This is a genomic window from Stieleria tagensis (genome assembly GCF_024129865.1).
Lineage (GTDB): Bacteria > Planctomycetota > Planctomycetia > Pirellulales > Pirellulaceae > Stieleria > Stieleria tagensis.
Map to the genome: position 1 here is coordinate 57,672 of NZ_JAMYFE010000069.1, position 98,699 is coordinate 156,370.

Consider the following 98,699-nt stretch of genomic DNA (forward strand, 5'->3'; position numbering starts at 1 on the left):
GCGATGGTGTTTGGCGGCGTGGCAGTTCGGCGCAGAAGAAAAACGCTACTCCCTGTCCGATCGGAATCGAAGTGCTGAATCAATGGATCCGTTGCCGTGCTGCGGCGCGGTCCACTACTCGCTGTGGGGGCAGCGAATTTTCTCTGTTGCAATCGCAACCATCAAGCACGACTTGCTGCAGTCGTCTTCAATCGCTTGGTCGGTGCTGCGCGACCGGCGAAGTTTCAGCGGTGGGGCTGGAATAGCTCTGGTTTTCAATGCTAGCAAATGTGAATGAGACGCTTCGCCACCGTTTTCATTGGGAATTTGCTGGAATCATTCGCGATCGACTCGGACTCGCGTTTCGTTTCTTCGACTCTTCCGCGATGATCTGTCCCCGTCCATTCTCAACGCGTCGGGATGGGAAAAACCAATGTCTCACGCAGTGGCGCAACTTCAAAAGACGCTGCTTGGGTGGAACGGTGATTGAATTCTCATGCGATGAGAAGCCAGAGTCGGTTCGAGTGACGAACCGGCAGATCGATACGAAATGGAAGGATCACGAAGTGCGCAGCAGATTATCACCCGCGACCAACAATCAATCGAGCTCCTGTTTGACGGATCCAAGTCGGGCGTTGGCAATCCACCCGCGCTCGCTCGTGGCGATGCTGTTGCTGGTTGTCATCATGCAAGCCACCGCTCCGGTGATCGGGCAAGAGTTCAAGCCGCTTAAACCGGCTGACACGTCAAGCCCCCGAGCGACGCTGCGTAGTTTCCGGGACGATATGAACGCCATGTATCGATTGCTCGCCGATCCGGAGGGTCAGAAAAGCAGCATCGAACTGACGACCCATCGGTCGCGTGCGGTTCGCTGCTTGGACTTGACCAGCATCGATGTGGCGGACCCTCAAGATATGGGGCGACAACGAGCCGTGATGTTGATGGAGATCTTTGATCGAATTGGCATCGACATCGAAACGGTTCCAGGCGCTGACGATGTTGCGGAAAAAGAGATCCGTCGTTGGTTGCTGCCGGACACTGAGATCGCAATCGAGCAGCTGAGCGAGGGGCCACGTTCGGGGCAATTCCTGTTCGCTTCGGATACGGTGGCACGGATCCCCGAGTTCCACGACCGTGTCAAGCATCTGCCATACAAGCCAGGAACTGTGATGGAAGACGCGTTCGAAAAACTCTTCTCAGTGGCGTCGCCCGCGGTCGAGCCGAATCATCCGCTTGAACCAGCCGACACCACCAGTCCGCGCGGGACGCTGAAGAGTTTTATCGACAGCATGAATGACATCTACCGCTCGTATCGGGATGACGGCAACACCCCGGAAGCATTTGCGGCGCGGCAACTGCCAATGGCTCGTGTCCGCGATTGTCTGGACTTGAGCGAAGTCCCGCCCGCATCGCAACTGCCCACACTCCGTGAGACGGCCGTCTTACTAAAGGAGGTGTTTGACCGAATCGAGATACCACCTTTTGACTTGATCCCTGGTCCAAACCAGGTCAGTGCGACGAATTTGGACCAATGGTCGATCCCCAACACGGAGATTTCGATTGCCCGAGTCAGCGCGGGGCCGGACACGGGTCGTTTCCGTTTCTCGCCCCAAACCTTGCGGCATATGAAGACGTATTACGAGCGCGTCGAGAATCTGCCTTATAAAGAAACGCCTCTCATTGCCAACGCGTACGATGTCTATTTTCAGTTGCCCGGGCCGATTGTCCCGGCATCATGGATTGAAAGTTTGCCGGACTGGATGCATGGTCGACTGGGGCGGCAACCGATTTGGAAATGGACATCCATTGCGATGATATGGATTTTGTTGGTGTCGCTACTCGGCCTGACCTTCCGGCTTTGCGTCGGTCGGCGGAGCAAGAACCGGCTCGTTGAATTTTTGATCAGCATCGTGTTTCCGGCCAGCGGAATGTTGTTCGTCTGGCTTGCTAAATTCTCTGTCGATGTACTGCGTGTCGACCAGAATGTGTACTTGATTTGCAGCATGTTATTCACACTGATGTTTGCGTTTCTGACCACGTGGCTGGCTGTGAAGATCTTGCCGGGCATTGGAGAGTGGATCATCGCGTCACCGCACATCAACTCTCAAAGCCTGGACGCCCAGGTGGTGCGGGTGATCTTCCAACTCGCAAGCGTCGCGGCGCTCGTCGCCATCGTCTTGAAAACCGCCGACCTCTTGGGCGTTCCGCTGACGCCCGTCGTCGCGGGTTTAGGCGTGGGTGGACTGGCGGTTGCTTTGGCGACTCAGAACAGCCTGGAGAACCTGGTCGGGGGCTTCAGTCTGTTCGTGGATCGACCGATCCGTGTTGGTGACTTTTGCCGTTTTGGTGACCGTCTTGGCACCGTCGAACAGATCGGTCTTCGATCAACCCGCGTGCGGACGCTGGAAGACACGGTGGTCAGCATTCCCAACGCGACGTTCGCTAGGATGGAATTGGAAAACTTTGCCAAGCGACGCAGAAACTGGTATCACCCGCGCATCGAGCTGGCCAAAGACTCGACGCCGGATCAAATTCGCGTCGCTCTGATCGAAATTCGCAAGGTGCTATATGCGCATCCGAAAGTCGATCCCAATCCGGCCCGGATCCGCTTTCTCGGTTTCGGTGATTCATCGCTGAATCTTGATATCTTTGCGTTTACGACCACGCCCGATTTCGATGAACACCTGCAAATTTCAGAGGACCTTAACTTGAGGATTCTGGAGGTTCTCAGCCGGATCGGAGTCTCACTCGCAGTCCCAACGACGAAGACGTTGGTGCAACGATGCGATCCACCAGGAAACGAAAACGTTCGACGTGCCAAAGAACAGGTGCGAGATTGGCGCGCCAAAAAAGAGATGCTGCTGCCGTCATTTCCCGAAGAAGAAATCGACCGATTGCGTCAAACGGCTGATTACCCGCCAAACGGTTCCGCGATCCGAGTCGACAGCCCAGTCCTCTGTGAGTGAAGTTCAGCTGTCCTGTCGATGGTGGTCGCCGACTTATCAGCTATCTTATGCAGAGAGATTTCCTTTCCAATGCATCGAGTCATCGTGCCATGCCCTCTCGCGCCGTTATCACTCTGTGGCTGTTGTTCAGCAGTTTCATCCATTCTGTGCAAGCAGCTGAATCAGGATCACGAAACCAGCCGCCTAACGTGGTTGTGATTCTGGCGGACGACCTGGGCTGGAATTCGGTCGGATATCATGACGATGAATTCAAGACGCCTCATATCAACTCCATCGCGGCAGACGGGATCGAACTGAATCGGTTTTATGTCGCGCCGATGTGTTCGCCGACCCGTGCGGGATTAATGACCGGACGCTATCCGATCCGTTTCGGCCTGGCCCGCGCAGTCATCCCGCCGTATCGTGACTACGGTCTTCCGACCGCCGAAACAACACTTCCCGAAATGCTTGGCCGTCTGGGGTATGAGCATCGTGGAGTCTTTGGCAAGTGGCACTTGGGACATCGACGTGCAAAATGGCATCCGTTGGCTCGAGGGTTCAGCCATTTTCACGGACACTACAACGGCGCGATCGACTACTTTGATTTGACGCGAGAAGGTGTCCGAGATTGGCACGTCGACTATGAACCATTGGACGAACAGGGGTATGCGACCGACCTGATCGCGGATGCGGCGGCTGACTGGATCAAAGAATCCTCGGCCTCCGACTCTCCGTATTTTTGTTACGTGCCTTTCAATGCTCCGCATTCACCATTCCAGGCGCCCGACGATGCGATCAAGCAATATGGCGACTTAAGCGGCAAGAAGAAACGCAACGAAAAGAATCGAGAGATCTACAAGGCGATGATCGGTCGCATGGATGAAGGCATTGGCAAAGTCCTGAATGCCGTCAATGCTTCCGGCGAATCCAAAAACACGCTCGTCTGGTTTTTCAGTGACAATGGCGGCGTAGGAGGACTGCGGGGAATCAATCATCCGCTTCGTGGTTCAAAGCTAACCGTTTTTGAAGGTGGCATTCGTGTGCCGGCTTGTGTTCGCTGGCCTGACAAAATCCCTGCGGGCCGATCGACGGATATCGTTTGTGGCTATCTGGATCTCTTGCCGACGTTGGTTTCTCTAGCGGGAGGACAGGTGTCAGATCTAACGGACAAGCCAATCGATGGCGTCGATCTGTCCGCGGTCATGCTCGGTCAAAGTGAGAGCATCAAGAATCGGCCCTGGTTTTCTTATCACGGACAGCCCGGCCCCACTTCGGAATGTTTGGCAGTCATCGACAATGGTTGGAAATTGGTCGTCAACGGCCCTCAGTTGAAAGACCTGGAGCAACTGCACGACCAGACCCACCAAGTTCATCTCTTTCATTTAGCAGATGATCTGAACGAATCAACGGATCTGGCGGCCGAGTATCCAGAACGAGTGAAACAGCTGGCGCAGCAACTGATTGAGCATCGGGCACTGCAGCCAAACGATGCGATCCCACCTTACAAATTCGGCAGCTCCGGTTTCGTGCCGCCGCCGTTATGGCAGGTTCATTCTCCGTAGTAGAGTCTTAACAAGCTGTTGATTACCCACAAGTTTTGTTTGACCACCCGATAGATCCCTCGCTGACGCGTCGGGTTCCCATTTGTGGGTAATCGCCGGCTTTAACAAGATCCACTACAGAGCCTAGATCTTAGCGGTGGATTGACGGGAATTGCTCCGCTGATCGCTCGGTCGAGCTGTTATGATAGAGACGTCCAGACATGTCTGGATCCCGCCTGCATCGATCGACCTGAACGAATAGGTCTGCCCACCCAATGACGACTTCCCGCCAAAAATCTTATTGTGCTTGCCTGCTGTGTTGCACCGTTGGTCTTGTTGCAACGGTGCTCAGCGCCCGAGAACCAGAGACATCATCGCTCTCTGGGGCACCGACCGATCCTTCCAAGTCGGCAGCGGCTGAACATCGCCCGAGTCTCACGGATTTGAAAGTCAGTGGGTATCAACGTTCGCGGTACAGAAATTTTATTGCGTCCAAACAGCATCCGCACACGGATGCCGAGAACACACTGCCACCGCAAGCGAAGATCGCTGAGTTTGAATCTACGATTCAGCCGATCCTGGATCAGAACTGTGTCGATTGCCACGGCCCCGATACGAGTGAAGGGAATTTCCGAATCGATACGTTGGATCCAGATCTGTTAGCGGGGAAAGACACGGACTGGTGGGCCGAAGTGTTTGCCGTGTTGACCAAAGGTGAGATGCCGCCGCCGGACGACGGCGAACTGGAGGAACAGGATCGACTGCGAATGGTAGGTTGGTTGGCGGGCGAATTGCAGACCGCTTCGAGTGTGCGTCGTAACTCAAGATCGCATTCTACGTTTCGTCGCCTGACGCGGTATGAGTACAACTATGCGTTGCAAGATCTGCTCGGATTGCCCTGGGATTTTGCTAAAGACCTGCCGCCGGAATCACAGTCAGAGGATGGATTCGAAAACAGTTCGGAACTGCTGCATTTGTCGGTATCGCAATTCGAGACCTATCATCGGCTTGCTCGCAGTGCTTTGCAGCGAGCGACGGTAACGGGTGATCGCCCGACGACGCGCTACTGGGGCATCGCGATGAAAGATGCCGCCCAACGGGAGTGGGGAAACCAAGTCGAACAGCTTGATAAGGCGAAGCAGGAGTTCAAGGACGATCCTGAGAAGCTGCAAATTGAATTGGATCGATTGCAGGAAAGTTTCCGAAAACCGCACCGCACTGCGTATTTTAAAGAGCTTTCCAGCGACCGGACGGCGAAAGCGCGGTGGCAATACCCAGGTGCGCGGTACGCATTTGCGCCCACGGACGAGCCGCCCGAGTTTCCCGACGCCTATGATTGTGTCGCCATCCTGCCTGCCGGTCGCCAGCAGGAACTTGTCGTCGAACTGGGGAACCAATTGCCCGACGAAGGCACGATGCGGGTGATGGTGCGAGCCTCACGCGTGAACACAGATGGTGATTATTTCCCGCAGATGCAACTGCTGTTCGGATGGCAAGCCAGCAACGAAGGGCGTGCCTTGCTTCGTGTCAGTCAGTCAGACACGCCGGTAACGGCGGTCCCAGATCAACCACAAATCATCCACTGGGATGTACCTTTGGGGGAAATCTATCCACGCAATTCTGTTAGAAAAACATCCCCGATGGGAGCGATGCCCAGCCCATCGGAATACATTCGGATTGCCAACAGTTCCGCGTCGGCGCAGCCAATTCAGATTGACTTTGTGCGTGTCGCTGCGCCGGTCTACGATCAGTGGCCCCCCGAATCGCACAGGCGGATTTTTTTTGAAAGTGAACATGCGGATGACGAATTGGTTTATGCAAATCAAATCGTGACGGCGTTTATGTCGCGAGCCTGGCGCCGCCCGGTTACCGGAGAAGAAATTGCGCGAAAGCTGAAACTTTTTTCCAAGATCCGATCGCAGTGTGAGAGTTTTGAAGAAGCAATCGTCGAAGTCTTGGCAACGGTGCTGTCATCTCCCCAGTTTTTGTATCTTGCCAACGAGACAGCTCCTCTGACGGATCAACATTCGACGGCAAAATCCAACCAACCGCCTGCATCGACTGGCTACGCTCTGGCCACTCGATTGTCGATGTTTCTCTGGTGCAGTGCTCCCGACGAAGAATTGATGACGTTGGCTGGGGGCGGGCAACTCGCTGACCCAGATGTGCTTGGATCGCAAGTCGAACGGATGCTGAACGACCACCGCAGCAAGCGATTCGCAAAACACTTTGTGCATCAATGGCTCGATATGCGTTTGCTGGATTTCATGAACTTCAAGCAACACATCAGAAACTTTGATCCGCTCTTGAAAGAAGCGATGCAGCAAGAGCCGGTCGCCTTGTTTGCAGAAATGTTGGTTCAAAACGAGAGCGTCTTAGATTTCATTCATTGCGACTATACGATGGTCAACGAGCGACTCGCCGGTCACTACGGGCTAAGCGGTGTTTTCGGCAATCAGTTTCAACGGGTGGATCTGGATGGCGACTTTCAGCGTGGTGGATTGTTGACTCAGGCGGGACTGCTGGCGATGAACTCTGATTGGCCGGATTCCCATCCACTGAAGCGTGCAATTTGGTTACTCGAAAGCCTGCTGGGTGATCCGCCGCCGCCACCACCACCGGCTGTCCCGCAGATCGATCTGGCCGACCCTGAAATTGCAAAACTGACGTTGAAAGAGCAAATCGAAGATCATCGCAATCATGCTGCTTGCATGTCATGCCACGTGAAGATCGATCCATGGGGAATCGCATTCGAGAACTATGACGCATTGGGACGGTGGCGTGATCAGATTCACGGTAAACCGGTCGACGCATCTAGCGAGTTGTTCAACCATCAGACGCTCGATGGAATGGACGGGCTAAAACGGTTTTTGTTGGAGAATCGACAGGATCAATTTGTTCGCGCGATGGTGCACAAATTAACCACGTACGCTTTGGGGCGGCCTTTGACATTTGCCGACCACGCGGACGTTGATGCAATCACCGCAAAGGTGCGTGCCCAAGGCGACGGACTAAAGACCATGATTCGAGAGATCGTGACCAGTGATCTCTTTCAATCAAAACACCGAGGATAATTTGATGGGATTGAAAATGAATCAGATCGATCGGCGACGATTTCTTCGAGGCAGCGGTGTCGCCCTGGCACTGCCCCTGTTCGGATCCTTGTCCGTCTCTTCGGCTCGCGGCCAACAGGTGGCGGCAAATCCAAAGCGGCTCGGCTGCTTCTATTTCCCCGATGGCGTTCCAATGCCGCTGCCGGAAGACCCTGCATATCAAGACTGGGCCTGGTTTCCTCATGGAAACGGTCGCGAGTTCACATTCACGAAATGCATGGAGCCGCTTGAATCGCTCAAGAGTGACCTGACAGTGTTGTCTGGTTTTTCGCATCCGAAATCGCGAGACGTGCATGGGCACAACAATGCCGACCAATTTTTGACCGCAGCGGCAACAGGTGGCGGAGATCGTGAGTACCAGAATACGATTTCGCTGGATCAGGAATATGCCAAGCACGTCGGGGATCAAACGCGGTTTGCGTCGTTGGTCATGTCAACAGATGGTGGGACGGGCACGGCTCGAGGAACGCACACCCTGTCCTTTGATCGCAACGGACGCCCGATTCCCGCGGAGCATCGACCAAAGCAAATTTTTGATCAGTTGTTTGTCAAAAGCGATAGCGATTCGGCTCGCCGTCTGGCGCTCAGTCGTAGTGCACTCGACGACATGCTTTCCGATGCGCGCTCATTGCGTCAATCTTTGTCGGTCGACGATCGAAAGAGCTTGGACGAATACCTGGACTCAGTCCGACAGGCCGAAATCAAAGTCGAAAAGGCAAAACGGTGGCTCGATGCGCCGCTGCCGCAGATGGATGGCGACCCGCTGAACCTGGAGTTGACCACCGACGAGCCGCGTGAGTATTTGCAGACGATGTTCGACCTGATTTATCTTGCGTTCAAAACGGATTCGACGCGAGTAGCGACCTATCAGATCGGTCGCGAAAACGGTGTCGGCCGCAGCGATCATCTCGCTCGTGCAGTGGGGTTCAATCTGGCGCACCAGTTGTCGCATGAGACGAAAAAGGTAGGCGGTTGGAAAGATTTTGGCATCTATTGCCAGTTTCTCAACCAGCAGTACGGACGTCTGATCAGCAAGTTGAAGGAGACGCCTGAACCAGCCGGGACGGGCAGCATGTTGGACAACACGTTGCTGTTGTTCGGATCGGCATCAAGCGCCTTTCACCTCTCTCGCAACTACCCGTTGATTCTTGCCGGTGGCAGCCAATTAGGTTTCCGACATGGGCAGTACATCAATCATGCCGGCATGAATTTCCAAGGCGGTCCATGGCTGGGAAAGCGAGAGCCCTGGCAAGACGAAGCGAAGGGAGAGGATTTGCCACTGTCAAACCTGTATGCCACGATGCTGCAGCGGCTAGGTGTCGCCACCGAATCATTCGCCGACAGCACCGGCATTGTCAAAAACATCTAAGCTCGCATGCCGAGCGACCAATCAGGTTCACATGATCAATTCTTTGACAACACGAGCCGGGCGATTGGCGGTGATGATTTGTTGTTGGTTGCCGTGTTGATAGACCACGTCTTCGTGGTTTAACCCAAAGAGATGCATCACCGTGGCTTGGAAATCATTCGGGGTCACAACGTTTTCAATCGCGTGATGCCCGAAGTCGTCGGTTTTGCCGAACGTCATTCCACCGCGAATGCCGCCGCCGGCCATCCAGATACTAAAGCCTTGGCCGTTGTGATCCCGGCCAGCTTTTTCTGCCGCGCCGTGATCCTGCGTGACGGGCAATCGGCCAATTTCACCGCCCCAGTGCACCAACGTCGTGTCGAGCATGCCGCGTTGACGAAGGTCGGCGACGAGTGCTGCGGCGGGTTGGTCCGTCTTTCGACAAATCGATGCCAATCCGGTTTTGATGCTGCTGTGGTTGTCCCATGGTTGGCCGCTGTGAAACAGTTGGACAAAACGAACGCCGCGTTCAACCAACCGGCGCGCGAGCAAACAACGCGTGCCATATTCACGCGTTTCCGGATTGTCCAAACCATACATGGAATGCGTGGCGGCGGTTTCCTGAGAGATGTCCAAGGCGTCACTCGCGGCCGTTTGCATTCTGGCCGCCAGTTCGTAACTTGCGATCCGTGCCTCCAGGTCCGCTTCGCCAGGGTGCGAGGACAAATGTTGCCGGTTCAGATTCTGCAAGAAATCTAGATTCTGGCGTTGATAGGCACCCGACAAATGTTTCGGTGGCTGCAGATTGAAAATCCGAGGTTCTTTTGGCCTTAGCACCGTTCCCTGGAACATTGACGGCATGAATCCGTTGCTCCAGTTCGTGGCCCCATCGACAGGATGCCCACCTGGATCCGCCAGCACCATGAAAGCAGGCAGGTCCTGGGACTCGCTTCCGAGCGCGTATGTCACCCAGGAACCGAACGTAGGTCGCCCGACAACCGCCGGGATACCGCCGTGAAAATAGCGGATCGAAACTTCATGGCCGTTTGCTCCGGTGTGCATGCTGCGGATCAAGCAAAGGTTGTCGACGACCTTTGCCGTGTGTGGTAACAGTTCCGACAACTCGGTTCCGCATTCCCCATGAGATTGGAATTTAAACGGGCTACCGAGCAACTTCTTGCTCGCTTCATTGACGAACGAAAACTGAATGTCACCCGAGTACTCGGTCCCATCGTATTTGCTTAACTCAGGCTTCGGATCTGTCAGATCCATGTGCGAGGGGCCGCCGTGCTGGAACAGCGAAATCATCGCCTTGGCGCTCGGTGCAAAGTGCGGAGCGCGGGGCTGTAGATCGTTATGCGGCTTTAACTTCAGCGCCGGCGGAATCGCCTGTGCGGTCTCCTGCGCTAGCATCCAGTTTAGCGCCAACGCGCCCACTCCCATGCCAGTATTCTGGATGAATTGACGTCGTGTGCCGAATGGTGGATGGTCAGTCATGCCGGACAACTCTTTGATCATTCGATATAAAGAAATTCGTTGGAATTGATCAGCATCTGACAGATGTTGACGAGGACTTGCTGGGCGGGGGAACGCCCCTGGGAAGTCCCTTCTGCGTCACGTGCCATCAGCGAAAGCTGATCGCTCGCAAACGCAAGCGATGTCGTTAACTCAGTATCGCTTGGTGGTCGAGACAAAACGATTTCCCATGCCGCATTGATTTGCGACGGCAAATGAGTGAAATCTTCTGTGGGGCCATGGAACGCGGTCGTTGAATCGTGCACAACGGGCTGTCCGCCGGTGGGTGTAAAGGTCAGCTGAAGAGGCCATGAAAACGAGTCAGAAGTTTCATGTTCCAGGCAATCCACGACGATGTCGATCGCTTCGCCGGCCTGCACCGCAAAGCCCGAGACTTCAGTGGTCGTCGAATTTGTTTTTACCTGCCAAGTTCCACGCAAATCGTTTGTGGAAAAAATCCGTCCGCGAACGCCGTCGCCGTGCTCACTGGTGTGCTGCAGCGTTCCTGTCAGACTCAGTTGGCCGGCCGCGGGTGAGACCCACCGCCGGATGGCGGGAAATTGGTTATTGCCAGGGTGCCCACCGTTGGCATTTAAAATGACCCAGCCGAAAACGGAATCCGGCGTGGTCGCACTGCCTTGCCAGGACGTCCCGGTAAAATGCGGCAGTTCAACGAACTCGCTCACGGCTTCATTGGTCTGGTCAACCTGCCCCGTCCCGTAACGCCATAACGGCGCTGGTAGGTTCGGTGACCAGGCGGTGTCGATTCGTTCGCCCGTCTGTTCTGACCGCGTTTGTGTCATGCTGGCCGCGCGCGCAATCGCTCGGTCCGCAACGCGACTGGCCTGTTCCAGGATAAAGTCACCATTGAGCATCATCAACGATTGCGGTGCGACGGTGGTGACTGTTCGCACATCACAATTGACATTCATCACGGGGGCATCAAAGGCCTGAAGCATTCCGACCGGTTGGCTGCGGCGCACACTCGCGTAGAGACTTCGACGGGGCTGTTCTGAATCAACGCGAACTTGTCCCGATTCGTCTTCGGCAATGGCGACCGGTGGCCCAAATAGACTCACATCAAGGTTCCCCGAAACCGCCAACATCGAGTCGCGAAGGATTTCCGCGTCGACACGCTGCAATGACTTGCGCCAATAGTACTGATTCTCTGCGTCGATCGTTTCGCCTTCGGGGCGTCGATAGGAACTTTGTCTCCACGTGGTTGATGTCAGAATGCGTCGATGTAGATGTTTCAGGCTCCAGCCATGATCGATGAAATCATTCGCCAACCAATCGAGCAACGCGGCGTGTGTCGGCTCGCTGCCCAGGCGACCAAATTCGCCTGGCGTTGACACGATGCCTTGTCCAAAATGGTGCATCCACATGCGATTTACGATCGCTCGCGCGGTCAACGGATTGCCTCGGTCGGTTAACCACCGTGCAAATGCCAAACGCCGTCCCGTCGTCGGTAATGTGGGGTCATCGGCCGGGAATTCCACGCGAGCAGCTTCCGGGGCAGCGACGGTCAATGCTGCTGGTTGGACTTCTTGCTTGGGTTGATTGAAGTCACCACGATGAAACAGATGTGTGACCGGAACATGTCCGGGAGGCTCGACTAGCGCGAGCAAAAATTCTTCGGTCGGTTTTTTGGCTCGCATCTCCGCCATCTTGGCGTCCATCTCTTTCAGCGTTTCGGCCGCATCGGGCCGGTACTGGTACAGCACTCCGGGGGTGATGTTGATGCTGGGATGGCTGGCCAAAAGTTTATTGTGTTCTTCGTTGCGATCCTTGCTGGGCGTCTCGTAAGCGATCCGTAGTTGTGAGCGAAGCGGTTGCTCAAACTTCAACAGTTCCTGCTCAAAAACCTCGCTGATGAACGCAGCCTGTTGAATCGCTCGTTCGGCGCCGACTTCCTTCACTTCCTCTTCAATCAGTGCCGCAGTCGCACGATCCTGTTCGGTGTACAGGGAAACCAGTCGCTGCGCCGGTGGCTTCCATGCTTGCCAATCCAGTGCAGGCGCAAACACGGCGCGAATTGCAAAGTAGTCGACATGTGAAATCGGATCGTAGCGATGGTCATGGCACTGAGCACAGTGCACGCTGGAGCCCAACATCGTGCTGCAAACAATCTGCAAGGTGTCGGCAATCGTTTTGTTTCGAGCTTCGGGGCTGTTGTCGCCGCTGCCGGTGCCATCAGCCGCCATTCGTAAGAAACCGGTGGCCGTCAACAATTCAATTTGACGGTCTGTCCAGTCCCCGGACTTGGGGCCGGCCAGTTCATCCCCCGCGATCTGCTGGATGATGAACTGGTCAAATGGCTTGTCATCATTGAATGAACTGACGACGTAATCTCGATAGCGCCAGGCCCACTCGCGACTGTTGTCGGCCACGGTGTACCCATCACTGTCTGCGTAACCGGCTGCGTCTAGCCAGTGCCGGGCCCAGCGTTCGCCATAGTGAGGCGAGCCGAGCAATTGATCAATCAACTGTTTGTACCACCCAGCATCCTCCAACTCGCTCCAATGTTTCAATTGCTCGATCGTCGGTGGCAGTCCGATCAAATCGTAATAGACACGTTGAATGATCGTGTGGCGATCCGCATCGGGTGAAAACGTCAACCCGTCAGGCATCGCAGCTGCGATCAGTGCGTCAATGGGATTTCGGATGTTCTCGGCATCCAACATTGGCACTCGCGGGCGCGTGATCGGTTGATATGCCCAGTAGTTGCGTTCTTCTTCTGTGATCGGGATGCCTGGCCCGATTTCGTTGGGTTCGCCGCGACGGGTCTTTGCTCCGTTCCGGATCCATTCTTCCAAGACCGCAATTTTGTCTTTCGGCACGCGAGTTTCGCCCGGCGGCATGTCTCCGTCACGAATGCGAGCGAGTAGCAAACTGTCGTCTGGATTCCCCGGCGCAATTGCTGATCCCGAATCGCCCCCAGAAAGCATCAAATGCACTAGACGTAAATCCAGTCCGCCTTCGATCTCTTCGATTGCACCGTGGCAATCAAAACAGTACTCGCGAAAAATAGGGCGAATTTCTGTTTCAAAAAAAGGTGTTTCCGCAGCGATCAGCTCATCGCCACAAACAAGCATTATCGATAGGCATGTCAATGCAAACCGATGAATGCGGAAATTGGCCGACCATGTAACCATGGCGTCAAAACCGATTGGCAAGAGGTGGGAAGGAAGGCGGGGCTGATTCGCGAACAAATCAGTGCTTAAGAGTATGACCAGGCGATTCGCCAAAATCAATGATGATTGAACGCTACAGATCCAGGAAAACAATGCTGGACGGATTACCGACCGGCGTGTATTGGCCGGTGAAATCGAGCGCCCCGGTCGTCTGATTCACTTTGAAAACCGTGATGTTATCGGCTCGTTGATTGCAGCTATAGAGAAATTGGCCCGTGGGATCAAAGTTGAAACTTCGCGGATAGTTTCCTCGCGTCCATTCATTACCCACCGGAGTGAGCGTGCCATCGTTTCCGACAGCGAAGATCCCGATGCTGTCGTGCAAGCGATTGCCGGCATAGACAAATTTTCCGTCGCCGGAAACCAGAATCTCGGAACAGAAATTGCTACCCGCAAACCCATGTGGTAGTGACGAAATCGTCTGGCGCTCGGTCAGATGCCCCGAATTGGTGTCATAGTCAAACAGTGCGATTGTCGACCCTTCTTCTTGAATCGAATACAGCCATTGACCATTGGGGTGAAAATGGAAATGCCTGGGACCATCGCCCGGTGGAAGCGACACATGAGGCGGATCGTTTGCTGCCAGCTTTCCGGTTTGGTCGTCAAACTGCCAGACAAACAGTTTGTCGAGTCCCAGATCCACGTGCAAAACAAATCGCCCGGATGGGTCGCTTTGAATCATGTGCGCATGTGTCCGATCATGGCCGCTAAACGCGAAACTACCCGCTGGGGCATGCGTCGCTTTGGTGGGACCAATCTGACCGTCATCGTTCTTGATGTCTGTCGCGGTGCCCAATCGACCATCCGCCAAGATCGGCAACACCGCGATCGAACCGCCGAAATAGTTCGCGACAAAAAGAAACCGTTTGCCGGGATGAATGCTGACGTAGGTCGGCCCGTCACCACCAGAGGAGACAGTGTTCAGTAACGTTAGCTGTCCGTTTGATGTGTCGACCGAAAAGGCACTGACGGTTCCCTCTTTGCCCCCTTTTCCGGTGCGGTCGGTTTCATTGCTGGAATAGAGGCGTGTTCCATCAGAACTCAACACCAAACAACTGGGACTTGTTCCCATTTCGTAAACGCCGGCTGTTGTCATCGCACCGGTTTCCCGGTCAACTTCAAACAGGTGAATGCCGCGACCATTTCCCGGCGGCAAATCCACTTGCGTAGGAAGAACATCGCCCAGTGGCGAACTGAACGTGCCCACATACGCCATCAGTGGGCCGGTTTCATTCGGTTCAGCCTGAAGTGAATGAGTGCAAATCAAAATCGATGTCGCGGCAATGATTGCGGCCAACAGTTTTTGAGTCGGGGCCCGGGATGGAACAGAGGCAGGCATGGCAAAAATCTAATTTTTTTGAAAACGGATGGGTGATTCTTCGATCCAGGTTGCTTCGTTTAGCCCCGGCCGCCCTCGCAACACGTTTCGCATATTCGATGACAAGAGGTGCATTGCAATTTGCCGCGGATGTCCACCAGTTTCCCACCACAAACGGGGCATGCGGGATCGGACGAAGGGGTTGGAATTTGATCGGAATCGTTTGGCATCGCTACTTTTTCATTTGTGTTAAAAAGTGAATCGTTCCATCCTAGCGAGATTCCCATGGATTTTCGGCCCCGTCTAGCCGGACACCTCAACTATCTATCCGCATCGGTTTAATGGCAGAACGACTTTCCGTCGACCAAGCTCGAAAGCTGGTCTTGCATTCACAGCGACTGCCGCCGATGAAACAGACAGGGTCCGCGATAGATGCGACCTTGGCGGCGATCGAACACCTCGGCTACATCCAGATTGACACGATCTCGGCGGTCCAGCGTGCCCATCATCACACTCTGTGGAATCGCAACCCGCGCTACACACCTGAGCATTTGGATCAGTTGGTCGTTGATAAACGCGTCTTTGAATATTGGTCGCACGCCGCCGCCTATCTGCCGATGCGAGATTTTCGACACAGTTTGATCACCAAGCAACGTATCGCAAGCGGCGATCGACGGCACTGGTATGTGAGTGACCAACGGTTGATCAATTCGGTGTTGAAACGGATCACGGTGGAGGGGCCTTTGATGGCCAAGGACTTTGAGAACACCGGTAAAAAGGTGGGTGAGTGGTCCAGCAAGCCTGCCAAACGTGCGCTGGAAACCTTGTTCATGAAGGGCGAACTGATGATCGCCGGCAGGCAGAACTTTCACAAGGTCTATGATTTGACCCAGCGCGTCTTGCCCGCTGACACGGACACCACGACACCGACACCCGCCGAGCACGGGCGTTTTCTGATCACGCGTTTCTTAGAAACCAATGGACTCGGACAGCCTGGCGAAATCGCGTACTTGCTGAAGAATATCAAGCCGCTAGTGTCCGATTGTTTGCAGGAAATGGTTGCCAGCGGAGAGGTGCGACAGGTCAGTGTGAATGGTCAATGCTATTTTGCGTTGCCCGATTCACTGCAACTGATCAACAAACCGTTGACTCGCAATAAACTCAAAATTCTATCGCCCTTCGATAATCTGCTGATCCAACGCAAACGCATGCAGATGTTGTTCGGGTTTGATTATCTGATCGAATGTTATGTTCCGCAAGCGAAGCGTCGTTACGGCTATTTTTCGTTGCCGATTCTGTGGGGTGGAAACCTGGTGGCGCGGATGGACTGCAAGGCCGATCGCAAGGAGTCGGTGCTAGATATTCTGCACTTGGCGATGGAGCCGAGCCTGAACAGGCACGACGCCTTTTTCAGTGCCCTGCAAAAAGAGCTTGTCGCTTTTACACGGTTCAACAACTGTCGCGATTTGCGGTTGCACCGAACATCGCCCGCAAAATGGAAGCCCACGCTGCAAAAATCACTCCGCAGTTGAGGGACCTGGTTAACGAACGCCTCCGCAAATTTTCATATGATCAAGCACCATGGCATACCTCATCGCCCAAAAGAAAACCGAGCCTGAACAAAGAGCTCTCAACAGTGTGGTCGATGGTCATTCTTGGATCTCTCATGCGAAAGCTCTCTACCTGTCCTCGACACCTGTTACAGCACGATGTGGGGATCAATCGATTGGTCGCTCAAATAATCGAACATTCGCCTGTAATCGAGATCCCCTTTATCGCAAACGATTCCCTCCATGTGCGTTCTCTGCGCTCATCCAGGGCCTCGAGCCACGTGATCTGTTGGATCAAACCTTGTTGGTTGTGAATAGTGAAATGGGACGTACGCCGAAAATCGGTGATCCGCGATCTGGCGGCGTCGGTGGCGCTGGTCGGGACCACTGGACGCATTGCCAAGGCGTACTGATGGCCGGCGGCGGAATCCAAGGCGGCCAGACCTATGGATCTAGCGATCGATTGGGTGAGCACCCATCTGATCATCCACTGACACCCGCAGATATCGCCAAGACGGTTTACCATGCGGCCGGCGTGGACGATCTCAGAGCGCAAGACTCTCAAGGACGTCCCTACAATCTGCTTGAAGAAGGCCGGCCAATCAAAGAGCTGTTTGGCTAAGTCCGCTACGGTTTGGCAATCCATTGGCGCACGATTGCGGCGTCAGCGACATTCCAGATCCGAACTTCGCCGTCAAAAGAACCGCTCGCAACGTAATGACTGTCGTCACCACCCGCTGTTGTCGGCTGGTAACATGCGGTCAGCACCCAATCGCCGTGCCCCATGTATTCTTGTGCAATTTTGTTGGTCGTTAAGTCGATTCGCAGCAGTCGGTTATCGGAACAGGGCACGAAAAGATTGGTGCCGTTGCGGGTCAGTTTGTGCCCCTCGCCGCCAACGCCGACTTCCACAACTTTCGCGGCACCTTCGACGTTCCAGCGATGCAGCTTGTTGTCAGCGCCAACGGAAACGACCTGCTTGTTGTCGGCGAGTATGGAAACACCTCGTACTGCGGCTCCATGCCCCAGGTAGCTCGACAGTAAATCACCGGTTGCTCCGTCGTACACCTTTGTCGACTTATCCCGACTGGCGGAGGCGAGTCGTGTGCCATCGTCACTCCAGGCAACGGCGGTAACCCAATCCGCATGACTCGCGATCGTTCGTGATTCCTGTAGATTATCAAGATTGACAATGCGAATCGTACTGTCGGCCGACGCGATGGCTAATTCATTCGTGCCAGGCCGATACGCGAGGTCCAGGACGACATCGCTTGTTCGTGCGATGACACTCGTGACGTCGCCCGCGTTGAAATCAATTAATCGCACCTCTCCACTTCGCCCAGGTTGTCCGCAACCGACGGCCAATGTTTGCCCGTCCGATGAGAACGCCAGGGCGAAAACGCGTTGCCCGACATTCTTGATCCGCCGAACGAGTTTCGCGTCCTCGGTATTCCAGATCACCAGCTCATGGTAGCCGCTGGTGACAATCTGTTTTCCGTCGGGCGAGAACGTGGCCGCCGTGATCGGAATCGCTTGGCCGTAGACTTCTGGCGGATCAGCGTACCGGGCCGGTGGGATAACAAGGGCGAGCGACTGGCCGGGGTTTTCGCCATCGAATTTTGCTCCCGCAGCGATCCACTTTTTGATCAATTCGATCTGTTCTGGCGCAAGAGCTTCATTCTCAGCCGGCATTCGTTCCGATTCGTCATCGCTGGTGATGCGGCGAAGAAACTCGCTGACTTGATCCGGCGAAGCTGCGATCGGCAATTCCCCCGAGTCACCTGCTTTTAGTAACTCATCGTAAGTGTCGACACGATAGCCGCCCTCCGCTTTCTTGGGTCCGTGACAGGCAAGGCAGCTGTCAAGCAGTATCGGAGCGATGTCGCTGCGATAGCTAACGGCCGTCGTGTCGTCGCCCAATGACAGATTGCCAAAAAAGCAAAATGCGATCGCAGCAAAAATGTAGATTCGTTTCATAAATCAGATCGGTGTTCGATGAACCAACAACTAGTGTTGAAACAGAAATTCGTCAGTATTGAACAACGCCCAGCAAACATCCTCAACTCCGACGACGGGATCTGGATTCTTACTGCAATGCTCAAGTGCGGCCTTCAACTCGATCTCGGACGGCGGACGGCAAACCGCTGCCAAGTAAATTTCGCTAACCACCTCTTCGACGCCCTTCCCTGTTGCCAAAGACTTGCGAAAACGATTGTTGGCCGCTCGTAGCTTTTCATGGATCATGGGCCCATTGAACAACTCGATGGCCATGCCCAATGTGGAATCGTCGGCTCGTTCGCAGGCACAAACGGTGCTTCGCTCAGGTTGCCCAAACACTTTCAGGAAATCGATTTTTACGACATCCGGTGCGGGCAACTGTGTCGCCAGCGTTCCCGCAGGGAGACTGCCGAATTTTTGCTCGAGTTCTAACGTGCGATTGATCGCATCGAGCAACTGTTCCGCTCCCAGCAAGCGAGGTGCTTGGTGCGAAAAATATTTGGAGTCGTCCTGGTTGTACTCCGTCGTTTGGTAACTTGCTTGATACGTCCGGCTATTTAAGATGACTCGCAACAAGCGTTTTCGGTCGTAACCACTCTCAACGAAGTCTTTTGCCAGGGCGTCCAACAACGTTGCGTTCGACGGAGGATTCGAGTCGCGGAAATCGTCAATTGGGTCGACAATGCCGCGCTCGAATAACTGGCTCCAAATGCGATTGGCTTCGATCCTGGCGAAGTACGGATTGTCCGGATTCACCAACCACTCTGCAAACGCTGTGCGACGGTCGGTATCGTTGGGCGATTCGATACTGCCGACCTGGGGTAACCATGGGGCCATGATTTGACCGGTCCTCGGTTGTGTCACGTCACCAGTGAAGCTGGTGTAGACGAACATCTCGCCGGGACGCTCGGTGTTGCGTCGTTGCACGCGATTGAAAAAGGCACCAAGCCCGTAGTAGTTGTCCTGAGTCCAACGCTCGAACGGATGGTTGTGGCATTTTGCGCACTGCAGTCTCGCACCCAGAAAGACTTGGGAGATCGTTTCCACACATTCGTTCATGTCGGTGGACGTGCGATAAAAATTCGCAGGCGGATTTGCCAATGTGCTACCGGCTCCCGTGAGTAGCTGCTTGGCGAATTCGTCGTACGGCATGTTTTCATGCAACGACTGTTCGACCCAGCGGTGATATTTATAGACTCCTTCGTCACCGACCAACTTGCTGGTCATCTTTAGCAAGTCGCCCCACTTCAACGCCCAGAATTTGGCGTACTCTTCTCGCTGAAGGAGTGCGTCAACGAGTCGTTCGCGTTTGTCTTCACCGGTATCGGCCAAGAATGCGGTCGTTTCATCAATGGTCGGCAGAATGCCCAGTAGGTCCAAACTGACCCGTCGCAAAAATTCATCGTCGCTGCAGGTGTCTGCAGGCAAGTATTGCAGCTGTTGCAGTTTGGCATTCACAAGTTCGTCAATGTAATTATTCGGCTGCGGAGACTTCCATTCAAAGTCATCCGAATTCTCGACGAACATTAGCGGCACGGATTCGATGTACTCCAGCAACCGTACCAAGATCGCAACTTCACCACGCGCGTGTGGCGTCACGAATCCGTTGACGTCAACCGTAGCAACGGACGAGTCGGAAGTTTCGTAGGCGACGAGATGAGTCACATCGCGTTGACGACCATCGGCAAAATGTGCAGTGACTGCGAGTTGCTGACCGCCGTCCTTCACAGCCAATATCTGCTTTTGACTCGGATAGACTTCCAGTTTGGTGATGCGTGCGGAGTCCACTGGGTCTGCCGTGGCGCCGCTGGCAATCCAATCACGCAGGATCTTGTAGGCGGCGTCGTCGGTGTGCAACTGCTTGCCACCACCATGCGCCACTTTCATCAACGGCTTGAGCAGAAGTAGACTCTGTTCGGGATCAATCGGGTTCGTGCGACGGCCAAAGTCTTCACGGATCAATGTCAGCTGATCAAGTTTCATGTCAAAAGCGCGCAGCGACAACCGAAAGCCTCCTTTTCCGCTGGGCGATCCATGACAGGCCCCGGAGTTACATCCCTGTTTGGACAGCGCGACCAATACTTCGGATTCGAATTCGATCTTGCGCGGCGTCGCCATGTTCGAAACACGCGTCGGAATCACATGTCGATTGCTGCCAATTTCGACAATCACCTCCGTTTCTCCATCGGCGATCGGATAAACGACTCCGTCACGCACTTCGGCAATTTGTGGATTGGATGAAGTGAGGCGTGCATGACGAGACCAGTCATGTGGCAAGCCTTGTCGGTTGGTCCCCGTGACCGCCAGTTGTTGTCTGCTCCGAGAGTCGGTGAATATGATTTCGCTCGGGTAAACGACCAAATTCGCCGGATTGTCGGCAAGTGTGGGCAATGGATGTTTCGAGGTGACAGTAAAATCCTGCCCTGTAAATTTGCTGGATGCGCTGAGCGCTAGCTCGTGATCCACATCAAGATCCGCGTCACCAGCGATTTGCAATTCGAATTCTGCTTGGGTTTGATCAGCGGCAATAGTGATTGATTCTGGACCTGTGATGCCGGAGGGCAAACTCGCCAACGTGATCACCACGGGCTGCGGATCACTTCCCTCACGATGTAGATGCACTTCCGTGCGAACGCGCCCGCCGCGAACAAACGGTTCAGCGAAGTTTGTTGTGACGCGAACGGGATCAATCCACTGGATGGGCAAGTGGTACGTTTCGATGCGACCATGGCCATTGAAATCACCGTACACCAGCAGGGGCAAATGCTCCGGTTCCCCGGTGGCTTGTTCGCTACGGGTCAGGGTTAGCGTGTGCGTTTCCTTGTCCACTTTTGTGCTGGCGTTCCAGCCGACCGGCAGTGAACTTGGCAACACATCGACGCCCGTTTTGAACTTGTCTTGAAGTCGTTTGGGCGTCAGTACAGCCGAATGGGAACGCACCGGACGAGCAAACTGCACGGGGGCTGTTGGTTCCATCGTAAACGGCGCAGCCGTTGTCGTTGTGGCGGCGAGTACAATCGTCCCATCTGCCCGTGCCGTAGGAGCAAGCACGAATGGTTCCTTGACGCGTCTCAGGGCATGACTATCTACGAAACAGCCTTGTTCGGGGTTGTCGACAGAGGTCGCACTGATTCGCAGAGCGTCCAGGCTATCCGTCGTCCAACTCTCGTTTGCAGTCAGGTAGATCTTTGCTGCGACGACCTTTGCGGGGATGCGCGGATTCAAGATTCGCACTCCTGATTCAGGGTTGGTCAGTGCGAGGTCGATCTCGCCGTCGTAGCCAAACCGCGAGATTTGCAGATCCAGAGCACATGCGCCGTGCCCGGGTTCAATCATGAATTCTTCCCGAGCGCTTGCGTCTGCTTTGAGTGCGACAGTGAATGTCCCAGACAGAGCGCACTGAATGTAGTAACTGAATCGATTGCCTCCGCGTTTCAATAAATCAGTCACTTCCAATCGATAGTCACCGTCGTCGGAAAAAGTGGCGTCGAAGCTCCACTCGTCAGCGTCGGTGACTTTCGTCTCGGCGATCTTGGCCCCCGCAGCATCGAATAACTGCATCTGTAAGAGTGAGGGACTACCGAGGCTTCGCGTTTTCGCCGCGAAGCGAGCGACTTGCCCTTTGGCACCGCGGATGAGATAGCTGTCGACTTCTCCCGGTTGCTGCAACCGACCGTTGATGCCAATCGGTAACGTCAAACAGTCGTTCGATGCTGTCTCAGCGATTTGCGGAGCCGGGCTGTGATAGAGCGGTACCCAGCTGGATGATTTTCCATTGTCGAATCGAGCTTGAACGTGAATGGTACCTCGATCTTCTGCGGGAACTTGGATCTCGCGTGCAGGCAAATGTTCTGCATCCGGTCCAGTGAAGGAGATCTCTGTCGTTTCGCCGCTGCGCGTAGCCAGCGGATAACTTTGATCGATGATCGGGAAATCCCCGATTCGCAATTGATAGAGTGCGCCGCCGGCCGAGTTGCGGCTATCGTGAATCTCGATCCAGTAGTCACCTTCCTCGGCAAATTCATAGCTGAACCGACAATCGGGGCCGACCGAAGTGTCGTCGACTTGAACCAGCGTCTCTCCGGCAGCATTCAGCAGACGAAGCACCGGGTCCATTGCCGAGCGAAGTTGTTGAGTATGGACTTCGACAGCAATTCGCTGCCCTCCAGTCACGTGGATTCGATAGAAATCGCTGGCCGATGCATCGCAAACACCCTCGACCGTTGATTGCGATGAGAGCTGCTGTGCAGTAGCGAGCGAATGATTGTTGCCACTGTCATCGACCGCATCCAAATCATCGACAAACAAGGTGTGCGGTTTGACAGCACCCGTGGCTGTCGCCAGCCAAAGACTCATTGGTCCAAGGGGTGCGTCCTCGGATAAAGTCAACGCAACCGTGGCTTGAGTCGGCTCAATGTTTGAAATCTTCCAGTCCGCGGACAGATCACTCGACGTTAACCGTAGCGAGTCATTCAAGTCGGTTCCTTGAATCACCAACTGGATTGTTTGTCCCGGCTTACAGGTTCGCGGCTGGACCGTGGTGATCGTCTGGGCAGTAACGTGAAGCGATAAACACAACCACGCGAGGCTTGCACAGCAGATCGTGAGTGTTTGATTTCGCATGGATTCCATTCGGTTGGAAGGAGAGGTGCCCGTGATTTTCCGGACGTCGTCACACGAGTAGTTCATGCAAAACTCTCCCTGAAGTGATTCGGTGTGGTCGCTCTTCTCGATCCAGCAGAGCGGTTTGTGTCGGCAGTCCCATCGCATGCAGGATAGTGGTGGCAAAATCTTGTGGTGTGACTGGATCCGACGCGGGGTAGGCAGCATGTTTGTCACTTGATCCATAAACCATGCCGGGCCGGATCCCGCCGCCCGCTAAGATCCCGCTGTAACAGAACGGCCAATGTTCTCGCCCGGCATTGTTCGCGGTAATCTGTGGCTTGCGGCCGAACTCACCGACCCAGGCAACAATGGTCTCGTCCAACAAACCGCGATCTTCTAGATCCGTCAAAAGTGCCGACAATGCTCTGTCGGCCGGCGGAATCAAGTCGTTCTTCAAACGATTGAAATTGTCTCCATGCGTGTCCCAGAAATTCTTTCCGTCGTTGTGCCAATTCACTGAGATCAACGGCACTCCATGCTCGACCAATCGCCGAGCCATCAAGACACATTGACCGTGAACGTTGCGACCGTAACGTTCGCGTGTCGCATCGCTTTCTTGAGTTAAATCAAACGCCGACCGCACGTTGCCCGATCCGATCATCTCCATCGCCCGCGATTGGTGGTTCCCGTAAGATGCCGCGCCGAGCGAGCGATGTAACGCCGCACGCTGGGCATCCAGCGTTTTCAACAGTTCCACTCGCGATTCCAATCGGCCGATACCAATGTCAGCTGGCAGGGAAAGTCCTTGCGGGTGCCAGTTTGGATCATTCAGATCGCCGTCGAGCAACATGCCGTCGTAGGCGGATCCCAGCCAGCCACCGTGCTGTCCGGGAGCTTCACCACCTGGTGCGGCAGGATGAAACGCTTTCCAGGGCATCGCAACAAAAGAGGGCAAGCCATTGGTGGTGGGGCGAAGCTTTGATACCAGTGCGCCCAAATGGGGAGAGTCCTTCGCACTTGGTGGATCGGCATCGCTCTTGAGCACCGGCGCGAGCTGGCCAGTGAGAGTCGCATGACCACTCGATAAATGAGCGGGATCGTCGTGCGTCAGAGAGCGAATGATCGCTAGCTTGTCTGTGATCGATGCGAGCCCAGTGAAGTGCTCGCAGATGTGAGTGCCGGGAACCTTGGTTGAGATCGGATTGAAATTGCCGCGAACCTCCGTCGCCGCATCGGGTTTCATGTCGAACGTATCAAGCTGGCTGGGACCGCCCCACATGAATAAAAAAATGCATGCCTTGGCACGCTTCTTGGGCAAGCTCTGTCCGTTTTCTCGTGCGAGTTCTTGTGCGACGGCCAATCGCGATTGGAGATCACCCCAGCCAAGCCCGAGCGCCGAAAGGGAGCCCGCCTGCAACACTTGCCGGCGGCTCATGCGACTGGATCGTCGAAATTCGCGGCAGCCCGATGGCTTGCTCGTATCACGAACTGGCATGGTTGATTGGGTGGGATTAAACGGAGGGACTCTAGCGGGACAGCGCCAACAAGCGTTGTTTTATTGGTATTCGACGATCGTTTGCTAAATCAAACCGGCGATGGGTTCGCCGTGATAAATGTGGTGAGGTCGATTTTCTGCGTCATGCCAAGCTGCGGTGGCTGGGATTCCCAGCGCGTCGTAGATGGTGGCTGCGAAATTTTCCGGCTTGACGGGTTGCTCGTCCGGATACGCACCGTGTGCGTCGGATTTGCCAACCACGTTTCCACCGTGGATTCCTCCGCCGGCAAACAACACCGATTGGACGGCGCCCCAGTGATCGCGGCCTGGCAGTTGGTAGTGTTTCTCAAGCAGTGTGATTTGCGGTGTACGACCGAATTCTCCGGCCACCACGATCAGTGTCTCATCCAATTCGCCAGTCGAATGCAAATCGTCGAGCAATGCCGAGAGGGCTTGGTCGGTTGGCGGAAATAAGTTGTTCTTCAAGTGAGGAAACGCATTGCCGTGTGTATCCCACGTTTCATCGTTGCCTAGATTTACCTGTACCAGGCTGACTCCTGAGCCGACCAATCGCCGCGCCATCAGCAGCGACCAGCCGAACGAGTTGTGCCCGTAACGATCAAGGTGCTTTTCGTCCGCGTTCGTTACGTCCAGTGCCTGGTGCACCGAGGATTCGGTCAACAAGGATACAGCTCCCTGCCGCAGTCGATCGAAATTTTCGACTTGAGCGTACGACGCGAGATTCTCACGCTGGCGATTCAGTGATTCCAACAGCGCCAGTCGGCCGTTGATGGCCTGCATGCCGAGTCCGTCTGGCAAAGAAAGCTGAGGTGCTTGAAACAGGCGACCGTCCGGCTTGCCGCGATCTTGATGATCGAACGCGAACTTCGGAAACGCGCCATAGGAGGTGTTGTGGAACGGCGAAGCTTCGATCATCCACGGGTCATATTGTGCCCCCATCGCACCGGCATGTTGACCAGGGATCACGCGTCCGCTGCTGTGCACGAGTCGCTCGGGAAGAACGACTGCTGTCGGCAAATTGTTTTGCTGTTTCTCCCGCATCGCGTAACCGGTTACCGCAGCAATCGACGCACGATCGGATCGACTAGGATTGTTCGGACTGAATCCCGTCGGCAATTCGGAATGCCCCGTCAGCATGATGTGATGGGCGGCGGAATGTTCGTTGGAGCTGTGCGTTAGCGAACGGCACAGCGACCACAAGTTGCTTCGTTCAGCGAGTTTCGGCAAATGTTCGCAAATTTGCAGCCCGGGAGTCCTCGTCGCGCGAGGCCGGAATTCACCGCGGATGTTGTCCGGTGCATCCGGCTTCATATCGAAACTGTCGTGCTGTGACAGTCCGCCGGAAAGAAAAATGAAGATGCACGATTTGGCTTTACCACTGGGCTGACTGCCCTCCGACGCAGTCGCTTGGCGCAACCCAACCAGATGATTCATCCCGAGTCCGAGAATGCCAATCGCGCCGGCTTGCAACGCGTCACGACGCGAACACCTGGAGTGTTGCCATGCGGATCGCGATTTGTCAGCGGGCTGATCACTCATGCCGACGCTCCCGTGTACAGATTCGAGATGACGTTGCCGTTGAGTAGACTGTGGGGACGATCGAGCGGATCATTCAAGGTCGCACCCGAATCAACACCAAGTGCATTGAAGATCGTGCTGCAAAGATCGGCTGGTGACCACGAATTCGTCACCGGGTAAGCCGCTTGGGCGTCCGTCTGGCCGATCACTTGGCCGCCCATGATTCCTGCTCCGGCAAACAATCCGGAATAGGCGTGTGCCCAATGGTCGCGGCCAGGAATGGTTTGGCCGGGCAACGTGGTGACTTTTGGAGTCCGTCCAAATTCACCCATCACGATCAACAGTGTGTCATCCAGCAAACCGGTCCCCATTAAGTCATCCGTGAGCGCCGCCAATCCTTGATCGAGTTGTGGAAGCAGCGTGTTCTTGAGTTTTCCCCAGTTGTCGACGTGCGTGTCCCAGGTTTGCACGATCCCCATCGTTGCCTGGACAACGGGGACGCCAGCTTCGATCATGCGTTTAGACAACAGCAATGATTGACCGAACTTGTTGCGACCATAACGATCTCGTGTTTCCTCAGACTCGCGATTGATCTCAAACGCTTGCGTCAATTTGCCGGAAGTGAGCAAGCCAAAGGCAAGGGCTTGTTGGTCGCGGAGAGATTCTGTTTCTACACCGGTCAACCTGCTGCGACCACTGTTCATTTCATCGAGTAATTGTCGTCGCGATTGGAGTCGCCCCGTCGAGATTCCGTCTCGCATCGTGAGCGCTTGCATCCGAAAATCTTTGTCATTCGGGTCGCCATTGATTTGCCAGGGGTCATGTTTCGCGCCCAGAAAACCTGAATGCTGACCGGGCCAAGTTAATGGACCTTCGATCAAATAGTTCGGTAACGAGACACCCGTAGGCATGCCATCGCCGCGCGGGCGAATGAAATCCAAGGCTGAGGCATAATTAGGAAAATCGCTACGTGTTTCGACGCGATCTAAATCGGATCCACCGCGTGGCAGGGGCGTGGGGCGACCCGTCAGGGCCACATGCGTCGCCAGTAAATGATTGTGTTCGCGATGCGCGAGCGTACGCACGATGGCCCATCGATCTGTCTGTTGGGCAAGTTTCGGCAAGTGCTCGCAAACCGCCACGCCGGGAATCGTGGTTGAGATTGGCGTAAACTCACCGCGAACTTCCGCCGGTGCATCTGGCTTGGGATCGAGAGTATCAAGCTGGCTTGGACCACCACTTAGCAGCACGATCAGCACCGACTTGGCTTTCCCAAAACCAACTGGCTTTGCGGACATTGGCTCACCGGCCAGCGAAATTCCTTTGGGCAGCGAGGCTCCGACGACACCCGCCGCAGCGGCGCGCAGCAAACCTCGGCGATCCAATCCATAGAGAGGCTTAAGCATGGGCGATGACCCAGTAGGGCAGGTTTTTAGGCGGGCAGGCATTCACAGGCGGGACGCTTATTCTACACGAAACCTACACCAGTGACGTGGGCGGATACCAACCGTCTATTTTCCTGCCCTTTTTTGGCGAGTATGCTCACCTTCGACGCCGAACTGCTGACGCCATCGTCCACTCAACAACAAGCACTATGAATCGACACCCACATTCCATTGGACACATCAACGTTGTGATTGGCGTTGCGTTCTCATTGCTCCTACTTCTCTTCGAAGTCCCTGCGATCTCTCAGGGCGACTATCCGCTTCGAGATGCCGTTGAATGCAACCCGCGTGGTGGCGTGCCCAATTTTTCGGCAAAGCTGCTCGAAAAAAACGATGTCAAGATCGCGTATCTTGGCGGCAGCATCACTGCAGCTCCCGGTTGGCGGGTTCAGTCGCGGCAATGGTTCCAGCTGCAGTCTCCCGATGTCACTGTCCATGAAATTCCAGCGGCCATCGGAGGCACTGGTTCCGATCTCGGAGTTTTCCGACTTCAGAACGATGTACTGCGACATCAGCCTGATCTTCTGTTTGTGGAGTTCGCGGTGAACGATGGCGGCGCGGCCCCCGCACAGATTCAAAAAGCGATGGAAGGAATTGTGCGGCAGGCGTGGCGTGCTGATTCAAGCCTTGACATCTGCTTCGTTTACACCGTCAGCGAGCCGGTGATGGGCGATTTGCGCGCAGGGAGGATGCAGCGTTCTGCGAGCGCGATGGAAGAAGTGGCCGACCATTACGGCATTCCGTCGATCCATTTTGGCGTCAAGGTTGCCGAGCTCGAAAAGGCCGGAAAGTTAGTGTTTCAAGCGGCGAAACCAGACAACATCCAGGATTTCACGCCGATGGTCTTTTCGACTGATGGGGTGCACCCTCACGTTGAAACGGGCCACCAGATTTACACTCAGGCAATCGCTCGCTCATGGCCGGCGATTCTGGATGCCAGTGGAGAACCGCAGGCCCACGAAGTACCGGAACCGTTGCGAGCGGATCACTGGGAACTGGCAAGGCAGATTGCAATTGCTCCCGATATGTTGATTGGAGATTGGCAGCGACTGCCCGCAGATCATTCCCTGGCGAAGCGATTCAGCCGCAATCTGCCAGAACTTTATCAGGCAATGGCCCCGGGAGCAGCTCTCGAATTTACATTCGAGGGCACGACCGCTGCCGTATTCGATTTAGTCGGCCCAGATGGAGGCCAGGTGTCGGTGGAGTTAGACGGTGGTGCTCCCAGAACACGCAATCGAATCGACGGGTACTGCACTTACCATCGGATCAGCAAACTGGCTGTGGCAACCGAGATGCCGAATCAACGTCACACCGTTCGTGTCATCCTGACTCCTGAACAATTAGACAAGCGAAACATCCTGTTTGAACGCAATCGTATCGACTTTGATCAACACAGCGACAAATATACTGCACACACTTGGTACGCCGGATCGTTGCTGATTCTGGGCCAGATGATTCCCAACGAATCAAAGTAGATTCTTGTTTGCCTTGCGATGTGGCGATACTGCAACTCACCTTACTCGGAAGCGAAAATGCACCATTTGCTATTTTCTTCAGTTTGTTTGAGCGTGCTCAGCTGTTGCAGTGGTTTCGCCAGGGAGCCGCCCCAACCAACAAACTTTATCGTCATCTTTTGTGACAATTTGGGCTATGGGGACATCGAGCCTTTTGGTTCGACATTGCATCGCACCCCCAATCTCAACCGGATGGCTCGAGAAGGTCGAAAGTTCACCCATTTCTATGTGACGGCAGGCGTTTGCACTCCCTCGCGATCCTCCCTGATGACCGGGTGCTATTCGCAGCGGGTCGGCATGCACTTCAATCCGCGTGACGGTTGGGTCTTGCGCCCGCTTTCACCGTACGGTCTCAATCCGGAAGAAGTCACCATCGCGGAAGTGCTGAAACAACGCGGTTATGCCACGGGCATCGTCGGCAAGTGGCATCTGGGCGACCAACCGCGTTTTTTACCGACGCGGCAAGGGTTCGATTGGTTCTTTGGTGTTCCCTATTCGGATGATATGACGCAGCGGGTCTGGCAAGACGGTTCGAAGTGGCCACCGCTGCCGCTGATGGAAAACGAGTCGGTCATCGAAGCGCCGTGCAATCGCAATGCGCTGACAAAGCGATACACGCTTCGCGCGGCACAATGGATCAAAGAGCACCAGAACGTGCCGTTCTTTCTGTACTTCCCACAAGCCATGCCAGGGAGCACTCGAACGCCCTTTTCCAGTCCTGAATTTCGCGGCAAGAGTTCCAATGGACCGTGGGGCGATGCCATCGAGGAACTCGATTGGTCGACGGGATATCTGTTGGATCAACTGGTCGAACTAGGAATCGACGAGCGCACGTTGGTGATCTGGACATCCGACAATGGTGCGCCGATCATGCCGAACCTTGATGATCTTAGTCGCGGCTCGAACCGTCCCCTGCATGGACGCGGATACACGACCGCCGAAGGTGCCTTTCGTGTTCCCACGATCGTCTGGCAACCGGGTAATGTTGCCGCAGGAACGGTTTGCGATGAACTCGCGACGACGATGGACCTACTGCCGACATTCGCCCAGTTGGCTGGCGCTCCGCTACCCACACGCAAGATTGACGGACACGTGATCACCAGCCTGTTGTATGCACAACCGGGTCAGACTCCAGCGACTCCATATGACGCATTCTTTTACTACGATCAGCGACAGCTTCAAGCGGTTCGCAGTGGGCGCTGGAAGTTATTCCTGCCCGTGAAACCGACCCGTCATCCGCACTTTGATGCCAATCATCCGCCGCAAGTTTTACTGTTTGATGTTGTCGAGGACATCGAATGCAAACGCAACGTTGCGGCGGATCATCCAGCGGTCGTCGCACAGTTGATGAAGTTCGCGGAGGTCGCTCGCAAGGACTTGGGCGATGGTGATGCGATTGGCGAAGGTCAGCGAGCGCCGGGAAAAGTGCCCGACGACAAAGTGCAGCCACAACTCCTTCAGCGTTGAACATCGCCGAAGTGCTGGGCAATTGTGCCGCGCAGCCCGGGTCAGGTTTGGGTGATTGATTCCATTCGTACTCTCAAAGTGTCATAGCCAATTTCGCGACTATATTCGATTTCGCGTTCGACACCGGGCACCGCTTCAAGTATTTCGATTCGCGCGACTTCGTCGACCAAGGTCTGTAGAAAACTTCGCACTACCAATCGAGCGTGCGCCGCACCTTGACACAAATGCTGTCGATAACCAAACGACACATGAGGATTCGGACGCCGATCCAAGCGAATTTCTTCGGGGTTTTCAAAAACGGTTTCATCGTGATTGGCCGACGCCCAGCACAACCCGATGCGATGATCCGGCGGTACGGTCACACCGTGAATTTCTGCTCCCGTTGGACACACACGCCCGATTTGGGTTAGCGGCATGTAGACACGAAAAAATTCTTCACTCGCCAACACAATCCGGCGTGGATCCTCGCGAAGATATTCGAGTGCTTCGGGTTTCCAACCGAAGAAGGCGACGATGGAAGTCAATGTATGAATGATCGTGTCACGGCCCCCGGCAAACGCGAGATTTGCAAACCCCATGCATTCGTCACGCGTCAACGGACGTCCGTCAACGTCAGCAGTAACCAAAGCGCTGAAAAAATCATCACCTGGATTGGCTTGGGCCAGATCAAATCGCTCGTGCAGATATTCCTCCAGTACGTTTCCTTTCTTGAATGTGCCGCTGGTCACCTTGAAAACGTGAACGCCCCAATCCATCCAAATACGAGCTTCGGTCGCGGGGACGTTTAGCAGATGGGTTAAAGCTTCCGATTGAATCGGCAGTGCCAAGTCAGCGGTCGCTTCCCATTCGGGGCGACCGATCAATTCAAGTACTTTTTGTCTCGTTAGAGATTCAATCGCTGCGATGACTTCAGGCTGCTTGGCACGGCGAAAAAAGGGCTCGGTCAGGGCACGGAATTTCGTATGTTCCGGAGGGTCCGTTTCGATCGGCAACTGCCGCATCGTTCGGACCTCTTCTTCACGAGGAATCGGTACTCGAAAGGGCGCATCGGAACTGAATGTTTCCCAATCCGCCGCCGCAGATTTGACATCGGCGTGCCGCAATAGCATTGTGATCAACTCGCCATTGAAGGGGCACTGCATCACCCCGTCATTGCGTCGGGCGTTTTGAAACGGATCGACGCTCAACGTTTTGGGGACACTCATACAGTTTCCTTCGGACGGATGCCCACCAGCGAATCGTGCTGAACAGGCGTCATGATTTTGGAGGCAACAAAACGTCCCCGAATTCGATTGGGACTTTTTTCACTTTAACCGGTGGGCCGGTTCTCTGGGCCCGCGGTTCGCTGCGGATAGGGGGAAATGCAGTCACTGTTCGGCCGCACGCACACTGATGGCGAAAGCTAGAATGGCGTCGTCGTTTCAGTACTCCTACTCCAAAAGGCTGTTCATGTCCGTTCGAATTTTCGCCGCTCTGGTTTTGGCCGTCTGTTCCATCAGTGCCCACGCGCAAGTCGCGACGGACGAGAAGGGTGATGCCGAAAAGGCTCGGGAGTTGTCAAAACGGGTGATGATTATCCAACGGCTGACCATGGACACCACGATGGCTGAACAATTGGAGCTTGCTCCAGATCAGCGGAAAAAAATGCTGATCGCCAACGAACGTTTCCAAGATGCAACCAGGGAATTGTACGGCAACCGCAGGGACAAACCATTCGACGCAGAGGCTTATAACACCTTGGCAAAAAAGTTCTTCACGGAGGCGGAAGCAGGTCTCACTGAAAGACAACGAGAGAAACTCGCGGAGCTTGAAATCAAACCACGTCAAAGTGCTGCCCCTGCTTTCTCGAGGGAAAAGATGCAGGAACATCAAAAGCTGCAATCTGTGATGCGAGAATTTCAGCGTCTTTCCTACGATCGTGAACTAGCCGAACAATTGGAGGTCACGGCTGAGCAACGTGTTGAGATTCGTGAGGCTCAACGGAAATTCATGGAAGCGCAGCGGGAACAGATGAAATCCGCTGCCGATGGTAGCGGAGGATTTGATTTAGAGCAGTACAATCAAAAGATGGAATACCTGATGATCGAAGCCCAAGACATTCTGACGCCCGAGCAGATTGAAATCCTGTCGAAATCAGCCAAACTGAAACGGCTGAAATCGAGCTATGGAGACGAATTCGGCATGATCATCGGATTGGCGGACGACTTTGAAATGGACGAACAGGACAAAGCCAAGCTCAGGGAAAAAGTTCAAGAGGCTCGAATGGAGTACTACGACACAATCGAACAACTGAAAGTGGACACTCTGGAGAAGATCGTCAGGACGCTTCCTGCCAAACATCGAGAAGAAGCGAGGGAAGCAGCGGAGAGTTTCTTTAAAGAGGACGCAAAGCGTCGTCAACAACGAGAGCGGATCGAATCAATGCGTGCTGCCGCACCCACCAGGTAGCAGCCCAGGCCAACTCCAGGCGTTTGGCTGGTCGATGCGGTGCCGGTCAACTATTTGACGTTCCCCAAGTGAGCCGGCCATGAGCAGACTTGAAGTCGTAAAAGACGATTTACTTGATCAGGACGTGGACGGATCGTCATTGTTCAATTCGAATAACATCTCAGCAATGAATCGCGACGCCATCATCGGATGCGTCTTGGGAACCGCGATCGGTGATGCGTTGGGGCTTCCCTACGAAGGCGTCTCGCCACAACGGGCTCAGCGACTGCTGGGACCTCCGGATCGCAATCGATTCTTTTTTGGACGCGGCATGGTTTCGGATGACACCGAGCACACTTGCATGGTGGCTCAGTCGTTGATTGAAGCACATGATGATGTGGACATATTCACAAAGCGATTTGCGCGGCGCCTGCGGTGGTGGATTCTTGCTCTACCGGCAGGAGTTGGCAAAGCGACCGCGCGGGCGGGAGTCAAATTGTGGGTGGGGGTGAAACCGAAGCATGCGGGCGTCTTTTCCGCAGGCAACGGACCGGCAATGCGTGCGGCAATCATGGGTGCAGCGATCGACGATGTTCCGCTGATGCTGGAAATGGTGCGCGCATCTTCACGACTGACCCACAGCGATCCCAAAGCCGAATACGGAGCAATCGCCGTGGCGCTGGCGGCGAAGCACTCGCGCGACCACGACGCCGTCGATGCGAACCTTTGGCTCGCGCAAGTTGTCGATGCAATCGGAGACGAAGGCGAAGAACTGGCCAATCTGCTTCGCAAAGCAGTCGAGAGCGTCCGAGTCGGTGATCCAACGAAGGCGTTTGCGAAAATCTTGGGGCTGGAGAAAGGTGTCACCGGATACACGTATCACACCGTGCCAGTCGCGATTCATGCTTGGCTCTCGCACCCGAAGGACTTTCCACAGGCCGTCACCACAATGATCGGGTGTGGCGGTGACGCTGACACAACCGCTGCGATCGTCGGCGGGATTGTTGGCACAGGCGTTGGTCGAACGGGTGTTCCCGATGAGTGGATTGATGGTCTGTGGGAATGGCCACGCAGTGTGACATGGATGTGTTCACTCGGTGAATCGTTGGCCGACTCGATCGACGGGAAACCGAACCACAAGGTTCCCTCCATCAATCCGCTCAGTGTACTCGTTCGAAATCTGCTGTTTCTTTTCGTTGTCCTCTTTCACGGTTTCCGCCGCCTTGCCCCGCCATACTGATGTCCGTTGAAACAGGAAGCATCGACCGCAACGAAATCGAAGCGAATCTCCGCCTGCATGTCGATCGGCTTGCGGGGCTGATCGGAGTACGCACGTTGGCAAGACCGAAGACGATCAAGGCGACCATTGGTTATATCGAAGGTCAGTGGGCCGAGATGGGATACACGACTGTCCGCGAGTGTTACGACGCGCTCGGCGATGAAGCCACAAACCTGGTCGTTGAGCAACCCGGAATGAAACGTGCCGGCGAGATCGTATTGCTGGGGGCTCACTACGACACCGTATTTTCAACACCCGGCGCCGATGACAATGCTTCGGCAGTGGCGGTCATGTTGGAAGTCAGTCGACTGCTTAGTGAACACACCGGCCGGCGGACCGCTCGCTATGTCGCGTTCGCTTGTGAAGAGCCGCCGTATTTCAACGTCGATGCGATGGGCAGCCAGCACCATGCCCGCGAGTCACGTCGCCGCGGCGACAACATCGTTGGAATGCTCTGTCTGGAAATGGTCGGCTACTATTGCCTGACAAAAGACTCGCAAGCCATCCCACCGGCGATCCCAAAATGGATGCACCGGTTTTTCCCCAATCGAGGCAACTTCCTTGCCGCCGTTGGCAACATGCCGTCATGGAAACTGAATTGGCACTTCCGCCGCGGATTCAAACGCGGAACACGGCGGATGCCATTGTTCTCAATCTGCCTGCCCGAAAAAATCAACGAAATTCGGCTTAGCGACAACAGTTCTTTCTGGGATCAGGGTTATCCCGCATTGATGTTGACCGACACCAGCTATCTGCGCAATCCAAACTACCACCGAGCAACTGATACTCCTGACACTCTCGACTACCCACGCATGACCGAAGTCACCCTTGGTGTCGCCTCAGCCATGCGGCGGCTGCTGCGGTAGCAGGAATCACTCACGTGCAGACGAACGCACCGCCGATTTGGCAGTGTTCAGTTCAATAAAGCTTTTCGGTTGTGGATCTTGTTAAAGTTCTTAAACAGGTAGCTTCTTCGATGCCGCCCATCGCAGTCGTATCCCAGTCAGTGGCAGTGTTTCGCTGTGGCGTTTGCTCGCGACACCTTCCCGCCGACCGAACGGTCAGCCTCTCACGGCCGATGAGGCATCCCCCTCACTTGCAAGTCAATCAATCCCCGGTGATTTTGCGAGGAGCTCGCCATGCGGTCGATCAACTCGTTTGTTTTCAAACGACAGACCAGTAGCATTTCCCGGTCGTGTGGTTGCCGGTTACGATGGTGTTGTCGCTTCACCCCTTCGCCACGGGGGCATTTACAGGTTCTTTGAGACGTCATGAAAGCCGCCACGATCAGCCAGTTGAAGAAGGAACTCGTCAAGCTCGATCACGAGGATTTGCTTGATGTGTGTGTTCGATTGGCCAAGTTCAAAGTCGAGAGCAAAGAGCTGCTGACGTACTTGCTGATGAAAGCCGACGACGAGATTGGTTACGCCGAAGAACTGTGCGACGAAATTGACCGGCAACTAAACGTGCCCGGCAAAATCCACAAAAAGACGCTTCGCAAAGTCGTCCGTTGGATGGACAAGTCGCTGCGGTTCTCCGGTGAAAAGGAAACTGAGTTGCAGGTGCGAATCCACTTTTGCCGGCGGATCAAGGACAAGCGAATCAGCTTCGGCGGCTGCCGTGTCAGCGAGAACATGTACGCCACGCAGCGAAAGAAGATTGACAAGGCGATCGACAAAGTTCATCCCGATTTGCAATTCGACTACAACCATCAGCTCTCGGGGCTCTGAAACCGCGCCGACCTTTACTCTTGCCGACGTGCTCGATCCCAAACGCTGCCCCTTTCGTTTGGTTCTTCATCGACATCGACATCGACATCGACATTGTTCTTGCCTTTCCGCTGGTCGAAGCTGATGGAATTTAGGTACAGCCGCTCGACCTTGGCCCGCGCCCAGTCCGCTTTGCGAAGAAACTTCAGGCTGCTGTTGATGCTCGGCTCGTATTGAAAGCAGTGGATATTGATCCGATCCCCGAGTCGGTCCCAACCGTACTCGGCGACCAAGTATTCGAGGATGGCTTTGAGCGTGATTCCGTGCAGCGGATTGTTGGGCTGAGATTGATTCATCGCGGTGATTGAGCTTTGATTTGATTCAGTCGACTACGAGCGGTGCCCCGTCGCATCAGTCGTTTGGTATGCAGGAGCTGGGCCAATTCGGCGCGAGACGCATTGTCCAGTGCGTCTTGCGTTCCCTCTGCGAAATCGGCTGACCTGAGCAAGGATACCTGCAAAGTTCGGAATGGGAGAATGTAGAGCATTGCGGTGTCATTTAACAGCGCTGTGACGTTGGCTGTGATGGCAAACTCGCTCTGCAACGATCGCTCGACGGTTCTCTTGGGTGGGTTAGAATGCCTGTCTGCACGGTTTCTGTGGCAGGCTGCGGTGTTCAGTGATGCAAGTGTTAGGAGATAGGAGCAAGCGTTGACAAAACGAGAAATCGATCAAAAGGCGGCAATCATGATTGTCATTGAACACTTTGGTGATATTCCGCCAGGCACGAAGTGTTCTGCAGTGTTCTTTGACACGGAGAGGATTCGCCGGGAAAAGGAGTTCCACGCAAAATTGTACAGTGAGAACGGTGTACATGATCTGGCGATCCTTCAAGCGATGGTTGCCGCCAATGTGCCTGACGAACCCTATTGGTTGGTCTCCCTAAAGCCAGGCGAGGGTGCGTCTGGAGGTGTGACTCGCCTGCACAGAGTGGACGACCGAACCGGGAAGATTCTTGCTGATCCAGCCTGAAAAATGTCGGACACATTTTAAAGCCGACGATCTTTCACGCGATTCCTCAAAGTTGGCAAAAGAATGAAACTCAGGAGCGGAGTGGAAAAATGAATGGGCGAACGAAGGGTTTTGAGGCGGTGGTAGAGAACAAACAGCACGGCGATTGAATTTGCATAAAGCCATTTTTCTGCCCTCACCACCCTCTCAGATACAGCGATTCCCGGCCCGATTTGGCATGACGGGCACGTTGAACAGAAATTTTGGAACGTTTTCTGTAACAATTTGGACTTTCGTGTGGGTATCTCATGGAGGCAAATATTGCAGGGTCCAGAAACACGACCGTCATTGATCGGCAAGCTACGCGATCCGGCATCCCATGATGCTTGGGCGGAGTTTGTAAGTCTGTATCAGCCGATTGTGTATCGAGTTGCTCGTCAGCGTGGGCTGCAGCATGCGGATGCTGAAGATTTAATTCAGGATGTGTTTGCGACCGTTGGTCGTAAAGTTGGCGAATTTGATTTTCAACATGGCGGATCATTTCGCGGCTGGCTGATGAAGATCGCACGCGATTTGGTCGTCAACAAACTGACTCGTGGACCCCGCGACATTGGCAGTGGCGATTCAGACGTCCACGTGATGTTGGGACAGCAGTTAGACCAAAATAAAACGCTATCGCTGCTGAGAGTTGAACATCAAAGAGCGTTGTTAGCTCGAGCCGCCGAGAGAATGCGTGATTCAGTCAGCCGACCCACCTGGGATGCGTTTTGGTTAACGGCGGTCGAAGGAAATTCGATCGCACAAGTCGCTGAAAGACTTGGGAAAACCGAAGGAGCGGTTCGCGTCGCTCGCTGTCGCGTTTTGGCACAACTACGAAAAGAGGTACAGTCTGATGATTGCCCGTTTTCATTATGACCGCCAGACATTGGGCCGCTTTGTCAATGAAGAAGGCGGCATTGAAACCGCCGAGATTACTTCCCACATTGAAGAATGCGAGCTTTGTCAGGCGAGGCTTGAATCATTGTTCGCTGACGGACTGACCATGGATGTTGCCGGAGAATTGTTGCGAGATCCCATCGTGGACATTGGCAAAAGTCCTGTGTGTCCGGATCAAGAAAAGATTCGAGCGAATCCCGCGACGTTCCTACAACCCACCGAGCATCCGGGTTCTCTAGGACGTTTCGCCCGCTTTGAGATCATGGAGATTCTTGGCCGCGGCGGGATGGGGATTGTGATGCGCGGCTACGACACGTCGCTCGATCGACACTGCGCCGTGAAAGTGCTGGCACCTGAACTGGCAACCAGCGCGGCGGCGAGAAAACGATTTTCGCGGGAAGCCAAGAGTGCGGCAGCTGTCGTGCATGCTCACGTCGTGCCGATTCAAACGGTCGATGAGCATGCCGACCTGCCGTATCTGGTCATGCCAGTCGTGGGAGGCAAAAGCCTGCAACAGCGAGTCGAATCCGACGGTCCGTTGTCTCTCATCGAAACCGTTCGCATTGCGATGCAAGTCGCCGAAGGCTTGGCCGCCGCGCATGCGCAAGGGCTCGTTCACCGCGACATCAAGCCAGCGAATATTTTGCTTGAAAACGGCGTTGAGCGAGTGCAAATCACCGACTTCGGTTTGGCCCGCGCCGTTGACGACGCCAGCATGACGCGCAGCGGTGTGATCGCAGGCACCCCGCAATACATGTCGCCCGAACAGGCTCACGGCGATGAGATCGACCATCGTAGTGATCTGTTTTCGCTCGGCAGTGTGATGTACTTCATGCTCACCGGCCGCAGCCCGTTCCGAGCGGAAACCACAATGGGCGTGCTCAATCGGATCGGCAACGACCAGCCTCGTTCCCTGCGGAGCATCAACGCCGGAGTTCCCGACTGGATGGAACAGATTGTCGGCAAGCTACTTTCTAAGTCACCCGAAGATCGCTATCCGGCCGCCACGGATGTCGCAACACTGTTGCAAGAGTGGCACGCCCACTTGCAGCAACCGGAGATCGTCGTCCGTCCTAGCGAACCGACGGCGCCAGTTGCGGGTCCCGCAACCCTACCGATACTCGCAGCAAGTGGCGGCCGGTCACGAATCTACGGCTTGCTCGTCGCCCTGTCCTTGTTCGGCGTCTTTGCTCTAGCGGGCATATTGATCGTGTTGGAACTGAAAAAAGGCACGCTGACGATTGAGTCGGAAGTGGATGATGTCGCGATCCGAATTGTGAAAGGCGATGAAACCGTCAGACAATTGACCGTCAACCAATCGGGAGAAACAGTTCGAATCTCGGCGGGGAACTATGTGGTTAAAATCGATGGACCCACCGACGGGATAGACATCGAGAACGGTCATGTTTTGATACATCGTGGTGATCGAGAAATCGCCAAAATTGTACGTTCTGATGTCTCGGTTCAGAATCCACTTTCCGGATCGCTTCAACCAATTGAAATCGCCATCGGTGAATCTCAATTCGCCGAAGGTGATCAGATAGAAATACAAACGGTGACATCGTCAGGGGACGGGTTTGAGGTCGGAGCAACGGTGACGGTCAAAGGAGTGTACACGCTTGAGTCAGCCGACACTGCTGATCTGTGTTTCTATTCGACGACGACGTTGAAGGCTGGCGAGAAACCGGTTGCCACGCCTATCCAACCAAGCCAACGTGTGGAAGCCAAACGGGGAACCCATAAATTTACACTCTCAAAAGTTGTTCGAAAAATCGGACGTCCGCATATCACATTTTATGACCGTACAACCGGAAACGGGATCGGCGGCGTGTACTTTTCGGAGATAGAACACGTCGTATCAGGCACCCTTGGTTTCAATTCGATCGCTAATCCGACCAAGGCCGATCCTGCATCCCGGATGTTGGCGGCGCTACAGTCCGAACACCAGGAACTTCGAAACGTCTACCATCAAGCGGTGAGCGAGGCAGCGGACGAAGCAGAATCGAATCGAGTCCGCAACGAGATGGACCCGCGCGAGATCATGCCGGCTAAGTACCTGGCGTTTGAAGAGCAGCACCGCGGTACCGATGTGGGTTTGAAGGCCTTGATTGAAGCTGCCAAGCCGGCGGCGTTCTTTTTAGTCGATCCGGCGTCCCGTGCAGGCAGGGCGCGGGTGGAGGCTGCGAATCGAGTACTCAAGCACTACGTGGATCATCAAGGACTGGACGAGTATGAGACCTATTTCAGTAGTGGTCCGTCTTTTTTGCAGCCTGGTGGATACTTGCAAACCCTGGGCGAAAAGAGTCCCCATCCCGAGACGCGGGCCGAGGCCTTGATCGCGCAGCTTGTCGAGGGAAATCGATGTTTGACGGGGGAGTCGCAACTGCCAGCAATCATCCGCAGAAACAGAGAGTCGCTTACTAGCGAAGACGACGATTCACCACAGGCAAAGATCGAATTGCTGAACATGCTCAAAAAGCTTGAGGGGATGGATTTCAATCAGCTGCGCGCGGACTTGAACGACAAACTGGCACGTTTGGCCGATGACTATTCCGACGTCCGAGTACAACGCTACGGCACGGGTGGTGTTGCGGCAATCAGGCTCTCTCACGCGATCAACAGGGTGACCCCAGGCGCGAAAGCACCCGCTATCGAAGCGACTGACGTTAACGGACGGCCATTTCAATCAAGCATGTTGAGCGGGAAAGTCGTGGTGTTGATCTTCGGCGAAGGCCACAACGACGACTACAAAGAGATGTACGGTCCGATACGGCAATTGGTCGCGAAGTACAGTTCGGCGCCCATGCAAGTCGTCGGAATCATCGCCACAGATGATCACGAGAGTCTGCGTGCCGCTTCACAGCGTGGCGACCTGAACTTCACCGTGATTCCACAGCCACTGTTCGATGCTCCGCTATCGCTTGACTGGGGAATCGACGCCTATCCCTCGGTCTATCTCATCGACGCAGAGGGTATCCTGCAGCCGGAAATGAAAATGCTGAACTACGGTGCAGGTGGCTACGACACACGCGATATCGACGACAAAATCGCTGAGTTATTGAAGGCATCGACGTACGCCCAGGTTGGATCACCAATGACGTTTGACGTGGCTAAATTCGCTTCCAGGCCCACCAAAGTTCGCGATGAACAAGACGAGAGTTCGTACTGCTTGGTCTGGGATTCAGCCGACAAAGTGTCCCTTCGACAGGAATTTGCAAATACACTCGATCTGGAGTTGAAGACACGCTCCGCAGTCAATGCACTGCTCTCTGAGATCTGGGCAAAGTATGTGGACGACGAATATGATCGGACTGATTACTCCAGAGCGGCCGATGGGCACCTGATCGCTGAGATCGGTGATATTTCAATGGACCGCAATGGTCTAGCCAACGAGTTCTGGTCGAAGCTTGGGGGAATTGTCTCCGACGCCCAGCGTGAACAAATCTTTGATGCCTTCAAGACGAGAAGTGATCGAGCATTCGATGAAATTTGGAAGTCGAGATCACACGCTTATCCCACTTTACTCGGTTGGTCGAAAGATAATTCACCAGTGCGAGTGGAAATCACGAAGCATAGCAAAGGATTCCACTGGTACGTGCGGGCCGGGCGTCATGGGGTGACAGGCGAGGGAGAAGGACTTCCGCCAGAGTTGGAGCACTATTTCATTCTTGGCAATGAAGCGCTGAGAGCCAAAAAGGATCCTTGAATCGACCAGCGTGACAACGACCAGGACAGCAATAACGACCGCGCGAAGGCAGATGACTTGGGGACACCGACGTATCGATTGTCGGGCACGTGTACTCTTTTGAAGCCCGGTCAACGGTGATTCGTCGGAATTCTATGGCGGACAGGAGGGAGGACGCTCACCAAATCCGGGTGTGGGTTTTGCCACCACCGAAGTAATTCATGAACGTTCACTTTGGAATGACTCAGATCATGGGCTGGATTGGATTATGCCGCGTCATTGGGCACCGCAGATGGCGGCACAAAGTCATGCCAAGTCATCGCGTCGGGCAAAATCGGTGATGATGCAAATTCCAAATGCAAAATGCGGCGATGCCGCTGGGTGTTTGGCCGAGAAACGCCGCTTGAGTGACTTATCAGCGGACGCATGGCCAGCACGTCGCCGGCTTGTGCGTGAACGGAAACGGTCGCATTCAACCCGTCGCCTTCACTCGTCGATGAAACGTGTGATCCAGGAATGACCCGCAGCGGTCCATTTTCGTCGGTGACTTCATCGAGGTGAATCCGCAATGTCAACATCTGTTTCAACACTTCATCGCACGCAATCACATGCGGCACACCGGCCTTGGTCGTCGGCCGCGAGAATGATTCCGAAACGATCGAGTTGTCTTTCACCGCGATCGCTGTGTCTTTGTGCCAAGCCAACGCCCAAGTCCGATCCGGCGGCTTGTCAAAGAACAACGCACGCACCAACCCAAACGATTCGCCAAGGTGTTCACGCAAAAAAGCCACGAGCGACTCACATTGCCAAACCCTTGTGACCTCTGGGATCGAAGCGATTAAATTTCGTGCCGCGTAAACATGTCCACGACTGGATCGTGCCCGCACGTCCTCGGAATCAATGTCAAACGTGGCGCGACAAATGTCCAACATGCGCTCGACTACTTCCTTTGTCACCGTTTGTTTCAGCAAACAGAAACCATCGCGTTGCAGATTCTGTACATCCATCTGATTTCTCCCGCCACACCATCATGCAATTCGTCAAACAAAACGCTGCACCAATGATCTCCATCCCAGCATACCCGAAGTGCATCGTCGCGCTAGTTCAGACCAACACGCAAAACCGGATCGATCCAGCGGAGGCGGAGAAAATGGTTTTATATGGCGTTCCTACAAGCTTCCGTAAACTGCGAAAACATTATTCGGATGTCTGTGGGCAGGCCATTCTACCTCATCAACGTGGAACGTCTTGGCGACGATTACAAAATCGACATGGCTGATGTGAGCTTGACATCATCGGTAACGTCCGTGAGCGACGTTGACATCTACGAAAACAATCCGACGCAAGGACCAGCGTGTGCAATCCGCTGCGGAGCCGGCACGGTCTAACACAACGACTTCGTATCTGATGGTGATTCAGTCGCACATCGCCAGTCCATACCAACGTGCTTGCAGTAACCTCTCCGACTGTTCTTTCATGGATACTTCGGCAGTCAAATCCTTGCCGACGCGAGTCGTCCGCTTCACTCTTGGCGGCAACGCTTTCTTCCTTTCTCCCGCTCTCATATTACTCCACCACAACCGGACTGAGCCTAGAAGAAACGCAGGCGAGGAAATTGACGACGCTGTAATCACGACCCCGAAGGGATAGAAGGAAGCATCGTCTAGGCCTCCCCCGCGAGAACGTATTGTAGCGAATCGCGATCAACGTCGCATCATGCGGTGGCTATAGCATTTCGCTCAACCACTTCGTTACGTTGCCCGCTTGAAAATTCCCATGGTCTACCGCGAAAACGATGTTCGCCTCATCGGCGTCCTGTGTCACCGCAGCGCCGCGAGCCACGGCGTGATGCGTCGCCAATTCAAACAGGTTCGGGCGAGTCCGTATCATCTGAACCATTTGCTGGGTAATCAACGAGATGTCCTCGGTCGATCGTTCCACCGCGTTGTGCTGCTTTACGTGCCCGACAAACAGGTCAACAAAAATGATCTTCATTGCCTGCAGGTCAACGACGATGGGCAATGAGAAACTCGACGTTCCGCTGAGGTCGAATTTGTTTTGAATCGTCTTGATGTCAAACGAAGTGTATGCGGGATCGACTCGGTCGCGGATCATCCAACCACTGTGGCAGATCAGATCGGCGAAGCTGTCGCCAGCGTAACGATAGATCTGCGGAGCGATGTACCGACAATTCGGAAGTTTACGGACGGTCGCCAAATCAATGTCAATGAACTCGGCCGCGCCGTGGGGAGCCGATTGAATGTCGCCCGAGTGAACAATGCCGGCATCTTTCAAGTTCGTGTAACTGACGTGGCCGGAATATTGCATCCCCTCGTCGAATTGAATGACAGACAAATCAAGATCGGTCGTCGCCGATGTTTCTTTCCAATATACAAACAGTCGCAAAACACTTCCGGCGGCCAACGGAATTCGACTGCCGCGACCGAAGGTGAGCAAGCCGTCCGAGACATTGCGCTGCGAAAGCGGAACCGTGTAATCACGAAGCCGCGGGTCGATATAAACCTGCTTTCCGCTCCAGGAATCTTTTTCTGAGGTTATTTTGGCTCGAAGTGATTCTCCGACAATTCGGACTGCTTCCAATGCCGTTTCCCTCGAAATCGGGGCTAGGTTTTCGATAATGCGAATCCGTCCCTTCTTGTTGATGACCGTCCGAAAACGCTCGGCGTAAACGGTGCGGAAGTGCGTTTCCATGATCAATAAATTTTTCAACGGCACTTGCGACGCAGCCGATCCAAACTGCGATAGAACTTCGGCGGATTGATCAGCAAAACATCCCAATAACTGCTGCAATCGTCGTGCAAACAGACCTGGCCGCCGGCTGAGCAGGTCCAACGCTTCAGGTAGATCGCCCGACGCGATCGCACGCTCGACCTCGGACGCGAACGTGCCTACCCGCCCCCGACGGAGTTCCGCGATCGCCGCGCAAGCCTTCGGAAAACGACCGCTGTATTCACCCGCGTGCAACGATCTAGCGACAGCGATCCAAAGACCTCGATAACGGTTGAAATCCTCGGCCAACGAACTGAATCGTTCGAGTTCACCCAGAATGAATCGTCGCTGTGAGCGTTTCAGCGGCGGGAATTTGATCGGCTTGGCAAGCGAAATATCGCTGTCGGTCAATGCTGCAAAAAGGCGTAGCAGGTCCGTCGGTGTATCAATCAGTTCAGCGACACGCACAAATTGATCTCGTTGCCAATAATAACGGGCCAACAATGCCCGAGTCTCTTTGAAAACAACGCAGTTGGCGTCAATGCATTCGCCTCCAAAGTGATCGAGTAACTGAGTTAAGTCCGCTCGAATCCCGTCCTTGATTGACGACGCCGAGTAGAAACTCGATTGGCAAAATTCAATCAGTCGCTGCGACAACTGTTCTGGATTAACGATAGTCAGGTCAATCCACTGTGTCCGATTGTCCCCGGCTCGACTCGCTTGGTTCTGCACACCTGCCCGGAACAGTTTTATATCCTGCATCTGTGAAATTGGGTCCGCACCGAAAGCCGCCAAGTCAAAGAGCCACTCAGGCACTATCACACCACTATCCAATTTCACTCCCTCGCTGAACTGTCCCAGCACGTTGCCCAAGTAGCCGATGATCCGGCGCAGCAGATACTCACCTTGCTCTGGAACGTTGGCTGGAAAACACTGGAACAGGGGTACATAATCGACATCGCCGCCCCGCATTTTGACGAGTGAGTGAACGATCACGTCGTAATCATCCAGCAACGAATCTCGAAACTCCGCTGGGTTGGTAAACCGAAAACCAAGCTTTGCAAGTTCTGCAAAATAGACGGCACGTTTCTCAGGCGTCGCTGCACCGTCAACGGCCGCGACGATCCGCAAGCGATCGAGTGCAATCAGTTGGATAGTCCGATCGGTCATTGAACTAGAATTCGGAAATAATCAGATCGCCCGTCGCAACCTTCCGACGAGACTTCATCCAGAATGGACAAAGAGTGATAGTGTATCCCATCCGCCTCCGCGAGCCGGGCCTCAAACCAAGCAGCCCTGGGGATTGGTCGATGCGTTCGGCCGTTACGATTGGATCAAGTGTCGGCCATGAACTCGCGGCTTGGTGATCCATGGTCAGATGGTTTTTTCTACCGCGCGGACATGACCGCGATGTGTGTTTGGCTGCCTGTTTGCCGCTATCGCCGGGTCGGTTTTGACACCTGAGGCATAATCAGGATCGCGCAGCCGCTACCGGAGCTAATGGTTGCTTTCAGGGAATCATTTGCGGTCACCTGTCTCGATTCTATGGTGACCAGTTTTTTATCTTCTGGATCTTCGGCGTAGATCTTTGCGGTGAAGGTTCCGGGGCCGAGAAAAGTGAGAGGGATTTCCAAAGTGCGGTCTTCGTTGACGATCGTGCCGACAAACCAGCGGTCGGCCTTGCGCCGGGCCACCGTCATGTAGCTGCCGATGGAACCGTGGATCACTTTGGAATCATCCCAGGTCGTTGGCATTTCTTTCCAGAATTCGAGCTCCGGGAACGATCGGCCGGCGTAGCGGTCGGCCTGATCGTACCAGTGCAGGTATTGCAGTGGGCTGTAAAAGACGACTCCTAATGCGAGCTGAAACGAACGACTGACGACTCGACCGTTTAGATAGCAGGGCGTGTAATCACCGGCGCCTGCGATCATGCGGGCAAACGAAGTCGTGAGTACATTTTTCGGCGGGTTGCCTTTATCGGGGCGTTCTTCATTACCGAGAATACCCTCCACCGTCAGCAGATGCGGGTAGGTGCGTTCGATTCCGGTCAGCCTGAAGTTGTCGTGGATGTCAACGATCAGTTTGTACTCGGCCGCTTTTTTAATCGCGGCGAACAGGAATTCCATATCGGATTGGCTTTTCCAGTCCACGAACCCCATCTTAACGCCTCGTATGCCCCATTGCTGAAACGTACGAAACGTGTTGTCGAGGTCGTAGTCGGCCATTGCGATCTTGTTGATGTAGCAGATTAACCCGATGCCGTTGTCGTTCGCATAGCGGATTGTTTCCTGCATGTCGATCGATTGGATGACCGTCAGCGGATTCGATTTTGCATCACGCTCCGGCCCATACCAACCAGCATCGTAGTGGACGTACTGGTAATGATTGGCGGCCGCGTAATCGATGATTGCTTTGGCTCCATCGGTCGTCAGGCTACTGCGCCACACCTTACCCGGTTTGATCCAAGATGTGTCACCGAGTGCTGACGGTGGCGAGAGGTTCTGCAGCAGATAGTGGTTCTCCACCAGGGTGCCAGGCTGGTCCGCTACCATGATGACTCGCCACGGAGTCGTCAACGTTTTCTTTGCGGTCACAGTTCCACTTCGGAATCGGGTGATCAACTGATTCTGACCGGACCGGTTCAACATCATTGGTGCGTAATGTTCCAGACATCCGGCTTCAGCAATGGCGACAAAATGTGGCCCCGCTTCGACCAGCAGCGGGCGGATTGAACGGCCGGGCATTTCTGAGATTCGGACTCTGGAATACTCAGCCTGTGGATAGTCGTCCCAGTAGACAAAGTGATTGTCTGTGAATTGAAATTGGCTGTCTTCTGCATTCAGCTGAAGCGTTTCGATCCCCTCTTGTTCGGGAATTGAATACCGAAAGGCAACACCTTCGTCGTAGGCTCGAAACGTCAGATGGAGGCGTCTCTTTTTGCCCGTAGCCTCCCGAAGTTGGATGATAACTTCGTTGAAAGAGTCCGGGTAGGAACTCTTTGATCCGACGACCGGCACCCAGCTGTCATTCTGCGAGTGAGTTTGTTGTCGTTCGACGGCAAGTGCGTCTCGAAATTCGCCGCCGGCGAAATCCAGCGACAGGGCGGAATCTGCCAAGATTTTCTTGCCCTCGTACGAAACGCTGTAATGCGGCACGCCGTTGAGAAGCGAGAAATGAATCTGCTGAATTCCCGATGGCGACGAAATAGCCACTTCCTGCGCGGCGAAGCAGTGATCAGTCGCGATCGGCGAAAGGAAAATCAGCAGAAACAACGACAGGATTTGAAGAGACTTCATGAGCTGGGCAACGCCACTTTGGGTTCGTGTTTTGCGGTTTTACGAAGTGTTGTCGTCGCCGGATTTGGTCCGGTTGGGATCAATTCCCATCGCCTTGTGGGTTTTCACTCGGCTCAACGCCTATGCATCGCTTCAAATCCTATCACTGGGCACCATCCACGTCGAACTCAGCCCACAAGCACTGAATCCGGAGGTCGCATAGTATTGTACTGCGCGAACGATGCTTGCCTCAATGATTCTTAGAAGGCGACTTTGCAATGCTACAATTGATTGTTGCGACAATGATATCGCCGGCATAGCAAACCGTCAGCGAGTTGAGGCGGTCGGCAAAGTTGATTTGCGATCTTGATTCAGACGCATGTGTGATTGATCCGTTGTCGCATCTTGGAATGCCAGACCAGTAACGCAGCGAGATAGGTTTTGCGCGGCGTGTCATCGGTAGTTCAATCCTTGTTCCTTGAATGCATTTTCGCGATTTTCCGGGCGGCTTGGTACGCCATTCGTGATCCTTCGCCGCCGCCTACTGCGTCACGAAATTCGGCGAGCATCTTGGTGGCTCGTGTGATTCTTCGTCCCAATTGCACGCCAGCCAGCCGAGGTAGAGCACGCGGGTATCACCGGTCATCAATCCTTTGCGGATTTTCGGGCAGAACCCGGTCGCACATTGCTCCGGCCGAGGGGCACGATTCAGAACTTTTTTCTTTCACAGGATTGCACTGTGGGGTGTGTAGTATATAGTACACGGATGAGCGATTTCGGTGACTATTTACGTAAGGTTCGCGAACAACGCCGGGCTGGCGATGCAAAATTTTCCGTCCGGCAGCTCGCCGCGCGCGTCGGTGTCGAGCCTTCGTACCTCAGTAAGGTCGAGCGAGGGCAGCAGGCGCCTCCGTCGGAAAAAACCATTGCCGCTTTGGCGAGTGAGCTGGGTGAAGACCCTGACGTTTTGTTAGCGCTTGCCGGAAAAGTCTCTGGCGATTTGCAGGCCATTATCCGGCGTCGGCCCAAGTTGTTTGCCGACTTGATCCGGCAGTTCAAGGATCTGCCGGACCATGCGGTACTGCGTCTCGTACGTGAGGTGCGCGACGGTGACTGGTAGCTTCATTTCTATGTAAAAGCACGGGTGACACAAATGATCGAGTTAGAACGCGATGCACTGACATTCTCCTTTCCCGAAGTTCATCCACAGGCGACGCTTCGAATCGAGTTCCAGCGAACGCTTCGCATACCGGATGACGATCGGACCTACCCGCTGCCACCGGGACTGGGTGCGTTCCCCATGCGGCATGTGGATGACCATGCTGCGAACGTCCCGTCGAAATGGCTGCAGCGCGGTGGCGTGATGTTGCCGATGTACCAATCCGAAGCGATGTGGTTGAACTTCAGCGCGTCGACGATCCAGGACCGCGGGGAGTCGTATCCTTTCGCGATCAAGGTCGCGACCGGCAAGCAATGCGCGGTCAGTGGCGAAGCGTGGAGGGACGACCTGAGACGTAAACCACAGAATTACATGATCGCCCCTCAGCAACCGTGGTTGGATGGTTATGTCGTGGAAAAAGGCCTGATCCGACAATTCGTCGCGATGCCGCTCGGCGCCGGCTACTCCGCCGAAGAGCAGATCACTGGGAAAGCAGAACACGGCGGATTGCAACTGGCTGTCTATCCGATGAAGCGGGATATTTTTGAGCGACGTTTTCCCAAGGTAAGCGAGGTGAAACGGTCACGTGGCTCGGCTTTCTTGGAGGGTGACGATGCTGGTATACATTGCTGCCTGTCAGCGGAATTTGATATGGCGCTCGCACCCGGCGGAAGAATGCGTCAGGAGATCTTTGACGATCCGTTTGAGCTGGACGATTGGAACCTGGACGCCGGTGGGCGGTGTTTCGTGCACTTGTGTAATTCGATGGTTTGGCAATCGATTACCGGGACAGTGCCACCGCATCCGGCGCCGACAGCCAAGTCCTATACCGCCGCGGGCTTACCGTGGTTTGATTACTACGACGATTCAGGGACGGCCGTCGAAGGCACGTCCGTCTTGGGCAACTTGAAGAGCATCACTCAAATGAGCAGCGAAAAAGGTGACGTCGCTTTACCCGAAAACGAGACGGTCACGCCTGGCAACCTAGTCGTCTATCGCAAGGGCCTCAAGCAAGGGCAAGTACGAGAAAGCGTGTTCTAACGCGAATCATCGTTCCATCAGGGATGCGTCACAAAGATGAATACTCAGCTTTTATCGGGAGGCGTTTTGTCTCTTCGCCTTCCCGTGGCGGGCCATCCCAGCACCTCCCCGTGCAGGACCCCCAGCGTGAGATTTCGCGGGACTTCTCTTTTTCGTAAATCCTGATGGGGAAATGGCTTACTGAGTCAGAGGCCGTTTGGGGTCAAAGCGGCACAAATGTCACGGCTACGAATGTTCGAACGTGCAAGAGTCCGCGGCTTACGGGCGTCACACTTGGTATGACGGTGGCCGCGTGTGACGGGTTGAAGAGTGACGGTGAAACGATGCGTCTACGTTGAACCGGCGCGGGTTCGAATTACTTTGGAGGGCCGATCCCGGGGTGCAAAAAGTCCGCTCCGATCGCGACTTTCCCCGTGAAAACAGCATAATCTCAATGGCGAGCTTCCGAAACGTCTATACCTCTTTGATGCTCGTGATCGCCAAGTCCACGGACAAGGAATTGGCTCGGCAAGTGAGCTATTTGAAAGCAGAAAACCAGATCCTGCGAAGCCGACTGCCGAAGCGACTGAGTCTGACTCAGCGTGAGAAAAATCGCCTGATCCGGTTCGCCAGAAATCTTGGCTCGGCGTTGAACGAGCTGGCGACGATCGTGCATCCCTCAACCATTCGTCGATGGATCCGAGAAGAATCCGGCAAGAAGAAGCAGCAACCGAAGAAGGGCCGGCCAAGAACCGCGGCGGACATCGAAAAGTTGATTCTGAAACTCGCCAAAGACACCGGTTGGGGCTACACCCGGATCCTCGGCGAACTCAAGAAACTCGGCATCGAGTCAGTGACTCGAAACACCGTGAAGAACATCCTGAAACGCAACGGCTACGAAACCGGTCCGGAACGTGGACCAGGCACTTGGGACGAGTTTTTGAAACGCCACGCGGCCACGATGTGGCAATGCGATTTCTTTTCCAAGAAGATTGTCTCGAAAACCGGTTTGCGTGACGTCTTCGTTCTCGTATTTCTGCACATCGAGACTCGTCGAGTATTCATCACGCCGGCGACGTACAAGCCCGACCAAGAGTGGATGATTGAGCAAGCTGAAGAGTTCATTCGTCACACCGAATCAGAGAAACTGCCCTGCAAAATCCTGATGCACGACAACGATGGCAAGTACTCGCAACCATTCCTCGCCGCATTCACCATTCGCAAGATCGAGACTCGGCGTACAGCCATCCGGTCACCGAACACCGTCGCCTTCGTCGAACGGTTCGTGCAAACGATTAGGCAAGAACCATTTGCGAAGAGCACTACCACAATACCGACCCAATTCATTCATCGCAGGGGTACCTGTCCCCCTGCAAATTCAACCATGAAATGGCACGCAACCGGACCGTTCGCAAATAACTGACGGGCTCGATCGCACCGCCGGATACACCTCAGTCATCTTCATAAACCAGATAGAGAAAAGAATTACCCCGCTTTTTGAACGGAAGTTTCCCAGCAGTTCGAAGATGCGAAAGTTCACATGAACTCACACCTAAGCGTGATGCCATATCAGCGCTTGTCAACCACCTTTCATTCCTTCGTGACAATCGCGGCAAGACATGCGCCCGCCAGTAGCTCCGTCTTCCGATTCGCTTCTTGTCGATCCCATCCAGAGCGAGCCACGTGAGCGAGTGTTGCTTGCTCTCTTCGACGTCGAATCCGGCGTAATCGTCTTTCACAAAGAGCCATTTGTGATGATAGATGTACGGATCTGACAATCGTTTCCGCCGCGTCACCTTTCCACCGAAAGTTACGGTTGCCAAGTCGCCAACCAGAGGCTCACTAGCATCGTCGAAGTCCGGGCTGTCAATGAAGGAAACAGTTTTTGCTTTCTCTGCATACTTCACGACGGAAAAGTCCGTTTTTGGGGAAATGATTTGGGCGCACTCCAAAACGATTTGGGGAAGCAGCTCCATATACGAACGATGTACGTAGACCGCGCCGCCGATGTCTTTGCCGACACCGAACGTCTTCGAGCGTTTCGGCAAGTTAGTCATCTTTCACCTTTCGCCGAATTGAGAAGCCGGCATCTTCCAGTATCTGAAAACACTTCGTCCCAACTCCCGCCCGGAAACCAGGCTCTGGAAGTGCTCCCGTTAGCGCCTTGGCCGCGAGTGCGACGATCGCCGGCGGTGGGTAGAGCTTTCCATCGATTTCGACGTCGTAGGAATGCGACGGTTTGTAGCCTACAGGCAGGCCGAGTTTGTCAAACTCGCCGGCAGCGGTGAGCAACTGCGATCGAGTGATACCATCAGGGAGTGCTTGATTGCGGTTTTGATTCATAAAGCTAGCTCATGTGTGATGTCGTCGCATTGCTTGATACACGCTAAAATACTGCTCTTTCAATCATTTTACGCTCGTCCAAAGCAGTTGGCGACATCACATGGTTAACATAGGAAAGCGGTCGTGATTGAGAACACGCCGGTAAAAATCAAGCGTCATCGGACGGCAATCAAACGAGCCAGCTTCTCGCTGCCCGTGAAGTGCATGCTCAGGGACGGTCTGCTCGATAAGTCAAAAACCATGTTCGATTACGGATGCGGGCACGGTCGCGATCTCGACTTGCTCGAAGACATGGAGATCGAATGCTCTGGCTGGGATCCGAGTTTTCGCCCCGACGCGGCCATCACACGGACCGAGATCGTCAATCTGAGTTACGTCCTCAACGTAATTGAAGATATCAACGAGCGGTCACAGGCACTTCGCAAAGCATGGTCCCTTTGTGACAGTTTGCTGACCGTCGCAGCACAAATTGAGTTTGCTGCCCCTGATAAAGAACTGGAACAATTCGGGGACGGTGTGCTTACCTCACGTCAGACCTTTCAGAAATACTACAACCAACATGAACTTCGGGAATATCTCGAATCAGAACTTGGCGAAGACGCCATTTCAGCGGCCCCAGGCGTCTTCTACATCTTCAAGGACGAAAAGACAAAACAACAGTTCATTGCCAACCGTTACCACCGACGAATATCGGTGCCACGACGACGCATTTCGGAAGTCTTGTTCGAGCAAAACCAAGACGTGCTCGAACCGTTTATGGATTGCTTGACTCAATATGGCCGCATCCCCGCACCGGAGGAGCTTGAGCAAACCGGTGAAATCATTGCGCGGTTTGGATCGCTCAAACGCGCCTTCAAGCTAGTTCAAAAGGTAACAGATGAGTCGCCATGGGAAGAAATCGCTCAGAAGCGAACCGAAGATTTGCTGGTCTACCTTGCCTTGGCTCGATTCAAGAAGCGTCCACCGCTTTCCCAACTGCCGGTGACCATTCAACACGACGTGAAGGCATTCCTTGGAGGCTACAAGATTGCGTGTGGTCGCGCCGACGCATTGCTGTTTCGAGTCGGTGATCCTGATGCGATCGACCAGGCTTGCCAACGGGCCACGGTCGGCCAACTCGTCGACAACGCTCTTATCCTTCATCGGAGTTCGCTCGACTACCTTGAGCCGATGCTGCGGATCTACGAAGGCTGCGCCCGAGCGCTCGTCGGTGAAATCGACGAAGCCAATGTCATCAAGTTGCATCGTTTCTCTGGAAAGGTCAGTTATATCTCCTATCCCGACTTTGAGAAGCGTCCACATCCACCGCTTCGCCAGCGAATCAAAGTCAGTCTACCGACTCTGTCGATCGACATGTTTGACTATTCTAATTGGCAAGATCCACCTTTGCTCTTCCGCAAAGATGAACTTCTGCACGATGAACATCCCAAAGCCAAATTGTTTAAATCGCTTTCGCGGCAAGAGAGCAAACATGGCTTGCTGCCGGAACCCGACGCTCGCGAGCTAGAAAGCGTCTGGGCAATGCGGTTGCGTGAAGCAGGACTTTCGATGCGTGGACATCGCTTAGTCAAATCGACCTAATCTGCCTTCTTTCCATCTAGATGAGCCGCGATACTTGAATCCTTCAGAAGCGTTTCTTCAAGTTTGCCGATAACGTTTTCGTAAATGTTGCCCTTTGCCATCAAAAGACGTTGAATACTCTCCTCAACCGTTCCAACGCAAACATACTCATGGATGAAGACACATCGCTTTTGCCCAATGCGGTTGACTCGATCCCGAGCTTGAGCATTTGACGAAGGATTCCACCACCGATTTATGAAAAAGACGTGGTTTGCCTCGACAAGCGTCAGCCCCTCACTTGCTACCTTGCTTGAAGCGTACAGAGCTGTGATATTTGGATCTGTTTTGAATCGCTTAATCACTTGATTTCGCTCGTCGCCATCCAATCCGCCGTGAATCATAATTGCTCCAAGCGTTTTTTGAGTCATTGCGAGCAGCACCTCCAACGGCTCCAAGACGAACGAGAAAATAATCGCCTTCTCTCCCAACGATTGGACCTCAAGCAGCTGCTCGTGAATTCGATCGAGCTTAATGCTTGTTTTGGATACAGGGTCATAGTCACAGACGCGACGTAACTCACCAAGCTTGTGAAGTGGATTCTTCAATTGCTCGCCATTACACCCAATGCCAGACTGGACAGTTTTGTAGGTTTTACGTTGATTATCTAGCAGCTCTAGCGGTTCGATTCGAGTTACAACCTCGGGAAGGTCCGATAAAACCGCCAACTTTGTTCGTCTCAGAATGTATGGCTTAGCTTTCTCTCGCAATGCTGCACCAGCAGTTCGAGCATCAGCAATCGAAAATCGCTTCTCATCTAGCAACGACATAAGAGTAGCTAGGTCTTTCAAATCCCGCTCAATCGGCGTGCCTGTCAACGCCCAGAATCGCATACGCCTGATAAACTTGAATCCTTGCACTACCTGGGACGTAGCATTTCGTAAACGGTGTGCCTCATCCGCAACAACCAGGTCGAACTGACGATCCTCCAAAGCAGCTCCTAGCTCACGGATCTGCTCATAGTTCGTTATTACGACGTGCGTGTTGTCGACTGACCGGTCCCAAACTGCCGTAGAATTTTTGGCTGGAGGTGAAATGGCTAGTGAAATAAGCTCAGGAGCCCATTTGCGAAACTCTGCAAGCCAATTCAAAACCAGAGATTTTGGACAAAGAATCAAGACTGTTTTGAAAAGTCGTTCACTGAATCCATGTCGAACACCGAAGATTGCTTGGACGGTCTTTCCGAGTCCCATGTCATCGGCCAAGAGACGGCTATCCGATGAAAGCAACCAATCGACTCCATCTCGTTGAAAAGGATAAAGGTCAGAAGTATCTGCTTGTTGCAGAATCCAAGGCAAAATCCTCTCGCTAGGCTTGGATGATACGGCCGATTCTTGATTTAGAGACACAACTGCTTCCAAGCGTTGGGTCTTGCGATTTGAACTCGCTTCAATCAAAAACTCAAGTTCTCCTCCGCGTTTGAGCTTCTTTGATAGCAGGAAGTCATGTGAAAGCAGAGTCCTGACGACGCGTTCGAGCCTTTCGCCATTTATTTGCGATCGGAACGGTTGGCTTAACCGCAAGTCGTTGTCGAAACTCCCAAACGAACCTCCTCGTAACGTTAAGGACAATTGATTTTCTGTCGTGGTTTGCGCGCGGATCTCCAATTGACTGCCGTCAATTTCGATACCGGCCGTGCTGATAACACTTGACAAACTAATCTAACTCCGAAACGAGAATGCCTGGCCTTCGATCTCACTCCACATCTCATCAGCTTCATCGTCGGTCACATTAAGTAACAGTTCGCGCCACGGCGTCTTTATTTGATCAATTAGATCGTCTTCATTGCCATAGCTATCTAAGCCAACGATCCAACGCATCAACCGAAGCCCTTCGGTTTGGACTTTCTTCCTATCTTCGCTTCGCATTCTCCACTTATCCTCGCTTTGGTAGACGAAGAAGAGGTTACGCCATGGTGCATTGAAAAGCCGCCATTCAGCTTTTGCCAAACCCGCCAACGCGGATCTAATTTCTTGCGGCGACACCACATCAGGATCCGTCATTTTTGAATTCAATTGACAACGAATCAGTTTGGCTAGCAGATCCTGTCCAATCGGCCTAAAGAGTAAGTGGTTTGTGGAAATTTCACTGTCAACGTCGTGCTCTTCGGCGAGGTTGGTTCGCATCAAACGCGTTTCAGTATAGAACACGGAGAATTCGTCTAGTATTGCATCCCAATATGTCACCAGCTCGTCGTATAGAGAGTCCAGCACATCATCTGTGGGCCTAATGGCTTTGTATTTCTTGCCTCGGTCCCCCCATTCGTCGGAGTTTTGCCTTGAGGGCGTCGAAAGCAGATCAATAGTCATCTCGTAAAGCGTGATGATGTTGGTGAAGTAGGACTCGTTCACCGACATGCTCTCCGTTCCCTGGCAGCGCACTCTTGTTGACTCGCCATCGGCCCATGAGAAAAAAGAGTGTTCCTGAATCAACCGCCGGGTACAAATCGCGAATGCATCATCTTCCTCCATGATAATGGTGGTCGCCTTATCCATTGGCTTCGCATGGCGATTCAAGTGCGAAAATAATCGTCGATACTTCTTCATGAATTCATCTCGTGATTCGTCTGCCTTTTGGACCACGATGATCACGGAGAATTCTTCATCTTCAAAGCCTTGCGGAGCAACGAACTCGGTTTCGTTCTCAATCAGTGCTTTGATCGCCTTCAACCGGTGCTGCCCATCCAACGCGTAGTACTTCTGCGTTCCATCGAATCGGAGAACGCCAAATGAGCTGTTCATTCGATCGTCGGCGATCAACGCAAACTGAGGGTCATCCGCGATTGAAACTGAAAAGAACTTTGGATTGCCTTCGATGGCCGCAACAACGATTGAATTAAAAAAACGATCCTCGTGTCTTGCCAGATAAGCACTAATATCCTTTTTTGCTCGCGAGTCGTTCAGAGCACGCTGGATCCACAAGTCGAGCGCCTTGCTTTCCCAGACTTCAGAGGCGAATTTCACCTGAGAAGCAAGGTCAGCAGCCGTCATCTTCGTGCTGTAGTAGCGCCAGGTTCCGACGGTACCCTGGATCGATGGAAATAGTTTCATTTGATGTCTCCCTAATAGTTGATTTAGCCCGCCGGTTTTCCTTCGCCGACCACCGCAGTGATCACCGGAGAAATCCCAGCTTGTTTGTTACAGGATGGGCCAAAGCAGTCGATCAGTCGATTTTCAAGATCTGCAACCTCGACCGCAGAAGCTAGCGCAAAGTAGAACGTCATTTGATTCGTCACAAAGCCGTAGCAGCTTTTCGCGTTTTGGATTCCTTCATCCGGCATTTGGCAATGCTTGACGAACCTCGCTTGAATACTCGTGGCTGAAAGACCCGCGTAGAGAACGTTAAAAAACTGGTTAAATGGTGGTTGTTTCACAACCGGGGTGTTCGCACATATGAGATAGACTCCTGACGATTTTGGAACTACGCTCGAATGAATTTTGTCAAACGGCACGCTTTTCCAGGTCAGATCAGCGACCAAGATGGCGAGCAACTTCCAGCACTCTGGATCAAGATTCCAGCCGTATCGCAACTCAGCTCACCTTGATCTTTTCAAGCGTGTTAAGAAAACGCTTCAAATGAGCGTGCGCAGACTTATTGCCTTGCTTTTTTGATTCTTCTTTCACCTTGCTGGCAGACCAGTCGACGTTCTGAGTCCGGAAGTCGGCGGCGTGTTGCTTTTGGTAGCCGGATCGGAGAGTTGCGAACAACGCACTTTCAGAAAATGTCTCCCAAACCTCATTCCACTCGTTCTCATCGGTGATTGCGTCTTTTGCAGCGAATGCATTGCGGCAAACCACGGTACACACAAACGGACCGAGAGCCTTCTGAGCATCTCCAATCTTATGGTTGACGATGTTGTCGGCCGCATTCCGAGTTACATGCAAGCGAAGTGCGTTTCCCTTCTTGGAGAACCAGTCTTGCTGATACATCACGTTGAGATGACGTGTAAACCATTTGGAATAATCCAACCAAGAGGATGTTTCGCCTCCTTCAGTCCACTCATCATACCACTCTTTGAGATACCCAAACGCATAAATAACACCGCGCATTCCAATGTCGAGCTGGAGCATGTTGGGTATTTCATGTTTCAAATCCACAAGTTCATGAACGACTTCATCGTACGCTTTAACCACCTGAAGCTGAACAGATTCCCCACCACGATGAGATCCAAATCGAAGCTGAGACAATGCGTGTCGGTATACATCATTTTTGTTGCTCCACGCAATTTCCGCCTTTCGCACTGCAGCAATGTATCTCGAATACGGCCGAAAATTTTCGAGGAGGTATGCGATTCCTGGAAGAACCCACTCGCGAAACCTCTCGCGCACAAGCTCCGTTTGCCCCGAAGCCAACTCTCCACTCGCGAAGGCTGAAAAGAGTGGGTGCTTACCGCCGATTCCGAAAACATTGGCCAAGTTCTCATCAATATTCTCGCCCAAAATATAGGACTTAAACCACTCAGCAATTTCCGTAACCGACTTCAAGGATGCAGGTGAAGGCATCTCTCGCCCGTTCTCCGTAGCACCTCGCCAGTCGTAGAAAAGTAGCGGAACACGCGATTGCACCCGTTGCTCGACGTCCTCAACGGTATCGTTTTCATGTGAATACTGCAGGAGCTCTTGAACGCATACGTAGTTAATGTCTTCGTCGTTAAGCAGGATTTGGCGGGAACGCGATGGAGTTCTCGCTTGCGTATTGATGTAGACAAACATATTACGCACCACATCGAGTATTGACGCCTGCACTGGTTCGTCGCAATCAAGTCCGCTAACGACAACCGGAATATGCCATTCCAAAAATCCATCAAAACCTGGTCCGCTCTGATCGCTCAAATACCGTTTTAACGCGGAGAGACGATGCTGCCCGTCGATCGCGACTAAACGAACATTCCGACTGTTCCATTCGACTAGGCCATATTCACGGTGACTTCCAGCTTTGCTCGTAAGGTGGCGGAATCGGTATAGTCCCTGGCGTTCAAGAACACTCCATCTACCCAAGTCATCTTCAAGTTCCGAATTCGCCAGGTTGGGCACTTCAGCCAAAATGCGATTGCTACCGGAATCGACTGGAACCAGAGTCAGCGTCAATGGATTAAAAAACTTGACCTTGTTATGATCTTGTAGCCAAGGAAGTATGCTCGACTCGACACGCTTGGTGTCGACATCACGTTGGAAAAGGTCTCGAACCGGCCAACGGTCAGATCCAGGTATTTCACTTACAAGTTGGATTTTTCCAAGCTCGTTAGCTTCGAGGGCTGCCTGGAGGAAGCAGACGCGTATCCCCATCCCAGCACCGAAAGTGCCGAATACCCCGCGGATCTGCTCGTCGTAAACTTGCTTGTGTTTTGTTGGCGGAATCATTCAGCTTGCTGTTCCAGACTTTTAGGAAGCGGTTGGTCCCGCGAAGGTTCCTCGAGCTTGATTCCACGTTGGCGTAGACGACTCATGCATGTATTGAGGACTAGAGCATCGTCAGCGTACCCTCGCCCCGGCACGTAATCAGGTATCACCTCGAATGGGTGACAGAGATAGTAGAGCGCTGCGACAAGTTCGCGACGGCCAACCGCGGCTACACCTGACCTCCGGTGAAGTAGGGTTCGAAAACGCTCGGCAACATCAGCAATTTGAACGTGCCAAGCTTCATCCGATTTTTTCAAACGTCGCAGAACCTTGGGAAGATTTTCAACGATGTAGTTCAACTTCTCCGCGTCAGCGGATTCGATCCCGGACAGATACGCTTCCCTAATCTGTGCTCGTTCTTCGCGCGTAACCACGAATGGGATTTTGATTTTTTCCATTGGGAGAGCCTGTTGTCTATAACTGCGTTGGGCTTATAGGTGGCAGATTGCACAACCCTGTGATTCGTCAAGAATCGGCAATGGCTGCTCTGGCAATTCTGCGATTTCGTCGAGCGTTCTGCCCTCACACCACGTGAACCCATCCGAAAGGCGTTCGTATTCCTTAGCCTTGTCGAACAGATCGGGGTGGTTCTTCTTCAGACGCTGCCACTCGCCAATCTGCTGATAGAAGCAGAAGTAGCAACCAGAACGAGATCGCCATTCATAATAACTAGGTAGTCCGACGCCGTTGCTTTCAAGCAGCATTTTAATGTCTACCAGTCCCATGCCGTCATCTTTGAATGGATAGACAGGGATGATGTTTTGCATATTTGACAGCGACGGTGGCTTTTTCGCGACGTAGCCATCACGGTTCTCATCAGCACGAATCCCGATGTAGCTGTATGCTTGGCGTTGACCGATAAAGTCCTCGAACGGTTCGATCTTCAGTGCTCGAGTACACCAACGGCTTCGTGGGCTTGGCAGATAGCCGCCAAACTTTTCCTTCAAGATGATGTCAAAGGGGTTGCGGTCCGGCTTGTTGCGGATATCGAGCAGCGTGATTGCATTGAGACGACGAATTGATTTTCCTAGGTAGTCCTCGAGTGTTTCGAGGTACTCGTATGTCTCCTCAAGTTCGCAATCGGTATCGCAAAAAACGTACTCAGCACATGCGTGGATTTCCGGATACTTTGTTCGGATGTAAACCGCGAGCGCCGCAGAATCTTTGCCGCCGGAAATATTGACGACATGGAGCGTTTGATCGCTTTCGTCGCGAACGCTTTCGAGTGCATCATTGAGGGACGCCATCGCGTTTTGCTCCTGTCATCGAGTTAATTTGTTCCAGCATTGCTTTCGCGTCGTCTTCGCCAACTAGATCAGAAAGCTGATTGTACAGTTCTTGCATACGGCCAAGAACTAATCGAGAAAGCCCTTCTTGGAGCTGAGGTGTGGGTGCCGGGAAGGTCCGGGCCGAATTCTCAATCTTGCTGACGTATGCGGTGAACTCACGGTCAAACGCTGCAGCCATGCTGTCGTCCCACCGCCGCACCGATTTCTTGACTAATAAGCTCGCCAACGAATCGATCAACAACGAGTCGGATTCATAGTCGAGCGACATTCGCGATAATAGTCCTTTTGCAACGCCGTCGCTCAGTTTTTCAGTGAACTGACCGGGGAAATAACTTGCCCATTGTTTTGCGATTACCCGGACGCTCACGTTTTCTCCGGGATCGCTGCCAACCGTTAGCGAAGCTCGGACAATCTCACTCGCTTGATCGGTGTATGACGAAGCAACGTTTTCGAGTTCATCAACACAACGCTGGATTGCGTTGATTAGTGACTTCGGTTTGTCCACCGACTTGGACAACGCTCTTGGCAACTCTGTGAAAAACAACTGAACCGGATCGTTCACCCGAGTGATGGTTGCTCGGAAAGCATCCGTATCCTTTGACAGACGACCAGTAGTGAAAGCGGCAGGCGGGAGCTGATGTTTCCAAGCTTCCAATGCGTCGAAGCAGTGCCGGACAAGATCATTTTCTTCGATTTCGTAATTGGCGACTTTGCTGAAGTGCTTGTAGAGGCCACGAAGCAGCTTCTGTTTGGATGTGTCAATGTCGAGAACGAGGATCTGGTACTCTTTAGGGAACTTACAAATGTTCTCGATGTCCGACGGCAGAACGTCGTTGAGATATTTCCCCTTGTGCATCAACGAGATCGCGCTCGGGAACGCGCGGAGGGCTGCGGCAAGCAAGATCGGCATCACGCCGAGACGCAAACCGAACGGTGGCGATTGAAGCTTGTCAAAGAGGGCTTTGAATGTTGCCGGCCGCTCTGACGCCTCGGTCAAGAATTTCCGGAACGCTCCCCATACCGCTTTCATGCCAGGATCTTTGAGGGACTTTTCGTGGACATAACTCCAGCGGTCGGAAGCGTCATCCTTACGATAAAGCCCCGTGTGTAAAAGAACGGTATTGAACATCGAGCGATCAGGGAAGAAACCTTCTAGTCCGAGTCGTTGACGGCCGTGCCGTTCCAGTATGGCCATCGTTAGCTTCTTGCGAGCGTTGACCAGGGCGGGCGACGGCTTCCGCCGATTGATCATTTCGTTGTTGATCATGGGCGTCTTTGAGAAGACGCTTGCCATGATCTCTGACAGCGAATTTCGCAACTGACGGGAATTTGAAGCGTCGATCTGCTTGCCGGCATGGAACCATTTTGCTCCCGAACTCGACGGAGTCACGAGTCGGTCAATCAGCTTTTGAAGATGCTCCAAGGCATCGTCGGTCATTTGCTGCAGTTCAGACAACGCGATCGGATCGGACTCAACCAATTCGTTGTCTTGCTGCATTCGTTGCAAAGCCCTGACTTCGATGGCTGCGTCTCGCAATGGAAGCGGCTCGCATGGAACCGCAAAAACAAGCCGTTCCTCCGACTTAGTTTTGGCTGCAACTCTTTCGGCAGCAGCAAGATCGTCCTCTGTATCGGCAAGAAGGTAAGCGATGTGACCGTCGCTGTCGTGACCGATAGAGGTCAACGCCCAAGATTCGATACCATTGAATTGATCTTTGTTCAGGTAGGATCCGGGCAAAAAGCGACGAATGCAGTGGGTGTCATTGTATTCAACGGGCTTCCACACCGGCGGCGAAGCTTCCCTGTTCAGGAGCGTGACTAGGTCAAAGTCGGTGCCAAGCTTGGCACGCTCTTCATCAAGCCGACCGCGTAGATCAAGGTCGGTGCCGTGCCAAACCGAAACGTCATCGTTGTGGACACGGTGCAACAAGAGTTTTCTACCGAAGAGATCTCGCAGGGTCTTGTCGGCTTGCTTAGGTTTGTAGCCGTCGACGGCGAACTTCATCAATTGAACCGTCGTTCGCGATCTCGCGCCGCTTGTCCCGAGGCCAAGCAGACAAGCAGTTTTTAGGGCACTGACCGCGCCTTCATCGTCGGGAATCTTTGAGATAGCACTCTCGGTTTCTAGCCATTGCCGATAGGTTCCACCGACTGCGGTATCAGCTCGCATCGCTGGTGCAAAGAAATCGTAGAGGTCGCTGACACGGACTGGGCCGGACAAATCGCAGTTGTAAAGGAAACTGAACAGCGTTCGCTCGTTCTGCGCCACTCGCGCGGACACTCGCGGCAGCAAATAAAGGGCAGCAGGCTCCATCGGATAGGCCGACATCAGCAGCGTTGAAAGGTCGCGAATCTTAAAGTCGGAGAACAACCCGAGCGATAGACATTTTTTCGCGATCGACTGCTTTGTCTTACTAGTGGTCCCGTCTGGTCGCCTCGATTGAAGGACCTCGCCAACGAGCCGGTAAATCTCCTTACTGTCGTCGACGTACTGAATTGTTTCAAAACGCCCTTCGATCTTCTTCCAGTTAGAACGAATCGCTTGCGGGAGTCCGGACGCATAGTGCGACAAACCTTGGTGCAAGATGGCGCAGAACGTGATCGGAAACGCCTTTGTCCGTGACGCTATTTCGGCAAGCAATTGGATCTCGGCAAGTTCATCGCCGCGGCCTTCCGCAACCAACGCTTCAAGGTGGCGTCCGAATTCGTCCCAAACGATCGTGATTCGATCGCAGCCTGTTTCGTCACAGATGCCACGAATCAGCTTGATGACTTCGGCAACATCGTTTTCTTTTGAATTGCGAAGCTTTGTCCAACGGCGAACCCCAATTCGTTTGAGCGAATCGGCTGCCGCTAGTCGCAGTTGCGTACCGACGCTTGTAAGATGGCCATGGAGACATAGCGCAAGCCCTTTTTGTTTGACGCTCGCCCTGCGCCGTTTGGCGAAGTCGGCCAACTCGGGACTGACAACTTCGAGGCGTCGGTTAATTTCCAGACGCACCTCGCCCGACGACTTACTGTTTTCAACAAGATGCCCGGCATAGGCCGCTGTCAGCGACTTGCCCGAGCCGTACGGCGCGACCAAAAAGAATGCACGTTGTTCTTCGTTACCGAGCAATGCTCGGATCAGAGGCGCACACTTCGCGGTCGGCCGGAAGTGGCTGATCCGTTCTGGGTGATCCGCGTCGAAGGCAATGTTGATCGACCGCAAAAATAGTTCGGCGTCGACGCTAGGTGTGGCTTTTTTGGCTCGCGTTTTAGACATGGGCAACCTCCTCTCTTGTTTCGAAGAACAGCGTTGCCCATTCATCGGTCGGCATGCAATGAAGCCGGATCGTTCGGTCGCCCGCCATGCCGGCGATTTGTATGAAGTCGTCCGATCGTTGTTCGATTTGCGACACCGTTTCAAAGAGCGTCTCTCCGTTCAAGCAGAACACCCGTCCGGGACCACTCGATTTACGGGCGGCTTCTTGCAGTTTGACGTCAGTCGTTCTCGACTCTCGCATGGCTTCCGGAAACGCCATCGACATCACATATCCGAACACGTTGGCTGGGATTTGCTTGGCCGCTTGATGAATGTGAAAATAGCCGGACGTTCGGTAGTAGCTCAGCAACCCGAGTTCACGGAACGGACAGTCGGCACCGTCTTCGGGATCGTCGTTGCCAGCCGGAACCGCACGTGCGTAGCTGAGCAGCATGCAGCCGAGGTCACGAGAGAGTGTCGACGTGCTAGGGACGCGTTTCTGAGACGACTCGATGAAGCGACGAAGCGACTCCAGGCAAACAGCTCGATCGAATCGGTCGTGGGTAAAGTTGTTGAAGAACCATGACCAGGTCGTTGTCGCATTAAAGTTATTGACCAAATTGGCGTGCAATATCCACCACGTTCCCTGGTCAAGAAAGAAGGGATCGTACCGCCAAACGAGTTGACCGAGTTCGGTTGGTTGCAATAGTGTCGCACGCCCGCGCGATTCGATGCTGGCAACTTCGGCTAAGCCTGTGACCATCAACCAATGGCGAATCGACTTGGCCATGTTGCGGCCAACACCTAAGTAGTCAGCAACTTCCTCGTCAAGGAACTGCTCAGGCGACTCGCAGACCAGCTTCATTCCTTTATGAAGCCATCCTTCGCGAACGGGAAACGTTTCGTGACCACTAAACCTCATGCTTGAACGCTCCTTGCAGGTTGTCCGTTTCCGTCTGTCGTGGTGCGAAACCCGACAAGCGACCGACGGTCGAAATCAGCTTGGATGCTGCCCTCTCCACTTCGGCCATTGTGTTCTGATTTGAGAAGCTGAAACGCACGCTCGCGAATGCTTCTTCTTCGCTCAGTCCCATCGCACGAAGGACATATGAAGGTTCCGGCCTGCTGCTTGTGCAGGCGGAACTTTGCGAGCAGCGGACGCCATTGCGATCGAGCAACGCGACAATCGCCGCGCCGTCGAGGCCGGGAAACATCAGGTTAGTGGAGTTGCAAACTCGATGTTCAGTCCTGCCGTTGATCACGACACGAGGCAGCGATTCGGAAATCATCGCTTCAAAGTGATCGCGAAGTTTGGCAATACTCGAAATCACATAGCTGAGAGAGCCCTCGCGTTCGCTGGCTGCTGCTCCGAAACCGATGATACCGAGCAGATTCTCCGTCCCCGGCCGCAAGCCGTGTTCCTGGCTGCCACCTCGTAACATTGGACCAAGCGAACGGCGGTCTTTGACGCACAAAGCGCCGATACCAGTTGGTCCGTGCATCTTGTGAGCCGATGTCGTGAGGAAGTCGATGCCAATCCGATCGAAGTCAACTTCAACTTTGCCGATTGCTTGGGCCGCATCGCAATGGAACGGGACGCCAAAGCTATCGCAGACATCTGCGATCTCACGAATGGGCTGGATGACTCCTGTTTCGTTGTTGACCCATTGGACCGAAACCAATGAAGTCTCGTTGTCCATAGATTGCACAAGCTGCTCGAGGTCGATTCGTCCCTTACGATCAACCGGCAACCTCGTAACACGGACGCCATTCGCTTCGAGAGCATTGGCAGTTTCAAGCACGCAGGAATGCTCGACCTGCGTCGTCACCAAATGGGCGTTGCCGCGACTTCGCACAACGTCGCTCAACACCCAGTAGTTAAGTTCGGTCGCTCCGCTGCCAAAAAGCAAACGATCGGCGGACACGCCGAGCAAACTAGCGATTGCGTCGCGTGACTCGACAATCGTCCGTCGGGCCTTCTCCCCAGACCGATGCTCGCTCGACGGGTTCCCGAAATTCTCCTCGACCGCCGTCTTCACGGCTTCACCCACGGCACCCGAAAGGTGCGTCGTGGCGTTGTTGTCGAGATAAATTTCAGGGTTCACTGGAATTCCATCCTTGGTTGTGGATTCTTTGCTGGTGTTTGGGCGATTTATTTATTGCCCGATTGATTTGCGACACCCGAAACGCTTGATTTCGTAAACTGAGTATCCGCCATTCGTAATTGAACAGTTGAAACTTGACACGTTTGGTCCAAATCCTTTCCTCAGCGTTTCTGCTCGACCGTAAAAAACTCCTCCCGTAAGCTCTTGCCATCTGCCCCAAGCCCGACAACCAAATTCTCTAGCTGTTTAAGCGCAAGCGGTGAGGGTTTAACCTTGCTGTTCTCCCAGCGATTCACCGTCGAGAAAGTCACGCCCAGCTCGGCAGCCAGCTTTTCCTGGCTAAGGCCAAGCTGCAGGCGAACCATTTTGACCAGCCGTCCAATCTCGTTCGACTTTGTCGCGACCATCGAGTACCTCGCATGTACTTGCAGATGCTATATCAACTGCGAGGTATTTTGCAAGCAATTGAATTTCAGGTCAACACCCCGACAGGATTGCCGCTCGGGTACATGCTCAATGTCGAGCGAGAGATGGCCACAGTTCTTGCTCTTAGAAAAAACGCCCAAGAAGGATTACGCCTTCGCGGGCGTTTCGGCTATAAGCGAATGGTTCAAACTAATTGCGAACGGTTCGGCTCGCGTCCATTCTTGGCTCTTGCCGACGCCACTTCTGGCTGAGAGTGATGATGCGTAGACGATCGTTTCGCCGTTGTGGATCACTTGGCCGGTGATGTTCACCCGCGGTACAACCCAGTTCGCGCATCTTGCGATCTTGCCGGCAAACTCAAGAATAACGGTTTTATCGTTGAGGTTTAGCCGAGCAGTTTACGCATCGCGGATGCGACGCCGAGGGTGACTTCGGTCATCCTGGGATAGTCGAGCGTGTCTGGCGTGTCGGTGGCTTGGTGGTAGTTTGGATTGCGCAAGAAACTGGTGTCGGTGAGCATCAGGGCGGGATAGCCTTGGTCCCAGAATGAGCTGTTGTCGCTGAGACGAATCTCGTGGATCTTTTCGGGTAGGCAGATCGAAAATAGGGGCATGCGGCGCGTGCCACGTTTGAAGCCTCGCCGGAATCTCCAGCACAACTTCCAGGATGGCATGTTGCCAACGGCTGCCAGAAAGTTGCCGCGTTGTGGGAAAAATCGGTGCATCCATTTTGGAATTCCGGGCGGCACCGTCTGCGAGCCCTTCGCATGACTGTAGTAACCGACCATCTCCAGGCACAGCATCCCGACGATGTTGTCGCCGCGCTGTCGTGAAAGACGGGCGTGGTGCTGGCTGCCCATCGAATCCATGTTGAAATACGGCGGCTCCTCGCATGCGAACGCGACGAATCGGGCGGTTCGTTTTCCGGTGTGCTCGCGCAGCAATCGGCTGACTTCGATCATTACGGCGACGGCGGAGGCATTGTCATCGGCACCGGGTGTGCTGAAGACAGTGTCGTAGTGAGCGCCGAGCAAAACGATCTCATTGGCTCGTTTGGTACCGGGACGCTCCATGATCAGGTTCGTCGCCTCATCACCCATGGCGTCGTAGCATTCCCGCGAATGACTGCATCCCATTTCGGACCACTGACCTTCGATGTAGCCGATCGTGGCCTGAATCGTTTTCGGCTTGCTCAAGGTGCGCGGACCGATCAATCCCGCAAGCCGATCGACATGCAGTCGCAGATTCCTCTCGATCGTATCGCGGGCGATGGGCATCGTTACAGGGGAATTTAACGCGGAGTTGCGGAGGAGCGGAGAATCGCGGAGGAAAATTTGCTGCGGAAGGGGCGACTATTCGGAAACTCGTGGGCCGTGATAGTTGTTTACGATTCGATGGAGGCCATCAACAAGTTTCGCTTCATGGAAATTGAGAAGCAAACCAACATTCAGGTTCATCAGGCGAAGGTGAGAAAGGGTTTGTGCCTTGTCGATTGGATGGATGGCTGACTTGGCTTTCAGCTCGACGACGATCAATTCTTCGACGAGCAAGTCAGCGCGAAACGCACACGGGTCATGCAAATCGTCGTAGTCGAGGGCGACCGGCTTCTCTTCGACGACTGAGAACCCTCGTTTTCGAAGCTCATACGCAAGACATCGACGATACACCGACTCCAATAAACCTGGTCCGAGCCTGCGATGCACCTCAATCGCGGCACCAATAATTGCATCGGTCAACTCATTTTCCGTCATTTCTCTATCCCCCTCCTGAACTCCTGCCGGTCACACCACCCATTCTCCGCGATGCTCCGCACCTCCGCCACTCCGCGTTTCAACCTGCCAGCGAACAACTTGGCACAGCATCGATATTGCCAGAAAACAGAAGAGCAGGCCGTACTTCACGCAGCCTCCTTAGGCTTGATTTACCGTGCCGTGGATGGCTTCTTCAAGTTCGGCACGGTGTTCCTCGGATCTGACAACGATTGTGAGTGTGATCGCGTCGAAGTTTGAATCGCTCAGCAGCGGTGAGACGGCTCGACCGAAATCCGGGATCGTCAACGGACCGTATCCAGTGGCTAAGGTCGGGGAAGCAACGGTCTGTGCGCCTCGTTCGATGACCATTCCCAATGCGGTACGCAGCGTTTGCCCAACAAGATCGATCGACGAGTCATAAAACGGATCGATCGCCACCGCATGAAGGATGCACTGAAACGGTAAACTGCCGGCTCCGCTTTGAACGACGGTTCCGGCGGGGACGGCTGAGATTCCATGAGACTTCAGGTAGCTGTGAAGTTCATCTTGGATCGCAGGACCCACGGCTGAAAGGATGGCGCCGTTGACTCCCCCAGAAAGATTTAACCACGGGTTCGCCGTCGAAATCAAAACGTCAGCGGGACATTGCAACACATCGCCAACTTTGATCTCAACTTGCATTGATCTAATCCCGACTGCTTATCGGTTTTTGAAACTGAACGATGACGACTCGTCCGTCAAACTCAGCTCTTGAAAGCTTGTCTTTCATCATATCAAGAACTTAATGAGCTGATCCTCCGCCGGTGCCGGCACCAATCAAGGGAAATGCGATTGATCCGAAAGCATGCTCATTGGCAAGCTTAATAGCATTGACGCAGGAGTCGCGGACCGAACGTTCGCTCGAACGCCACCACATGCTGATCCCTGCTACATGAATGATCGCCTTGAAGGGAAGTTTGCCAGCGCCCGTCAGCACTGCTCCACCGAGTGGAATCGCACCATGCTTAGCGAGTTCTCTGAATGGAGCATACCCACCGCGGCGTTTGATTGCTCCGGAAACTCCCTGAGGTAGTAGCAGCCACCAAGGGATGATGTTTCGGTTCCAAGCGTTGACTATTACATCGACGTCTTGGTCGAGAAGATCACCTTGGACAACCTCAACGTTCGCCATCAGCCAATCATTCCGGAAAAGTCAGGTAGGTTGGTGGCACGGCGTCGACGAGCCAGACTCCGTTGGCGGAAAAATAGAACCTGTGGCCGTCACGATGCATGGTTTCGGCCGCGACTCGCAGGATGATAGGCTTGCCTCGCCGCGAGCCGACTTTGGTCGCGGTTTCTTCATCGGGTGAAAGATGGACATGGTGTCGTGATCGCTTTTGCAGACCGGTGGCTCGGATGCTGTCAAGGAAAGCCGCGACCGTTCCGTGATAGAGAATCTCGGGAGGGGTCTTCGGCTCGAGGTTGAGTTCGACGCCGGATACCGAATGACCCTGGCTGGCACGGATTCGCAAGCCATCCTCGCTCAATGCGAAACGTTTCTTGTCGTTCGTGGCGACCACTTCGTGCAATAGCTCCAGCGTGATCGATTTTCCATGCGAGTCGGCTTGGGCAATCAATTCATCGATACAAAGCCAACCTTCAGGGTCTAGCTTGGCACCAATCACTTCGGGCCGATGGCGAAGGACCAAGCTGAGGAACTTGCTGGTGGAGACGAGTTTGTTGTTGTGAGCCATGTTTGACATTCTAAAGGGTTCACGCATGCCGACGTAGTGGATGAGGCGACGAATCCCTGCTGGGAAGGCAAAGAGAGGGACTCGTCGCCTCGTCCACTACCAAAAAACGCCCGCGACAGAGATTTCCGTCACGGGCGTTTCGATCTTTAGCCTATCGTCCTACAGCTCAACGGCTTCGACCTCTCGGACGAAGCGGGCTAAGTCGGACTCTAGGAAGTTACTAACGACGTTGAAGACGGCATCGCTGAAGCCTCCGATGTTCAGGACATCCTGTCGATCGGGTGCTTGCGTGTTGCCGTATGGGGCGATGTCGATGCAGACCAACTTCGGATCGGCGATGCCGTGTCCGCGCTGAGTCTTCTTGAACTTCTCCCATTCGGTCATGACGCCGGTCGAACCGCCTCGGCCGTATCCGTAGATACGTCCGGAGTTGATCCAACTCTCGTTGTCGCTGACCAGGACGACTCCAGCAAACGTACGCTTTGCGTAACGCTTGTTGGCCTCGACCAACGGCAACGACACATCCGTTCCGCCGCCACCGAACTTCGACAGTCGCGCCGACAGGCTCAGGATCGAATCGCTCGGATCGAACTTTGCCTGGTAGGCTTGCGTGTCGAATGGAACGACGATGCTATCCGGGTTGCGACGCAGGATCGCCGCGGCGAACAACGCGGCGACGTCAACGCAACGCATCTTCGATGCGCGGCCTCGACCGCCGGATCCCGTAACCGTACGACCTGTTACAGACATGGCCATCGATCCAGACGTGTCCAGACCGATGATCACCGGCGCCGGTAGCTGCGGGATGTTTCCACATGCGATCTCCGCCGCGTCATGCAATGCCGACTTGATCTTGTGTGGTACCTCGTCCGCAGCGTTCAGGTACGCCGCCAAGAACTGGTATGGGAACTGACGTGAACGTCGAATCGCGTCAACGTCCGCGATGCGGCCGGCAACGTAGTCGATCATTGCATTGTCGTTGACCGCTCCGTCGGTCTCACGCATCGTTGGATCGGCGGAGCGATCCACGACTTTGAAAACGTCATGACGCAACAGCGTATTCAGGTTCATGCGCAGTGCCTGTGGTCCCATCTGGCGGGCAATTGCCTTCCAGACGATCGGACCCTTGGCCGAGTCGGCCAGCAAATCCCAACGAACTTGCAGGTCTCCAGCGATCAACGCCTGAGCCTCTTCGGTCTCCGCAGCACGGAACGCCTTCAGTGACTGAACCTCGGCCGGCAAGTCCGCTTCCGTCGCTGGAGCCCACTTATCGACTTCCTTATCGGTCAGCCAACCGAACAACGCTCGGCGAGCGTTATCCTTCGGCGTCGGACGTGCCATTCGCAGGACGTCACGCAGGCTCGGATCGTTTCCGATCGAAGCTGAAAGCAACTTGCCAACAGACGCGTCGTTCAGCCAACGTTGGAACGCACGCTGCAACGATGACGACAGGCCCTTGCGACCGAATTGAGCTGAACGCGTCATTTGGAAAACGGTGCGCAGAACGCGGCCGTTGTCCGCGACTCGGTCGAAGACTTGGTGCATCAGAGCCGTGTCGCGAGTCGACAGCACAACCAACAGCGCTGCCGGCATGTCCTTCATGTAAGCACGCTCACGTGAGTAGACGGCCAGCTTTGCCAGGAACTCGTTGTCGTCGACTTCGTCGATCAGCTTTCGCAGTTGGTCAAGCTGATCCGAGGCCGTCGCGTAGAACACGTTTCCGAACGTACCGGTAGCCGCAAGCTGCGCGAGCGCATGCTTGGCCGGGAACTTGTACGCCGGACCGCCAGCTTCGTTGACAGCCAGTGCACGTGGTAGAACGCTCGTGATGCTTGAAAACAGACTCTTGTTGGCCATCTTGACCTCCTACTCAAAAAGGTGATCCGACGAAGTTTGGTGCAGAGGTTTGCTCCCAAATGAGCTTCGCCCCGGGATGGGGCCGCGACCGAGAAACGTCTCGGCGCGGTTGGAGTCGGGACGACAGGAATCGAACCTATGGACTCCACTCCGGCAGTCGGATCGGTGTTCTTGCCACCGCGTGGAAACGCCCCGAACAAAATGGGGCCGTTTCGCAGCACGATGGTTTTGTGTTGTGCTGTGTTGTCTGGTTAGGGCAAATCGAAAAAGCACTCGGCGAAGTGGTGGTCAGAGAACCCGTCCGTATTCAATGAAAGCGGACGGGGCGGGACTTGAACCCGCTAAACCTTTCGGTCATTTGCCATGTACTCCAAACCGGCAGCCGAGTGTGTTTCGTGTTGTGGGATAAGCTTCCAGCTTGTCGATGGCTGATTGACAGGCAGGATGCCTATCCCACGGGTTGTGATGCAAAAACGCGATCGACGAAGTTGTGACCAGATCGAACTCTCACCTACACGACGACCAACGCATCCTTCGTCGGTGCCCGAAGTCCGTCATGCTGCCAGTTACACCACAACCCCAAGAATGATCTGGGGTATGCGTTTCAATCGCTGAAGCATGTTTGGTTCTCCTTCGTATTCGTTGTCGTGAGTGGTAGCCCTGGGAATTGAACTCAGCGCAACTCGGTTATCAGCCGTGTTTGGGCAACCAGCCCTCGACTACCGTCGTGTTCCCATTCAAGTCGGACACCTCGGAGTCGAACCGAGACCCTCCTGCTCCCAAAGCAGGCGTGCTTCCATCTGCACCTGTATCCGATGTGTGTTGCCGATTCCGTCGGCGCATATCTTCCTTGTCAGTGGGCCGGGAGGCGCTCGAATCCTCGTCTGCGGTTCTTCAGACCGCCGCTAGACCGTCTCAGCTACCAGCCCATGTTGGCTAATTGGGTTCGTCCGGTACGGACACGAAAAAAGGCTCGATGTCTGCGTGACACCGAGCCTTCATGTAGAAAGCAGTTCGCTTGAAGCGAGTGTCACGTGAGCAATCGATACGTCGGGCTATTACCGGGCAGGAACATATTGGATAAGGACCAATCGCTACCGCCGAAGGCAATCCCTTCGTGTATCCGTTCGAGTTGATTTGATTGCTGCTTGGTAAACATCAGAAAGCTCGACTCGCTTCTCTGGGTGTGACTTTTGTGTTCCGGCTTGGCCGGTTCTGGGGTAATAGACGTTATGGGATCCGAATGGTTCGCGAAAAAACTCGCGAATTCTTACGTAGTGGATGAGGCGACGAATCCCCGCGTGGCGGCGAATGAACAGGACTCGTCGCCTCGTCCACTACGTCTCTCGCATGAAAGTCAAACGATTCGTCCATGCTTTTGTACTCGCAACACGCGAGATTTTCTCCACTGGCCAATCAAGCAGAGTCACCTTCAGCTCGAAGATGCCGGAGATGGTGAGCAGCATGCGCGGTATGGATTTCCAGAATGCTCTCGCGTTGCAATCGGCCGAATCCTGGGTGCGGAGCGAAACTGCCGGAGTGATTTAGCAGGCGTGCAACACTCGCCGCAAATGTTTCGACTTCGGTTGCATCTTCCAAATCGTCTGGCGGAACGAATATCGAAGCCGTTCGTATCCCGCGAGGAGAATCACCGCTCAGCACCTTGGGCATCAGTAGTCGTCGCACCAGAGGCCGCAATGGCGCAAAGAGCGACATCCAAACCGGATAGCCATCGACGCTGGGATCTTGAACCAAAACCAGGTGCCGACAGATCTGCCCGAGCGACCAGTTTCCGTTCCGGACATAGCCGCTGGCCAACAATTGCCGAGCGTCATCGACGGCGGCTTCGAGATTGTTGAACTGCAATTGACGGAGGTCACTCATATGTCTGCGGCATCTCGGTAGAATCTGAATCTTTGGAAGCACATTATGGGCGACATCCGTGTTTGATCGACCGCTTTCTCGAAGTCGTTTCCTTGCGGGATTGGCAAGTTGAATTGAATCAATTTGTGACGACTTCGCTTCGCCGCCTGGGCGTAGAAGAGGTGTTGCCATTACTTCATCGACTGGTCGAATGCGTGCCGCCTCCAAACCAATATAGAATCCATTTTCTGGAAGGCTTGGCAACACGCGACGCAAATTGGTTGCTCAAAGTCGCCAAGGACAAGAAGCACTGCGGACTTTCGCGCGATCAACTTCACAGACTCCTTTGCAGCGCCGCCGCAAAGTTGTCGGCTCACTCGAAAAATCTGGGCGAGCAGCGGTATAGGCGTGGTAGTCCGCCTACAGATTGTTGGCGCGTACTAACCCAAGCAATCATCGCTGCCGACGCCAATTGTCTCGGTGACATGATCGATTTGCTGGATAGTTGCCCAAGCGTTTTTAAGTTTCGTTCTTTTCAAGTTCCGGCCGCCGTCAAACTTCGTGAGTTTGCGTTAAAACAGCACGATGAGATGCCCGGGGCTTTAGCGGATTGGGTAGAGCGACTAAAAACACGGCTGGTTGATGCGACATCCAGTGAGCCTCAACCACCGAGTGATTTCCGACGCGACTCGAAAGTTGGATGTGAATGCAAATACTGTTTGCAACTTAGTCAATTTCTGGCTGACCCGACGGCGCAACAAACCCAGATTCCCGCCGCGGAGCGCAACCGGAGTCACATGGAACATGTGATCTATTCTCGAGGACTCGATATTCAGACGAAGACGATCCGGAGCGGTAGCCCGTATTCGCTGGGTTTGACAAAAACGATGGCGTCACATGACGCTGCTGTCAAACAATACCACAGCGATTTGAAACTGCTCAACACATTGCAATAGCACATTTCTAGGAGTTGAGTTGACACACGATGCCAAAACTCGAACTATCAACGCAGCAGAAAGCGGAGCTTTTGCACGAATCGAAGACGCAGAAACGCAATGAGCAGAAGCTGTTTCTTGAAAGTCTGGGCGGAAACGGTTCGGCGCAAGAACTGGACACCACTTTGTCGCTAGCAAAGCATGATACCGACGCAATGCGACTGGCGGACGAACTTCATCAGCAATGGATAGACTCACTTCAATCCGATGTCGAACCTCACAAAGCAGTAGGGCGGCTCGGTAAAAGCCGACTGTTCCACCTTTTCAATTTGGAATAACGGCGTCAGATGACCTTGGGGGGAAACGAGCAGACTCAGTGTGTCCTGCCCAGGCGACAGGTCGATCATCAGTCCACGAACAACTCGAGACGGATCGTGGTCCGCGAATGATCGCCAAACCGTCGCCTTGCCACCCAGCGCGAACACCAAGTCCATCACTTGATCCTCCATCTCCCGAGTGCGTCGGATGTCGTCTAGCGTTCCGCGATAGTGGATTGTCACACCCATGAATGCCCTTTCAAAACGGGAATTGGTCTTCGAGCCAGTCGTTTCCATCGGTGTTGAGTGCCGCTCGTTCTCGCTCGTCCAACTGGGATTGAAAATCCGCGACTTTCGGAAGTACCCCAGGAAACCGATCGGCAGCTTCGTTGAGCAGATGTTGCAGCTTCTCCTTAGCCGCTGCATTGTTCTTGTTGCCGTCTTGCCGGTAGTCACGGAACGAGAGGTTCAGATTCTTGAGGGCATCACCGTCAGCGCCCAAGCATTCCAAGTCGCTCATGATTTCAGCGAGCCGAAAAGACAGCTTCAAGTAGCCATTCGGATCGCCAGGCAAGTTGCCGTCCGTCATTGGGCTGGACCAAGCTGAAGCATAGACATCCTCCTCCCTTTCACCCGCCGCGAGCCTTGCTTCCCGCTCGGCTTGCTCACGATTGAACTTTTCGCTGAAAGCCCGGTATTCATCTTGTTCGCGCTGCCAGTCTTCAAAAAACTCGTGAGTCGAAAAGGCAAACTCCTCGTCGAGTTCCAAGTGATGCCCATCAAGTGAGGTGAATCCAACGCCAAACATTTCCGAGGCCATCATGTCGCAAATCGGGCAGTCGCAATCCGGTAGATGTTGCGGGGATTCGCAGCCGTCCATGCCCTGAATCGGAACCTCGCTGCCGCGCGGCACCCGCCGACGACTGCACTCGACGATAAAACTCGCTGGCGACCCGCCCTCAAATGGAGACTGCAACCACGAATCGCGGACATCAGCGAGAAAGGCTGCCAAGCGACTCTGGCGATCGCCGTTTGAAAATTGATCTGCGTCGGCGCCGGTTTCTAGCTCTTTCTGGCACCAGAACCAACCCGACTGGATTACTTCGCGGCAGACGTCGAAGTAAATGATCATCTCTTCGCGACCCATTGGTGCATCGTCGTAGCCAATCAGATCATCGGGTGCTGCAATCATTCCCGCACCAGTCTCGAACCTCAGCCGTTGCCCATCGATGATCGAACCGCTCCAGTGGTGGGAGCCGTGCAACAGCTCTCGAGGACAGCGACCTCGCAGATCAGTTCGCGACGTCATCAACCAATCGCGATGTACCTCGACCGTCAATGCATGAAGCAGATGACTCGCTTCGGGGACGCCAGTTTCTCCGTCGATTGCCTCGTCATTCAGTTTCGGCAAACGTCCCTCCGCCACGACTTGGAGAATCCTGGATGCCAAACCATCAACCATGGCTGAACCGAAGAGCACAGTGCGGTTGGTTCTGGGAATTTGAACCTCGTTTTCGCGTTGCGTTTTAACGATCTCCGCACTTGCCGATTCGTGCAATTCCCACCAAGGAGGCAAGTGAATTGGCAACGGGCAATGCCGGTTTCCATTTTCGTCAGTGACAATCGCCAACGTCGCGTCTCGACCGACCGTCTCGAGGCCAACCCCGGCTATCACTCGCTTTTGCGTCAAGTCGATCGCTAGCCAGCGCCCATGTCCGTCGACTGCCTGCAACGCGTCGCAGCGATCGCAGGGACGGAACGGCAAGCCATCCAAAAACTCGCACACTCCCGGGCAGCGATACCTGGGCCAATACGCAGCGACCTCGTCCCAGTTCGCTGGATCTTCCGACATCGTCGCCCACAACGTCAGCGCCGCGTCATCGTCCACTGCGGTTCCCAGCCATGTTTGCTCACCGTCCAACACGACCACAATCATCGGCATGGGTTGTGATTGGTCATTGGCTTCAGACTGATTCATCAGAAGACTCGTTCGCTGGTACGTCAGGGGAGTTGAGTCGTCATTGCGTCGATTGTCGTCACCTTGCCTTGCGATTGGGTGACAGAGACATCGGCGATGGCAACACTCGACAAAGAATTGTCGAGAGCAGCTCAATTCATAGAGTTAATCTTAAACTTCCAAAGCACCCTCTTCCAGCCGCCGAACATCGTCAGCAGCACGCCTTTTTCGAGTTCGATCGGCGCGAACGGTCCCGTCGCAGCGAAAGTAGTGGACGACGCCGGTAGCCGGCACCGTGTTGTGTTCCTCGTCGACCACAAAGAAGCCATCGCCCGGTTGATTCTTCAAGACGTTGTACGAGACGGGATTGCCGTCACGAAAGCTCGCGTTCAAAATCATGGACTCAATACATTTTCAACTTGTCCCGAGAAATGTCAGATGAAAGTCATCGTGGATCTGTGTGTCGTTCCAATGGGCGTGGGCGTTTCTGTAAGCAAGTACGTCGCGGAGTGCCAGAAGGTGTTACAGGAAGCCGGGCTGGAGCATCAGCTTCATGCATACGGAACAAACATCGAGGGCGACTGGGACGATGTGTTCGCGGCGATCAAGCTTTGCCACGAACGTGTTCACGCGATGGGCGCACCGCGAATCACGACCAACATCAAAGCCGGCACGCGCACGGATCGCGAACAATCGATGCAGGACAAGATCGACAGTGTCGCCTTAATGTGAAAGCCACCCCTCTTTGGGAACGGCGTTCTCCAATCTTCGAGAAGAGGGCAGCGAGCGTGTTCTTTCGGACTCGGCCGCCGGAGCCGCAGCGACCGAGTCAGCAGTTTCGGTTACGATAAAAACGCTGCCAGCTGCCATCGGCCTTTCACTCAATTCACCCATGAGTCAGCACCTTGCTAGACGACTTTGATCTTTTCGGCGATGTAAGTGGATCCAACAATTCCATTGGCTGTGGAGGGTTAATGATCATTTTCGGCATCGCTGCGCTACTGTTCGTCATCGTTATGGCTTGGATGTCGTGAGAGCGTTTTCGTCTTGCTGAGGTTGCATCGACCGAAGCCTAAAGTAAGTGCGTTCCCGATCGGGTGTCACGTCGCGTCTTCCTACTCTAGCTTCGATTTCGACAAGTCTTCCCGCAAAGTAGAGCGGACGTCGGCGAGTATCCTGCCAAGCATATTCTTTCCGCAGCCGTCTCCACCATCGCCCCAGTAGTCATCGTTGGTTGTGTGTTCGATGATTCTGGCATCACCAGTGCCAAGCAGTAACTCTCGGAGTTCTTCGTGTTGTGTGAATTTCGCGAGCAGTGCTTCACGCATGACATTCACTTTGGCGGATTCCCAATCTTTGCGCAATGTACGCTTGCGATCGCGGCCCATCCTTGCCGCGTGCATCGGCGAGTTCGCTTTTCGAATCTGCTCTTGGTCCTTCTTGTCCTTGAATTTCATGGCCTGAAAGTAGTGCTCACTCGTTGGCCACATACGATTGCCGATTCGTATTGGATAGGCAGCAAAGTTCGAGAACTCGCCGTATTCATCGCCAGTACTGTAGAACTTGATTGGCTGGTCCATCTCGATTTCCGCGTCTATTGGTAGTTTCGAGGAAGACGCTTTCAGGCAAAAACAGGTTCACCAGGTCATTCGGACAAACAAAGCCAACGGTGAAGAAGTCAACAGGCGACGAGACTTACCTACCCGGTTCACGCCCGGGCCGACGAACGGGATTCGTCGAACTTGCAACTATGGCTTTGCAACTCTTGCGGCTTCAAGCAACCGGCAAAGAATACCAGCGATGTTCCAGGCGTCGTCGCCTCCCCGGTGGTGAGTGCCTTCCATCTGCAGGTTCAGCATTTCGTACGCCCCGTCCAGTCCGACCTCGTGTTTCAGACCGTGCGATACCGCAAACAGCGATTTGACATTCAGGTAGGTGATTCCAAAGGGATAGCCAACGCCTGCCGCTGAACAAACTCGCTCGAACTGGCGACGATCGTAGTCGCCCCAACTGGCCCACAGTCGGTCTTTCGAATCGAACTCCTGCTTCAATCGTTTGACCGCGTCGCGGAGCGAGCCCGCTGCTTCGAACATGTCCGGCGTCAGAGTTGTGAGTTCTGTGCAGAAAGGACTGATGGCGGATCGCTCGGGACAGACGAGGAGACTGTGCTTGCTCTTTCGCTCTAGCTTGGCGACATTGACCAGGCATAAACCGATCTCGATAATTTCGCTCTCTTCGCCTTCGGGCGGCGGGCCATCCCAACACGTCGACTCAACGTCGACTACCAGAATCTGATCTAGTTTTCTTGCCATAGCGTGTCCTTCTGAAATTGAGTTTGCGTAGTGGGCGAGGCGACGAGTCCTCCCACTTGGATTCTATGGCTAGGGACTCGTCGCCTCGTCTACTACAGTTTGGGTTCAATGAAACATTTCGCGGAACGCATCCAGGTTGGCTTTGCTTTGCCGGCCATTGCCGGGGATCGCGAAGACGATTTCGTCGATTCCGCCTCCGTCTTTCTCGATCGCCGATTTGGCTGTACGTGATGCCATCACTGGATCACCTCCGAAAGCTCCGCATCCCCAAGCACCTAGGAGCAGGCGTTTAACACCCTGATTTCGTGAGATGCGTAGCACATTCCGCCAGCGTCGCTCGAACGTCTGCTCGAGCTCTTCGGTAGCTTCTGGGTTACCTCGCAAAAACGGGCCACTGTTCGGCGCGGGTGCGGTGATCACCGAGGCAAAGAACGGCTCGGCAAGCAAGTCGCCGGTGCCGCGTGTCTTGAAGAACGGAACCGACGGACTGAAGATCATGTGGTCGGTGTAGAGCAGCGATGATTGAGCACGATTGGTCTCGTAGTATTCCATGCACTGGATCAAACACGGATACAGACCACTACAGCGACACAGGTCCTCTTCCTGTGCCTTCGCACCATTCAAAAATCCGCCGCCGGGATTTCGGGCCGATGCGAAGTTCAACAGCGCAACTTCGCTATGTTCGGCCATGGCCAGTTTGCATAGTTGCTGGGCGACGACTTGAGTCGTCCCGTCCACTACGCGAATCGTTTGGTTCTCATCGGCTGGGGACGCGGATAGCGCAGCGATTTCATCAGGTCGGTAGAGGCGTGTGCCAAGGACGGCCGACTCTTGCTGCTCGGCAAACTTCACGGTCCGACCGTCCGCATGGTATTCGCCCGCCTCGATCAGGTCGAGTGTTTCTTTTGCCAGTTTTTTCAGTGTCATGTTGAATTCCTCCCTGCGGGATTCTCCTATAAATCATGACAGGACACGCGCCTCGGTGTTTTGGTTCGCGATAATCTAAGTCGTTGTAGTGGACGAGGCGACGAGTCCGAGATCGTGGTAGAAAGTAGGGACTCGTCGCCTCGTCCACTACGGGAACTGAACGCGTGGAAATGTTTGTTGGTAGAGACTTTATCGAAATCGATTTCAACGGAAACACTTCGGTGATGGAACATTCGCTTATCTACAGTGTTGGCACGCAGGTGGTCGCTCAGAAAGAAGTCATGGCGGCAAACGATCGCATTGCGCACCCGGCGGGCGCTGTCGGTGTGATCGTTCGGTCGCCAGTCGATCGCACACACGCCTACCGCGTGAAGTTCAGTGATGGGTTCGAGGCTCCGATCCATCACGACCAACTCGTTCGGTTGACGGAGTTCAAATCCAACAGCATCCGTGATAACGATGCGCCGCTGATGAGTTCAGGCTTGTACGATCGCGTGATCTATCGCTGCGTGATCGGATCGCGGGCTTACGGGCTGGAAGATGAAGCGTCGGACACCGATCGCCGCGGGATCTATCTACCGGCAGCCGACCTGCACTGGTCGCTCTTCGGGGTTCCGGAGCAACTGGAAAACGATGAGACGCAAGAGGTTTACTGGGAGCTGCAAAAGTTCATCGTGCTCGCTTTGAAGGCGAACCCGAATGTGCTCGAGTGCCTCTATTCCCCAATCGTTGAGTCGGTGACTCCGCTGGGCGAAGAACTGCTCGAGATGCGATCTGTGTTCCTCTCGAGGCTTATCTTCCAGACGTTCTCCGGATACGTTGCATCACAGTTCAAGAAGATGCAGACCGACATCCGCAATCAGGGCCGAGTGAAGTGGAAGCACGTGATGCACTTGGTACGGTTGCTGCTGTCGGGAACCCACGTGTTGCGTTCGGGTGAGATGATGGTCGACGTTGGCCAGTATCGAGATCGATTGCTAACGATCAAACGAGGTGAAATGCCGTTCGCCGAAGCAGACTCGTGGCGGAAGGAATTGCAAAGCGATTTTGAGTCTGCGTTCAAAACAACCAAGCTCCCGGACCGTCCCGATTACGAGCGTGCCAACGCATTCCTAGTCGACGCACGTCGGCGAGCGATGGAGGAGGGACTCCCGTAGTGGACGAGGCGACGAGTCCATCGGATAATCACTGCTTCGGGACTTTGAGAAGGGACTCCTCGCGTCGTCCACTACAATTGGGCTACCGATGAAACGCGATCATTTGAAACGCTTACCGAGGCAATACTACCAGGGCGAGGCAATCGTCCATTGGACAATTACTGCTCGGGATCGGAAAGTTGGATGGCTAAGGTCAACTTTCTACTACCGATTCCGTGAACTCCTCACTCATACGATCTTCCGATACGGCTTGGCTTGCCCAATCTTCTGTCTCATGCCCGATCACGTTCACATGGTATGGATGGGGCTTTACTCGGGTTGCGACCAAATCAATGCAATGAAGCATTTTCGTCCCCGCTGTGACGAATCGCTCGAAAAGATTGGTTTTGGGCTCCAGGATCAAGCCTATGATCATGTACTGACTGATGAAGAACGCATTGCGGCGAATTTTCAACGACTTTGCGAAGACGTTGCAAGAAATCCAGGAAGAGGTGGCATTGTCGATTCTGACCGGTTCGCGGAGTATCGCTTTACGGGATGTATCGTTCCAGGCTATCCGGAGCTGAAGCCATTCGCGGTGGGCTTTTGGGATCGGTTTGATCGCATTGTGTCACGGTTAAAAAAGCAAGGAATGCAACAATGGAAGACTGACGATAGTGAACGAGGCGAGGAGTCCTTCGATCCTCCCGAACCAGAAAGGGACTCCTCGCGTCGTCCACTACCATGAACCTTCCACAAGAAAATCTCTTTCAGCACGTCGAGTCGCATCCGTACCCGCTGCTTTTCGCGACCATCAGCGGAGCCCATCTTTATGGTTTCCCTTCACCCGATTCCGACTTCGATCTCCGTGGCGTTCACATGTTGCCACTGGAAACCGTCGTAGGACTCGACGAAGGCGATCAAACCGTGGAGAAAGAGGGCATCTACGCCGGCCTCGAGATCGATCTCGTTACGCACGACGTGGAAAAGTTCTTTCGGTTGATGCTGAAGCGAAACGGGTACGTGCTTGAGCAAATCTTCTCGCCGCTGGTGGTGTACAGCACTCCCGGGCACGAGGAGCTGAAGTCGATCGCCAAGAACTGCATCACGCGTCACCACGCGCATCACTATCTCGGATTTGCCGCGACCCAGTGGAAGCTCTTCGCCAAGGATTCACCGCCGCGCGTCAAGCCGCTGCTATACGTTTATCGCGTGCTGTTGACGGGGATCCACCTGATGCGCACCGGCGAGGTGGAAGCCAACCTGATCACGCTGAACGAGTCGGCGAAGCTTTCGTACATTGATGAACTGGTGGACCGCAAGCGATCCGGACCGGAGAAAGGAACGCTTCAAGCTGCCGATCTGGAATTCCACACCCAAGAATACGAGCGACTCACCGCCGAACTCGAGTCCGCGTACGAAGCCAGCAAGCTTCCCGAGATGCCATCAGGTCGTGATGATTTGAACGATCTTCTCGTTCAACTGCGTTTGCGATGAAATCGTAGTGGATGAGGCGACGAATCCCGGACGCTGGGACTCGTCGCCTCGTCCACTACGAAAAAAAGGCGAACCAGTCTCACCCATAGGTGTCTCTGCTTCGGTCCGTCAATTCTGGAAACCCAATGAATACCTTCACCACAACATCAACATCATCAACGACCGACTCGTCATTCGACGGCGAGGCGGGGATGGTGCGTCGTGAGTGAATGTTGATTCCAAAACGATTCGCAAAGCCCGCCCGGTGATTCACTTGGCGGGCTTTTTTTGTGGATTGCCGGTTCGTGATTGACGGCGTTTTCCTGTTTCTTCGTTTCCGTTCATCTGGCGCTCACGCAGGGCAAAAAGGTTGCCGAGGCTGCTCACCTCGGCCGCTGGCGATCGGTGCGAAACGTTTCCTTTACCAAGGAGTTTGCGAGCTATGGTTCAGAACGAAATGACACGAAATGGCAAGGTGTCGGTCAACGTCGGCACGATCGGTCACATCGACCACGGCAAAACGACACTGACTTCGGCCCTGTTGCGCGTGCAATCTGAGAAGGGACTGGCCAAGTACAAGTCGTACGAATCGATCGCCAAAGGCGGCATTGTTCGTGACAAGAACAAGACCGTGACCGTGATCGCTTCGCACGTGAAGTACGAGACGGCTGGTCGCATCTACGCCCACATCGACTGTCCCGGCCACGCCGATTACATCAAGAACATGATCACTGGCGCGGCTCAAATGGACGGCGCAGTATTGTTGGTGTCTGCGGCTGATGGTCCGATGCCGCAAACTCGCGAACACCTGTTACTGGCCCGACAAGTTGGCGTGCCGCACTTGGTCGTGTTCATGAATAAATGCGACCTGGTTGAAGACGCCGAATTGCTTGAGCTGGTCGAACTAGATTTGCGCGAGTTGCTCAGCGAGTACGGTTGCGACGGCGAAAAGACTCCGGTCATTCGCGGTTCGGCCAAGCTGGCGCACGACGATCCCACGAATCCAAAGGCGATCGAGTGCGTTGAGCAATTGCTGAATGCACTGGACCGCTGGATTCCCGATCCCGTTCGTCTGATCGACAAGCCGTTCTTGATGCCGATTGAGAACGTCTACTCGATCGCCGGTCGCGGCACCGTCGTGACCGGCAAGATTGAGCAGGGAATGGTTCGCGCCGGAGATAGCGTCGAAATCCTCGGACTGAGATCCGCGACCGCGACGGATGTGATCACGCAAGTGGAATCGTTCGGCGAGGTCTTGGAGGTCGCGGGCGCTGGTGACAACGTCGGCGTGTTGCTTCGCAAGACGGCTCACAACGAGATCACCAAAGGCCAAGTCTTGGCGAAGGCGGGAACGTTGACTCCGCATCGCGAATTCGAGGCCGAAGTGTACGTGTTGAAGAAGGAGGAAGGAGGCCGGCACACGCCGTTCTTTGACGGCTACGCTCCTCAGTTCTTCTTCCGAACCACGAACGTGACAGGCAGCGCAAACGTGCTGGGCGGAGTCGACATGGCGATGCCCGGCGACGGCGTGCAGTTGAAAGTCACGCTGAAGCAACCGATTGCGGTCGCTGACGGTGACCGTTTCGCCATCCGTGAAGGCGGCAGGACCGTCGGATCAGGCGTGGTGACACGCGTGGTCGGCTAAAATCTCCGTACCGGTAGTGGATGAGGCGACGAATCCAGGACGCTAGGACTCGTCGCCTCGTCCACTACTGATATTGCACAACGCTCGCGGCGGAGAGATCCGTCGCGGGCGTTTCAGTTCTATTGAAGTATTCGATACGTGGCGAGACTAACTGTGACAGCGACAACCTGGATTCTCGAATCCGAAGTGTTCCCAAGTTCCCACGCAAGACTGCGCGCAGCAATCAATGAAGCTGGACATCGCATCGTTGAGTCACGGGATGATTGGTGGCTGGACGAACCACCCCAATTCGATAAGCAGACACCGGTTGTTTTTCATGGGTCACTCGGCAATGCGGCTGTCATTGAAGTGAAGGCGGATTGGACTCCCGGTTCGTTTTGTCCTGTGAATGATTTTTGCTGCACGGCTTGGTACCCGAGAGCGAGCAAGTGGTTGTTGCATCGCGATTGGCGGTGTGTGCCGGCCAATGACTTGGTCGCCAATGCTGCCGACGTCGCAAGCTCGATTGGCTGCACTGATCGTGTCTTTGTTCGACCAGACAGCCCCCTGAAACCTTTTAGCGGTCGCGTGCTGGATGTAGATTCGATTTCCCTCAAGGCACTCGACCATGGGTTCTACTACGAAGACGAAACGCTTCCGGTTATTGTCGCGCCGGTCGCCAACGTTGGACGCGAGTGGCGTTTTGTTATCGTTGATGGACAAGTGATTACTGGCAGCAGCTACGACGCGGGAACACGGAGTGCATCATCCGCAGGCGAGGACTCAAATGCTCTCGACTTGGCTGAGGAGATCGCATCCTCCATGGAACCGCCATCGCCGGTCTACGTCTTAGACATTTGCGAGGTGGATGATAAGTGTCGTTTGCTTGAGCTGAATCCGTTTGGAGGTGCCGACTTGTACGATTGCGACCCCCAAGCCATCGTGAAAGCTGTGTCAGATCATGCCATACGGAGTCTTGAATCGTGAACAGAATCGAAGGTGACTTACTGAAACTTGCTGGCCGGGGCCGTTTCGACGTGATCATTCAGGAAGATCACACGCTGGTTGTGTTCAAGCCTTTGTAGTTGCCGCGTCAATGAAAGGATCGGCAGAGGAACGAATCAATTCAATCAACTCCGGGTCCATAAACTGGTAATCGTCAGGAATATGCAAAACTTCGATTGGCAGGAACCTGGTCTCGCCGGGATAGTCTGCGAGCAACCGATGGCGATGCTTGTCTTCCATCACCAAGACAAGGTCTGCCCAGGCTAGATCGATAGCGTGAATCGTCTGCCTCGCGGACGTCGCTGTACCTCGAGACCGAACCGCCACTCGCGGATCGTCCCGATAGACAGCTTCGGCCGTCGGACTTCGCCACTGATTCTTGCTGCAAACGAACAATACGTTGATTCGATTGGTCATCAGAAGCTGCCCGTTTTTGTTTCCGATAACACGTTCAATTCTCGCGCGACCGGTATCGGAGTGCGAGTGTGCAGTCATCTCAAAAGTAGCGAGTCGTCAAAGTCTTTTGACTAACGGATTCGCAGCCCCGTTTCTTGGAGGATCCACAGATGACCGGCAAGTGGTTCGTCTGTTTCCAGTAGAGCAATCAGCTGGTTGACTAACGCAAGTACGGTTGGCTTTGCCTGGTTGCGCGGACGCAAGATGATGATGCCTGGATAGTCAGCCGGCGGATACGTACGGATGTCCGAAAAATCCAAGTCGAGCGTTATCAGCGCACGGTCTTCAGCTTTACAGACCGCGGCAACCTTTGGATCCAAATTTCCTACCATGCTTTGATCGAAGATCGTCATCGCATCGTGCCCCGCGGCCTTGAGCATTTCGGCCACTTCAATCGGCAGGTTCTCGTCGATCTTGAATCTCGCCATCACATCTCGGGAGAAGGCTTTAGGGAGTGAGTGGCACGATTCGTTCGCGGGCCAGCTCGGCAGCGTATGCGATGCAGGCGTCGATGTCTTCGACTTTCAGGCTGGGGTAGCTCCTGACGATTTCTTCTCTCGATACTCCTGCTGCCAAGTTGTCGAGGACGACAGAGACGGTTACTCGCGTGCCGATCACGCAGGCTTGACCGTGACAGACGAGAGGGTCGACAGAGATTCGGTCTTGCCAAGTCATAGCAACATCTCAGGGCTCTAATTGCGAACTCGCGAGTCAGCCCGGTCTCCCGTGTTAACCCGTTTTCCCATGTCAAACAGAGAGTCAGAGAGTTCTCGGGGTTGTCTCTGGGGTGCGAGGCCAACCAGGGTGGTTGAGTCCGGGAGGCCGGAGTTTGGAAACGAAACAGAGAACTATTGCCGAAACCGCAAAACGTCGAAAACACCGCGAAAAACCGGGCCGAAATCGACAACACCTGCCTGCCTGATTCAGGCGGCAGGTGCTAACTGGTTCGCGAGAGTTTTCGCTTTTTGAAATTTAAGCTCCCCCGGCAGGACTCGAACCTGCGACAAGGCGGTTAACAGCCGCCTGCTCTACCAACTGAGCTACAGGGGATTGGGCACGGCAACTTGCGTTGCTGTGGGTCGCGGAGTTTACTTGGTCGACTTTTCGCTGACAAGATCTGAATCTCTCGACCCGCAAAAGTCCTGGCAGGTTCGTCGGCGGTTCGGTTTTAGCGGGTTTTTCGGTCTTGCGCCACTAGGCGGCTTCCACGTGGCCCCTGGCTGGGGGATAAATTCGGCTTCTTGCAGCGATCAAACTACGGAACCATCGTGAATGAGTGTCATCTTTTTGTTGCGTTCGGAGGATCAGGTTCGCAGCGGCGCCAAATGGTGTCGGGAGTTCGCCGATGAGTTGGACGCCGATATCGTGCCTGTGGTGCTGGGAACGGACCTGCTGGTGCTGGAAAAACACGCTCAATCAGTGCTGAGTGAACTGTTGGGGCAGGGAAATAAGGGGGCGATTGATGTTCAAACCGTTGCGCCCACGGTCGAGGATGTGTTGAATTTCAGCCGTGACCATGGCTGCCGTCTGTTGGTCATCCCGTACACATTGGATTTGCAGTCGCTGCAGCAAAAGCTGTTCGAAGCGTCACCATTTCCCGTCGTTTGGCTGAATTCCTCGGGCGACCCGCCGCTGGACGAATCACATCTGATGGGTGGATTCCGGCCCGATGAATCGGAAACGAATCGAATCAGTTCCAAATTGCTGGGCATGCGACCGGGAAAATGGGCGATCGGTCAGTTGCCGCCGAGTGAGTTGGATTTTGACAAGAGCGTCGAATTGCTGCGAAAAGAGTTTGACGACCAAGCGTTGCACCCCGATTCGTTGATTCTGGTCACGATCGAATCGACTGAAAAAGACAACGTTGCTTACGCGGTCAGTCGTAAGTTGCTGAACCAAGAGTTTGGGACGTCGGTGATTCTGGTCCGCAAAGGCCAGGCGGTGGTGCCTGGAATGTTCGCAGCACTGCGTCACTGGATGGATTCCGTCGCGCCCTCGCTGACGCGCGAACAGCGGATCGCTCTACAGGAGGATTTGGAGAGCGGATCGATACCGAGTATCGAATTCTTGGGGCTGATCAGCGCCTCGAGCATGTTGGCGGCGTTCGGATTGTTGCAAAACAGCGCTGCGGTGATCATCGGCGCGATGTTGATCGCGCCCCTGATGACACCCATCATGGGGGCTGGGTTAGCGATCACACTGGGTAATCGACCGTTGTTCCGAAATGCCATTTCCGCGATCGGATTGGGATTGGCTGGTGCGTTTTTTGCTAGCATGTTGTTTGGCGGTTTGGTGCGTGTTTTTCAGAGTCCGGATCTATCGCCGGAGCAGGCGACGGAGATGTGGGCCCGCTGTGATCCGTCGCCGATTGATTTTTGTGTCGGATTGATCGGCGGCATGGCCGCTGCCTATGCGCGGACACGGTCGCATCTGTCATCGGCCCTGGCGGGCGCGGCGATTGCGGCCGCACTGGTGCCACCGCTGTCGACGGCGGGACTGCAAGTGGTGTGTGGCTATTGGCAGCCCACCGAGGCGGGGACTCCGATCATTGGCCCGTTGCTAATCGTGTCGATCAACGTTTTAACGATTATGGTGGGCACTTCATTGGTGCTGTGGCTGCGTGGCATCCGGTCGAAAAACGTTTCGCTGCGCAAGCAAGATCGCTGGGCAATTCGCATGGCGGTGATCGCCGTGGGCGCGATCCTGTTGGTGTTGGTTGGCATGGTCGAAGCTGGAATTTAGGGATTCGACTTGAGCCAAAATGGCGAGAAATTGAAACTTCGGCCGATTGATCTTGATCCGGCGGGCAAGCGACGCCTATTTGTAGGCAGGTCATGTGTGGCGAGACCGCGTGCTTGGTAACCCTCATTCAGGATGATTGGGACGTTGAACGACCGGAACCTTTGGCGAATCGGCAGCAGCTTGTGCATCGCAGCAGCGGTGTGCGGGATCGCTGGATGCAGCCAAAATCCGTATTGGGCGGTTCCAGGCCCGGGTGGATACCCGCAGGCAACGATGCCGATGAATTCGGCGCTGGGGGCCAATGCGTCGGATCCAAATGCATCGCAACTCGCCGAACTCAGTCGTCGCGTGCAATTGTTGGACGACAACAATCGCCAGCTTCACACTCAACTTGCACAAAGCGAGCAACAGTCGCAGGTCTATCGCGAAGAACTGGATCTGGTTCGCAAACAACTCTCCGATTCCACACAGCAGTTGGAATCCGCAGCGATCGCGGCTCGCGAAGCACAGACCCAGGTCCGTGGGTTCCAAGCTTCTACGCAAGTACGTGGCGGTGCATCGATCCAACCCAACACCAACTTGAGCCAGCAGGCATCGCGTCTGAACCTAGGCGGACTGCCGGTCAGCCAAGAGGGTGATCGCATCCGCATCGTGATCCCCAGCGACCAATTGTTCGCGCCCGGTTCGGCTCAGTTGATTCCTCAATCGGTTCAAGTGCTCGACCCGGTCGCGGCACAGTTGCGCAGCCTGTTCCCACGGCAACGGATTGGCATCGAAGGCTACACCGACAACTCGCAAGCGATGGCCGGTGGCGCCGCGAACAGCCATCAACTGGCATCCGCCCAAGCCTCGGCGGTATTGGATCTATTCACACGCCGCGCGGGAATGCCGCTGGGACAATTCTTTATCGTTGCCCAAGGTGCCAACCAACCGTCCCAGCCCAATTATTCTGCGATGGGACGGGCGGCCAATCGGCGGATTGAGTTGGTGGTTTACCCAGACCAATTTTAATCATTCCGGTGGCAGGTCGGCAGCGATGTCGAAGCGGTCCCAGCACCAGGCGGTTCCGAACAGCGCTGCAGCAGCGAGCAACCAGGTGCCAAAGATCGAACCGATCACGTACACCGGTAATGACAGTGTGTCGCTAAAAACCGATCGACAGACGGTGACCCATAAAAAGAGCGCGCCGACGGCTGCGGCGATCACCGTGGCTTTGGCCAGGAACATCACATTGGCGCGGACGACCATGCCGATGCCCTGTGCGTTTTCGTGGTGTGGGTAGGCTAAGAACAAAGCGTTTTCGGCGGCAAAGGTAAACACGGCGAGCGCCGACAACATGCCAGACCAAACGATGATTTGCGACCAGCCAGGCACCAGGATGATGGCCGCAATCGCCAACGTCACGGTTTGAAAACAGATTGTGATCATCACCGGCAGTGTCAATTGACCCAGCACGGCATGCAGCGGTCGCAGTGGTAGCGACCGCAGCAGCAGCATTCGTTTCAAGTCGCGGCGGAAATCCAAACGCAACGCCGGTGGAGCGAGCAGCATTGTGCAGAGTGCAATCCCGGCAACGATGAACGCCCATTGGTTGGAAGTTCGGCCGGTCAACAGGGGTGACAGGCAGAGGATGGTCGGAACGATGAAGCTAAACAGAATCGTACCGGCGTAACGCCGAATCGAAAGCGCTTGGCGCCACACCAACGCCACCGAATCGCCGAGTCGTTCCGGAAGCAGCGATTCGATTCGTTGAGCGAGTGAATCGAGCGCGAAGTCAGTCTGATGGTCGATTGATGCTTGGTCGCCCCGATGAAAGCGGCCACTGGCCAACCGGGATTTTTCCTGTCGCAAAATCGATGCTTCGGCCCAGCCGTCGATGCGGACCAACGTGAAGATGGCAGCCGGGACGAGGGCGACCGAGGCGAGCAGTTGAACGAACGTGTGCGAGGTCAGGTCGGTCGTCGTGGCTAGCATCGCCGCCGGACGCCAGGCAACCGCCAGCCACTGGACGGCGTCACAGGAGGCGACGCCGCCGATCGCACGGAAACTGTTTAGGACATACAGTCCCGGGGCGGAACCCGACGGCGTGAGCGAAACGAGTTGGCCAAAGAATTGAATGATCGCGGCAGCAGCAATCGCGGACAGCGCGATACGCGATGCCATCAGATAGCGTTGTGAGAGACCGCTGATCAAACGTTGTCCGATCATACGAACGGTTTCCAGCAACACCAGAGCGGCAAAGATACCGGTGGCCAGCAGTCCGGCGTGGCGAACATCGGGTGCCAGAGCGATCACCAGGAAAAACGTTTTGAGGAGCGCTGAGAACATCACCGTGTTGACCTTGTAGGCCGCATAGGTGGACCGTTTCAGGGGGGCGCCACCGAGCCATAGTTTTTCGGCTTCGGTGTATTCCATGTCGACTTGGCGTTCGGTCCAGACGCAGCGGACGGCGTGATAGATCAGATACAGCACCATGCCGCCGGAAAGCCACAGGCCGAGTGATCTCGAATCGGCGGTCCGCCGCGAGGCAAGCATCACAAATCCGTTGAGCACGTACAGGCTGAGGAAGGTGATTGCCAAGGTCGAGGCGACGATGCGCCGGGGAGAGCGCATGCGGTGCAAGAATCGCCGGATGCGGAACAGTCCACGTCGAGCGGTCAGCCAAATCAGTTGTCGATGGGGAGAATGCATGGAGCGCTAAACGGCCTGGATGGTGGTCGCGGCAAAGTAGGCTTGTTCGAGCGAGGTGGTTTCCGGGAACTCGGTGCGCAGGTCATCGACGTTGCCGAAGTACTGGAGCTTGCCTTGCTGCATCACGATCAGATGCGTGCAGACGTCTTCGATCATCGCCAGCAAATGGCTGGACAGAATCACCGTGGCTCCGGCGGCGGCGCGTTGCTGAATGGAGCTGAGCAAGCATCGAATTCCCGGTGGATCCAGCCCGGTCATCGGTTCGTCGAGCAACAGCACCGAGGGGTCGTACAGGTACGCACAGCAGATCGCTAGCTTTTGCCGCATTCCGCGCGATAAAGTGGTGGCGCCGGCGTTGATTTTGTCACCGAGCTGAAAATAGTCCAATAACTCGGATGACTTCTCACGATGCCGGTCGACCTGATAAATCCGGCCGATGAATTCGAGGTGTTGGCCGACGGTCAAATCGTCGAATAGTGGGGGGTCATCCGGTACATAGGCCAGTCGGCGTTTGAGTTCCATTAAGCTGGTGGAATTGTGACTGGGTAAATCGCAGCCGGCGACGGACATGCTGCCATCGGTCGCAGGGATTAGACCGGCTAGACACCGCATGGTGGTGGTTTTCCCGGCCCCATTGGGACCGACAAGGCCACCGATATTGCCTGGTTCCAGCGAGAACGATACCCCATCGACGGCGAGGTGGTCTTCGTACAATTTACGAAGCTCATAGCAGCGAAGCATGTGGAAGACGTGTTGTTTCTAAGGTTGAGTAGCGTTGGACCATGGTTAGGGTAGGTTACGAATCGCCGCGGTGACGTCATTTGTCATCGCAAACCCAACCGATCAAGGCGGTGCATTGCCGGCATGCTGAACCCCTATCAACCACCCGCAGAGAGGGTTGCCGAGATCGGCCCCGCTGGAGAACTGACGGCGCATTTTCAATTGAATGCCAAGCAGATTCACTATGCCGAATCCAAGTTCCTGCTCTACCGCCTAGGGGGACGTTTAACACTGGCATCGCTGGTGATGATCGCCCTGACACTGTTCGTCAGTTTCGATTGGCCGATCCTGCGGGCGCTGCATCTGCTGATCCGTCAGTTGGGTGTGATGCTATTGGCGACTGCCGTCTACTTGGCGTTGATTCATCGTCTTCGCGTCCGCCTACGTACAAACCTAGCCGCCAAGGGCGTGCTGCCTGCCACGATGGTCACGGTCACGCAAACGGTTCGTTTGTTGCGTTGGAGCACGCCCGGTCAAACGCACGAGTATCCGCTTGTCGACCTGCACTGCATTCGAACGGCAAAGGGAATGGTGGTCGTTGTGTCGGAAGACCTGTTTTTGTTCATTCCGAAACGCGCGGAGTTCAATACCAGCTACCGTGAATTTTTCCGTCGCATGACATCGCCCGATTCAGAGAAAACCAACGACTTCTAACGTTGGTATCAGGTCACCAGCATGCCGACGATGCCCGCGACCGTGACGTAGTACAGGAACACCAGCGATGTAATGCGAATGATATCGCCTTCGCGGCCGACCAATCCTACCACGGCGCAGGCGGCGACCACGTTGTGAACGCAGATGGTGTTTCCGGCCGCGCCGCCGACCGCCTGCAGCGCAACCACCCAAATTGGATCGACACCGATATTTTCGCCGACCTGGAATTGGAACAACGAAAACATCATGTTGCTGATCGTATTGCTGCCGGCGACGAAGGCTCCCAATCCGCCGACCAAGGGAGACATCAGCGGCCAAGCGTTACCGGCCAGGGAGGAGACGCCCGCTGCCAGCACTTGGGGCATCGATTCGTAGCCCGCCGCGCCGCTACCGCTGTTGATAAAGACCTGGACCATCGGCACCGCGAATAACAGCGCAAGCGAAGCGGATGCCACCATCCGCAATGAACGCGAGGTGGCGGTCACGATCGCAGCCCGATTCATCTGATGTAGCACCGCGGTCAGCGCGCAGACGACCAAGAACAACGCACCGGGAAGATAGAGTGGAGCAACCGGTTTGATGCTGATGTCGGATCCGAACACGTTCTCAGTCAACGCTTCGTCGCTGGGGATCGTGATCGACCGCAGCCAGTCACCCAGCGGCAAGGACGGCAAACGCGACATCACCAGTAACACGGCAATCATCAGGTACGGCAACCAGGCCTTCCAAGCCGCGAGAGATTGTCGAGGTGGTTGAAGATCGATGCTGACATCGCCGTTCCAGTGGCTAGGCCACTGCGCCGGTTCGGCAAATTCCCAGGCCGGTTCGTCGGGCATCAACCAGCCACGGCGGGCGACGGGAACGACCAAGATCATGCCGACCAATGATCCGAGCAGCGAGGGAAACTCCGGACCCAGCGTGTGCGCGATGATCGTCGATGGGATCGTCATTGCCAGCGATGCGAACAACGCAAATTTCCAGACTCGCAAGCCATCAAGCCAAGATCGTTTGGCACCAAAAAATCGGGTCATCACCGTCACGACCATTAACGGGATCAGGCTGCCGGCGATCAAGTGCATCAATGCGACGCGTTGGCCGACCAACGGCAAAACGTGACTCCAGATGTCAGCGCCGGCACCGAGTTCGCGATGGGCATAGTCGATGACCGATTGGCTGCCGTCCAAGCCGTTTTTCACGCCAACCAAGATCGGTGTGCCGACGGCTCCGAACGAAACCGGTGTGCTTTGAATGAGCATTCCGCTGACCACCGCCGATTTGGCCGGAAATCCCAGTCCGACCAGTAGCGGGACACAAACTGCCGCCGGTGTGCCAAAGCCCGCGCTGCCTTCGATAAACGAGCCGAATAGCCAAGCGATCAAAATCACTTGCACGCGCCGGTCCGCCGAGACATTGGTGAACCCGCTGCGTATCACCGCCAGTCCGCCGCTTTCGCAGAGAGTATTGAGCAGCAAGATGGCGCCAAAGATGATGAACAACAACTGCGCCGTGACAACCAAACCGTTGATCGATGCCGCGGCGATCGTTGCCGCGTCGAGCCGCCATAACGTTGCGGCAATCAAGACCACGGAAAGGTAGGCGATTGGCATCGCTTTGGCGGCTGGCAATCGCAGCCCGACCAATAGGATTCCGACCACCAGGATCGGCGTGAACGCCAGCAGTGGTGCGATGGAGTCGAGCATGTTGGACGATAGCAGGGCGTTGGGGAGAACGCTTGGTCATATCAGACGAGGCTGCATGATAGCACGTCGTGAATCACCTGACCGTGCACGTCGGTTAGTCGGCGATCAATGCCATTGTGATAGTGTGTCAGGCGTTTGTGTTCCAATCCCAATAGATGCAGGATGGTCGCATGGAAATCGTGCACAGTGATTGGGTTTTGTTGGGCGAGGAAGCCGAATTCATCGGTGGCTCCATAGCTGTATCCTTTCTTGACCCCTGCACCGGCCAACCAGCAAGTGAACCCGCCGGGGTTATGGTCTCGTCCATAGGTCCCGGCCTGGAACATCGGCATCCGGCCAAACTCGGTCGCAAACACAACCAGCGTTGATTCCAACAGGCCACGCTGTTTGAGATCTTTGAGCAGGCCGGCAACGGGTTGATCCAAGATTTCACCGTGAACGTCGTATTGTTCTTTCAAATTGGAGTGACCGTCCCAATTGATGCGGCCGCCGGAAGCATAGGCGCCGTTGAAGATCTGCACAAAGCGTACGCCCTGTTCGATCAAGCGACGTCCAAGGATGCAATTGCGCGCAAAGTCAGATTTGTGTTGGTTGGGACTGTCGGCACCGTACAGTTTCAACGTCTGCGAGGTCTCGTCGTTCAGTTGGGTCACCGCCGGCACGGACAACTGCATCCGCGCGGCCAATTCATAGCTGGCCAATCGTGCCGCCAAGTCTTGGTCGCCCGGATAACGTTTCTGTTGCAGGTTCTCCAAAACACGCAACGTGTCGCGCGCCGCCTGGTCGGCGCCTTGTGGCAGGTCCGGCGGGGATTGCAGGTAGCGGATCGGTTTGGTGGTGCTAAGCGGAGTGCCTTGAAAAGCAGCTGGCAGAAAACCATTGGCCCAATTGTTCGGTCCTGATTGAGGCATCCCACGCGGATCTTCGATGGCGACAAAGGCTGGCAGATCCTGGTTTTCGCTACCGAGCGCGTAATTGACCCAGGCGCCTATGCTGGGGAATCCGTCAAAGGCGAACCCGGTGTTCATCACATTTTCAGCCGGCCCGTGGGTATTGGACTTGTTGGTCAGCGAATGCAGGAAACAGATTTCGTCCGCCATCTCGCCGATGTGTGGGACCAGATCGGATACCATTTTTCCCGATTCACCACGGGGGCGAAATTTCCACAGCGGTTGAGTCAGATTGCCGTTGGGGCCTTGGAAAGAAACCAGTTTGTCATTGCCGGGTAGGGGTTGTCCGTGGCGACGAATCAGTTCAGGTTTAAAGTCAAACGTATCAACGTGGCTGATCGCACCGGAACAAAAGATCTCGATCACACGTGTTGCTTTGGCCGGGAAATGCGGTGGCCGCGGTGCGCAAGGTTGGGTGGAGTCGATCGCGGGGGATTCTGCTTGCACCGATCGGTCCAACAACGATGCAAGCGCAATCGAAGACAGGCCGCCAGCGGCACCGGTCAAGAAATTTCGTCGTGGCAAATGAGAATTCATGTCACTCAACGCAGGTATACGAATTCGCTGGTGTTCAAAATCACGCGACAGGCCTGTTCCAAGCCATGGTTATTAGCAAGTGTCAACAATGCATCCTGCTCTTTCGCCGAGGGAGGCCGTGACAATGCGATCGAGTAGGCACGTTGCAATGCCGATTGCAAATCATCATCGCTGTGTTTCCGTAGTCGATCGGCAAAGAATTTCGATTGTCGATTGAGAAATGGGCTATTGAAGAGTCCCAATGATTGAATCGGAGTGATCGACTGGTTGCGGCGAGGCGTCATTTGCCCGGCGTCGGGACAATCGAATGCACCAAACACATCGACCGATTGCATGCGAATTTTGTGGGCATAGATCATCCGCCGCCAACCGTCGGCGTCAAAGGTTTGTTTGGGTTGGTAATCCGAGAGTCCGCCACGTTGATTGAAAAAATCAAACCCGCGCCCGGACATCGAACGATTGAGGTTTCCGCTGGCTTGTAGCACGCTGTCACGGATCGCTTCGGCATCCAACCGCCGGGGTGGGAACCGCCACAACAATCTTGTGTCCGCATCGACGCGCAGCGGACCCGACCGTGGTCGGCTGGATTGTTGGTAGGTTTGTGAGGACATAATCAGACGGTGCAGTTGTTTGGCGGACCATTCTTGTTTGACGAACTCGACCGCTAGCCAGTCCAACAAATCGGGATGGGACGGGGGTTCACCCATGCGTCCAAAGTCAGATGCTGTTTTCACCAATCCGACACCAAAGTGTTGTTGCCAGATTCGATTGACCATGACCCGAGCGGTCAGCGGATGATCGGGTTGGACTAAATGGTCAGCCAACGCCAATCGGCGATCGGGTTCGTGGGCGGGATGATTGGTTGGCGGCGAATGATCGAGTGCAACTGGCACCGCGGCGAAGGTTTCCTGTCTGGGTTGCATCGGGTCGCCGCGATGCAGAAGTCTGGTTTCATTCGGATCCGCCGCGAATTTCGCCGCGTAGGTTTGCGGCCCATCGCTCAGGCGTCGTAGTTCACTCTCACGGGCCCGGATTCGCGCCAGCAACTTGTACAGGGACGTGGTTTGGTCGGGATTCATTCCTCTGATCGCAACCTCGGCAGCGGATCGTCGGTCGTCGATACGAGGCAGTCTGTCGTCGGTTGTGGCGACGGTGATCCACCGGCCCGAGCGTGGATCATGAACTTGCACGTAGTAGTCCAGCGGAATGCTTGCACCACCGTGCCAAGTGATCCGATCGATTGATGTTGGACCGGGCAGCTGAATTTCCAGCCATGCAGGTCCACGCTGGGCTGCGACCCAAGGAAACGCTTGCCGACGGTCGATTGAGCCGTCAACCAGGTTGTCGAAGTGCCGTGTTTGATTGGCCAGTGCAAAGCTGGATGCTGAAACCGACGCACCAGATGAGGCGAGGGCAATGTTATTGGATGGGTTGTTGTCGGTAGGTGTGGTCCAAATTTGGAATTCATATAGCGATGCGGTGCCATTGGTGGTTGCATCGATTTGCATCCGAACGGCGTCTGCAATCTGCGCTGGGAATGATTCGGTTTGAACATTGTCCAACGCCGGGCGCAGTTGGAATTGTTGCCGCATCGATTCCAATTCGTTTCGCAACGAATCCAGTTGGTCGCGCACCTCAGGGATCTGAGCGGTCCAAGTGTCGTTTTGCGGACCACGAAGTCGACGATTGCCATACTGCAAGCCGGCAAAAATCGCCTGCAAGGCGTAGTAATCGTGTTGGCTGATCGGATCAAATTTGTGGTCATGGCATCGTGCACAGCCGACGGTCAATCCGAACAAGCTTTGGCTGACCGTACGAACGACTTCGTCCAATTCATCCTGTCGTGCTTGACGCATCGCTTGTTCATCGCGACCGATCTGGCCGGGCAAGTTCGCCGGGCCGGCGGTCAGGAACCCCAGTGCGGCGTCCGCCCCAGTGACATCGCCAGCAAGTTGGTCCAAGATAAATTGGTCGTACGGCAAATCGTCGTTGAAAGCAGCAATCACCCAGTCGCGGTAGTGCCAAGCATCACGTCGCTCGGCATTGGTTTCGAAACCGACGGTTTCGGCCCAGCGAATCACGTCCAGCCAATGCTGGGCCGATCGTTCGCCGTAGCGAGGCGACAGCAGCAAGCGATCGATCACGGATTCAAACGCAATCTCCAATGGTTCAGGGGCACGCACGAACGCGTCGGTTTCATCAACACTCGGTAGCAAACCCGTCAGATCCAGCGTTGCACGGCGCAGCAAGGTTGCACGATCGGTGATCGGCGACGGGGTCAATTGGTTGTCATTCAAACGCGCGATGATAAAGGCGTCGATCGGGTTTCGAACCGACCGGCCGTCGGCGGCCTGGACGATGGGAACCGGCGGCTGTCGCGGTGGTTTCAGGGACCAGTGGTCAGTCGAACTTGGATCATTGAATGGGCCGAATGTTTCGACAATCCAATCCAGCAATGCACGCCGCTGGCGGTCGTCGGGTTGTGTCTCGTCGGGTGGTGGCATTTCCCGCGAATTGATTTTTGTCCAAATGCGGTGCCAATGTTCGCGCTGCTCTTGGATTTTAAGATCATCGCTCGCAGCGATACGGAAATCGGCTTCGGCCTGGTCATCGCCGTGGCAGTCAACGCAATACCGTGCGGCGAATACGCTGCCGGGTGAATCGGCGAAGGAGGTATCGATCGCTGTGAGTGCCAGGATCACCAGGATCAATGATTGAACATGTGATCGTCGGTGAAATTGAAATGTGTGTGGCATGGCGGGAGAGCAAATCGCTGGCGGGGACCCAAACGCTGGTGGGTTTGGGGATTTTGAAGTGGCGCTTCGATGGTAACCCGACGCGTCAGTTTTGAAGTTGCGCTTTTATGGTAACCCGACCGGGCTGTTGATTTAATTAGCCGGTCGCTAGTTGGTGTGGAGGATTTATCCGACCGGCTTTATTCTTCGCAGAAAACCCTCACCCAAGTCGGATGAATCCTCCACACCAGCGCCGCTGAAGATTGAATCAACAGCTCTCAGATAGTGTGCAACGGCCCTAGGCAAATTGCTCGGGCGTCACCAGCAACTGAACCTGTGG

The 98,699-nt window shown here is 54.5% G+C and carries 77 protein-coding genes and 3 tRNA genes (1 of these 80 only partly in view); 32 read left to right on the top strand and 48 right to left on the bottom strand.

All coding sequences use genetic code 11. The annotated features are described in order from the left end of the window. The 5 genes from NHH03_RS17155 to NHH03_RS17175 form a co-directional block, all read left to right on the top strand. On the top strand, positions 1-78 hold the final stretch of the coding sequence (locus NHH03_RS17155) for a PEP-CTERM sorting domain-containing protein (protein ID WP_253158215.1). 609 nt of this gene lie to the left of the window's left edge; the window shows 78 of its 687 coding nt (coding positions 610-687); its start codon lies off the left edge, out of view; it ends in the stop codon at positions 76-78. Between the two features lie 515 nt (positions 79-593). After that, positions 594-2,945 (top strand): mechanosensitive ion channel family protein, encoded by a 2,352-nt coding sequence (locus NHH03_RS17160; RefSeq protein WP_253158216.1) that lies wholly within the window; start codon positions 594-596, stop codon positions 2,943-2,945. An 89-nt stretch (positions 2,946-3,034) separates the two neighbouring features. Next, a complete protein-coding gene (locus NHH03_RS17165) occupies positions 3,035-4,486 on the top strand; it encodes a sulfatase-like hydrolase/transferase (protein ID WP_253158217.1) in 1,452 nt (483 codons plus the stop codon). 254 nt (positions 4,487-4,740) lie between these two features. Further along, positions 4,741-7,539 (top strand): DUF1592 domain-containing protein, encoded by a 2,799-nt coding sequence (locus NHH03_RS17170; RefSeq protein ID WP_253158218.1) that lies wholly within the window; start codon positions 4,741-4,743, stop codon positions 7,537-7,539. 16 nt (positions 7,540-7,555) lie between these two features. Continuing rightward, complete coding sequence (locus NHH03_RS17175) at positions 7,556-8,947, top strand: DUF1552 domain-containing protein (RefSeq protein WP_390895583.1); 1,392 nt, start codon at positions 7,556-7,558, stop codon at positions 8,945-8,947. 27 nt (positions 8,948-8,974) lie between these two features. On the opposite strand, the gene NHH03_RS17180 is transcribed toward NHH03_RS17175, so the two are convergent. From NHH03_RS17180 to NHH03_RS17190, 3 genes are all read right to left on the bottom strand, one after another. Next, positions 8,975-10,423, bottom strand: coding sequence for a DUF1501 domain-containing protein (locus NHH03_RS17180; RefSeq protein ID WP_253158219.1), 1,449 nt, complete (start codon positions 10,421-10,423; stop codon positions 8,975-8,977). Positions 10,424-10,440: 17 nt separating this feature from the next. After that, complete coding sequence (locus NHH03_RS17185; RefSeq protein WP_253158220.1) at positions 10,441-13,536, bottom strand: PSD1 and planctomycete cytochrome C domain-containing protein; 3,096 nt, start codon at positions 13,534-13,536, stop codon at positions 10,441-10,443. 172 nt (positions 13,537-13,708) lie between these two features. After that, positions 13,709-14,974 (bottom strand): lactonase family protein, encoded by a 1,266-nt coding sequence (locus NHH03_RS17190; RefSeq protein ID WP_253158221.1) that lies wholly within the window; start codon positions 14,972-14,974, stop codon positions 13,709-13,711. 320 nt (positions 14,975-15,294) lie between these two features. On the opposite strand from NHH03_RS17190, the gene NHH03_RS17195 reads away from it, so the two are divergent. Both NHH03_RS17195 and NHH03_RS17200 read left to right on the top strand, forming a co-directional pair. After that, positions 15,295-16,485 carry a winged helix-turn-helix domain-containing protein gene (locus tag NHH03_RS17195; RefSeq protein ID WP_253158222.1) on the top strand — a complete coding sequence of 397 codons (1,191 nt, stop codon included), beginning with the start codon at positions 15,295-15,297 and terminating at the stop codon, positions 16,483-16,485. A gap of 49 nt (positions 16,486-16,534) precedes the next feature. Then, positions 16,535-17,125 carry a DUF1501 domain-containing protein gene (locus NHH03_RS17200; protein ID WP_253158223.1) on the top strand — a complete coding sequence of 197 codons (591 nt, stop codon included), beginning with the start codon at positions 16,535-16,537 and terminating at the stop codon, positions 17,123-17,125. 5 nt (positions 17,126-17,130) lie between these two features. Here the strand turns inward: NHH03_RS17200 and NHH03_RS17205 are convergent, their stop codons facing one another. From NHH03_RS17205 to NHH03_RS17225, 5 genes are all read right to left on the bottom strand, one after another. Then, positions 17,131-18,480: a c-type cytochrome domain-containing protein gene (locus tag NHH03_RS17205; protein ID WP_253158224.1), complete on the bottom strand. Its 1,350-nt coding sequence runs from the start codon at positions 18,478-18,480 to the stop codon at positions 17,131-17,133. 30 nt (positions 18,481-18,510) lie between these two features. Continuing rightward, entirely contained in the window at positions 18,511-22,995 is a 4,485-nt protein-coding gene (locus NHH03_RS28215; protein ID WP_253158225.1) for a DUF1549 domain-containing protein, read from the bottom strand. A 178-nt stretch (positions 22,996-23,173) separates the two neighbouring features. Continuing rightward, positions 23,174-24,541: a DUF1501 domain-containing protein gene (locus tag NHH03_RS17215; protein WP_253158226.1), complete on the bottom strand. Its 1,368-nt coding sequence runs from the start codon at positions 24,539-24,541 to the stop codon at positions 23,174-23,176. Positions 24,542-24,685: 144 nt separating this feature from the next. After that, positions 24,686-26,161 carry a DUF1501 domain-containing protein gene (locus NHH03_RS17220; RefSeq protein ID WP_253158227.1) on the bottom strand — a complete coding sequence of 492 codons (1,476 nt, stop codon included), beginning with the start codon at positions 26,159-26,161 and terminating at the stop codon, positions 24,686-24,688. Beyond that, entirely contained in the window at positions 26,158-27,546 is a 1,389-nt protein-coding gene (locus tag NHH03_RS17225; RefSeq protein ID WP_253158228.1) for a DUF1501 domain-containing protein, read from the bottom strand. The genes NHH03_RS17220 and NHH03_RS17225 overlap by 4 nt, the downstream gene beginning before the upstream one ends. 188 nt (positions 27,547-27,734) lie before the next feature. On the opposite strand from NHH03_RS17225, the gene NHH03_RS17230 reads away from it, so the two are divergent. Further along, positions 27,735-29,063 (top strand): GDSL-type esterase/lipase family protein, encoded by a 1,329-nt coding sequence (locus NHH03_RS17230; protein ID WP_253158229.1) that lies wholly within the window; start codon positions 27,735-27,737, stop codon positions 29,061-29,063. 57 nt (positions 29,064-29,120) lie between these two features. After that, the gene (locus NHH03_RS17235; RefSeq protein WP_253158230.1) at positions 29,121-30,569 is read left to right on the top strand and encodes a sulfatase family protein; all 1,449 of its coding nucleotides are present in this window, start codon (positions 29,121-29,123) and stop codon (positions 30,567-30,569) included. 41 nt (positions 30,570-30,610) lie between these two features. On the opposite strand, the gene NHH03_RS17240 is transcribed toward NHH03_RS17235, so the two are convergent. Beyond that, the gene (locus NHH03_RS17240) at positions 30,611-31,774 is read right to left on the bottom strand and encodes a cytochrome P450 (protein WP_253158231.1); all 1,164 of its coding nucleotides are present in this window, start codon (positions 31,772-31,774) and stop codon (positions 30,611-30,613) included. Between the two features lie 244 nt (positions 31,775-32,018). On the opposite strand from NHH03_RS17240, the gene NHH03_RS17245 reads away from it, so the two are divergent. The 4 genes from NHH03_RS17245 to NHH03_RS17260 all read left to right on the top strand — a co-directional run bounded on the left by NHH03_RS17245 (position 32,019) and on the right by NHH03_RS17260 (position 36,005). Beyond that, positions 32,019-33,017 (top strand): hypothetical protein, encoded by a 999-nt coding sequence (locus NHH03_RS17245; protein ID WP_253158232.1) that lies wholly within the window; start codon positions 32,019-32,021, stop codon positions 33,015-33,017. A gap of 166 nt (positions 33,018-33,183) precedes the next feature. After that, positions 33,184-34,236 (top strand): ADP-ribosylglycohydrolase family protein, encoded by a 1,053-nt coding sequence (locus NHH03_RS17250; protein ID WP_253158289.1) that lies wholly within the window; start codon positions 33,184-33,186, stop codon positions 34,234-34,236. Further along, positions 34,236-35,141, top strand: coding sequence for a M28 family peptidase (locus NHH03_RS17255; protein WP_253158233.1), 906 nt, complete (start codon positions 34,236-34,238; stop codon positions 35,139-35,141). Before NHH03_RS17250 ends, NHH03_RS17255 begins: the two co-directional genes overlap by 1 nt. 405 nt (positions 35,142-35,546) lie before the next feature. Further along, a complete protein-coding gene (locus NHH03_RS17260) occupies positions 35,547-36,005 on the top strand; it encodes a hypothetical protein (protein WP_253158234.1) in 459 nt (152 codons plus the stop codon). Between the two features lie 14 nt (positions 36,006-36,019). On the opposite strand, the gene NHH03_RS17265 is transcribed toward NHH03_RS17260, so the two are convergent. Then, positions 36,020-36,340, bottom strand: a complete 321-nt coding sequence (locus NHH03_RS17265; protein ID WP_253158235.1) for a VF530 family protein — start codon at positions 36,338-36,340, stop codon at positions 36,020-36,022. A 390-nt stretch (positions 36,341-36,730) separates the two neighbouring features. Between NHH03_RS17265 and NHH03_RS17270 the strand changes: the two genes are divergently transcribed. The 3 genes from NHH03_RS17270 (at position 36,731) to NHH03_RS17280 (ending at position 41,636) form a co-directional block, all read left to right on the top strand. Beyond that, positions 36,731-37,015, top strand: coding sequence for a hypothetical protein (locus tag NHH03_RS17270; RefSeq protein WP_253158236.1), 285 nt, complete (start codon positions 36,731-36,733; stop codon positions 37,013-37,015). 300 nt (positions 37,016-37,315) lie between these two features. Continuing rightward, positions 37,316-37,909, top strand: coding sequence for a sigma-70 family RNA polymerase sigma factor (locus NHH03_RS17275; protein ID WP_253158237.1), 594 nt, complete (start codon positions 37,316-37,318; stop codon positions 37,907-37,909). After that, positions 37,887-41,636: a protein kinase domain-containing protein gene (locus NHH03_RS17280; RefSeq protein WP_253158238.1), complete on the top strand. Its 3,750-nt coding sequence runs from the start codon at positions 37,887-37,889 to the stop codon at positions 41,634-41,636. Before NHH03_RS17275 ends, NHH03_RS17280 begins: the two co-directional genes overlap by 23 nt. A gap of 245 nt (positions 41,637-41,881) precedes the next feature. Here the strand turns inward: NHH03_RS17280 and NHH03_RS17285 are convergent, their stop codons facing one another. From NHH03_RS17285 to NHH03_RS17295, 3 genes are all read right to left on the bottom strand, one after another. Next, positions 41,882-42,622: a phytanoyl-CoA dioxygenase family protein gene (locus tag NHH03_RS17285; protein ID WP_253158239.1), complete on the bottom strand. Its 741-nt coding sequence runs from the start codon at positions 42,620-42,622 to the stop codon at positions 41,882-41,884. Between the two features lie 718 nt (positions 42,623-43,340). Then, positions 43,341-45,515 carry a TerD family protein gene (locus NHH03_RS17290; protein WP_253158240.1) on the bottom strand — a complete coding sequence of 725 codons (2,175 nt, stop codon included), beginning with the start codon at positions 45,513-45,515 and terminating at the stop codon, positions 43,341-43,343. Positions 45,516-45,781: 266 nt separating this feature from the next. Then, the gene (locus NHH03_RS17295) at positions 45,782-47,641 is read right to left on the bottom strand and encodes a glycoside hydrolase family 97 protein (protein ID WP_253158241.1); all 1,860 of its coding nucleotides are present in this window, start codon (positions 47,639-47,641) and stop codon (positions 45,782-45,784) included. On the opposite strand from NHH03_RS17295, the gene NHH03_RS17300 reads away from it, so the two are divergent. The 4 genes from NHH03_RS17300 to NHH03_RS17315 all read left to right on the top strand — a co-directional run bounded on the left by NHH03_RS17300 (position 47,640) and on the right by NHH03_RS17315 (position 51,222). Continuing rightward, positions 47,640-47,843 (top strand): hypothetical protein, encoded by a 204-nt coding sequence (locus tag NHH03_RS17300; RefSeq protein WP_253158242.1) that lies wholly within the window; start codon positions 47,640-47,642, stop codon positions 47,841-47,843. The two genes, NHH03_RS17295 and NHH03_RS17300, sit on opposite strands and share 2 nt — an antisense overlap. Positions 47,844-48,386: 543 nt before the next feature. Then, positions 48,387-48,740 carry a helix-turn-helix domain-containing protein gene (locus NHH03_RS17305; protein WP_253158243.1) on the top strand — a complete coding sequence of 118 codons (354 nt, stop codon included), beginning with the start codon at positions 48,387-48,389 and terminating at the stop codon, positions 48,738-48,740. Positions 48,741-48,773: 33 nt separating this feature from the next. Next, a complete protein-coding gene (locus NHH03_RS17310; RefSeq protein ID WP_253158244.1) occupies positions 48,774-49,820 on the top strand; it encodes a hypothetical protein in 1,047 nt (348 codons plus the stop codon). Between the two features lie 433 nt (positions 49,821-50,253). Further along, positions 50,254-51,222 carry a hypothetical protein gene (locus NHH03_RS17315; protein WP_253158245.1) on the top strand — a complete coding sequence of 323 codons (969 nt, stop codon included), beginning with the start codon at positions 50,254-50,256 and terminating at the stop codon, positions 51,220-51,222. Between the two features lie 28 nt (positions 51,223-51,250). On the opposite strand, the gene NHH03_RS17320 is transcribed toward NHH03_RS17315, so the two are convergent. Both NHH03_RS17320 and NHH03_RS17325 read right to left on the bottom strand, forming a co-directional pair. Further along, positions 51,251-51,856 (bottom strand): hypothetical protein, encoded by a 606-nt coding sequence (locus NHH03_RS17320; protein ID WP_253158246.1) that lies wholly within the window; start codon positions 51,854-51,856, stop codon positions 51,251-51,253. After that, the gene (locus NHH03_RS17325; RefSeq protein WP_253158247.1) at positions 51,849-52,142 is read right to left on the bottom strand and encodes a hypothetical protein; all 294 of its coding nucleotides are present in this window, start codon (positions 52,140-52,142) and stop codon (positions 51,849-51,851) included. The genes NHH03_RS17320 and NHH03_RS17325 overlap by 8 nt, the downstream gene beginning before the upstream one ends. 123 nt (positions 52,143-52,265) lie before the next feature. Here NHH03_RS17325 and NHH03_RS17330 point away from each other — a divergent pair, with 123 nt between their 5' ends. After that, positions 52,266-53,723, top strand: coding sequence for a DNA phosphorothioation-associated putative methyltransferase (locus NHH03_RS17330; RefSeq protein WP_315861462.1), 1,458 nt, complete (start codon positions 52,266-52,268; stop codon positions 53,721-53,723). On the opposite strand, the gene NHH03_RS17335 is transcribed toward NHH03_RS17330, so the two are convergent. The 10 genes from NHH03_RS17335 to NHH03_RS17380 form a co-directional block, all read right to left on the bottom strand. Beyond that, complete coding sequence (locus NHH03_RS17335) at positions 53,720-55,414, bottom strand: DEAD/DEAH box helicase (RefSeq protein WP_253158248.1); 1,695 nt, start codon at positions 55,412-55,414, stop codon at positions 53,720-53,722. The genes NHH03_RS17330 and NHH03_RS17335 overlap by 4 nt on opposite strands. A gap of 6 nt (positions 55,415-55,420) precedes the next feature. Further along, positions 55,421-56,809 carry a DNA sulfur modification protein DndB gene (locus tag NHH03_RS17340; RefSeq protein WP_253158249.1) on the bottom strand — a complete coding sequence of 463 codons (1,389 nt, stop codon included), beginning with the start codon at positions 56,807-56,809 and terminating at the stop codon, positions 55,421-55,423. A 23-nt stretch (positions 56,810-56,832) separates the two neighbouring features. Then, positions 56,833-57,132 carry a hypothetical protein gene (locus NHH03_RS17345; protein ID WP_253158250.1) on the bottom strand — a complete coding sequence of 100 codons (300 nt, stop codon included), beginning with the start codon at positions 57,130-57,132 and terminating at the stop codon, positions 56,833-56,835. Positions 57,133-57,289: 157 nt separating this feature from the next. Further along, positions 57,290-59,119 carry a DNA sulfur modification protein DndB gene (locus NHH03_RS17350; RefSeq protein ID WP_253158251.1) on the bottom strand — a complete coding sequence of 610 codons (1,830 nt, stop codon included), beginning with the start codon at positions 59,117-59,119 and terminating at the stop codon, positions 57,290-57,292. Further along, positions 59,116-59,556 (bottom strand): YkvA family protein, encoded by a 441-nt coding sequence (locus NHH03_RS17355; protein ID WP_253158252.1) that lies wholly within the window; start codon positions 59,554-59,556, stop codon positions 59,116-59,118. Before NHH03_RS17355 ends, NHH03_RS17350 begins: the two co-directional genes overlap by 4 nt. Positions 59,557-59,589: 33 nt before the next feature. Beyond that, positions 59,590-60,405, bottom strand: a complete 816-nt coding sequence (locus tag NHH03_RS17360; RefSeq protein WP_253158253.1) for a phosphoadenosine phosphosulfate reductase domain-containing protein — start codon at positions 60,403-60,405, stop codon at positions 59,590-59,592. After that, entirely contained in the window at positions 60,389-63,130 is a 2,742-nt protein-coding gene (locus tag NHH03_RS17365) for a hypothetical protein (RefSeq protein ID WP_253158254.1), read from the bottom strand. Before NHH03_RS17365 ends, NHH03_RS17360 begins: the two co-directional genes overlap by 17 nt. 574 nt (positions 63,131-63,704) lie before the next feature. Continuing rightward, positions 63,705-64,556: a DUF4007 family protein gene (locus NHH03_RS17370; protein WP_253158255.1), complete on the bottom strand. Its 852-nt coding sequence runs from the start codon at positions 64,554-64,556 to the stop codon at positions 63,705-63,707. A 46-nt stretch (positions 64,557-64,602) separates the two neighbouring features. Further along, positions 64,603-65,796 carry a cysteine desulfurase family protein gene (locus NHH03_RS17375; protein ID WP_253158256.1) on the bottom strand — a complete coding sequence of 398 codons (1,194 nt, stop codon included), beginning with the start codon at positions 65,794-65,796 and terminating at the stop codon, positions 64,603-64,605. Between the two features lie 161 nt (positions 65,797-65,957). Next, positions 65,958-66,203, bottom strand: a complete 246-nt coding sequence (locus NHH03_RS17380) for a helix-turn-helix domain-containing protein (RefSeq protein ID WP_253158257.1) — start codon at positions 66,201-66,203, stop codon at positions 65,958-65,960. 12 nt (positions 66,204-66,215) lie between these two features. Between NHH03_RS17380 and NHH03_RS17385 the strand changes: the two genes are divergently transcribed. Next, entirely contained in the window at positions 66,216-66,473 is a 258-nt protein-coding gene (locus tag NHH03_RS17385; protein WP_253158258.1) for a hypothetical protein, read from the top strand. A gap of 134 nt (positions 66,474-66,607) precedes the next feature. Here NHH03_RS17385 and NHH03_RS17390 read toward each other — a convergent pair whose 3' ends face one another. The 9 genes from NHH03_RS17390 to NHH03_RS17430 form a co-directional block, all read right to left on the bottom strand. After that, positions 66,608-67,498, bottom strand: coding sequence for a M28 family peptidase (locus NHH03_RS17390; protein WP_253158259.1), 891 nt, complete (start codon positions 67,496-67,498; stop codon positions 66,608-66,610). A 75-nt stretch (positions 67,499-67,573) separates the two neighbouring features. After that, positions 67,574-67,972, bottom strand: coding sequence for a GxxExxY protein (locus NHH03_RS17395; protein ID WP_253158260.1), 399 nt, complete (start codon positions 67,970-67,972; stop codon positions 67,574-67,576). Between the two features lie 159 nt (positions 67,973-68,131). Beyond that, entirely contained in the window at positions 68,132-68,653 is a 522-nt protein-coding gene (locus tag NHH03_RS17400; RefSeq protein WP_253158261.1) for a macro domain-containing protein, read from the bottom strand. A 100-nt stretch (positions 68,654-68,753) separates the two neighbouring features. Continuing rightward, positions 68,754-69,143: a macro domain-containing protein gene (locus NHH03_RS17405; protein ID WP_253158262.1), complete on the bottom strand. Its 390-nt coding sequence runs from the start codon at positions 69,141-69,143 to the stop codon at positions 68,754-68,756. A gap of 7 nt (positions 69,144-69,150) precedes the next feature. Next, entirely contained in the window at positions 69,151-69,705 is a 555-nt protein-coding gene (locus NHH03_RS17410; RefSeq protein ID WP_253158263.1) for an RNA 2'-phosphotransferase, read from the bottom strand. A 159-nt stretch (positions 69,706-69,864) separates the two neighbouring features. Continuing rightward, entirely contained in the window at positions 69,865-71,562 is a 1,698-nt protein-coding gene (locus tag NHH03_RS17415) for a TROVE domain-containing protein (protein WP_253158264.1), read from the bottom strand. A gap of 742 nt (positions 71,563-72,304) precedes the next feature. After that, a tRNA-Pro gene (locus tag NHH03_RS17420) sits at positions 72,305-72,377 on the bottom strand. Between the two features lie 42 nt (positions 72,378-72,419). Then, positions 72,420-72,491 (bottom strand) — tRNA-Phe (locus NHH03_RS17425). 487 nt (positions 72,492-72,978) lie between these two features. Continuing rightward, positions 72,979-73,446: a DUF1569 domain-containing protein gene (locus tag NHH03_RS17430; protein ID WP_253158265.1), complete on the bottom strand. Its 468-nt coding sequence runs from the start codon at positions 73,444-73,446 to the stop codon at positions 72,979-72,981. A gap of 698 nt (positions 73,447-74,144) precedes the next feature. Between NHH03_RS17430 and NHH03_RS17435 the strand changes: the two genes are divergently transcribed. Next, positions 74,145-74,381, top strand: a complete 237-nt coding sequence (locus tag NHH03_RS17435) for a hypothetical protein (protein WP_253158266.1) — start codon at positions 74,145-74,147, stop codon at positions 74,379-74,381. Positions 74,382-74,614: 233 nt separating this feature from the next. Here the strand turns inward: NHH03_RS17435 and NHH03_RS17440 are convergent, their stop codons facing one another. Both NHH03_RS17440 and NHH03_RS17445 read right to left on the bottom strand, forming a co-directional pair. Next, positions 74,615-74,926, bottom strand: a complete 312-nt coding sequence (locus tag NHH03_RS17440) for a hypothetical protein (protein WP_253158267.1) — start codon at positions 74,924-74,926, stop codon at positions 74,615-74,617. A gap of 10 nt (positions 74,927-74,936) precedes the next feature. Then, positions 74,937-76,655, bottom strand: coding sequence for a hypothetical protein (locus NHH03_RS17445; RefSeq protein ID WP_253158268.1), 1,719 nt, complete (start codon positions 76,653-76,655; stop codon positions 74,937-74,939). Positions 76,656-77,072: 417 nt separating this feature from the next. On the opposite strand from NHH03_RS17445, the gene NHH03_RS28220 reads away from it, so the two are divergent. Continuing rightward, positions 77,073-77,366 carry an MTH1187 family thiamine-binding protein gene (locus NHH03_RS28220; protein ID WP_315861464.1) on the top strand — a complete coding sequence of 98 codons (294 nt, stop codon included), beginning with the start codon at positions 77,073-77,075 and terminating at the stop codon, positions 77,364-77,366. Positions 77,367-77,749: 383 nt separating this feature from the next. Here the strand turns inward: NHH03_RS28220 and NHH03_RS17455 are convergent, their stop codons facing one another. From NHH03_RS17455 to NHH03_RS17465, 3 genes are all read right to left on the bottom strand, one after another. After that, positions 77,750-78,214 carry an NADAR family protein gene (locus NHH03_RS17455; protein ID WP_253158270.1) on the bottom strand — a complete coding sequence of 155 codons (465 nt, stop codon included), beginning with the start codon at positions 78,212-78,214 and terminating at the stop codon, positions 77,750-77,752. Between the two features lie 168 nt (positions 78,215-78,382). Continuing rightward, positions 78,383-78,946 carry a 3'-5' exonuclease gene (locus NHH03_RS17460; RefSeq protein ID WP_253158271.1) on the bottom strand — a complete coding sequence of 188 codons (564 nt, stop codon included), beginning with the start codon at positions 78,944-78,946 and terminating at the stop codon, positions 78,383-78,385. Positions 78,947-79,051: 105 nt separating this feature from the next. Beyond that, entirely contained in the window at positions 79,052-79,873 is an 822-nt protein-coding gene (locus NHH03_RS17465) for a TIGR02452 family protein (RefSeq protein WP_253158272.1), read from the bottom strand. 224 nt (positions 79,874-80,097) lie between these two features. Between NHH03_RS17465 and NHH03_RS17470 the strand changes: the two genes are divergently transcribed. The 5 genes from NHH03_RS17470 to NHH03_RS17490 all read left to right on the top strand — a co-directional run bounded on the left by NHH03_RS17470 (position 80,098) and on the right by NHH03_RS17490 (position 85,096). Then, positions 80,098-81,030, top strand: a complete 933-nt coding sequence (locus tag NHH03_RS17470) for a nucleotidyltransferase domain-containing protein (RefSeq protein WP_390895586.1) — start codon at positions 80,098-80,100, stop codon at positions 81,028-81,030. A gap of 274 nt (positions 81,031-81,304) precedes the next feature. Then, a complete protein-coding gene (locus NHH03_RS17475) occupies positions 81,305-81,757 on the top strand; it encodes a hypothetical protein (RefSeq protein ID WP_253158274.1) in 453 nt (150 codons plus the stop codon). Continuing rightward, the gene (locus NHH03_RS17480; RefSeq protein ID WP_253158275.1) at positions 81,754-82,506 is read left to right on the top strand and encodes a nucleotidyltransferase domain-containing protein; all 753 of its coding nucleotides are present in this window, start codon (positions 81,754-81,756) and stop codon (positions 82,504-82,506) included. The genes NHH03_RS17475 and NHH03_RS17480 overlap by 4 nt, the downstream gene beginning before the upstream one ends. 421 nt (positions 82,507-82,927) lie before the next feature. Next, positions 82,928-84,130, top strand: coding sequence for an elongation factor Tu (gene tuf, locus NHH03_RS17485; protein WP_253158276.1), 1,203 nt, complete (start codon positions 82,928-82,930; stop codon positions 84,128-84,130). Between the two features lie 384 nt (positions 84,131-84,514). Beyond that, entirely contained in the window at positions 84,515-85,096 is a 582-nt protein-coding gene (locus NHH03_RS17490) for an ATP-grasp domain-containing protein (RefSeq protein WP_390895587.1), read from the top strand. A gap of 84 nt (positions 85,097-85,180) precedes the next feature. Here the strand turns inward: NHH03_RS17490 and NHH03_RS17495 are convergent, their stop codons facing one another. The 4 genes from NHH03_RS17495 to NHH03_RS17510 form a co-directional block, all read right to left on the bottom strand. Continuing rightward, complete coding sequence (locus NHH03_RS17495) at positions 85,181-85,531, bottom strand: low molecular weight protein tyrosine phosphatase family protein (protein WP_253158277.1); 351 nt, start codon at positions 85,529-85,531, stop codon at positions 85,181-85,183. Between the two features lie 110 nt (positions 85,532-85,641). Continuing rightward, the gene (locus NHH03_RS17500) at positions 85,642-85,998 is read right to left on the bottom strand and encodes a DUF5615 family PIN-like protein (protein WP_253158278.1); all 357 of its coding nucleotides are present in this window, start codon (positions 85,996-85,998) and stop codon (positions 85,642-85,644) included. A 19-nt stretch (positions 85,999-86,017) separates the two neighbouring features. Then, positions 86,018-86,245 (bottom strand): DUF433 domain-containing protein, encoded by a 228-nt coding sequence (locus NHH03_RS17505; RefSeq protein WP_253158279.1) that lies wholly within the window; start codon positions 86,243-86,245, stop codon positions 86,018-86,020. Positions 86,246-86,547: 302 nt separating this feature from the next. Beyond that, positions 86,548-86,620 (bottom strand) — tRNA-Asn (locus NHH03_RS17510). 222 nt (positions 86,621-86,842) lie between these two features. On the opposite strand from NHH03_RS17510, the gene NHH03_RS17515 reads away from it, so the two are divergent. Together NHH03_RS17515 and NHH03_RS17520 are read left to right on the top strand one after the other, a co-directional pair. Continuing rightward, on the top strand, positions 86,843-88,312 hold the full coding sequence (locus NHH03_RS17515) for a DUF389 domain-containing protein (protein ID WP_253158280.1): 1,470 nt from the start codon (positions 86,843-86,845) through the stop codon (positions 88,310-88,312). Between the two features lie 144 nt (positions 88,313-88,456). Further along, a complete protein-coding gene (locus NHH03_RS17520) occupies positions 88,457-89,323 on the top strand; it encodes an OmpA/MotB family protein (RefSeq protein WP_390895584.1) in 867 nt (288 codons plus the stop codon). On the opposite strand, the gene NHH03_RS17525 is transcribed toward NHH03_RS17520, so the two are convergent. Next, entirely contained in the window at positions 89,324-91,003 is a 1,680-nt protein-coding gene (locus tag NHH03_RS17525; protein ID WP_253158281.1) for a hypothetical protein, read from the bottom strand. Between the two features lie 6 nt (positions 91,004-91,009). After that, a complete protein-coding gene (locus NHH03_RS17530) occupies positions 91,010-91,744 on the bottom strand; it encodes an ABC transporter ATP-binding protein (protein ID WP_253158282.1) in 735 nt (244 codons plus the stop codon). A 123-nt stretch (positions 91,745-91,867) separates the two neighbouring features. On the opposite strand from NHH03_RS17530, the gene NHH03_RS17535 reads away from it, so the two are divergent. Further along, complete coding sequence (locus NHH03_RS17535; RefSeq protein WP_253158283.1) at positions 91,868-92,437, top strand: YcxB family protein; 570 nt, start codon at positions 91,868-91,870, stop codon at positions 92,435-92,437. 8 nt (positions 92,438-92,445) lie between these two features. On the opposite strand, the gene NHH03_RS17540 is transcribed toward NHH03_RS17535, so the two are convergent. From NHH03_RS17540 to NHH03_RS17550, 3 genes are read right to left on the bottom strand one after another with little or no spacing between them, the layout of a single operon-like run. After that, positions 92,446-94,137: an L-lactate permease gene (locus NHH03_RS17540; protein WP_253158284.1), complete on the bottom strand. Its 1,692-nt coding sequence runs from the start codon at positions 94,135-94,137 to the stop codon at positions 92,446-92,448. A gap of 41 nt (positions 94,138-94,178) precedes the next feature. Further along, the gene (locus NHH03_RS17545; RefSeq protein WP_253158285.1) at positions 94,179-95,624 is read right to left on the bottom strand and encodes a DUF1501 domain-containing protein; all 1,446 of its coding nucleotides are present in this window, start codon (positions 95,622-95,624) and stop codon (positions 94,179-94,181) included. A gap of 5 nt (positions 95,625-95,629) precedes the next feature. Further along, positions 95,630-98,380 (bottom strand): PSD1 and planctomycete cytochrome C domain-containing protein, encoded by a 2,751-nt coding sequence (locus NHH03_RS17550; RefSeq protein WP_253158286.1) that lies wholly within the window; start codon positions 98,378-98,380, stop codon positions 95,630-95,632. Positions 98,381-98,699: the final 319 nt, after the last annotated feature.

Coding starts and splice junctions, on each gene's coding strand:
- NHH03_RS17370 (WP_253158255.1), bottom strand. CDS start 64,556: ATGAAGCTGGTCTGCGAGTCGCCTGAGCAGTTCCTTGACGAGGAAGTT.
- NHH03_RS17525 (WP_253158281.1), bottom strand. CDS start 91,003: ATGCATTCTCCCCATCGACAACTGATTTGGCTGACCGCTCGACGTGGA.
- NHH03_RS17260 (WP_253158234.1), top strand. CDS start 35,547: ATGAAAGCCGCCACGATCAGCCAGTTGAAGAAGGAACTCGTCAAGCTC.
- NHH03_RS17310 (WP_253158244.1), top strand. CDS start 48,774: ATGATCGAGTTAGAACGCGATGCACTGACATTCTCCTTTCCCGAAGTT.
- NHH03_RS17445 (WP_253158268.1), bottom strand. CDS start 76,655: ATGAATCAGTCTGAAGCCAATGACCAATCACAACCCATGCCGATGATT.
- NHH03_RS17480 (WP_253158275.1), top strand. CDS start 81,754: ATGAACCTTCCACAAGAAAATCTCTTTCAGCACGTCGAGTCGCATCCG.
- NHH03_RS17515 (WP_253158280.1), top strand. CDS start 86,843: ATGAGTGTCATCTTTTTGTTGCGTTCGGAGGATCAGGTTCGCAGCGGC.
- NHH03_RS17360 (WP_253158253.1), bottom strand. CDS start 60,405: ATGGCGTCCCTCAATGATGCACTCGAAAGCGTTCGCGACGAAAGCGAT.
- NHH03_RS17545 (WP_253158285.1), bottom strand. CDS start 95,624: ATGAATTCTCATTTGCCACGACGAAATTTCTTGACCGGTGCCGCTGGC.
- NHH03_RS17430 (WP_253158265.1), bottom strand. CDS start 73,446: ATGAGTGACCTCCGTCAATTGCAGTTCAACAATCTCGAAGCCGCCGTC.
- NHH03_RS17385 (WP_253158258.1), top strand. CDS start 66,216: ATGTACTTGCAGATGCTATATCAACTGCGAGGTATTTTGCAAGCAATT.
- NHH03_RS17390 (WP_253158259.1), bottom strand. CDS start 67,498: ATGCCCATCGCCCGCGATACGATCGAGAGGAATCTGCGACTGCATGTC.
- NHH03_RS17245 (WP_253158232.1), top strand. CDS start 32,019: ATGTCCGTTCGAATTTTCGCCGCTCTGGTTTTGGCCGTCTGTTCCATC.
- NHH03_RS17440 (WP_253158267.1), bottom strand. CDS start 74,926: ATGGGTGTGACAATCCACTATCGCGGAACGCTAGACGACATCCGACGC.
- NHH03_RS17320 (WP_253158246.1), bottom strand. CDS start 51,856: ATGACTAACTTGCCGAAACGCTCGAAGACGTTCGGTGTCGGCAAAGAC.
- NHH03_RS17540 (WP_253158284.1), bottom strand. CDS start 94,137: ATGCTCGACTCCATCGCACCACTGCTGGCGTTCACGCCGATCCTGGTG.
- NHH03_RS17340 (WP_253158249.1), bottom strand. CDS start 56,809: ATGAAACTATTTCCATCGATCCAGGGTACCGTCGGAACCTGGCGCTAC.
- NHH03_RS17500 (WP_253158278.1), bottom strand. CDS start 85,998: ATGGCGAGATTCAAGATCGACGAGAACCTGCCGATTGAAGTGGCCGAA.
- NHH03_RS17255 (WP_253158233.1), top strand. CDS start 34,236: ATGTCCGTTGAAACAGGAAGCATCGACCGCAACGAAATCGAAGCGAAT.
- NHH03_RS17405 (WP_253158262.1), bottom strand. CDS start 69,143: ATGGCGAACGTTGAGGTTGTCCAAGGTGATCTTCTCGACCAAGACGTC.
- NHH03_RS17455 (WP_253158270.1), bottom strand. CDS start 78,214: ATGGACCAGCCAATCAAGTTCTACAGTACTGGCGATGAATACGGCGAG.
- NHH03_RS17395 (WP_253158260.1), bottom strand. CDS start 67,972: ATGACGGAAAATGAGTTGACCGATGCAATTATTGGTGCCGCGATTGAG.
- NHH03_RS17285 (WP_253158239.1), bottom strand. CDS start 42,622: ATGGATGTACAGAATCTGCAACGCGATGGTTTCTGTTTGCTGAAACAA.
- NHH03_RS17270 (WP_253158236.1), top strand. CDS start 36,731: ATGATTGTCATTGAACACTTTGGTGATATTCCGCCAGGCACGAAGTGT.
- NHH03_RS17185 (WP_253158220.1), bottom strand. CDS start 13,536: ATGCTTGTTTGTGGCGATGAGCTGATCGCTGCGGAAACACCTTTTTTT.
- NHH03_RS17400 (WP_253158261.1), bottom strand. CDS start 68,653: ATGCAAGTTGAGATCAAAGTTGGCGATGTGTTGCAATGTCCCGCTGAC.
- NHH03_RS17470 (WP_390895586.1), top strand. CDS start 80,098: ATGGAACATTCGCTTATCTACAGTGTTGGCACGCAGGTGGTCGCTCAG.
- NHH03_RS17240 (WP_253158231.1), bottom strand. CDS start 31,774: ATGAGTGTCCCCAAAACGTTGAGCGTCGATCCGTTTCAAAACGCCCGA.
- NHH03_RS17290 (WP_253158240.1), bottom strand. CDS start 45,515: ATGACCGATCGGACTATCCAACTGATTGCACTCGATCGCTTGCGGATC.
- NHH03_RS17535 (WP_253158283.1), top strand. CDS start 91,868: ATGCTGAACCCCTATCAACCACCCGCAGAGAGGGTTGCCGAGATCGGC.
- NHH03_RS17325 (WP_253158247.1), bottom strand. CDS start 52,142: ATGAATCAAAACCGCAATCAAGCACTCCCTGATGGTATCACTCGATCG.
- NHH03_RS17230 (WP_253158229.1), top strand. CDS start 27,735: ATGAATCGACACCCACATTCCATTGGACACATCAACGTTGTGATTGGC.
- NHH03_RS17235 (WP_253158230.1), top strand. CDS start 29,121: ATGCACCATTTGCTATTTTCTTCAGTTTGTTTGAGCGTGCTCAGCTGT.
- NHH03_RS17250 (WP_253158289.1), top strand. CDS start 33,184: ATGAATCGCGACGCCATCATCGGATGCGTCTTGGGAACCGCGATCGGT.
- NHH03_RS17505 (WP_253158279.1), bottom strand. CDS start 86,245: ATGACTTGGCAAGACCGAATCTCTGTCGACCCTCTCGTCTGTCACGGT.
- NHH03_RS17300 (WP_253158242.1), top strand. CDS start 47,640: ATGAGCTGGGCAACGCCACTTTGGGTTCGTGTTTTGCGGTTTTACGAA.
- NHH03_RS17225 (WP_253158228.1), bottom strand. CDS start 27,546: ATGCTTAAGCCTCTCTATGGATTGGATCGCCGAGGTTTGCTGCGCGCC.
- NHH03_RS17355 (WP_253158252.1), bottom strand. CDS start 59,556: ATGGAAAAAATCAAAATCCCATTCGTGGTTACGCGCGAAGAACGAGCA.
- NHH03_RS17170 (WP_253158218.1), top strand. CDS start 4,741: ATGACGACTTCCCGCCAAAAATCTTATTGTGCTTGCCTGCTGTGTTGC.
- NHH03_RS17495 (WP_253158277.1), bottom strand. CDS start 85,531: ATGACCAATCGAATCAACGTATTGTTCGTTTGCAGCAAGAATCAGTGG.
- NHH03_RS17220 (WP_253158227.1), bottom strand. CDS start 26,161: ATGAGTGATCAGCCCGCTGACAAATCGCGATCCGCATGGCAACACTCC.
- tuf (WP_253158276.1), top strand. CDS start 82,928: ATGGTTCAGAACGAAATGACACGAAATGGCAAGGTGTCGGTCAACGTC.
- NHH03_RS17550 (WP_253158286.1), bottom strand. CDS start 98,380: ATGCCACACACATTTCAATTTCACCGACGATCACATGTTCAATCATTG.
- NHH03_RS17380 (WP_253158257.1), bottom strand. CDS start 66,203: ATGGTCGCGACAAAGTCGAACGAGATTGGACGGCTGGTCAAAATGGTT.
- NHH03_RS17280 (WP_253158238.1), top strand. CDS start 37,887: ATGATTGCCCGTTTTCATTATGACCGCCAGACATTGGGCCGCTTTGTC.
- NHH03_RS17180 (WP_253158219.1), bottom strand. CDS start 10,423: ATGACTGACCATCCACCATTCGGCACACGACGTCAATTCATCCAGAAT.
- NHH03_RS17460 (WP_253158271.1), bottom strand. CDS start 78,946: ATGGCAAGAAAACTAGATCAGATTCTGGTAGTCGACGTTGAGTCGACG.
- NHH03_RS28220 (WP_315861464.1), top strand. CDS start 77,073: ATGAAAGTCATCGTGGATCTGTGTGTCGTTCCAATGGGCGTGGGCGTT.
- NHH03_RS17265 (WP_253158235.1), bottom strand. CDS start 36,340: ATGAATCAATCTCAGCCCAACAATCCGCTGCACGGAATCACGCTCAAA.
- NHH03_RS17530 (WP_253158282.1), bottom strand. CDS start 91,744: ATGCTTCGCTGCTATGAGCTTCGTAAATTGTACGAAGACCACCTCGCC.
- NHH03_RS17465 (WP_253158272.1), bottom strand. CDS start 79,873: ATGACACTGAAAAAACTGGCAAAAGAAACACTCGACCTGATCGAGGCG.
- NHH03_RS17215 (WP_253158226.1), bottom strand. CDS start 24,541: ATGAGCCGCCGGCAAGTGTTGCAGGCGGGCTCCCTTTCGGCGCTCGGG.
- NHH03_RS17190 (WP_253158221.1), bottom strand. CDS start 14,974: ATGCCTGCCTCTGTTCCATCCCGGGCCCCGACTCAAAAACTGTTGGCC.
- NHH03_RS17205 (WP_253158224.1), bottom strand. CDS start 18,480: ATGAAACGAATCTACATTTTTGCTGCGATCGCATTTTGCTTTTTTGGC.
- NHH03_RS17295 (WP_253158241.1), bottom strand. CDS start 47,641: ATGAAGTCTCTTCAAATCCTGTCGTTGTTTCTGCTGATTTTCCTTTCG.
- NHH03_RS17165 (WP_253158217.1), top strand. CDS start 3,035: ATGCCCTCTCGCGCCGTTATCACTCTGTGGCTGTTGTTCAGCAGTTTC.
- NHH03_RS17475 (WP_253158274.1), top strand. CDS start 81,305: ATGCCCGATCACGTTCACATGGTATGGATGGGGCTTTACTCGGGTTGC.
- NHH03_RS17200 (WP_253158223.1), top strand. CDS start 16,535: ATGGCATACCTCATCGCCCAAAAGAAAACCGAGCCTGAACAAAGAGCT.
- NHH03_RS17415 (WP_253158264.1), bottom strand. CDS start 71,562: ATGGCCAACAAGAGTCTGTTTTCAAGCATCACGAGCGTTCTACCACGT.
- NHH03_RS17315 (WP_253158245.1), top strand. CDS start 50,254: ATGGCGAGCTTCCGAAACGTCTATACCTCTTTGATGCTCGTGATCGCC.
- NHH03_RS17195 (WP_253158222.1), top strand. CDS start 15,295: ATGGCAGAACGACTTTCCGTCGACCAAGCTCGAAAGCTGGTCTTGCAT.
- NHH03_RS17350 (WP_253158251.1), bottom strand. CDS start 59,119: ATGATTCCGCCAACAAAACACAAGCAAGTTTACGACGAGCAGATCCGC.
- NHH03_RS17175 (WP_390895583.1), top strand. CDS start 7,556: ATGAATCAGATCGATCGGCGACGATTTCTTCGAGGCAGCGGTGTCGCC.
- NHH03_RS17305 (WP_253158243.1), top strand. CDS start 48,387: ATGAGCGATTTCGGTGACTATTTACGTAAGGTTCGCGAACAACGCCGG.
- NHH03_RS17410 (WP_253158263.1), bottom strand. CDS start 69,705: ATGGCTCACAACAACAAACTCGTCTCCACCAGCAAGTTCCTCAGCTTG.